Annotated in this window: 94 protein-coding genes and 3 pseudogenes (2 of these 97 cut by a window edge); 82 read left to right on the top strand and 15 right to left on the bottom strand. The window is 44.6% G+C overall.

Going from position 1 to position 115,343, the window contains the following annotated elements:
- The 6 genes from MHI15_RS16235 to MHI15_RS16210 all read left to right on the top strand — a co-directional run.
- On the top strand, positions 1 to 253 hold the final stretch of the coding sequence (locus MHI15_RS16235) for a lantibiotic immunity ABC transporter MutE/EpiE family permease subunit (protein ID WP_076279527.1). It extends 494 nt beyond the left edge of the window; only the last 253 of its 747 coding nucleotides appear in the window; its start codon lies off the left edge, out of view; its stop codon occupies positions 251 to 253.
- 2 nt (positions 254 to 255) lie between these two features.
- Positions 256 to 1,017, top strand: coding sequence for a lantibiotic immunity ABC transporter MutG family permease subunit (locus MHI15_RS16230; RefSeq protein WP_341164610.1), 762 nt, complete (start codon positions 256 to 258; stop codon positions 1,015 to 1,017).
- Positions 1,018 to 1,032: 15 nt separating this feature from the next.
- Complete coding sequence (locus tag MHI15_RS16225; protein WP_076125504.1) at positions 1,033 to 1,692, top strand: response regulator transcription factor; 660 nt, start codon at positions 1,033 to 1,035, stop codon at positions 1,690 to 1,692.
- Positions 1,693 to 1,793: 101 nt separating this feature from the next.
- Entirely contained in the window at positions 1,794 to 3,056 is a 1,263-nt protein-coding gene (locus MHI15_RS16220) for a HAMP domain-containing sensor histidine kinase (RefSeq protein WP_175619973.1), read from the top strand.
- A gap of 289 nt (positions 3,057 to 3,345) precedes the next feature.
- The gene (locus MHI15_RS16215) at positions 3,346 to 4,119 is read left to right on the top strand and encodes an SDR family NAD(P)-dependent oxidoreductase (protein WP_036675873.1); all 774 of its coding nucleotides are present in this window, start codon (positions 3,346 to 3,348) and stop codon (positions 4,117 to 4,119) included.
- 498 nt (positions 4,120 to 4,617) lie between these two features.
- A complete protein-coding gene (locus MHI15_RS16210; RefSeq protein ID WP_036675871.1) occupies positions 4,618 to 4,977 on the top strand; it encodes a hypothetical protein in 360 nt (119 codons plus the stop codon).
- A gap of 64 nt (positions 4,978 to 5,041) precedes the next feature.
- On the opposite strand, the gene nrdF is transcribed toward MHI15_RS16210, so the two are convergent.
- The 5 genes from nrdF to MHI15_RS16185 all read right to left on the bottom strand — a co-directional run bounded on the left by nrdF (position 5,042) and on the right by MHI15_RS16185 (position 12,282).
- A complete protein-coding gene (nrdF, locus tag MHI15_RS16205; RefSeq protein ID WP_076192948.1) occupies positions 5,042 to 6,001 on the bottom strand; it encodes a class 1b ribonucleoside-diphosphate reductase subunit beta in 960 nt (319 codons plus the stop codon).
- Positions 6,002 to 6,040: 39 nt separating this feature from the next.
- Positions 6,041 to 8,125: a class 1b ribonucleoside-diphosphate reductase subunit alpha gene (nrdE, locus tag MHI15_RS16200; protein WP_076185378.1), complete on the bottom strand. Its 2,085-nt coding sequence runs from the start codon at positions 8,123 to 8,125 to the stop codon at positions 6,041 to 6,043.
- The gene (gene nrdI / locus MHI15_RS16195) at positions 8,112 to 8,471 is read right to left on the bottom strand and encodes a class Ib ribonucleoside-diphosphate reductase assembly flavoprotein NrdI (protein ID WP_036675861.1); all 360 of its coding nucleotides are present in this window, start codon (positions 8,469 to 8,471) and stop codon (positions 8,112 to 8,114) included. Before nrdI ends, nrdE begins: the two co-directional genes overlap by 14 nt.
- A 403-nt stretch (positions 8,472 to 8,874) precedes the next feature.
- On the bottom strand, positions 8,875 to 10,524 hold the full coding sequence (locus MHI15_RS16190; RefSeq protein ID WP_076185377.1) for a helix-turn-helix domain-containing protein: 1,650 nt from the start codon (positions 10,522 to 10,524) through the stop codon (positions 8,875 to 8,877).
- A gap of 30 nt (positions 10,525 to 10,554) precedes the next feature.
- The gene (locus MHI15_RS16185; RefSeq protein WP_254848786.1) at positions 10,555 to 12,282 is read right to left on the bottom strand and encodes a sensor histidine kinase; all 1,728 of its coding nucleotides are present in this window, start codon (positions 12,280 to 12,282) and stop codon (positions 10,555 to 10,557) included.
- 323 nt (positions 12,283 to 12,605) lie between these two features.
- Here MHI15_RS16185 and MHI15_RS16180 point away from each other — a divergent pair, with 323 nt between their 5' ends.
- The 4 genes from MHI15_RS16180 to MHI15_RS16165 all read left to right on the top strand — a co-directional run bounded on the left by MHI15_RS16180 (position 12,606) and on the right by MHI15_RS16165 (position 22,678).
- Positions 12,606 to 13,949 carry an ABC transporter substrate-binding protein gene (locus tag MHI15_RS16180; RefSeq protein WP_036675860.1) on the top strand — a complete coding sequence of 448 codons (1,344 nt, stop codon included), beginning with the start codon at positions 12,606 to 12,608 and terminating at the stop codon, positions 13,947 to 13,949.
- Positions 13,950 to 14,048: 99 nt separating this feature from the next.
- Entirely contained in the window at positions 14,049 to 14,987 is a 939-nt protein-coding gene (locus MHI15_RS16175) for a carbohydrate ABC transporter permease (protein WP_036675858.1), read from the top strand.
- Positions 14,988 to 15,002: 15 nt separating this feature from the next.
- On the top strand, positions 15,003 to 15,842 hold the full coding sequence (locus MHI15_RS16170; RefSeq protein WP_081383301.1) for a carbohydrate ABC transporter permease: 840 nt from the start codon (positions 15,003 to 15,005) through the stop codon (positions 15,840 to 15,842).
- Positions 15,843 to 15,991: 149 nt separating this feature from the next.
- Positions 15,992 to 22,678: an S-layer homology domain-containing protein gene (locus MHI15_RS16165; RefSeq protein WP_341164609.1), complete on the top strand. Its 6,687-nt coding sequence runs from the start codon at positions 15,992 to 15,994 to the stop codon at positions 22,676 to 22,678.
- A 167-nt stretch (positions 22,679 to 22,845) separates the two neighbouring features.
- Here MHI15_RS16165 and MHI15_RS16160 read toward each other — a convergent pair whose 3' ends face one another.
- Complete coding sequence (locus tag MHI15_RS16160; RefSeq protein WP_051490882.1) at positions 22,846 to 23,682, bottom strand: helix-turn-helix domain-containing protein; 837 nt, start codon at positions 23,680 to 23,682, stop codon at positions 22,846 to 22,848.
- 180 nt (positions 23,683 to 23,862) lie between these two features.
- Between MHI15_RS16160 and MHI15_RS16155 the strand changes: the two genes are divergently transcribed.
- The 9 genes from MHI15_RS16155 (at position 23,863) to MHI15_RS16110 (ending at position 34,343) form a co-directional block, all read left to right on the top strand.
- Entirely contained in the window at positions 23,863 to 25,005 is a 1,143-nt protein-coding gene (locus MHI15_RS16155) for a DUF2264 domain-containing protein (RefSeq protein WP_340034129.1), read from the top strand.
- A gap of 73 nt (positions 25,006 to 25,078) precedes the next feature.
- A complete protein-coding gene (locus MHI15_RS16150; RefSeq protein WP_341164608.1) occupies positions 25,079 to 26,887 on the top strand; it encodes a hypothetical protein in 1,809 nt (602 codons plus the stop codon).
- 72 nt (positions 26,888 to 26,959) lie between these two features.
- Complete coding sequence (locus MHI15_RS16145; RefSeq protein WP_076185373.1) at positions 26,960 to 28,096, top strand: glycoside hydrolase family 88 protein; 1,137 nt, start codon at positions 26,960 to 26,962, stop codon at positions 28,094 to 28,096.
- Positions 28,097 to 28,106: 10 nt separating this feature from the next.
- Positions 28,107 to 29,966 carry a DUF2264 domain-containing protein gene (locus MHI15_RS16140; RefSeq protein ID WP_341164607.1) on the top strand — a complete coding sequence of 620 codons (1,860 nt, stop codon included), beginning with the start codon at positions 28,107 to 28,109 and terminating at the stop codon, positions 29,964 to 29,966.
- A gap of 207 nt (positions 29,967 to 30,173) precedes the next feature.
- Positions 30,174 to 30,875, top strand: a complete 702-nt coding sequence (gene sigK / locus MHI15_RS16135) for an RNA polymerase sporulation sigma factor SigK (protein WP_036675850.1) — start codon at positions 30,174 to 30,176, stop codon at positions 30,873 to 30,875.
- Positions 30,876 to 31,335: 460 nt separating this feature from the next.
- A complete protein-coding gene (locus tag MHI15_RS16125) occupies positions 31,336 to 32,253 on the top strand; it encodes an RHS repeat-associated core domain-containing protein (protein WP_341164606.1) in 918 nt (305 codons plus the stop codon).
- A 2-nt stretch (positions 32,254 to 32,255) separates the two neighbouring features.
- The gene (locus tag MHI15_RS16120) at positions 32,256 to 32,543 is read left to right on the top strand and encodes a hypothetical protein (RefSeq protein WP_341164605.1); all 288 of its coding nucleotides are present in this window, start codon (positions 32,256 to 32,258) and stop codon (positions 32,541 to 32,543) included.
- A gap of 152 nt (positions 32,544 to 32,695) precedes the next feature.
- On the top strand, positions 32,696 to 33,304 hold the full coding sequence (locus MHI15_RS16115; RefSeq protein WP_341164604.1) for a helix-turn-helix domain-containing protein: 609 nt from the start codon (positions 32,696 to 32,698) through the stop codon (positions 33,302 to 33,304).
- 283 nt (positions 33,305 to 33,587) lie between these two features.
- Complete coding sequence (locus MHI15_RS16110; RefSeq protein ID WP_341164603.1) at positions 33,588 to 34,343, top strand: hypothetical protein; 756 nt, start codon at positions 33,588 to 33,590, stop codon at positions 34,341 to 34,343.
- A gap of 251 nt (positions 34,344 to 34,594) precedes the next feature.
- On the opposite strand, the gene MHI15_RS16105 is transcribed toward MHI15_RS16110, so the two are convergent.
- The gene (locus MHI15_RS16105) at positions 34,595 to 34,804 is read right to left on the bottom strand and encodes a helix-turn-helix domain-containing protein (RefSeq protein WP_076305686.1); all 210 of its coding nucleotides are present in this window, start codon (positions 34,802 to 34,804) and stop codon (positions 34,595 to 34,597) included.
- Positions 34,805 to 34,989: 185 nt separating this feature from the next.
- Between MHI15_RS16105 and MHI15_RS16100 the strand changes: the two genes are divergently transcribed.
- The 7 genes from MHI15_RS16100 (at position 34,990) to MHI15_RS16070 (ending at position 39,914) form a co-directional block, all read left to right on the top strand.
- The gene (locus tag MHI15_RS16100; RefSeq protein WP_341164602.1) at positions 34,990 to 35,787 is read left to right on the top strand and encodes a recombinase family protein; all 798 of its coding nucleotides are present in this window, start codon (positions 34,990 to 34,992) and stop codon (positions 35,785 to 35,787) included.
- Positions 35,784 to 36,041 carry a hypothetical protein gene (locus MHI15_RS16095; RefSeq protein WP_341164601.1) on the top strand — a complete coding sequence of 86 codons (258 nt, stop codon included), beginning with the start codon at positions 35,784 to 35,786 and terminating at the stop codon, positions 36,039 to 36,041. Before MHI15_RS16100 ends, MHI15_RS16095 begins: the two co-directional genes overlap by 4 nt.
- A gap of 218 nt (positions 36,042 to 36,259) precedes the next feature.
- Positions 36,260 to 37,495 (top strand): IS110 family transposase, encoded by a 1,236-nt coding sequence (locus MHI15_RS16090; protein WP_341164600.1) that lies wholly within the window; start codon positions 36,260 to 36,262, stop codon positions 37,493 to 37,495.
- A 109-nt stretch (positions 37,496 to 37,604) separates the two neighbouring features.
- Positions 37,605 to 38,237: a hypothetical protein gene (locus tag MHI15_RS16085; protein ID WP_341164599.1), complete on the top strand. Its 633-nt coding sequence runs from the start codon at positions 37,605 to 37,607 to the stop codon at positions 38,235 to 38,237.
- A gap of 5 nt (positions 38,238 to 38,242) precedes the next feature.
- Positions 38,243 to 38,647: a hypothetical protein gene (locus tag MHI15_RS16080; protein WP_076305725.1), complete on the top strand. Its 405-nt coding sequence runs from the start codon at positions 38,243 to 38,245 to the stop codon at positions 38,645 to 38,647.
- A 492-nt stretch (positions 38,648 to 39,139) separates the two neighbouring features.
- Positions 39,140 to 39,526, top strand: coding sequence for a hypothetical protein (locus MHI15_RS16075; protein ID WP_076193575.1), 387 nt, complete (start codon positions 39,140 to 39,142; stop codon positions 39,524 to 39,526).
- Positions 39,492 to 39,914, top strand: a complete 423-nt coding sequence (locus MHI15_RS16070; RefSeq protein ID WP_076193573.1) for a hypothetical protein — start codon at positions 39,492 to 39,494, stop codon at positions 39,912 to 39,914. Before MHI15_RS16075 ends, MHI15_RS16070 begins: the two co-directional genes overlap by 35 nt.
- A gap of 33 nt (positions 39,915 to 39,947) precedes the next feature.
- Here the strand turns inward: MHI15_RS16070 and MHI15_RS16065 are convergent, their stop codons facing one another.
- The gene (locus tag MHI15_RS16065) at positions 39,948 to 40,136 is read right to left on the bottom strand and encodes a helix-turn-helix domain-containing protein (RefSeq protein ID WP_076193570.1); all 189 of its coding nucleotides are present in this window, start codon (positions 40,134 to 40,136) and stop codon (positions 39,948 to 39,950) included.
- Positions 40,137 to 40,303: 167 nt separating this feature from the next.
- A complete protein-coding gene (locus MHI15_RS16060; protein ID WP_341164598.1) occupies positions 40,304 to 42,412 on the bottom strand; it encodes a Piwi domain-containing protein in 2,109 nt (702 codons plus the stop codon).
- Positions 42,413 to 42,569: 157 nt separating this feature from the next.
- On the opposite strand from MHI15_RS16060, the pseudogene sigK (MHI15_RS16055) reads away from it, so the two are divergent.
- The 7 genes and pseudogenes from sigK (MHI15_RS16055) to sigK (MHI15_RS16020) all read left to right on the top strand — a co-directional run.
- A pseudogene (gene sigK / locus MHI15_RS16055) lies at positions 42,570 to 43,082 on the top strand (RNA polymerase sporulation sigma factor SigK); the annotation flags it as partial.
- A 194-nt stretch (positions 43,083 to 43,276) separates the two neighbouring features.
- On the top strand, positions 43,277 to 43,639 hold the full coding sequence (locus MHI15_RS16050; RefSeq protein WP_076279546.1) for a toxin C-terminal domain-containing protein: 363 nt from the start codon (positions 43,277 to 43,279) through the stop codon (positions 43,637 to 43,639).
- A 41-nt stretch (positions 43,640 to 43,680) separates the two neighbouring features.
- Positions 43,681 to 44,220, top strand: a complete 540-nt coding sequence (locus tag MHI15_RS16045; RefSeq protein WP_217696546.1) for a hypothetical protein — start codon at positions 43,681 to 43,683, stop codon at positions 44,218 to 44,220.
- A 192-nt stretch (positions 44,221 to 44,412) separates the two neighbouring features.
- On the top strand, positions 44,413 to 44,682 hold the full coding sequence (locus MHI15_RS16035; RefSeq protein ID WP_076193560.1) for an RHS repeat domain-containing protein: 270 nt from the start codon (positions 44,413 to 44,415) through the stop codon (positions 44,680 to 44,682).
- A gap of 175 nt (positions 44,683 to 44,857) precedes the next feature.
- Entirely contained in the window at positions 44,858 to 45,133 is a 276-nt protein-coding gene (locus tag MHI15_RS16030; RefSeq protein ID WP_076193557.1) for a hypothetical protein, read from the top strand.
- A gap of 134 nt (positions 45,134 to 45,267) precedes the next feature.
- On the top strand, positions 45,268 to 45,546 hold the full coding sequence (locus MHI15_RS16025) for a hypothetical protein (protein WP_139330139.1): 279 nt from the start codon (positions 45,268 to 45,270) through the stop codon (positions 45,544 to 45,546).
- 40 nt (positions 45,547 to 45,586) lie between these two features.
- Positions 45,587 to 46,159: an RNA polymerase sporulation sigma factor SigK gene (gene sigK / locus MHI15_RS16020; RefSeq protein WP_405132581.1), complete on the top strand. Its 573-nt coding sequence runs from the start codon at positions 45,587 to 45,589 to the stop codon at positions 46,157 to 46,159.
- 233 nt (positions 46,160 to 46,392) lie between these two features.
- Here the strand turns inward: sigK (MHI15_RS16020) and MHI15_RS16015 are convergent, their stop codons facing one another.
- Positions 46,393 to 49,548 carry an amidase family protein gene (locus tag MHI15_RS16015; protein WP_341164597.1) on the bottom strand — a complete coding sequence of 1,052 codons (3,156 nt, stop codon included), beginning with the start codon at positions 49,546 to 49,548 and terminating at the stop codon, positions 46,393 to 46,395.
- 898 nt (positions 49,549 to 50,446) lie between these two features.
- Here MHI15_RS16015 and sigK (MHI15_RS16010) point away from each other — a divergent pair.
- A pseudogene (gene sigK / locus MHI15_RS16010) lies at positions 50,447 to 50,920 on the top strand (RNA polymerase sporulation sigma factor SigK); the annotation flags it as partial.
- Positions 50,921 to 51,319: 399 nt separating this feature from the next.
- On the opposite strand, the gene MHI15_RS16005 reads toward sigK (MHI15_RS16010), so the two are convergent.
- Positions 51,320 to 52,285: an NAD(P)H-dependent flavin oxidoreductase gene (locus tag MHI15_RS16005; protein ID WP_036675848.1), complete on the bottom strand. Its 966-nt coding sequence runs from the start codon at positions 52,283 to 52,285 to the stop codon at positions 51,320 to 51,322.
- A 277-nt stretch (positions 52,286 to 52,562) separates the two neighbouring features.
- Here MHI15_RS16005 and MHI15_RS16000 point away from each other — a divergent pair.
- The 12 genes and pseudogenes from MHI15_RS16000 to MHI15_RS15945 form a co-directional block, all read left to right on the top strand.
- Positions 52,563 to 52,846: pseudogene (locus MHI15_RS16000) on the top strand (sigma factor); the annotation flags it as partial.
- Between the two features lie 384 nt (positions 52,847 to 53,230).
- Positions 53,231 to 54,253, top strand: a complete 1,023-nt coding sequence (locus tag MHI15_RS15995; RefSeq protein ID WP_341164596.1) for a Gfo/Idh/MocA family protein — start codon at positions 53,231 to 53,233, stop codon at positions 54,251 to 54,253.
- Positions 54,254 to 54,292: 39 nt separating this feature from the next.
- Positions 54,293 to 54,520, top strand: a complete 228-nt coding sequence (locus MHI15_RS15990) for a hypothetical protein (protein WP_143766440.1) — start codon at positions 54,293 to 54,295, stop codon at positions 54,518 to 54,520.
- A 217-nt stretch (positions 54,521 to 54,737) separates the two neighbouring features.
- Positions 54,738 to 55,370, top strand: coding sequence for a carbohydrate-binding family 9-like protein (locus tag MHI15_RS15985; protein WP_076125364.1), 633 nt, complete (start codon positions 54,738 to 54,740; stop codon positions 55,368 to 55,370).
- Positions 55,371 to 55,594: 224 nt separating this feature from the next.
- On the top strand, positions 55,595 to 56,473 hold the full coding sequence (locus tag MHI15_RS15980) for an ABC transporter ATP-binding protein (RefSeq protein ID WP_256715762.1): 879 nt from the start codon (positions 55,595 to 55,597) through the stop codon (positions 56,471 to 56,473).
- A complete protein-coding gene (locus MHI15_RS15975; protein ID WP_076125362.1) occupies positions 56,470 to 58,929 on the top strand; it encodes a hypothetical protein in 2,460 nt (819 codons plus the stop codon). The genes MHI15_RS15980 and MHI15_RS15975 overlap by 4 nt, the downstream gene beginning before the upstream one ends.
- Positions 58,926 to 59,618, top strand: coding sequence for a hypothetical protein (locus MHI15_RS15970; protein ID WP_076125360.1), 693 nt, complete (start codon positions 58,926 to 58,928; stop codon positions 59,616 to 59,618). The genes MHI15_RS15975 and MHI15_RS15970 overlap by 4 nt, the downstream gene beginning before the upstream one ends.
- A 26-nt stretch (positions 59,619 to 59,644) precedes the next feature.
- The gene (locus MHI15_RS15965) at positions 59,645 to 60,238 is read left to right on the top strand and encodes an RNA polymerase sigma factor (protein WP_076125358.1); all 594 of its coding nucleotides are present in this window, start codon (positions 59,645 to 59,647) and stop codon (positions 60,236 to 60,238) included.
- Positions 60,213 to 61,190 carry a hypothetical protein gene (locus tag MHI15_RS15960; protein WP_076125356.1) on the top strand — a complete coding sequence of 326 codons (978 nt, stop codon included), beginning with the start codon at positions 60,213 to 60,215 and terminating at the stop codon, positions 61,188 to 61,190. Before MHI15_RS15965 ends, MHI15_RS15960 begins: the two co-directional genes overlap by 26 nt.
- A gap of 12 nt (positions 61,191 to 61,202) precedes the next feature.
- The gene (locus MHI15_RS15955; protein WP_076125354.1) at positions 61,203 to 61,853 is read left to right on the top strand and encodes an ATP-binding cassette domain-containing protein; all 651 of its coding nucleotides are present in this window, start codon (positions 61,203 to 61,205) and stop codon (positions 61,851 to 61,853) included.
- Between the two features lie 436 nt (positions 61,854 to 62,289).
- Complete coding sequence (locus MHI15_RS15950; protein ID WP_076125352.1) at positions 62,290 to 62,766, top strand: hypothetical protein; 477 nt, start codon at positions 62,290 to 62,292, stop codon at positions 62,764 to 62,766.
- Positions 62,767 to 63,045: 279 nt separating this feature from the next.
- The gene (locus MHI15_RS15945; protein WP_248547753.1) at positions 63,046 to 63,705 is read left to right on the top strand and encodes a YczE/YyaS/YitT family protein; all 660 of its coding nucleotides are present in this window, start codon (positions 63,046 to 63,048) and stop codon (positions 63,703 to 63,705) included.
- A gap of 55 nt (positions 63,706 to 63,760) precedes the next feature.
- Here the strand turns inward: MHI15_RS15945 and MHI15_RS15940 are convergent, their stop codons facing one another.
- Positions 63,761 to 64,177 (bottom strand): MerR family transcriptional regulator, encoded by a 417-nt coding sequence (locus MHI15_RS15940; RefSeq protein WP_076125348.1) that lies wholly within the window; start codon positions 64,175 to 64,177, stop codon positions 63,761 to 63,763.
- Between the two features lie 120 nt (positions 64,178 to 64,297).
- On the opposite strand from MHI15_RS15940, the gene MHI15_RS15935 reads away from it, so the two are divergent.
- The 4 genes from MHI15_RS15935 to MHI15_RS15920 all read left to right on the top strand — a co-directional run bounded on the left by MHI15_RS15935 (position 64,298) and on the right by MHI15_RS15920 (position 69,186).
- Complete coding sequence (locus MHI15_RS15935; protein ID WP_076185356.1) at positions 64,298 to 65,347, top strand: NAD(P)-dependent alcohol dehydrogenase; 1,050 nt, start codon at positions 64,298 to 64,300, stop codon at positions 65,345 to 65,347.
- 569 nt (positions 65,348 to 65,916) lie between these two features.
- Positions 65,917 to 67,317, top strand: a complete 1,401-nt coding sequence (locus MHI15_RS15930; protein ID WP_339190077.1) for an ABC transporter substrate-binding protein — start codon at positions 65,917 to 65,919, stop codon at positions 67,315 to 67,317.
- Positions 67,318 to 67,396: 79 nt separating this feature from the next.
- A complete protein-coding gene (locus tag MHI15_RS15925; protein WP_076193532.1) occupies positions 67,397 to 68,320 on the top strand; it encodes a carbohydrate ABC transporter permease in 924 nt (307 codons plus the stop codon).
- Entirely contained in the window at positions 68,317 to 69,186 is an 870-nt protein-coding gene (locus tag MHI15_RS15920; protein WP_076125340.1) for a carbohydrate ABC transporter permease, read from the top strand. Before MHI15_RS15925 ends, MHI15_RS15920 begins: the two co-directional genes overlap by 4 nt.
- Positions 69,187 to 69,400: 214 nt before the next feature.
- Here the strand turns inward: MHI15_RS15920 and MHI15_RS15915 are convergent, their stop codons facing one another.
- Positions 69,401 to 70,930 (bottom strand): PucR family transcriptional regulator, encoded by a 1,530-nt coding sequence (locus MHI15_RS15915; protein WP_340012091.1) that lies wholly within the window; start codon positions 70,928 to 70,930, stop codon positions 69,401 to 69,403.
- A 195-nt stretch (positions 70,931 to 71,125) separates the two neighbouring features.
- On the opposite strand from MHI15_RS15915, the gene MHI15_RS15910 reads away from it, so the two are divergent.
- From MHI15_RS15910 to MHI15_RS15845, 14 genes are read left to right on the top strand one after another with little or no spacing between them, the layout of a single operon-like run.
- Positions 71,126 to 71,377 (top strand): acyl carrier protein, encoded by a 252-nt coding sequence (locus MHI15_RS15910; RefSeq protein ID WP_076125336.1) that lies wholly within the window; start codon positions 71,126 to 71,128, stop codon positions 71,375 to 71,377.
- Positions 71,378 to 71,388: 11 nt separating this feature from the next.
- Positions 71,389 to 73,137 carry a CocE/NonD family hydrolase gene (locus MHI15_RS15905; RefSeq protein ID WP_341164595.1) on the top strand — a complete coding sequence of 583 codons (1,749 nt, stop codon included), beginning with the start codon at positions 71,389 to 71,391 and terminating at the stop codon, positions 73,135 to 73,137.
- A 17-nt stretch (positions 73,138 to 73,154) separates the two neighbouring features.
- Complete coding sequence (locus tag MHI15_RS15900; protein ID WP_076125332.1) at positions 73,155 to 73,538, top strand: holo-ACP synthase; 384 nt, start codon at positions 73,155 to 73,157, stop codon at positions 73,536 to 73,538.
- The gene (locus tag MHI15_RS15895; protein ID WP_340977167.1) at positions 73,539 to 74,543 is read left to right on the top strand and encodes a phosphate acyltransferase; all 1,005 of its coding nucleotides are present in this window, start codon (positions 73,539 to 73,541) and stop codon (positions 74,541 to 74,543) included.
- A gap of 4 nt (positions 74,544 to 74,547) precedes the next feature.
- On the top strand, positions 74,548 to 75,681 hold the full coding sequence (gene buk / locus MHI15_RS15890) for a butyrate kinase (protein ID WP_341164594.1): 1,134 nt from the start codon (positions 74,548 to 74,550) through the stop codon (positions 75,679 to 75,681).
- Entirely contained in the window at positions 75,674 to 76,597 is a 924-nt protein-coding gene (locus tag MHI15_RS15885; RefSeq protein ID WP_076125327.1) for an alpha/beta hydrolase, read from the top strand. Before buk ends, MHI15_RS15885 begins: the two co-directional genes overlap by 8 nt.
- 23 nt (positions 76,598 to 76,620) lie before the next feature.
- Positions 76,621 to 78,075, top strand: a complete 1,455-nt coding sequence (locus tag MHI15_RS15880) for an FAD-dependent oxidoreductase (protein ID WP_341164593.1) — start codon at positions 76,621 to 76,623, stop codon at positions 78,073 to 78,075.
- Positions 78,076 to 78,078: 3 nt separating this feature from the next.
- Positions 78,079 to 80,217: an FAD-dependent oxidoreductase gene (locus MHI15_RS15875; RefSeq protein WP_081393540.1), complete on the top strand. Its 2,139-nt coding sequence runs from the start codon at positions 78,079 to 78,081 to the stop codon at positions 80,215 to 80,217.
- 2 nt (positions 80,218 to 80,219) lie between these two features.
- Positions 80,220 to 81,581, top strand: coding sequence for an NADH-ubiquinone oxidoreductase-F iron-sulfur binding region domain-containing protein (locus MHI15_RS15870; protein ID WP_076125325.1), 1,362 nt, complete (start codon positions 80,220 to 80,222; stop codon positions 81,579 to 81,581).
- Positions 81,582 to 81,631: 50 nt separating this feature from the next.
- Positions 81,632 to 82,075 (top strand): hypothetical protein, encoded by a 444-nt coding sequence (locus tag MHI15_RS15865; RefSeq protein ID WP_076125323.1) that lies wholly within the window; start codon positions 81,632 to 81,634, stop codon positions 82,073 to 82,075.
- A 40-nt stretch (positions 82,076 to 82,115) separates the two neighbouring features.
- Positions 82,116 to 83,084 (top strand): 2-keto-3-deoxygluconate permease, encoded by a 969-nt coding sequence (locus tag MHI15_RS15860; RefSeq protein WP_076125321.1) that lies wholly within the window; start codon positions 82,116 to 82,118, stop codon positions 83,082 to 83,084.
- 10 nt (positions 83,085 to 83,094) lie between these two features.
- The gene (locus tag MHI15_RS15855) at positions 83,095 to 84,060 is read left to right on the top strand and encodes a flavodoxin family protein (protein ID WP_076125319.1); all 966 of its coding nucleotides are present in this window, start codon (positions 83,095 to 83,097) and stop codon (positions 84,058 to 84,060) included.
- A gap of 45 nt (positions 84,061 to 84,105) precedes the next feature.
- Positions 84,106 to 85,116, top strand: coding sequence for a 2-oxoacid:acceptor oxidoreductase family protein (locus tag MHI15_RS15850; RefSeq protein WP_076125317.1), 1,011 nt, complete (start codon positions 84,106 to 84,108; stop codon positions 85,114 to 85,116).
- A gap of 26 nt (positions 85,117 to 85,142) precedes the next feature.
- On the top strand, positions 85,143 to 87,449 hold the full coding sequence (locus MHI15_RS15845; protein WP_076125316.1) for a thiamine pyrophosphate-dependent enzyme: 2,307 nt from the start codon (positions 85,143 to 85,145) through the stop codon (positions 87,447 to 87,449).
- 325 nt (positions 87,450 to 87,774) lie between these two features.
- Here the strand turns inward: MHI15_RS15845 and MHI15_RS15840 are convergent, their stop codons facing one another.
- Positions 87,775 to 88,206 (bottom strand): hypothetical protein, encoded by a 432-nt coding sequence (locus MHI15_RS15840; RefSeq protein WP_076125314.1) that lies wholly within the window; start codon positions 88,204 to 88,206, stop codon positions 87,775 to 87,777.
- 341 nt (positions 88,207 to 88,547) lie between these two features.
- On the opposite strand from MHI15_RS15840, the gene MHI15_RS15835 reads away from it, so the two are divergent.
- From MHI15_RS15835 to MHI15_RS15820, 4 genes are all read left to right on the top strand, one after another.
- Positions 88,548 to 89,285, top strand: coding sequence for a CPBP family intramembrane glutamic endopeptidase (locus MHI15_RS15835; RefSeq protein WP_076193517.1), 738 nt, complete (start codon positions 88,548 to 88,550; stop codon positions 89,283 to 89,285).
- 114 nt (positions 89,286 to 89,399) lie between these two features.
- The gene (locus tag MHI15_RS15830; RefSeq protein WP_076193514.1) at positions 89,400 to 90,551 is read left to right on the top strand and encodes a PdaC/SigV domain-containing protein; all 1,152 of its coding nucleotides are present in this window, start codon (positions 89,400 to 89,402) and stop codon (positions 90,549 to 90,551) included.
- 397 nt (positions 90,552 to 90,948) lie between these two features.
- Complete coding sequence (locus tag MHI15_RS15825; RefSeq protein ID WP_280752628.1) at positions 90,949 to 92,346, top strand: MATE family efflux transporter; 1,398 nt, start codon at positions 90,949 to 90,951, stop codon at positions 92,344 to 92,346.
- 321 nt (positions 92,347 to 92,667) lie between these two features.
- Entirely contained in the window at positions 92,668 to 93,474 is an 807-nt protein-coding gene (locus MHI15_RS15820) for an AAA family ATPase (RefSeq protein ID WP_175619978.1), read from the top strand.
- A gap of 102 nt (positions 93,475 to 93,576) precedes the next feature.
- On the opposite strand, the gene MHI15_RS15815 is transcribed toward MHI15_RS15820, so the two are convergent.
- Entirely contained in the window at positions 93,577 to 94,614 is a 1,038-nt protein-coding gene (locus tag MHI15_RS15815; protein ID WP_076185350.1) for a LacI family DNA-binding transcriptional regulator, read from the bottom strand.
- A gap of 465 nt (positions 94,615 to 95,079) precedes the next feature.
- On the opposite strand from MHI15_RS15815, the gene MHI15_RS15810 reads away from it, so the two are divergent.
- The 14 genes from MHI15_RS15810 to MHI15_RS15745 all read left to right on the top strand — a co-directional run.
- Complete coding sequence (locus MHI15_RS15810) at positions 95,080 to 96,000, top strand: ABC transporter permease (protein ID WP_076193591.1); 921 nt, start codon at positions 95,080 to 95,082, stop codon at positions 95,998 to 96,000.
- A gap of 17 nt (positions 96,001 to 96,017) precedes the next feature.
- Positions 96,018 to 96,899 carry a carbohydrate ABC transporter permease gene (locus tag MHI15_RS15805; RefSeq protein ID WP_036675818.1) on the top strand — a complete coding sequence of 294 codons (882 nt, stop codon included), beginning with the start codon at positions 96,018 to 96,020 and terminating at the stop codon, positions 96,897 to 96,899.
- 61 nt (positions 96,900 to 96,960) lie between these two features.
- Positions 96,961 to 98,574: an ABC transporter substrate-binding protein gene (locus MHI15_RS15800; RefSeq protein WP_341164592.1), complete on the top strand. Its 1,614-nt coding sequence runs from the start codon at positions 96,961 to 96,963 to the stop codon at positions 98,572 to 98,574.
- 57 nt (positions 98,575 to 98,631) lie between these two features.
- A complete protein-coding gene (locus MHI15_RS15795) occupies positions 98,632 to 100,113 on the top strand; it encodes a glycoside hydrolase family 32 protein (protein ID WP_076193506.1) in 1,482 nt (493 codons plus the stop codon).
- Between the two features lie 21 nt (positions 100,114 to 100,134).
- Positions 100,135 to 101,010 carry an ROK family protein gene (locus MHI15_RS15790; protein WP_076193503.1) on the top strand — a complete coding sequence of 292 codons (876 nt, stop codon included), beginning with the start codon at positions 100,135 to 100,137 and terminating at the stop codon, positions 101,008 to 101,010.
- A 148-nt stretch (positions 101,011 to 101,158) separates the two neighbouring features.
- Positions 101,159 to 104,926: a GH32 C-terminal domain-containing protein gene (locus MHI15_RS15785; RefSeq protein ID WP_341164591.1), complete on the top strand. Its 3,768-nt coding sequence runs from the start codon at positions 101,159 to 101,161 to the stop codon at positions 104,924 to 104,926.
- 297 nt (positions 104,927 to 105,223) lie between these two features.
- A complete protein-coding gene (locus MHI15_RS15780; RefSeq protein ID WP_076125296.1) occupies positions 105,224 to 106,225 on the top strand; it encodes a LacI family DNA-binding transcriptional regulator in 1,002 nt (333 codons plus the stop codon).
- 21 nt (positions 106,226 to 106,246) lie between these two features.
- Positions 106,247 to 107,227 carry an N-acetylglucosamine kinase gene (locus MHI15_RS15775; protein ID WP_076193498.1) on the top strand — a complete coding sequence of 327 codons (981 nt, stop codon included), beginning with the start codon at positions 106,247 to 106,249 and terminating at the stop codon, positions 107,225 to 107,227.
- A gap of 43 nt (positions 107,228 to 107,270) precedes the next feature.
- Positions 107,271 to 108,569: a 6-phospho-beta-glucosidase gene (locus MHI15_RS15770; RefSeq protein WP_341164590.1), complete on the top strand. Its 1,299-nt coding sequence runs from the start codon at positions 107,271 to 107,273 to the stop codon at positions 108,567 to 108,569.
- 24 nt (positions 108,570 to 108,593) lie between these two features.
- Positions 108,594 to 109,520: an ABC transporter permease gene (locus tag MHI15_RS15765; protein WP_076185343.1), complete on the top strand. Its 927-nt coding sequence runs from the start codon at positions 108,594 to 108,596 to the stop codon at positions 109,518 to 109,520.
- Positions 109,521 to 109,579: 59 nt separating this feature from the next.
- Positions 109,580 to 110,470, top strand: coding sequence for a carbohydrate ABC transporter permease (locus tag MHI15_RS15760; protein ID WP_076193492.1), 891 nt, complete (start codon positions 109,580 to 109,582; stop codon positions 110,468 to 110,470).
- Positions 110,471 to 110,515: 45 nt separating this feature from the next.
- A complete protein-coding gene (locus tag MHI15_RS15755; protein WP_341164589.1) occupies positions 110,516 to 112,150 on the top strand; it encodes an extracellular solute-binding protein in 1,635 nt (544 codons plus the stop codon).
- 38 nt (positions 112,151 to 112,188) lie between these two features.
- Positions 112,189 to 113,922 carry a family 10 glycosylhydrolase gene (locus tag MHI15_RS15750; RefSeq protein ID WP_076193486.1) on the top strand — a complete coding sequence of 578 codons (1,734 nt, stop codon included), beginning with the start codon at positions 112,189 to 112,191 and terminating at the stop codon, positions 113,920 to 113,922.
- Positions 113,923 to 114,188: 266 nt separating this feature from the next.
- A protein-coding gene (locus MHI15_RS15745; protein ID WP_076193484.1) for a hypothetical protein crosses the window boundary here: on the top strand, positions 114,189 to 115,343 show its 5' portion. 129 nt of this gene lie beyond the right edge of the window; only the first 1,155 of its 1,284 coding nucleotides appear in the window; the start codon lies at positions 114,189 to 114,191; its stop codon lies off the right edge, out of view.

The following is a 115,343-nucleotide window of genomic DNA, read 5'->3' as shown; positions in this document are numbered from 1 at the left end:
TGCAGGTCTGTTTGGGATGATTGTGAGTGTACTAGCAGCGGATCAACCTTCATGGATTTATGTTCCGTGGAGTTGGGCTTTAAGGTTAATGTGTCCCATTGTTGGTGTGCGTCCCAATGGTGTGGCTCTTTCAGCACAGGATGCTCTAAGAGACTCTTCGGTTATTTTACCTGGAATTGTGGTGTCGCTGGTATTCTTTTTGGTGACCCTCACCTTAACTAGCTGCTGGTTTAGTAGAAGAGAGGTGCGATAGAGATGGTGATACTCCGACTATTACAAGCTGAATGGTTGATGACTAAGCACACTGCAATTCGTTGGTTGATATTCCTTGTTCCTGTTCTATATCCGATGATGGTACTTTGGTATTTTTCACAGCGTGCGGATCAGCTTCACATCTATGATGGTTATTTTTCATTAATAGCCTTTGGGTTGCCTGTTGGGATAGGATTATTCTCTGCTTTAATGAGTGGTTTAGAGGAGGGGGCAGGGGGATTCTATAATCTATTAAGTGCTCTTTCACGTCCGAAGTGTTATATAAGAAAACTAGGGTTCATAATCTTGGCGATGATATGGATCGTATTCGGTTCAACATCAATTCTAATACTGGGCATGAAAAAAATTTTGCATATAGAGCGGATACAATATCTAATATTCTGGCAAGGAGCTTGTTGGGTAGTAGGCACTGCTCTAATCTTAATGATCTTTCATCTCATCTTAAGTTATGCTGGAGGCATGGGACTTTCTCTAACGGTGGGTAGTGCAGGTACGCTAATTGCAGCTATCGTAGGTGGAACAATTGTAGGCGATAAAGTGTGGTTATACATACCGTGGGCCTGGTCGATGCGGATGATTCAACTTCCCTTATTTTATGCTCAACCCAACAGGCTCATTGAAACGGAAGTATTGAAGCTGCAACTTCTTCATTCCGTACCTGCTATACTTATTAGTACAATGGTAATGGCAGTGTTAGGCTTGATATGGTTTCATTACTTTCAGGGTAGGAAATCATATGAATAAATAGGAGTGAGGTCACTGGCTAATATTTTAATAATAGATGATGAACCTGATATTTTGGCGCTAGTAAATAATATTCTTAGCAAAGATCACCATAGGGTTACGATAAAAACAAGTGCACGACATATGCCTTTGAATGAGTACTCGACATTTGATTTAATCCTGTTGGACGTGATGATGCCAGATATCGATGGTTTTGAGCTCTGTACTCAAATCAGGGATATCGTAGACTGTCCGATTCTGTTTCTTACAGCTAAATCAATGGAAACGGATATTATGTTTGGACTTAGTGTAGGTGCAGACGACTATATCGTGAAGCCTTTTCGTGCAGGCGAGTTGAAGGCTCGGGTGAACGCTCATTTGCGGCGTGAAAATCGAGAGAAAAATCATATGTTAAGCGCATCTGGAGTGAAATTCAATCTCTCGGCAAAGGAGATTTTTGTTGATAAAGAGAAAATAAATCTCACTAAAAGTGAATATCAGATATGTGAATTTCTTGCTAGAAATAAAGGTCAGGTTTTTTCCAAAGAACAAATTTATGAATCGGTTTATGGCTATGACAGAGAAAGCGATAGCTCAACTATTACAGAACATGTGAAAAATATCCGCAGTAAGCTGAGTGCGAGGGAGGTTTCACCGATTGAAACCGTTTGGGGGATAGGTTACAAATGGGTGTGAAACGAATACGGCTCCGTACAGTCTTCATTCAATATTTATTATCATTAGGTGCGTGTACTCTATTATTGGCATTTCTGTGTTTAGGGGTATTTACTCTCTTAATGCAGTATGGAATGATTGTTCCAGCAAACCATACCGAGCAATCCATTGCAAAGTCTTGGGATGTTTTGCAGCGTGCGCCACAAATTACGGAAGAAATGATCCCTTGGGGAGCGGAATATGCGGTATTGGATCAGCAAAAGAACTATATTTCAGGAAATATTCCTAAAGAACGCGCTCTAGATATATTGCAGAAGAATCAAAGCAGTTGCAATCTTATGGGTACAAACTGCACCGATGTGATTGAGCGGGAGCATGAGGTTATCGTACTGCAATATGCAATTGTACCGCAGTTCACCTCAAATTTTCTGCATAACACGTTGCCTAATCCGCAATTAACGCTATTGCTGTTTTTTGTAGTTCTGATGTTACTGGAAGTTATTCTGATTTCTGGATTTTTCGCTCGAAGACTGAGTCAAAAAATGGCTTCCTTGCAGGAAGCTGCACATCACATTGAAGCTAAAAATTTGGATTTTACTGTCGTGTATTCTGGGGTCAGTGAAATTGATGAGGTGCTATCATCCCTGGAACAGCTGAGAGAGGAATTGAAAAAGTCACTAGAACAGCAATGGAATCTGGAACAAATGAAAAAAGAGCAGATTTCTGCGCTTGCCCACGACATTAAGACTCCTCTTACGATTATTCAAGGAAATGCAGATTTGCTGATAGACTCAGATTTAGCAGAGAATCAGCAAGAATATATAGGGTATATTTCCAAAAATGTAGATCAAATCGAACAATACATGGCAACACTTATTGAGATTTCTAATACAAGAAAACAAATTTCTCCCCGCTCTAAATGGGTTGCAACGGATGCCTTTATCCAGCAAATTCGTATGCAGTTAGATGCGTTGGTTGTCCCTAAGCGTCTTCAGATAGAATTTCACCAGGACAATAATCTGCCCCCTGAGGTGTTGATTGACGATGAGCTACTTCATCGGGCTGTGATGAATGTACTCGCTAATGCGGTAGAGTATTCCCCGTATGAGAGTGTGATTTATTTGCAGGTTGAGGCAAAACAAGATCGGTGGAGTATAACGGTAACAGACAGTGGATCAGGATTTACGAGTGAAGGACTCCAATCAGCACTTAAGCAGTTTTATCAAGGGGACAGTAGCCGTACCTCCAAAAGTCACTATGGATTGGGACTTTACATTGCCGACACCATTGTCAGGCAGCATCTGGGTAGTCTGCATATTAGCAATTCTCCCCTGACGGGTGGAGGTCAAGTTCGAATCGACGTCCCAGTTCGTGGAGTGAGGTAGCGGTTTATTACACCTCTTAGAATAACATTGGATAAAACTTCTGGTTTATCTGATGAAATTCTAAGGGGTGTATTTTTTATGACGATCAAAACCAAATTCTCAATTGTTGGAAAAGTAGATTAAAATATTGATTGCTATATACAATTAAATACAATAAAGTTGTCATATAGAGGATAATTTTGTCGATTTTTCTGCAAAAATGTTCCAATCCACATTATATCAGGTGACATTAGGGTCTATGAGGTTCAAATCCTCTTCCTGAAAAAGACATAAGAAAGTGGTGCGCATAATGAGTAGCAACAGATTTGAAAACAAAGTAGTTATTATTACGGGTGCTGGTACCGGAATCGGAAAAGCTACAGCATTGAGAGTAGCAAGAGAGGGTGGTACTGTAGTAGTTGCCAATCGATCAGATGCTGGCGCTAACACAGTCGAAGAAATCAAAGCTTTAGGTGGAGAAGCGCTGTTTGTGCGGTCAGACGTTTCAGTTGAAGCAGACTGCAAAAATATCGTAGATCAAACCTTAGCAGCTTATGGAAAGATTGATTGCCTTTATAATAACTCAGCAATTACAGGAGATAATGCGGATGTTACAGAATATGATCCGATATTGTTTCAAAAGGTGATTCAGACAAATCTTAATGGCCAATTCTACATGTTGCATTATGCATTACCACATATGAAATCCGGTGCTTCCGTTCTAAACTGTTCCTCCTTGCATGGTATTTTTATTGGGATGGCAAATGATGCAGCTTATTCAGCAAGTAAACACGCCATTGTGGGCATGACTAAATCGGTTGCTAAAGAAGTGGGTCACCGTAATATCAGAGTAAATGCTATTTGCCCTGGTCCTATTCCTACACCAACCATGAACAGATACGAAAAGCTGTTGTCTGATGATGTAGAGATGCTTCAATCTCTTATCGCTTCTGGAACGGCTTTGGGCAGATATGGTACGCCTGAGGAAGTAGCTGCTTTTGCCTGTTTCCTTCTAAGTGATGAGGCTTCATTTATTACAGGTACAGCACATGTGATTGACGGGGGCTACTCCGCAACTAAGTAATTAGACGGATTAATTTACTTATATAAGCATCTAGTATTGAAGGCTTTGCGGCGTATTCCTGTTCGAATATCCTGTAGGATGAATGGACTGGAGTTGGAAGGCGCACGCAGAGCCTTTTTTAGTTGTTTCTAAACGATAACGGAATTACACAATTGTGTATGAAATTAAGGGAAATATAACCATGAATATGTTGGAATTTGTAGAAATTTGTATTTTAATATAAATAAAAAAAGAAATTTGTCGATAATAATATAGGTAATAGGTATGAGTTAAAATATATTAGAAAGGATGTTGCAATAAAACGATACAGGAAATAGATGTCATTAACTATTGATTGTAACGATATGGCATCATTTAAACAAGGCAGTTTGTTCCAAACCCAGTTGCCAAAAGTAGAAGTTACTGAAAAGCCTGGGCAGAAATTTTTTGTCTGTTGGAGTTACATACATTACTTTCTATTATTAAAAAATAACTATTAAAACTTGGAGGAATACAATTATGTCATACACAATTAAGTACAACAAAAGTGAAAACCACATCGATGTAGTATCTATCGATTTTTCTGCTGAGGATGTTCCAGGATACTTGAAAGATTTTGAGAATATCATGAAGCTTGTTAGTCCTAAATTTACGGGTACAACTGATGTAACTGAATCTGCAAGTGTACTTTCCCCTGAAGTTGCAGCAATGTTGGCTCCAACAGGTGAGATGGCGAAAGCAGCTGGCCAAGCAGGATGGGCTTATGTAACTAAAAACCCAATTTGGAAAATGCAATTGAAACGTATTTTTGGCAGAGATTTTGCTGATGCTTACGATACCTATGAAGAAGCTAGAACAGTACTGAAAAAATTGCAATAATCTAATAAATAGAGTTAGCAAAAAGTGCGGAGAGCTTTCTCCGCACTTTTTGTTTTATCTATATTTAAAATTGAAAATCTTCATCCTTCAGTGGCTCCACATTAAGCGCCCGGACATATCCGTTGCCTTTCTTCGAGAAGAAGTCATGCTGCTTGGTGTGGGTGCTGATCCCGTTCTGTACAATCGGGTTGATCTCTTCCTCGTCAAATAGCGGATCATGGCCCAGATTCATCATCGCTTTATTGGCATTGTATCTTAGGAAAGTCTTAACCTCTTCCACCAATCCGATAGGGGCATAAATCTGCTCGGTATAACGCTCTTCATTCTCATGCAGCAGTCGAAGCAATTCTACCAGCGTATGGTGAAGTTCGCGTTGCTCGTCTTCTGGGAGCCCGTCAAAGATCTCCTGTGCCAGCACACCGACATATACCCCATGGATGCTCTCATCCCGTAGAATAAGGTCGATGATCTCACCGCTGCAAGTCATTTTGCCCTGCCCAGCCAGATATAGGGGATAGAAGAAACCACTGTAGAACAAGTAGCTCTCGAGCAGCACGGAGGCTGCCATGGCGAGGTACAGGTCTTTTGGTGAGTCTATGTTTTTGTAATATTGTGAGATGGTCTCCGCTTTGAACTGGAGGAAGGGGTTCTCTTCTACCCAGCGGAATACACTGTCGATCTCCTCTGTAGAGGACAAAGTGGTGAAAATACTGCTGTACGATTTGGCGTGAATTTGTTCCATCATACCCATGAAGCCCAGTACGGCTTTGCGTTGAAGGCCTTCGACATGTTCCATAATCTGTGGCATTCCGACTCCGCCTTGAATCGTATCCAGCAGTGTCAGGCCGCCCAGCACCTTCATATAGGAGTCCTTTTCTTGCTCACTGAGCGTGAGCCAGGACATTTTATCATCGGATAATGGAATTTCATCGTCCGTCCAGAATTGCATAATGTTCTGATTCCAGAACATCAATGAGAAATCGTCGTCGGGACGGTTCCAGTTAACGGCTTGGATAGCGGTCATAATATTGCAATCTCCTTTTCTGCGGCTATAGCCTTCCTTTTAGATCGAGCAGGTGAGGCATTCCTCGACGGACAGCTTTTTGGTCCGGGTGTAATACAGCGACTTCAAGCCTTTATGCGCCGCATACAGGTAGGAGCGAGCCAGTTCTCTGGTGGAAACATCACTGTTAACATGCAGAACGGTCGAGATACCCTGGTCGATATGGGGCTGAATTTCCGCGATCAGATCGATTACCTTGAACTGGTCCATCTGGTAAGCCGATTTATAGAAAAACACATTGTCCGGCCGCAGGTACGGCATCGGATAATAAGTAGTTGAATTAGCATAAGTCCGAGTCTCAATCTGCTCAACAATCGGCATAACGCTTGAAGTGGCGTTTTGGATATAGGAAATGCTGGCCGTTGGCGCAATCGCCAAACGGTAAGCATGGTATAGGCCATTTGTTTTTACCGCATCCCGCAATTGTTCCCAGTCTGCTGGGGATGGGATATAAATATCTCCGAATAATTCTTGTACCCTTGGGGTAACCGGGCGGTAATCGGTAGTCAGGTAACGCTCGAAATAAGCTCCCGTAGCATAATCAGAAGCCTCAAATCCATGGAAAGATCGGCCCGTGGCGGCAGCGATTTCCATGCTTTTCTCTAGCGAGTGGAAATTCATAGTCATAAAGAAGGTCCGGGCAAAATCGCGGGCCTGCTCGCTTTCATAAGCAATGTTGTTCTTAGCCAGATAGCCGTGCAGATTCATGACGCCAAGACCGACAGAGTGCATTTCCTTGTTTGCTTTGGCTACGCCTGGGGCATTGGAAATACTGGTCATATCGCTAACAGCGGTCAGGGCGATCATGCCCTCATGTACGGATTCACGGATTTTGCCATGTTCCATCACGTTAACAATGTTCAAGGAAGCCAGATTGCAGCTTACATCGCGGCGGATTGTACTCTCCTGTCCGTAGTCGGCAATCTCTGAGGTCTCCTGCAGCTGAAAGATTTCAGTACAAAGGTTGGACATTTTGATCTGTCCGACGTTTTTCAGGGCATGGGCCGCATTGGCATTGCTCTTGTTCATGATATATGGATAGCCAGATTCCAGCTGGATCATGGCGATTTTGGTCAGCATATCCCGTGCGCTCATAGCTTTCTTCTTTTTGACACGTGGATCGGCCAGCAGCTTATCATACATGTCATCCAGATCCATATCGTCGAGATGCGTGCCGTAGGCTTTGTACACACTGTAAGGAGCAAATACATGCAGCGCTTCATTGTCCTTCGCCAGCTTATAGAAGCGGTTTGGAATAATCAGGCCGATGGACAGGGTTTTGAGTCTTGTTTTTTCGTCGGCGTTGATTTTCTTGCTGTCGAGGAATTCCAGAACGTCCCAGCCAAAAATATTGTAATAGGCTGCTCCTGATCCTTTACGTTGACCCATCTGATCTGCATAGGAGAAGCCGTCTTCCATCAGCTTAAGTACAGGTATAATTCCCTTCGCAGCATCCTCAACACCCTTGATAGTTTCACCACGGGAGCGTAGCTTGGATAGGTTAACGGCCACACCGCCACCGATCTTCGACAACTGCATGCAGGTATTCAGCACATAGTTGATGGAATTGAGCGAGTCGTCCATTTCGATTAGGAAGCAGGAGACGAGCTCACCACGCCGGCTCTTACCGGCATTTAAGAAGGTTGGTGTCGCAGGTTGCAGGCGCTGTTCCATCATCGAACGGGCAAGTACCCCCGCAGTATCGGCATTGCCGCGTCCCAGGTGAAGGGCGACTGCCGCCACACGGTCCGGGTAATGCTCCAGATATTGTTTGCGGTCATTGGTTTTTACAGCGTAATCCGTGTAGAATTTCGAAGCTGCCATATAAGATGGAAAACTGAAGTTGTAGGCGTGGGTAATCTGGTAGACTTCTTCAATTTCCGCCGTGCTGTACTGTTCATAAAAATTCTCGTAGAAATCCTGTTCAATCATATAATCAACCTTGGCTTTTGTATTCGCAAAAACCAGACTCCGCCGCTCTACATCCCGCATAAATTCGGCTACTGCCTCAAGATCTTTGTCTAGCTGAAAGAAGCCACTTTCGTCTCTCTTCATCAACATGTTGTTTAATTCAATATGCCGCAACCCGGCTCACCTCCTGTTTAATCCGTTCTACATCGCCAAATGTACCCGATAACTCAAATTTACCGATAACGGGCACGTTATACCGATCTGCAATCAAGTCCGCGCTGTGCGCGAACAGCTCGCCCCAGTTCTTATTGCCGCTGGCGGCGATGCCCTTCAGATTGGCATTATTGTTCTTCAAGAAAGTAGACACCTTTTCTGGAATCTGTCCAAAGCCGGTGGTATATGTAATAAGCACATAGGGCTCATCAATCGTCATATGCTCCTCAATCTGCACAGCCGGCAACTTAAGTTTGCTGATGAAGCGTCTGACATTTCCTGTTTTTGAATCATACGCGACTAGCATGGTGTCTGTCCCCCTGTAAATATTAAAAACTATTGAAAATAGTATGAAAACTGAATGGATAAGCTATAAATACTGAAAAATCGTATCTATACTATATTTAGTGTGCGTTGTTTATTTTAATTACTATATGTTGAAAAGTCAATATGGGAACAGCAGTCTTAATAGCTGGGAAAGTGTCTCGTAAGCGGTTTTTTGGTAGACTTTTAGGGCAGAAAGACCGGAGTATTAGCATTTTGCTAGTTTAAAAATAAAAATAAAAAAATTGCAGGAATAAGGGTGATACTTAGGGATGCTGCTGAGGGTGATGGCAAGCCAATAAATCTGCAAGGAACAGAGCCTGCTCCTTGCAGATTTATTGGCTTTATTTTTGCGAAGTGGGATTATTCTTAATAATCTCTTGATCTCAAGAACGGTTGTTCACTCCGAGGCTTCGGTCAGATGGTGAATCTGCTTTAAGTTGCTGCATGTATTCCCTGGGGGAAATTCCGGTTACCTTTTTGAAAACTTTACTGAAATAGAAGGCACTCTCATATCCCAGCTTCTGTGAGATTTCGTAGATGCGACCTTCCCCACGTGCCATCATTTCTTTGGCTGTCGTGATTTTGATCTCCGTGATATATTCCACATAGTTGACCTTGGCAACCTTGGAGAAAAGGTGGCTCAGATAGTTGGGACTGAAATTGAAGACATCAGCCACTTGATTGAGCGAGAGCTTAGTTCCGAGATTTCGTTTAATATACTCTTGGACATTTTTGACGAGCTGCTCCTTGTAGCTTTGTCTGCGGGTAGAGAGGATGTCTGAGCAACCGTCCCGGAACTGGATCAGCCAGCCAGCGATCTCTTCAATCGTATGCATCTGGTAGATAGCCCGGTAGCCCTCCGGTTCATTTTCGAAAATTTGTTCCACAATGTTCTCACCGTCTGCGAGCAGTGAAGTGGCCATGTACAGAATGTTGCAGGCGGCATCAGTGGCGGGAACCAGCAGGTCGGCCCGGCCGTCGAAGATTTCGATCATTTTGGAGATAATGGCGTATAAAGCTTGGGTATCCATTTCTTCAAAAGCACGGCGGATCTCTGTACGCAATTCGGAGAAATCAAACAACAGATGATCCTGCTCCAGCGACTCTCCTTCGGCAAAAAACACAAACGACTGTGCTTTAACCGCAGCAGGAAGCGCTTTTCGCGCAGCGAGGTAGCTTTCCCGCAGCAAATAAGGATCCTCGACCGCAAAGCCGATCGCGCCGATGATCCTTACATTGAAGTAGTTATGGAGTATGGAGGCCATATGGGTCAATAGCATTTCAATCTCAGGCATCCATTGCCGTGAATCCGTCCCGTTGACGGGCAGGGTTACAGCAAAATTGCGCAAGTCCAGACTGCTCACATAACAAGGTCTTATGGAAGTAAGCGTATCTTTGGCCATTTGGACGGTACTTGAACACAGAGCAACCATTTTATCGCCGCGGGGCGGGACACTGTCTGGCCCCAAAATACGGCAAGTGCAGACTAGATAAGCAGGTTCCTTGAGCTCAAGGTTTAAATCATCTCTCTGCAAAAGGTACTGGTTTTTATTTGCGAATAAGTTATTGAACAGGCGGATGAAAAATTTATCGCGTTGAGCTTGTAGATTGCCTCTATGAGCAAGCATGGGATAGCTGTCTAGGGTTTGAAAAGCCTCCAACTGGGAAATTGCTTTCCGAATGGAGGCATCAAGTGCCTCTGGTGTCAGTTCTAGCTTCACTAGATAATCTGTGGCTTGCACTTCAATCGCTCCACGCGCGTATTCGAATTCCTCGTAGCTTGTTAAGATGATGAACAGCGGAAGCCGGCCGTGTTTTTTGCGTACCGCATTGGCAACTTCTAAGCCGCTTTTAATTGGCATTTTTATATCGCTGATTACGATGTCAGGACGAAGGGTGTCAATCATTTCTTCCTCTTGAGCCCCGTTGTGTGCAATGCCGACAATTTCTATATTATATTGCTCCCACTTCAGCATGGACTGCAAGCCGATACAGACCAGCGCCTCGTCATCAGCAATTAACAACTTGATCAATTCCATCACATCCTTGCTTGATATGCTACTCTATTCCTTTTGCAGGAACGGCAGAAGAATCTTCATCCGGGTATATTGGCCCGACTCACTCTCAATCGAAAGACCGTAATTATCCCCAAATGCCAGGCGCAAACGTTCATTTACGCTGCGGAGTCCAATATTCTCGGGCATTTCTTTGCTTCCATTACCTGGATTCGTCAGAATCGTGGAGATTTCTTCTTCCTTCATCCCTATACCGTTGTCTTCAATCGTAACTAGAATATCGGCGAATCCACTTTTGGCCACCTTAATGAGAATTTCTCCTCTGCCTTTGGGCTCAATGCCATGGAAGATGGCGTTCTCGACCAGGGGCTGGAGCGTGAATCGTGGAATTAGGCCGGTTAGCAGTTCCTCGTTGTCAATCTCCTTTACCATAGAGACCGTACTGCCATAGCGGTATTTCTGAATTAGAAAATAATCATCCAGCAGGCTCAGCTCATCTTTCATCGGCATTAGTCTACGGTTGTCTTTGGCGATGCTGCGCAGCAGTCTGGATAGTGAAGTGGTCATTTCCGCGATGCCGGTAGCATTCTGAATTGTAGCCATCCATTTGATCGAATTCAGTGTGTTGTACAGGAAATGGGGATTGATCTGACTCTGCAGCATCCGGTATTCCAGCTCCTGCTTCTGTTTCTCGTCAGCGAGCCGGCTGTCCATAAGCGCTACGATATCTTGGGACAGGCGGTTAATGCCCCGGCCGACATCGCCAAGCTCGCTGTTCCATTCGATATTGCGGTCCAGCAGGAAATTGCCCTGGGCGATCTTATCAATCCGCTTCTTCAGTTTTTCCACCGGAAGACTGATGGTACGGGTCAGATACAGCGTAATGATAGCGCTTAAGACAATAACTAGGAGACAGACGCCGAGCATAACCAGAATCCATATATTTGTCTTGGGAGCGAACAGGTCATTGGATAAAGTCTGTGACAGAATGACTCCGCTGCGTACGGGATAAGATACCACGATATGGCTCTCTTTCTCGTCCTCGAGCTTGACCATGGACAGCTCAGTTTGTGGACCGACAGGTTTATCATTGGTATAGGCCACCGGTTCATACGGCTCTGCAATGGCGATGACCTGATCGCCGATGAGCTGATAATGATGATTGCCGAGCGTCAGCAGCAGCCGGGAATTCTTCGGCAGGGAGTACCCTTTCAGCTTGTCGGTAATAACAGTGGTATTCGCTAACAGGTACACTGTTCCAACGCGGGAAGCTCCTTTGCCGTAAATAGGAAAAACAAAAGGAATTCCGTTTGTGTTGGAGAGCGGGTCCTTGATCACCCGGTCCCATTTCTCCTCGGCATCGTTGCTAAGGCCGGTAATTTGACCGATATTGTGTATGGTAAGCGGAACAGAGGTGCCGGTTTTATCCACCTGCAGAAACTTTCCGTTGCTATCCGTAACAATCAGACGGCGGGCATAGCTGTTGGAGCGGTTGTTCAGGAAGTCCTGCTGCATCGAGTTGAATACATTAACTGCTTCCTTAGAGCTAGCCTTAGGTGAGCTGAAGTAGTCTGTGATCAGGGTATTAGTAGAAGAGTTAGTGCTGCAGGTCATCGCCAGCGATGACAGATCAATTAAATCCTGTTCAATAATATGGGATACCAGCTGCAGATTGAATTCGGTCGCCTGGATGGTTGTTTTACGCTGATAATAAGTAATTAATTCATAGCTAAAAAAAGACAACAGCGACGCTATCAGCAGTGCGAATACGGCCATGAGCAGAATAATGCGACTTTTAATGGTGGATTTTCTTACCGTATTTAACACTCCTCTACAAAATGTGAAAACATATAAAGCGTTTTCATATACCATAGCATATTCCTGCGTTCCGATACAGGGGGAGGTACATAAGCTGAATATTTTACATGTTTTAGATAGAAAATTACAGGTTTGAACCGGAGCAGGGAAGAAGAACACAGAAAAGTGAATGAACTTTGTTTGATAATGCATGCCATTCTTGCGAAAAAAGCTATAAACTTTGAACTAAGCTCAGAAGAGCCGATCGTAGTTACACAATCAGAAGAAAAGGGGATATTTAAATGAAACTGAAAAGATTCTATGGCATAACCCTCGCCACAGTATTCTCCATGAGTCTGTTGGCTGGATGTTCTGGTAATAACAACAACGAAGGTGCTGCTGCAACGACAGCTCCAGCAACGGGGAATTCTGCAAACGCTTCCGCTGAACCGAGCCAGGAGCCTGTGACTTTGAAATGGGCCTTGTGGGATTGGGAAGCTACCGCTTACTACAAGCCGCTAATCGATGCCTATAAAGCTGAGCATCCGAATGTAACAATCGAATATGTCGATCTGGGGTCGACGGACTATATGACCATGTTAAGCACACAACTGTCCGGTGGCGCAGATCTGGACGTACTTACAATTAAAGATATTCCGGGCTACTCGAACCTTGTGAAACAGAATCACCTGGAGCCGCTTAAAAGCTTTATGAGTGGCAACGCTATTGATCCTTCGGTATATGGAGGTACTGTAGAACAAATCGAAGTGAACGATGAGGTGTATGCGCTTCCTTTCCGCAGCGATTTCTGGATTCTCTACTACAATAAAGATTTGTTCGACAAAGCAGGCGTGGAATATCCAAGCAATGATATGACATTCGAGCAATATGATGAGTTGGCCAGAAAAATGACATCTGGCAGCGGTTCTGAAAAAGTGTACGGAGCTCACTACCATACTTGGCGTAGTGCGGTTCAACTGTTCGGTATTCTGGACGGCAAGAACACTGTTGTTGACGGAAACTACGATTTCTTGAAGCCAACCTATGAGCGGATCCTGAAAGAACAGGAAGACGGCATCGTAATGGATTACGCCACACTGAAGACTTCAAGCACGCACTATTCTGGCGTATTCTACAATAATTCCGTTGCTACTATGAACATGGGCAGCTGGTTTATCGCTACACAAATTGAGAAAGTGAAGAGCGGCGAGTCCCAATCGGCTAACTGGGGCATTGCGAAATACCCTCATCCGGATGGTGTGGAAGCCGGTACAACCCTGGGTACAATTACTTCCCTAGCTGTAAATCAGAAATCCAAACATAAAGAAGCAGCACTTGATTTCATGAAATTCGTGACTGGTGAAGAAGGAGCTAAAGTCATTGCTTCCACCGGAACCATTCCAGCGATTAAGAATGATGAAGTTATCAATTCCATTACTTCCATCGAGGGCTTCCCTACGGATGAGAACAGCAAAGCGGCACTGACTACTGTTAAGACTTATCTGGAAATGCCTATGCATGAAAAGAGCGCAGACATCGAAGTTATTTTGAATGAAGCGCATGACAATATTATGACTAAAAATGCTTCGATTGACGAAGGTTTGGATGATATGAATGCTCGCGTACAGCAGCTCTTGAATAATTAACCTTAAGAGAGCCGGTTCTAAGGGCGGGTGAAAGCCCGCCTTTTATATTAAAAACTATAGATTTGTGGGGAAAGTTTTAGAAGGTTTGGAGGAGAAAGAATGCAGAACGAAACCATATTGGGTACAAAAAAGATCCCTAAACGTCATTTGTCAAAAGGTGTCCGGGAAAACCTGGTAGCTTACAGCTTCATTGCGCCGAACTTTATCGGATTTGCCCTGTTTACACTGGTACCTATGTTTTTTGCCTTTATCCTTGCTTTTGTGAAATGGGACGGGGCCAATCCAATGAAGTTTATCGGGCTGGACAATTTCACCCGGTTGATCAGAGATACAACATTTCACAAAGCATTATGGAATACCATTGTTTACACTATTGGCGTAGTACCGTTCACCATGATTGTCGCGCTGGCGCTGGCGATTCTGCTTAATCAGAAGATAATGGCCCGCAATTTCATGAGAACCGTATTCTTTTTCCCTTATGTAGCATCCCTGGTAGCCGTTGCTGCCGTATGGAACTTTATCTTCAGTCCTACGATGGGTCCGATCAACAATATCCTGCATACCCTTACCGGTATCCCGCTGGAGGATCTTCCCCGCTGGGCAGCGGATAAACACTGGGCGATGTTCACAGTAATACTGTTTACAGTGTGGAAAAACATGGGTTATTACATGGTTATTTACTTGGCAGGTCTTCAGGGCATCAACCCTGAATTGTATGAGGCTGCTGAACTTGATGGTGCGGGCGCGTGGAGAAGATTCCGCAATGTGACGGTCCCTCAACTGGCGCCTACCTCTTTCTTTGTTCTGATGATTCTAGTCATCAATTCGTTCAAAGTCTACGATATCTTTATCAACCTATTTGCCGGCGCCGATAACCAGTTGAATGATTCTACAAGGGTTATGGTGTATCAAATCTACAATACGGCGTTCCGCTCGCTTGATTACGGATATGCCAGCGCCATGGCCATTGTATTGTTTCTGCTGGTACTTGGCATCACCATCGTCCAGTTCCGCGGCGAGAAGAAATACGGACAATAGGAGGATTCAAAAGATATGGTTGGTAAAAGTAAAGGACTTCGAATCAGCATTATGGTTCTTGTGTATATTTTGTTGTTTGCGACAGTACTGGCGATGCTGGTTCCGTATATATGGATGTTGTCTTCTTCACTCAAGATGAACAAAGATGTCTTTTCCTTCCCAATGCAGTGGATTCCACAGAATCCGCGCTGGGAGAATTTCGCGGATATCTGGACACGCATTCCGCTGGGCCGTTTTATTTACAATACGGCGAAACTATCGATTATCGTAACGATTCTACAACTACTGACTTCCAGCTTTGCTGCGTACGCGTTCTCCAAACTGCATTTCCGGGGAAAAAACATTCTATTCCTTGGATATATTGCAACGATTGCGATCCCTTGGCAGGCTTACATGGTGCCGCAATTTATCCTGATGCGTTACATGGGACTTAACAATACGCATTTGGCAATCATACTGCTGCAGGCATTCTCGGCATTTGGAGTATTTCTGATGCGCCAGTTCTATCAAGGTGTTCCGGATGAATTATGCGAAGCTGCCCGTATTGACGGCTTGAGCGAATATGGAATTTGGGCGCGAATCATGCTGCCGCTGTCCAAGCCAGCCTTGTCTACATTGACGATCTTCACCTTCGTCGCCACCTGGAATGACTTCCTGGGGCCAATGATTTATCTGACAGATACGAAACTCAAGACTATCCAAATCGGACTAAGAATGTTCATCTCGCAATATTCCGCCGAATATGGCCTGATTATGGCCGCGAGTGTGGTGTCCATTATTCCGGTTGTAATTGTTTTCCTGGCTCTGCAAAAGTACTTTGTACAAGGTGTTGCAGCATCGGGCATTAAGGGCTAGAACCGTATTTGACCTGGCAGTTGCATGCTTCATAGGCTGCCAGGTTTTTTTATAAGTCAAAGGGATCTGTATAACTCTAGTAATTATTCATTTAACAATAAAATGAATACGCTTTCTTTTATTATTGGCCATCAAAGGAGGAGAAGAGAATGAACAGAAAGCACTTTCGAAAAAGGCTTTTCTCAATAACGATGACTACTGCGCTCGTAGTTGGGATGTTTCCGGCATTCACTCTGCCTGCAGCCTCTGCTGCTACCGTAAATTCTATCTACGCTGCCGCCCATATGGGGGCTACAACAATTGCAGATACAACGCTGCCAGCCAGCATTGATATCGGAGGCCAGAGCACAGCAGTGAACTGGAATATTGGAGCAGATACCTTTGCCGTGCCATACGATGCCGTGACCGTCAGCGGTACAGCAAACGGGAGGCCGGTCGTAGCCAGTGTTGAAGTTATTCCGCCCGCAAGTAATCCGTTGGTTTACTTTGTGGATAGCGGTAGAGGGGGCGATTCCGTAGGCAATGGGCCTACTTCCTCGCCGCTGTACGAAGCGGTCCGCACGCTGAGCGGCAGCGATTTGCTCAACCAGTCACCCGACCAGAAGTATATCAGCGGTACGGCGGACTGGGGATTTGATGATTCCGTAAACAAGGTCAAGAATTCCAAAGACGGGGGACTTACCGATCCAGCCACCGATCCGTCCCTATGGACTGTCGGACTTCGTGCCGACCCTGCCAGCAATCATATCGTGTATAAATTAAAAGCGCTTGAAGCTGGAACCTATACGCTCAGCAGCGGTTTCCATGATTGGTACGGCAGCCGCTCCCGTGTAATACGTCCTCAGATCGAGTATAAGGATGCTAGCGGGGCAACCAAGAACATCTTGTTTGACCAGTTCAACACTAATGTGACTAAACTAATTTCCGGCGAATTCACCATTCCTGGAGACATTGACGTTAGTAGTCCAATGACGTTGACTTACGCCTATGTTGCTGACGAAAAACCTATTTTGAGCTGGTTCGCCGTTACCAAGGGCGGAATCAAGAAACAGATCGAAGAGGCTACACAGAGCGCAGCTTCTATGGTCAAGGTTCTGCTTGACGGCAACGATATCCAAGCTGACAATGTCAACGGCCTCACATTCAAGGGATTTGGCGTACTAAGCGCTAACAGCACCAGTGCGCTTTTGATGGACTATAAGTCAGAGTATCCAGAGGCTTATGCAGAAATGCTACAGATCTTGTTCGGTGGAGAACATCCGCTCATGACGCATGTGAAAATCGAGATGGGCAATGACCGCAATAACTCCACGGGACCTGACCCGGCGACTATGCGTACGGCCGATGAAGAGGCAAATGTTACCCGGCATCCCGGCTTCCAGCTTGCCGCAGATGCCAAGGCAGTGAACCCTGATCTTAAAGTGAGCATCCTGAGATGGAGTGCTCCGGCCTGGGCGAATAACAACGACAAAATCTATACCTGGTACAAAAAAACCATTCTGGCCGCTTATCGTGAATACGGTTATATGGCCGATTACGTTAATCCTTATATCAACGAGCACGCTCCAGATTTGGCGTGGACCAAACAGTACGCTGAGAGAGTCAAGACTGACAGCGAAGGCTTCAACAGCACCGAAGAGCGGGAACTGTACAACCGGATCAAGTCTGTGATATCCGATGAAGTCGGGATTGGCAGCTTCGGTGCCAGTATGGTGAGTGATCCTTCTCTGCGGGAAGCTGTGCCGATCGCTGGATACCACTACAACACGGACGACGACAGCGCAGGCAATTTCAAAAAACTTGCAGAACAATATGATATTGAGGTTTGGAACAGCGAGGCGCAGTCTACCTTCAGTAATTCCTCTTTCCGTCCCAACAACAATATGAAAGATCCTACAGTGGCAGGAACCGGCATTGGTGGTGTCGGCAGTCCGCTGGAGATGAGTAACACGATTATTAAAGGATTCGTTAACTCCCGCCGGACACACTTTATTTACCAGCCAGCCATTGGTTCCTTTTATGAAGGCGGACAATATTCCTTCAAGGAATTGGTCAGCATGCGCGATCCGTGGTCGGGATGGATTCATTATGATGCGGGTCTTGTCACTCTGCAGCATTACAGCTGGTTTGCGAATGTAGGCTGGGAGAACGAGGATAATACTGCTGGGATCTGGCGAGCGGTTCCTCAAGCCAGCTCTACAGGTGCGACAGGCACCAATCCGGTCAGCGGCCGCAACGGTTCCCCTAGCTATATAACCCTTGCAGCACCTGATAAAAAAGATTTCTCGACGGTTATCGTGAACGATAGCGAGTATTCCAAAATCTACAAGCTGCAGACAGTCAATATGGCTTATACGGGTAATCCATCCATGGAAGTATGGGAAACCCGTGCCGCTGATGCAGGAGAAGCGTTCAACAGCAATTATATGCAGTATCTCGGTGATGCCACTGCTGATGGCAGCGGGGTGTATACCGTTAAGGTTAAACCGTATTCGACCGTGACTGTGTCTACTTTGAAGAACAAGGACAAAGAAGAATATAATACACCGCTGCCTGTAGAAGGCGAGCGTACCGTACTGGATACTGATGCTACAGGAGCAGGACACAGTACTGGGGACAACATTCTGTACGCTGATGATTTTGACTATTCCAAGCAGACTGTTGTGAAGATTGGTGCAGGCGGTCAATCTGAGGGTACCCAGAGCTATATCGAATCCCGCGGCGGTTCCCAAAGCGTTATCCCGCGTTATACCCATGACCGCAACGGGGCATTTGAGGCCTATCTTCCGGACGGTTCAGACAATTATGTCCTGCGGCAGCAGCTGGACACGGGAACCATGGGGCTTGGCGGCACATGGAACAGCGGAGATCCCGTAACGGCCATCGGCGACAACCGGTGGATGAACTACAAGGCCAGTGTTGATGTATCGTTCGAAACAAACAATACTCAGGGCGGAGCCAATTATGCTGCGATAGGCGCCCGTTATCAGGGAGGTGGCAGTTCCCACTCCATAACCGGTACACCGTATGTGCTGAAATTCTGGTTCGACGGCGGCTGGCAGCTGCTGGTCAACAATAGCGCAGTTGCGAGCGGAAATGCCGCGAACGGTTCCGGCGGCGTGAAGATCGACGGATTCGATACCGCATATGACGCATGGCATAATATTGCCGTTCAGGTTGCAGGTGATAAAGTGACTGCCTATCTGGATGGGGTGAAGCTGGCTTCCTATACCGACCCTACTCCTGAATTGTCCGGCCGGGTAGATCTGGCCAGCGGCTACTATCACGTCCGCTTCGATAATTTGAAGGTGGAGAAGGTTGAGGGCTACACGCCGTATTATTCAGAGCTTCTAGACAATCTTGAAATGTATGACCTGGCTGCGGCTCCGAATCCTAAACTGATATATACCGGGTCGTGGAGCCATATAAATGGAGCGGGCATGTACATTTACCAGCGTTCTCTTTCTACCAGCCAGGCTGTAGACGCTGCAATGGAATATACGTTTGAAGGCACCGGACTGGATATTCTAGGAGCGAATAACGGATCGGCGAAGCTTGAGGTAACGGTGGACGGAAAAGTTATTGCTCTATTGGCTGATACAGTAGCTTCCAAGGAGCTGTACCAGACGTACGCACTCCGCGGGCTTAAATATGGCCAGCACCATGTGCAGATAAAGGTGGTAAGCGGCACCTTGGTTGTCGACGCGGTGGCGGTTGTTTCCGGGGAAGTAACTGGTACTGTAGATACTGCTGCTCTTCAGGCGGCGGTAACAGCCGCGAAAGAAATGAACAAACAGGATGAATATTCGGACAGAGACTGGCAGCTCTTCGTAGATGCACAGAGCGATGCACAGGGAGCACTGGATAATCCTATTTTATACAAATTGGATCAGGAAGGAGTTACTCAGCTTGAAGCACGCCTGATCTCCGCCCAGAACCAGTTGACTACGGGAGATATACGGGAGCTTGTCGCTCCTCAGGATTTGGCTACTTATGCCGGAAAACTGCCGGATCTTCCAGACAAGGTGGAAGCCACTCGGGCAGACGGATCCAAATTGCTGGTATCAGTAAAGTGGAATGTAAATGCGGCCAGCTTCAACAATCCGTATGAACGGGTAGCTGTAACCGGCACTTATGGAAATCTGAAAACAACTTGTTATGTGGAAGTGGTGCCGGAGGGGCTCTTATACTTCCTCGATGCTGGTGTATCGGTGGACGGTATCACGCCGCCGTATACATTAATCAAGGATTTTGTAGGTGACAGCTTGCTTAATAACAAGGCGGATCAGCCTTCGACAGGCAATGGGGTATGGGGGCATACCAGTACTAAGTACCTCCTTAAGGGGCTTGGTGGTGCTGTAGTTCCTTCTGATAAAAGTCAGACAGGTGTTTATGGTTCGGATACAAAAAATAATCCACTTGTATACCTGCTCCCTTTGAACGCAGGCAAATATACGATTACGTCATTCCATCGGGACTGGTGGAACAACACCAACCGCACGATGGATATTACGCTTAGCTATATCGACGCTGAAGGGAAAGAAGTGACCAAATCGGTCCGAACCGGACTCGTCGCAGGTCCTAATGGCGCTATGATTAACTATGACTTCACGCTTCCGGTGAGCGGTACTGTGAAATACTCAATAAACAATACGTATTCAGGCAATCAGGCTGCATTGATCAGCTATGTGGCTGTAGCTAGAGATAAAGCCAGTGTTGCTAATGAGCAGGCTGTAAATGAGGCTAAGAGTATCATAGAAGGTGCGGTATACAGCGTGCAGAAGGAAGTGGCAAACAGCGAAGAAGCTGTCCAGACTTGGCTGCTGCAGACGATAGGCGCTCTGCCCGGTCTCAATGATACCGGAGTTACGATCGGTGAGATTACCTTGTCTTCCTTCCAAGAAGCAACCGATGAGACTAACGGCAGCTTCAGCTTTACGGTATCACTTAGTAAGGGAGAGGCTACAGCGGACAGTTCAGCGAGCGGAACAATCAAGCTGCCGGAGCCGGATACTGTTCAGCCTTTGATTACTCTGTTAGGTGATGCGACAGTGAATTTGCACATCGGTTCTGAATATACAGATGCAGGAGCGACTGCTTATGATGACAAGGATGGTGATATTACAGACCGTATAACAACAACAGTTAGCAGTGAAGTATACGGCTTGACTGCTCTCGATACAGCGAAAGCTGATATTTATACCTTCCATTATAATGTCAGCGATACTGCGGGCAATGAGGCTGAAGAAGTGACAAGAAAAGTAGTCGTTGCACTTGATCCGGATGTAATGAAGCCGGTGATTACACTGCTTGGTGAACCGTCCATTCAACTGGAAAATGGCGCAAGCTATATGGATGCCGGAGCGACAGCGGTAGATGACCGTGACGGCGACATTACGGAGCACATTGTAGCAACGATTACGAAGAATGAGGAGAATGTGCTGGCACTGGACACTAAGGCGGCAGGCATCTACACCTATCATTATAATGTGAGTGATGCGGCGGGCAACGCGGCTATCGAAGTGACTAGAACCGTGACAGTGGGCGAAGCAGAGCAACCTCCGGTAGTGACACCAACACCAACACCAACACCAACACCGACATCGACGCCGGAACCGGAGCCAACAACAGCACCAACATCTACGCCGGCGCCAACGGAAGCACCAGTGTGGACGGTAGCACCGACACCAGCAGTCACCCCGTCCCCAACGCCAACACCGCTGCCGCAGACCGAAAAGGTTCTTGATCCAAAGGATTTCACGGCACCGGTTGGAGGAGTAATAACGGTTCAGCTTACTGAAGCTACAGAATCCGTGCTCCTTCCAGCAGGACTATCAGGAATCATCGGAGAGAACACTCTACGTCTGGCTTGGAGTAAGGTTGCTATCGATCTGACCCCAGAAGTGCTGAAGAGCATTCAAGAAAAAGCTACTGGAGGTCAAACGGAGGGGGCGCAAATTAAGCTCTCAGCAGTGAAGGTATCCAGAGATGCTGTGGAACAGTTAATCAATAATCCGGCTGTTAATGGTTCCGTACATTTATCTGCGGCGAGTGATGTGATTAACTTCAGCTTGGAGGTTGTTGCTGCGAACGGCACTGCTGTAACGGTAACTGCTTTTGATAAACCGTTGACACTTACGTTCAACGTAGATCCGGATGCCAATACAAGCTTGCTCGGCAGCTACTATATTTCTGCAAATGGTGCGCTTGAATTCATGGGCGGAACGTTGACTAATGGTAAATGGACTGCTGAAATACGGCATTTCAGCCAGTATGCAGTCCTGGAATACGATAAGCTGTTCACAGATGTCAGCAGTAATAGCTGGGCCAGCAATGTGATTAAGACCATGGCTGCGAAGCATATTATTGAAGGCATTTCCAGTACGGAGTTTAATCCGCAAGGGGATGTAACTAGGGCACAATTCGCTGCTATGATTGCACGCGCGCTTGGGCTTAAGGCAGGAAGCCATGCAACATTTGGTGATGTGGATTCCAAAGCCTGGTATGCCGACGCCGTTGCAGCTGTTAGCGGAACGGGTATCGTGCTCGGACGCAGTGCGGATTCGTTCGCCCCGGATCAGAGCATTACCCGCGAGGAAATGGCTGTGATGATCGTTCGTGCTTATGAATATTTGCAGGGAAGCGAGACCAATGAACCTGCTGTAGGATCGTTCAGTGATTATTCCCGGATTCATGACTGGGCGAAGAACGCAGCAAACATCGCCGAACAGGCGGGACTGATCAAGGGACGCGGCAATAAGCAATTCGCGCCACAAGAGACGATGACCCGTGCCGAAGGTGCGCAAGTTATCTCCAATCTGCTGGGATATTTGTAAGTAGCATTTCAAAGAACCTGGCAGGCTGCATTAAGCGGGCTGCCAGGTTCTTTATAGATTTGGAGAGGCGGGGGAGTGCTTAGGAAAACAGCGGCCGGAAGTCCAACTATTCACCGCAGTAGCGATTGCATCTTTTTTGAAAAATCCTTGAATTTGAGTTTTAGAGCTCAGCTTCTTTTACTATATTTTCCGGGTGGAATGCCCGTGATGTTCTTGAAGGTACGGATGAAATTGGCATAATCGTTAAAGCCGGACAGATAGCAGGTATCGGATACGGAGTTCCCGGCGGACAATAGCTGCTTGGATAACGCAATTTTTTTGAGCAAGACGTAACGGTAGATGGTTCCGCCTGTCTGCTGTTTGAACAGATGGCTGAGATAATATTTATCGACGTTCAGTTCTCCAGCGATTTGCTCCAGTGACAGATTTAGATGCAAGTGGTTGTCGATATAGCTCATGGCTGATTGAATATGTGAGGAAATGATGCTGGGCACGGTAGATCGGGTGCGGCTGTACAGCTCATTGATGAGGACGAGGATCTGAACCAGGTAGGTCAGAGCCAGAACTTCACTCCCGTACTGCTGATTCTCTAATGTCTCAATCAGGCGGGAAGCAAGGACTGTATACTCTTCAATCAGCGGTTCATCCATTTGCGCGAGATTATGCTCTCCGGGCTGGCGGTTCTGGAAACAAGCGAGCAGATTTGTAGTTGCGGTACAGAAGGGATAGACAAGTGGAGCTTTGAAATGGATTGTCAACCGTTCATAGGGCTCCGGAGATAAATTGATGATTTTATGAATCTCGTGATTGTTGAACAACAGGACATTGCCCCGCTGCAGGGGATAGCTGAACTGATCTACAAAACCGTTCACCTTGCCGCCCAAGAACAGGAAAATTTCATAGTGGTCATGGATGTGGAAATCCCTGGTAGGTGAGATCGGCGAATTTCCGATACCTGCCAGAATATCTCCATCGAACGGCTCATAATACTGGGCATGCTTCATTGGAATTGCCCCTTTCAGATTGATCACAATATACGCAATAAAACATCATTATTCGCAAAGACATTGCAATAATACAACACTAAACTATAGTAGAAGATTACGCAATATAACAAGATTCAGGCGGTAGGCAAGAGAAGTAGCTGTAGCTGATTAGATGCAATTGAAAGGGTGGAATTGTGCATGAATGGGAAGGAACAGCGTAAATACTGGCTGGATACAATGCTGCTGATCGGGGGGCCTGTGCTGAATGCTTTGGCTGAGCGGAAATTAAAGGAACAGTTGCCTACAAAGTTTCATAGTGACCGGAGCCAGTTTGCCCATTTGGAGGCTTTTGCGAGATTGGCATGCGGAATGGCCCCTTGGCTTGAGCTAGAGGGACTTGAGGGTGAGGAAGAACAGCTTAGAGCCCGTTATGCCGGGCTAATGCTGGAAGCCATTGATGCCGCTGTTGATCCGAATTCACCTGACTATATGGAATTCAAGGCTGAAGGCCAACCGCTGGTTGATGCGGCATTCCTGGCACATGCGCTGGTGCGTGCACCAAAGCAGCTTGCCGGCAAGCTGAGTGCGCGGGTCAAAGGCAATGTAATAACAGCGCTGAAGCAGACACGCCGGACAGCGCCAAGCGGCAGCAACTGGCTGCTGTTCAGCGCAATGGTGGAAGCCGCTTTGTATATACTTGGCGATCCTGAATATGACCGGATGCGCGTTGGCTATGCGGTCCATATGTTCATGGATTGGTATAAGGGCGACGGAGTTTACGGGGATGGCAAGGACTTTCACTGGGATTATTACAACAGCTTTGTTATTCAGCCGATGCTGGTGGATGTGGTAGCACTTTTTGAACTGGAGTCGGAGCAATATTCCGCATTGAAACCGCTGATTCAGCAACGGGCACAGCGATACGCTACTGTTCTCGAACGGATCATTGCACCGGATGGAACCTATCCCTTTATCGGGCGTTCGATCGTTTACCGTTTTGGGGCGTTTCAACTGCTGTCGCAGGCGGCGCTGCAGCATTTTTTGGAGGAAGCATTGCCCCCTGCACAGGTACGCTGCGCTTTGACAGCTGTGATTACGCGAATTATGGAATATCCGGGTACGTTGGATGAGTCCGGATGGCTACGTCCGGGGGTATACGGTTATCAGCCGGAGCTTGCGGAGAGCTATATCAATACAGGCAGTCTTTATTTATGCGCCTCCGTATTCCTCCCGCTGGGGCTGCTCCCTTCTGATCCATTCTGGTCAGGGGAAGAGATGAAATGGACTTCACTAAAAATTGCAGCCGGTGAGGATGTTATGAGAGATCATGCCTTGGAATAAAAAGTATTCAGCCATATTAGTGAAGAATAAGATGCTTCGCGGATCTGACTGACCTTTAAGGAGGAAAAAAGGCATGAATAAACAGATGCTTTTGGAAATAGTGCATGAAATGAAGCCAGTCGATCTGAGCTTGTATTATCCAAAGGGGGATGCGGCTGCTTTTTGGAAACGGGCGTTATCATCGGGAGTACTACAGGCAGATATCAGCGAGATCCGCGCGGAGGCGGTAAGGCTGGACGGGCAGTCTATACCTGAAATGTCGTATACGTTATTTTCCATTTATTCGCGTACGGGTTCAAGGCTGGAATATGAACGGGTCTATTTTGAACGGAGAAGAAGGCTGAATACTTATGTATTTCTGGCTTTGCTGGAGCCGGATCATCCGGAAGTACTGGAGAAGCTGGAGGACATCCTCTGGGCTATTTGCGATGAGTACACCTGGTGTCTTCCGGCCCACCTCCCAGCGGATCATAATGCAGCTGATATCAACCGGTATATTGATCTGTTTTCTTCCGAGACCGGATTTACTTTAAGTGAAGTTTTACTTTTGCTCGGGGAACGACTTTCGCAGCTTCTGAGATCCCGAATCCACCATGAAGTAGAGCGGAGACTGTTTCGTCCATTTCTTGAAAATGGTCCTTATGATTGGGAGACAGCGCGGCATAATTGGGCAGCGGTCTGTGCGGGATCAATCGGGGCTGCTGCCTTGCTGTCTGTGGAGGACCCAGCCATGCTTTCGGATATTCTGCTGAGGACAGAGCGCGCCATGTTGTATTACCTGGAAGGGTTCGGTGAGGACGGTGCTTGTCTGGAAGGCCTTGGGTACTGGAATTATGGGTTTGGTTATTTCACTTATTATAGCGATCTCCTCTGTTCCAGAAGCGCAGGCAGACTGGACTGGTTCAACCAAGAGAAGGTAGCGCAAATCGCGCGCTTCCAACAAAAATGTTTCATTGACGGAAGTCATGTAGCCAATTTCTCTGATTCAGTGCCTCAGGTGCTAGTACATATGGGATTGTCCCATTATCTGGCGGAAGTCTGTACGGATGTCGAACGCCCCCCATCCGCTTTGCGCGCTCCTTACACTGAAGATCATTGCAGCCGCTTTGCACCGGCTTTCCGCAATCTGATCTGGACCAGGGCTGGCAAGGAGGACGAAGCTTGGCGAGCCGCCAGCTATTATCTCCCTGATGCCGCTTGGCTTGTCTCGCGTTATGTGTCGGAGGCGGGTTCATTCGGATTCGCCGCCAAGGGCGGGCACAATGCTGAACCGCATAACCATAATGATCTGGGACATTTCATTCTGAGCGGCCGGGGAGAGATCTACGCATCCGATCTTGGAAGCGGAGAGTATACTGCTGATTATTTTGGGGCTGGCCGTTACCAGTATGACTGCAATGGATCGCAGGGTCATTCGCTGCCGATCATTGATGGCCAGTATCAGCTGGCCGGTCGGGCGTTCAGCTCCACAGTGCTGCATGCATCGGCGGAGGAGAATGATGAGCTGACACTGGATCTGACACAGGCGTATCAGGTAACAGGACTACAGTCCTTAATCCGTTCGTTCGTCTGGCATAAAGAGGAATGTCCTCGGCTGGAGCTTACAGACACTTACCGGTATGCGGGAATTCCGGCGAGCTGGACGGAGCGGTTTGTCACCTGGCGTGAGCCGAAGCTCCTTCATCCGGGTACCTTGCTGCTGCCGGGGACTACGGCTCGCGGCGTTGAAGTGACTTACGATTCACTGAAAGTTGAGCCGGAGATTACTGTGCATGTGTACCGGGATCATTTTGGTATGGAGAAGCTCTGGTATAGTCTGGACTTCCATGTGCTTCAGCTTGGCGCGGTGGGCAAACTGGTATTCACTTTTCAATTTCTATAAAAGATGGGCCTGAGCTTATAAAAAGTCCTCTATCAGAGGGTAGAGGCTAATTCGAATAAAGGCGGGATTTAGATGAGTAGATTAGTAAAGCAAGCTTGGGTAGACGAGGCTTGGGGCAAAGCCTTGGAGAAGACTAGAACGAACAGTCGAAGAATCGGTGCAGAATTCCCCCATGCGAGTCAAGGCGGCAAATACGTGCTTGAAGCACCAAACTGGTGGACGGCTGGCTTTTGGCCGGGAATGCTCTGGCAGCTCTATGCTGAGAGTGGTGATGAGGATTTGAAAGCGATTGCTGAGCAGTGTGAGGAACGTCTTGACGAGGTGCTGGATGGTTATGTGAAGCTGGACCATGACCTAGGTTTTATGTGGCTGTTGACCAGTGTTGCGAACTACAAGCTCACGGGCAGAGAAGCATCACGAGTCCGGGCGTTGAAGGCAGCCAACTATCTGGCGGCCCGCTTCAATCTGAAAGGACGCTACATCCGGGCCTGGAATCCATGGAGTGAAGGCGAGGATAACAGCGGGGTAGCCATTATCGATTGCTGTATGAATACCAGCCTGCTTTTTTGGGCTTCCGAAGTAACAGGGGATCCACGTTATCGGCATATCGCTGAGGCGCATATGGATACGGTGCTGGAGCATTTCATCCGGCCGGATGGTTCGGTTTATCACATCGTCAAATTTAACCCGGAATCGGGCGAAGTGGTTGAAAAGCTTGGCGGGCAAGGTTATGCGCCCGAGTCGGCTTGGTCGCGCGGGGCAGCCTGGGCGCTCTACGGACTGTCATTGGCCTATCATCATACGGGCAAGCAGAGTTATCTTAATGCAGCCAAGCAGGTCGCGCATTTCTTCTTGACCCGTCTGCCCGAAGATCACGTTCCACATTGGGATTTCCGTGCTCCCGGTGAAGTTGGCGAGATTCGTGATAGCTCTGCTGGTTCCTGTGCAGCGAGTGGCTTGCTGTTGTTAGCTAGCCAGGTGGACGACTCGGAGGCTCATGTGTATCGGAACGGGGCTATAAGAATTACTGAATCCCTTTATCGGAATTATGGAACTTGGGACAATGCAGAAGAAGAAGGATTGCTGCTTCATGGTACGAGTAACTATCCTGAAGATCGGAATATAGATGTTCCGCTTATCTATGGTGATTTCTTCTATGTCGAAGCGCTAGCCCGGCTAAAAGAAGCCGGACCGTTCTACTGGGAATAGGGGGCATATAATGCAGACTGAAAAGACTTTTACGACTATTGCTAAAAATCCGCTAAAGACCCGGGAGGATCTGGTCTCTGCTCTTGAACAGCTTACAGATCCGCTTCGGCCGCTCTACAGCAGAGGCGGCGCACGGCTGGCAATCGGCGGAACAGGAGCCAGCTATTCAGCAGCAACTGCAGAAATGGAAGGTTTCTCCCGGGTATTGTGGGGCTTAGTGCCCCTGCTCATGGGAGGCGGAGAAAACGGGCTTTGGGATACTGTGCTGAATGGCATACGCCACGGCACGGATCCTGCCCATGAAGAATACTGGGGTGAAGTTCAAGATTATGACCAGCGTCTGGTAGAGATGGCGGTCTTCGGTTTCGCCTTAGCCGCCATTCCTGAACAGATCTGGTCACCACTTACCCAGAAGGAACAGGAGCAATTGTACAGCTGGCTGAATCAGATTAATTCCCATCCTTGCTATGACTGCAACTGGCTGTTCTTCAACGTGCTGGTTAATGTCGGATTCCGCAGAATCGGCCGACCCTACGACGCGGAGCAGCTGGAGAACAATCTGAAGCGAATGGATGATTTCTATCTGGGTGATGGCTGGTACAGTGATGGAATTAACGGGCATAGCGATTATTATGTTCCTTTTGCCATCCATTATTATGCGCTACTGTACGCGAAGCTGATGGAACAGGAGGACCCGGAACGTTCACAGGTGTTCAAAGAACGGGCCCGGCTTTTTGCCACCGAATTGTTGGGCTGGTTCGCTCCGGATGGATCTGCCCTTCCTTATGGAAGGAGCTTAACCTACCGCTTTGCCCAGTCTGCTTTCTGGAGCGCACTCGTCTATGCAGGCGTTGAAGGATTCCCTGTAGGTGTGGTCAAAGGATTAGTACTGCGCAATTTGCGCTGGTGGTTCAGCCAGCCGATCTTTGATGCCGGAGGCGTACTGACGATTGGTTATACCTATCCCAACTTGGTCATGGCGGAGAATTATAACGCTCCCGGTTCCCCCTACTGGGCGTTAAAGACATTCCTGCCATTAGCTCTCAGCGCGGAGCATCCATTCTGGAAGGAAGAAGAACTGCCGCTGCCGGATATTCCTGCAGTTATAGTCCAGAAGCCTGCGCATCTTGTCATTGTCCGCGAACCTGCTTCCGGCCATGTGGCTGCCTTCAACAGTGGTCATCTATATACGAATGAACATACCCACACGTCTGCCAAGTATGAGAAATTCGTATACTCAACAGGCTTCGGGTTCAGCGTACCCCGCTCCGAATGGGGATTGTCTCAAGGGGCATTTGATTCCATGCTCGCTCTAAGTGAGAGCGGGGACAACTTATATCGGGTCAGACGGCGGAATATGGAGTCAAGAATTGTGGACAATGTGCTGCACTCCGTCTGGAAGCCATGGACTAATGTGGAGGTTCGGACCTGGATCGTTGCTGGGCTGCCCTGGCATATTCGGATACACCGGATCGAGACCGGACGACCGTTGGACGCCGCAGAGGGCGGCTTCGCGCTTGGTCAGGAAGCGGGGGTGGAACAGCAGATCGGCCTTACAACCGCGGCAGTATCTACAGCAAGGGGAATAAGCGGAGTCAAGGGTTTGATCGGCTACGAAAAGGCTGAGCTAATTTGGCCTAATGCCAACACAAACCTGCTTCATCCCCGGACTGTTTTGCCTACACTGACGACTTTCCTTGAGCCTGGAATCCACTGGCTGGCTTCGGCTGTATACGGTGATCCGTCGGGAGATTCTTGCGGTGGTATTCTTGAACAATCACCTGAGTCTATTTTGAAGGTTACTTTTGATAAGGACATCATAAAGGTTCTTACGTCTAGTGAAGCGGAATTTATTATCAGAAGAGAGTGAGAATTACCGCTAACAACATTGTGTTAAAAAGACAAGTAATTGAGTAGAGTATGACTGATTTCTCGTATGAAAAATAAATTTCTGTGGTTGTACAATTTCCCCCGTACAGGCACTTCTAGGCGCACGCCCACATACAATAAGGATGACCATGAACCCGTAAGGCAAACAGATCGGTTTCATTGTACAAGTGCGGGAGGTGTCGCCAAGTTGCCTGGATTCTTAAGCACGATTGCGTTGCTGATCAAAGAACTGACGCTGCTGGTATCATACGTAAGGAATAATGCATTTCCACAACCGCTCTCGGAGCAGGAGGAAAGCCGATACTTAGGGATGATGGCTGAGGGAGATGCCAAGGCCCGCAATTTGTTGATTGAGCATAATTTGCGGCTCGTTGCCCATATAGTGAAAAAATTCGATAACACCGGAGAAGACATGGAGGATCTGATCTCCATCGGCACCATCGGCCTGATTAAAGCTATTGAGAGTTATCGTCCGAACAAAGGGACAAAGCTAGCCACTTTTGCTGCCCGTTGTATTGAGAACGAAATCCTGATGCACCTAAGATCCTTGAAGAAAACTCGTAAAGACGTATCCCTGCATGATCCAATTGGGACAGACAAAGAAGGTAATGAAATTACACTTATCGATATCCTTGGCTCCGAAGCGGATGATGTCATTAAAGAAGTAGATCTGAAGATCGAAAAGAGTAAGATTTATCGTAACCTTGATATTCTGGATGACCGGGAAAAAGAAGTTGTCGTGGGGCGGTTTGGATTGGATACAGGTGGAGAAGAGCGGACACAGCGGGAAATTGCTAAGGAGTTGGGGATCTCGCGGAGTTATGTTTCGAGGATAGAGAAAAGGGCGCTTATGAAGCTGTATCATGAGTTTTATAAGGCGAAGCGGTAGGATCTTAGATAATAACTAAAGATTCACTATAGAGTGTTTTAAAAGTGACTTGCCAACAAGGGAGTTGCTTTTTTGTTAATTCAAGTAGTTGGGCTAAATGAACATAAAAAAGCATATTCAGAAAATTAACTTTGTAACTGCTGAGGGTTGTTTTATGACATACAAAGAAATATATGATCTTTATATTCAATTGTTGCTGGCGGACTTCGTGCGATAATGAGAAAAGGTAACACACATACGCAAGTAAACTATGATTTAAATGGACAGTTTATTACGGAAGAAAGGTTAAATGGGAATAATATCGTGTAGAAATCCACGTATGTCCGAGGCGACCGAGTTTTGGTGAAGAAAGACAAGACCACTAGTAAAGATTACTATTATCTGTACAATGGTCACGGCGATATTGTACAGAAGGTAGATACGAGTGGCGCAGTAGTGAATAGCTACGCCTACGATGTGTGTGGCAACATTACCACAAAAAGAAGAAACACTAAACCCATTCAAGTACACAGGGGAAGTGTATGATGAAGAGACAGGACTATACTATCTACGGGCACGGTATTATGATCCGAGTATGAGGCGTTTTTTAAATGAGGATACGTACGAGGGGCAGATTGATAATCCGCTGAGTTTGAACTTGTATACGTATGTAGAAAATAATCCACTGATATATGTTGATCCGACGGGACATATGTCTTTTAAAACGTACTGGTACATCAGTAGAGGTTCACAAGATGGGTTTTTAAATATTGCTGGAAGTACAGCATCTGCGTTATTTAAGTCTCAAACATATAAATCCATTTATGGAGTTGGTAAGGGGCTGTATAATGGTAATATAAGTTTAGGGGATTTAGGGAACGCTTTTGGCAGTGCATTCATAGAACCCTTTAATTATTTGATTGACCATGCTGATCATATTTTTAACGGTAATCCATCAAAAGATGAGTCATATGCTTACGGTAGGAATTATGCAGAAGCGCTTTTTAATTTGCAAGGCGCTATGGGGACTGCGGCAGGAGTAACTAAATTAATTCTAAAAGCACCAAGTTTAGTAGCTTCGATGGGTGCTGCTAATATTATTAAAGCTGTCCCTAAGCTGGAGAGTTTGGCAAGTAGTGCTGTTAGTAGTAACAGACCAATAATTGGAATTCTCAGAGCGAATGGTCAAATTGATGCTTTTGTTCAACCGGAGAATTATGGTGCTTTTTTAAGTCATAAGCAGTTGGGACTTACAAAAGGAGACTTAGGATTTGGATTATCTTATTATGATGGACAGTGGAGTGTTCGTGGTTCGGGGTATGCTTCAGCTAATGGCTGGGCACAACCAACACCAGAACAAGCAGAAATGATTAAAAAATTATTTGGTGTAGGTGACTAAATATGAATTTAAGAAGACTTATTGAACGTCGATATGGCGTTTACTGCCCTAACTGTGGACACGAACTTTCCATCTACTCTACATTTTCATCTAATAAGTTTGCGGTAAAGTGTAATGAATGCAAGAACGGATACATCTTTGAACGTAATAATAATCAATTACTTCCATCAAACCAGACTGATGAAATTGAGAAGTTATGGGAAAGTGATGAGTATCATGAATATTACAAAGGAATTCCTACTAGTGAGGCTTTCATGCCTAATTGGTTAAAGAAGCATCCGAAAGATTAGATTATAAATGGAAACAATTCATTTACTAAAATTAGCCACGTGTGAGTCAAAGACTTCACGTGGCTTTTTCTTTTGGAAAAAGTGATTGACATTCTTGGTATGGCATAATATAATCAATCTTGTAAGACATACTAGGTATGGCGGTGAATGAGATGATCGGATTACAATTTATAGCTGACACGTTTCACATGGAGTACAAATCGGTAGCAGAAGCAATCGGGGTATCCAAGCAAACATTTCAGGACTGGATCAAAGAAAGACGGAAGATACCTGAACCACGTCTTGAGCAGTTGTCTGAGTTATTTGGGATCGAGGAAAAAACGTTATTCCAGAAGGAGTTGCTTCCATCCGAAAAGTCGGAAATTCTTATGGTTTACTTAACCAAAACAGATGAACATGAGGAAATTGAGATAACAGGCGTTGATGACGAAGGATATGAATATACAACAACAGAGCATTATTCGCATAATAGGCAGCTCGTTGACTATATCTATGAAGAGCAGAAAAAAGAACGATTGATTGAACAGTTGGAAGTACTGGTCAATGACGAAGAAAATGAGAATTTTAAACGGCTTGAAGATGTAGTTACAGTATTTCAAGAACAGAATCGTAATAAAAAGATAGCATTGGAATTGGTCTTATATTATCTAGTTCACCGGGATAACGAATGGGGAGTCCACCCAGATTACGCAAAATACGAACAGAAACAGTTCTTTGAAAAACTTGACAAGCTGTTTGAAGAAACAGGAATAAAACCTTAATGAGGTGGTGATCACGATGAAAAAGATAGACACGAGTTGAACAATAGCCCGACTCCAGCCGTGGGTTCTCATTCTTATAACATCTCCAATCACATCCAATATCTTAGACTACTAGAAATGAAAGAAGGTTTCATATGTTTGACACTATCATACTGAAAGCAAACCTATTCCTATTGATCCAGCTATATTGAATCACTATAGCTCTAATTCAACTACATTCTATAGCAAAGAAACAGGCGCATTGAACACAAGCTATACGTTAAAAGATGAAAAGTTGCCATATATGAAGTATATCGAGAATAGCCAAACACTCACAGTACAAGTATCCATGCCAAAGTTTCTATACGGAGACAACGTTACGATGCTCACAGAAGCAGACATTCCCTTGTTTTTTGAACAGTTGCAAGAGAGGCTGCTCCATCTCTTTGATGTGTATATTCCACACTCTGAATGGATAATAAGCCGATGTGATGTCTGTTGCAATTTTCAGGTGGGTAAGAAGGTCGGTGAATATGTGCGGATGCTCAGTAGGCAGCAGCTTGCTTATAAAAATACTATTTCGTATAACCAAGATCAGACCGTTGAATACCGGAACAAGAGCAGCAGAATTATGCTTTATGATAAGCATAAGCAGACTCGAAAGGAAGAAGAATCAAATGAGATTATTGAACGTTCTAAAGGTATACTGCGACTAGAAGTTCGACCTAGCGACAGTGATCTTAGAAGATTCTCGCCAACGAGAAAGGCAGTAGAATTACTCCAAAAACCATTCTTTGACTACACGATGGAGAGGACACTTGTACAGATTGAGTATCCAGAGGAAGTCAGCGATATGGATTTGTCTTGGCTAATGGAGAACAGAGAGAACATATCCAAGATCGAAACTGTTCTTGGTTTCCAACTACTGCAAAGCATGTTTGATGAATCCGTATTAAGGCAGCTTTATACATCATCTACGTATGCCAATCGCAAAACCATGGCAAAAAAAATAGCAATCCCCAAAGGGAACTGCCTAGATCGTCTTGCTATAAATAGCTAGAAGACACATCCTCACCGATGGACACGTTATTTTGCCGATAACGATAAAAAGTCCAACATGCTGGATGAAATAAAAATAACATAGTCTCTATTGTACTTGAAAATAAAGAGATTACAACCCCTGCCTTCCGGGAAATGTTCACCATTACGATAGGAAAACACCCGGGGGTGGTTTACATCAAAAAGCATGATTCTTGTTGAGGAATAGGGTGTAGCACATCCAGCGCCCGACCCGACTTGCATTTAGACACCTTAAGCTTCCGAATCTTCAACAATCAGTTCATGGATGGAGATGTCTAGGGCATCACATATCGCTTCCAGCGTTCGGATATAGACTCTGTCTACTGAATCGGAACAGAGATGATTGATGGTTGCGTAGCGAATGTTCATTTGCATGGAGAGTTGACGTTGAGAAATTCCTTTCTCAGCAAGTATTTCTTTTAAGCGAATCTTTAATTTCATAGGAAAATAATCCTCCAACGTAAAAACGTACTATTAACCGTACTATATCACATTGTGTCCAATCTAGCATTGATATATACGCTTAAAGGTACTATAATTACTATGTACTCTTAAGAGTGCATAGCGGCGGTGTTACAGCAATTCTAATTCATGTAACGCTAAGGTTATCGGGGGAGGTAAACCTAATGAATGTCATAGGCTATGTGAGGGTCAGTACACAAGGTCAAGTGAAGGATGGCTACAGCTTGTCCTACCAGCAAGACGAGATTCAGTCGTACTGTGAGCAGCAGGGTTGGCATCTGGTTCACGTCTTTACAGACGAGGGCATCAGTGGAGCGAAAGTGGACGAGGAAGCCTTAGAAGTCGAACGAGAGGGCTTCCAAGACATGCTGACCTATGTATCGAGTCACAAGGTAGATTACGTTGTTGTCCTGAATACAAGCAGATTATGGAGAAGTGATATTGTCAAAGTCCTTGTCCATCGGGAACTGAAAAAACGCAATATCGACATTCGGAGTATTGAACAAACAACCTATAGCATTTTTAAGAAAGACCCGTCTGACTTCTTGATTAACGGTTTGATGGAATTGCTGGATGCTTATCAGCGGCTGGAGATTGCTATGAAGCTGGGACGTGGACGAAACAAAAAGGCTTCCGAAGGCAAGTTTGCAGGTGGAGGTATTCCTTTTGGTTACAAAGGGAAGCGGGGATCAAAGCAAATATTCATTGACGAACAGAAGGCAGCCACAGTTCAGCGGCTATTTCAATTGAAAGAGCAATACCCTATATGGTCATTGTCGGCTTTAGCCGAGAAGTTGAATGAAGAAGGATTTACAACAGAACAAGGGAAGAGTTTCACCAAAATACAGGTTAAACGAATCCTAGATCGTAAAGCATTTTATCAAGGAACGTATCGTTATGGACAGATCGAGGCAGACGGTAAACATCAAGCGATCCTACGGTCTGGAGGAATGTGCTTGTGACGATATTACAAGAGAAGTATGAATCGCTGGTTGAGCAAGAAGATCAGCTTCTAACAAGTCTCCGAACAACTACAGCTTATGAAAATGCCATGTTTCAAATTACACAGGAACAAGCTGCGGAGATTCACTTGCCGACAGCGGAGAAAATCATAGATAAGATTCACGAGTATACAGAAGAACTGCGGCTAGACCTGTTATATGTGCGTCTGGAGAAGTCACACGTTGCTGGGATGTTAAAACTTACAGCTTTCTAAGCATTAAAGTGAACAAGAGATTGCTAACGTATCTTTGCGGCACAGACCGCTCGAACTGAGGATGCAAACTTGTTTATCCATGATGTTTTCGCACTCGTTTGAGTGGTTACTAATGGGCTGGATACATACAGATCAAGCGATAAGGACAGCAAAGATTCTTGAATGCAATGAATCGAATTCGTTGGTAACAATTCAAATATAGAGGGAGCAACAGAAGCATGATTGAACAGCAGAATCTGATCTATGTAGGGGTTGACCTGCATAAACAACATCATACAGCCGTCATTATTGACTGCTGGAGTAAGAAGCTAGGAGAAATAAAATTCGATAACAAGCCGTCTGCCTTTCCTTTACTGCTCAAGGAATTGAAGAAGTACACCAAGAAGAGTTTGTCCGTCGTCTATGGACTGGAGGATATCGGAGGTTATGGCAGAGGACTCGCCGTCTATCTGAAAGACAATCGTTGCTGGGTGAAGGAAGTGAACGCAAAGCTTGCTAACGCCAGAAGAAAGAGCCATGTGACCGTTCAAAAGACGGATAGCTGGGATGCGGAATGCGTTGCCAAGGTGCTCAGAGACGAGTTGGAGCGCCTGCCAGATGCCAAGCCCATAGACCTGTATTGGGCGATTAGCCAGCTTGTGACGCAGCGAAGATGGTTGGCTAAGAGTTTAACAGAAACGGTAAAGAAGTTGCACCAGCAAATTAGCTATTCCTATCCCAGTTATAAAAAGTTCTTCTCTGAAGTGGAGGGGAAAACGGCACTCGCCTTCTGGGAAACGTACCCATCACCGTATACCTTGAAGGACGTGTCAGAGGAAGCCCTTGCGGCATTTTTACGAAAGTACAGCAACAATGGATTGTCTCATAAGAAGGCAAATCAAATTCTTACTCTGATCGACGCAGACGGAGAGACGTATCGGGATTATCAGCAGTCACGAGATTCAGTAGTGGTGAGCCAAGTGGAATCAGCTCGTTTTTTTCAAGAACAATTAGTCAGTATAGAGGACGAAATTGATTTCTTATTGAAGCGTCTTGGCTTCCAACTTGAATCCATGACTGGTATAGATGTGGTGACAGCAGCACAAATTGTGGCAGAGATTGGCGACATCTACCGATTTTCATCTCCCGACAAGCTTGCTCGTTTTGCTGGCATTGCACCTGTAACTGTAGGTTCAGGAAACAAGTCACGAAACTACAAAAGTAAGCAAGGCAATCGGGAATTGCATGATATTATCAAGAGCCTTGCGATTCGTCAGATTGGTGTCACACGAACCAAGAGAGAACCAAAGAATGCCTATTTTCATTCTTATTATGAGCGAAAGATAGCAGAGGGTAAAACAAAACAACAAGCGGTTGTCTGCTTAATGAGGAAGTTGGTAAACATCATCTACGTCATGATGAAGAAAAAGTCAGCATACGTGATGCCGAATACACCTGTACGGCAAGCAGGATGATAGAATGGGTGGTAATTGGGAGTGCTTTCTCCGTTGCCACCTTCTTTATTCAAAGCTCCGCTTTATAAACTAGGATACGTATGAGGGGCAGATTGATAATCCGCTGAGCTTGAATTTGTATACTTATGTTATAAATAACCCGCTTAAATATATTGACCCAACAGGAAATATGCATGAAATGGGCGGAAAATCGTCTGGGGGTTCTGGTGGAGGAGGAGCTTATACAGTTCCAAAATGGTTAGTTAGTGAATTTAAGTTTGTTAAAACACAAAGTCCAAGGACCTTACCTAAAAATTTAAAAATACCAACGGATAGCGCTAATTCTTCTAGTAAGTTGAGAGCAGAAGTCAATACCCAAAGGAATAATACTAAGGGGACCGGTGAAGTTGAAAAAGCATTAACAACTTATAACCCTCAATTTGCTGCTCAGCAAATGCTAAAGAATGGTAAAGTTCCAATAGAGAATTTGGAAAGCATGGTTCCTAACGGTGCTGCCAACGGGTTTAAACCTTCCGCAACAATAGCAGATGGGTACAAGTATAATTATGAGATTAACGGTACAAAAATTGAAATAAAATGGCATGCTCCTGATGCGAATGCTGCTGCTAAATTTCCTAGTAGCAATTCCGGAAGCGGTTGGACTGCACAAATTAAAGTTGGAAACAAGTTGCTTGGTCAAGATGGTAAATTCTATAGAAATCCAAGTAATATCACGCACATACCTGTTGATTTTGGGAGGTAATAATTTTGTTGGATTATTATAAATCGTTGCCTGATTACATTTCCACAACCCAATTAAGAGAGTTGTTTGAGGAATTCATCTCGTCGAATAGTTCAAACAAAAATGATATTGGAGTTGCATTAGAGTCATTAGTTGAATTAGCAGACAGACAGTGGCATACGTATGAGTTAATCGACTCTGAATTAAGAAATAGGGTTGAAGAATGGATAATTGGTATTTGTAATAAGGAGTCGTTACATGATATTGAGCTAATCTCATTGATTATCGGACGGCTAGGTTTAGTAAAGGTTTATATACACCTGAAAAATTTACTAACTGGTAATGTGAGAAATGAGATTAGGACAGTTATTCACGAGATAATTGATGAGTTAGACGGTCATGTCGATGACCCTTATCATGGAATGAAGTGAAAAAATGAACACCTTGATTGGCTACGTGCCTTTCAAGGTTGTTTTTTCGTGCGGCTACCCAGTGCCGAATGAACCCATCATTCAACCATAACACACTTTACCCATGAAATACCGTTATAAGAATTTCATGATTTATGTTGTACGCACATTATTGCTTGAAAAGTATAACCTAAATAACGCTAGTTCGTAACAAAAAGGGTCGATTATGGTCAGATACCACCATGATTGACCTGTTTTTGTTATCTACGTTATCCTCTTTTTTTTCAAATCAATTGCACCTGTAAATTAGCTACTGTGATAGCCATAGCGAGAAGATACTTAATCATAAGGTTTTTCACAACTTAATGAATGGATGGCTCGATCATTACACTGACAGGACGTAATTTAACATCTTGCATAGGGAAGGTCATGTGTTAAAGGCTAGCCACCGACTCCCTCATTACTATAATACAAACGGCAAATACGTCAAAAGTTTTGGCCGTGGGGGAATGCATGAACAACATACAAATTTCTATTGATAAAGTTTCACTTGAATATCATGGAGTGACAGTGAGCTTTTACAATCAACTCGCACTGTCATTTCGAGATTGGTTTGATATTAAACCAACTATACGTCACAAAGGTTATGTATACCAATGGCATCTAGCAATGGATGATGCTTATCTTTATTTGCGGTATCAACCATGGTGTCAGAAAAAATCAAGGAAGTACACGTTACAAATTGAAACTCATCCAGACCACTTAGTTAAGTTTCAACGCTTGCTTGTTACCTTATATAAACATTCGCAGAAAGTATACCTTAACCGAATTGAATTGGCTTTCGATATTCCATATCCAATGAGCAATGAGCAATCTGTTCATTGCTTCCAATACGGGTGAAGGAACTCGATATTTTGGGCGAAAAGACCAAAGAAAGCAACATGCTTATTGCCATAACTATGATAAAAAGTTAGAGAGGAAATGGAAAGGAATTGAAGAAGTGGTGGAACGAACAAGAGTGGAATTAGTATACAGACCCGTTGAGAAAATACCTTTAGAAAGTATCATTCAGTATCCACCTAAGTTCAATGATTACTATACTTGTAGCATCATTATGGATTTGGAAGCTGTTAGGGTGGAAAAAAGAGCCATGATACTAGCATTACAAAATGGCTTAATGCTACCCGATGAACTAAGCAAGCATCATCGGGCATCAATAAAAGAAATGATGTCCTCACAGCAATTAGTTGATTTCGATGGCTTGCCGCTGGGCATTAGGCAGATTTAATAACGATAATCTGTGCTTTAGTTTGCGGCAAGGTTAGTCATCTTCCAGTACAAGAAGTTCGTTTAGGCTGATGTTGAGTGTTCGGCAAATCTGTTCCAAGGTGTCGAAGTAAGCTGCATTCACTTTATCGGAGCAGAGATGGCTAATTGTACTCGGTCGAATGTTCATTCTTCGTGCAAGTTCTCGTTGACTAATTCCTTGTGTTTCAAGGATTTCTTTTATTTATTTTGAACAGTTTGATAATGATGTATTGATCGTTGCTGTATTATTTCCTGGTGAGAAATAAAATAACAACATGTAAAAACGAAAAAATATGTTGTTCTAAATGTATTAGATTCTGGATTATCATAATAACAAATAAACCTCCCAGTATGTGGGAGGTTTATTTGTTATACAAAATGTAGCGATTTGCCAGAATCGAGCGGAAGCCATTGCCGGTTAAAGAAAGTAGAGCTTAAATCGGCATAAACGGGAAGGCGACATTTTAATAAGGAACCAATATGCATGAACGAAAGATGATAAATATCTTGAATTATTGTTTCGATTGGTAGTGATCCCTTTTTCTTGATGATTTTAATTGGTTGAGCTGTACCGACACGAGGATGAGGATTAGTAGCGATGAGATACGCTAGATCGTCTCTAACATAGCAAAGCCCTGGTTTTGTTTCCCAACCTTGCTTATCAACGTTTAGAGCCATACGACGATTCGTTTTCTTGATAATTTCTACCATGTCATATTCTACACCTAAACTATTCATCACTTCGTCTAGACTATCTAAATCTTCTCTACAAAATCCATCACGATGAAACGTAATATGCTTTGGTCTTTCATTGTAATGTTGATGATATTGATCTATCGCTGAGTACACAATTTGGCACATAGTCTCATGGCGGATTTTTTCGCCGGCTTCATTAGAGGTATTTGCCCTACTGGACAATACTATACCGTCTTTTCCTACGATCTGTACAATACCAGTAGAGTGTCTGCCAGCTTCATGAGATACATCTAGTCCAATAAAACAATCGGATGATAGGAATGAATTTAAGATCCACGGTTGAATGACTGATTTAGAATAAAGCCCCAATAATATATTACCTAGAATGTAGTCATTAGCTTTTTGAAGAGTTTCCATAGTTATGAACTGAGTCGGTACTGAAGAATTCCCTCCGAACTCCTTCTTTACCGTGTCATACCACATGCCTGAAATTTTTTCTGGGATTATCACGAGCGTCAACTCTTGAAATGAATTTTTCGTAAGCTCTTTAAGCAGGATGGCAAGTTGGTGTGGATTTGTGAAATCAATAGATTTGTTCCGATAGGCTCCTGATTTTTTTAAGATTGATAATGGTACACCCCATTTATGGGATAGCGTATTCAGTTTATCATTAAAGTCAGTTATGACATCGAGTTTTGTGTCTATCAGTTCTGGGTATACAAGTAAATTAACGGATAAAGGTTTTGAGGCTACAACACCGCCCTTATCAAGTCCATATTTAAGCTGTGTTTGAGTAACATTTTTTCCGAATTGAAGAGTAGGATTTGACAACTCCAATATTTCATACCCAGCTTGCTGGACTAGGAGCTTTTGTCTATTAAATTTAATTTTATCAGTGCGTGCTAATATTTTTTGTATTTCATCCAGCAATGTTTTAATTTTTTGATTTGCGTTTTGTTTATAAATTTCTGATGTTTGGCGCACTACACTAGAAGGAAGTGACTCAAAAGTAAGCTCTTTTTGTAGCATAGCTGGTGCATAAGCAATGCGAGTTCCATTAAATGCTTTTAGATAGACAACAGGCATACTCTGTTCAAGTTTATCAACTTTCCAAGCTTGCTTTCGTTCTTTAGTAAAATAACTAACAACTGATTGATTAAGTTCTGGAATTGCATCATTGATTGTAGAATTGGAGATTTCCACAAACTCATAATGAAGATTGTTATATATATCAATTACTCGATCGCCTTTAAAAATTGCGTTTGATTTTATTAAATCATATACCGATGCATTTGTACGATAACTATGATTTAAATCAAAACCAATGGTAATTTTGCCCGTATAGTCTACAGTAATATCACATTGTATAACCCTATGTATTGAAATATTTTCTACGACTTTTTCAGCTTTTAACCACGTGAATTTCCGACTTCCAGCAGCAATTTCTTTTTTTGGCTGAACACTTTCAATAGTTCTTAAAAGTAATCTTTCCAAGATAGTTCTCTCTGCTAGGATAGTGGGATTAATTGAGCGAATTTCATATTGAGTGAATGTGTACTCACCCCAATTTTCAATAGGTTGCCAGCTTGCAATATAGTGATTGAAAAAATCGATAACAAGCGACCTGTTTAATTTTCTTAAATCAAAAGAAGCATTTCCGTTTTCTGTATGTTGTTCAGATACATTACGCACAGGTAGCGTATATAAATGAATATTTAGAACATTTGTATTCGTGTCTGATTCCCATTCTGTAAGTACGTAGTGTGTTAGTGGTGTATTCATAATCTGTTCTGTTCACTCTCCCTATTGGCCTATACCGCAAAATCCATATGGAATATTTTAACTATACAATATATCCCATGCATCATCTATAAACATCTTTAAATAAGGGTTCTAAGATATTATTTTATTACAAGGTGATTTTATATCGTGTCGTGTCCACAACCTCAAAAAATTCGATAATACTGGGGAAGACATGGAGGATTTAATCTCCATAGGCACCATTGGCTTAATTAAAGCCATCGAGAGCTATCGTCCGAACAAAGGGACAAAACTGGCCACATTTGCGGCTCGTTGTATTGAAAATGAAATTCTGATGCACCTAAGATCCTTGAAGAAAACACGGAAAGACGTATCTCTGCACGATCCGATTGGGACAGACAAGGAAGGTAATGAAATTACACTTATCGATATCCTTGGCTCATAAGCTGATGATGTTATTAAAGAAGTGGATTTGAAGATCGAGAAGAGTAAGATTTATCGTAATCTTGATATTCTGGATGATAGGGAAAAAGAGGTTGTCGTTGGGCGATTTGGGCTAGATACAGGTGGGGAAGAGCGGACGCAGCGGGAGATTGCGAAGGAGCTTGGGATCTCGCGGAGTTATGTGTCGCGGATTGAGAAGCGGGCACTTATGAAGCTGTATCATGAGTTTTATAAGGCGAAGCGCTAGGATGTTAGAAAAAGTTAAATATTTACAATAGAGTATTTTAAAAGCGACTTGCCAACAGGGAAGTTGCTTTTTTATTATATCAGATAGATGTGCAAGATGAATAAAATGTTGGAACATCACTAGATAGAAAGAATCTCTAACTCCTTTTATATACAGGTGAAGTATACGATGAAGAGACAGGTCTTTACTATCTAATGGCACGATATTATGATCCAAGTATAAATGAGGATACGTATGAAGTGCAGATTGATCAATTAATGAGAGATTATGGAAGATTTCAAGTTATGGGCGCTGCTATGCTTGGCGCTGCTCTAAGTCTATTTTCCGGTGGAAGTAAAGATAAAGTTTTAAAAACTCAAGTAAGAGGTAAAACCTTAAGATTAATAAATAAAGAAACAGATATGTTAGCGGAATATTTGGGTTTTACAAAGACGAAAGTAAAAATTAAGGATAAACTAGTGTATAAAAATGGTAAACTCTATATTGCCCAAGATCTTGATTTGCATATCGGAGGTATATGTAAATTGATTCAAAAAAAGGGATATTTGGTTGAGTAAAGATACTCATTTGGGTACTTATGATGCGTTATTAAATAGGATTGGAGATTGAAATGTACAAATTCTTTTGGAGGATTACTAAATATAACCCAGCTAACCGTATTAATGATGTATACACAAAAAATGAATGGACTTCAATAAGTGATGTCGGGAATTTGTATCCATCTGGAGATTTTTTAATTGAAAATTATTTAGAAACTGAATCATTATATATAACGGCTATAAATTTAATAATGAATGAGAATAATTTAAACACAATTCAAGTAGTAGATCTAGAAAAATATAACTTTGACGTGGAGAAAGCTGAATTCCATTCCATCTACACTGACGAGATGAAAAGTATTTATAACAGTGTGAAAAATGGCGACTATATCTCTGTGTACGAGTTGAAATTACTTTCTCAATTAATTTTAAGAGAAAAGATTTGGTGTAAATTTCAAATTAGAGAGATGTTTGTTCACTTTGGTTTTGATTATTACATGTATTTAGGGAGTGTGAAGGAATGTAATGATTCTTTAATAAAGATCATTAATTCAGGTTTATTTGTTGAGAGTTTTGAATCACCTTATTTAGAAGAATAGTAGTGCTTTAGCCACATACGAGTGTAATAACTCTATGTGGCTTATTTTTTGTAATTTAGCATTTGACATTCTGAGTATGGCGGTGGTTGAGAATATAGTTTTGATGCTCTAAATCGTCTAACCTCCGTCAACGATGCATTAAAGCACACACGCTTTACGTACGATGGGGATGGTCAACTTGCAAAAGTCACGGTGCAAGCTAAAGGTGGAACGGAGCAAACGCTGAATACCAAGAGCTATAACAAAGTTGGGTTTTTGACGAGCAAGCTGGACGGGGCTTCTCAAAGTAAAAGCTTATTCTATAATACATTAGGGCAATTAACCAGCAAAACCGATCGTAACGGCAGTGTGTTTGGATACAGCTATGACGAAATTGGCGCGCTCAAATCCAGTACGGTCAGCGGGATGATCAATAACGTATCGCAGACACAGAAAACCGAAGTGATCTATAACGACGGTTAGATCTAAAAATGTAAAGGCATCGATGGATAGCTCTAACTCCTATAATAAGTTGAGGGCGGAAGTCAATAGCCAACGGAATAGTACAAAAGGGAAGGTTTGTTGAGAGTCAAGGAAAATGGTGATTTTATCAGCCTTTATCCTGGTGCAGATTCCACAAGAGTGACAAGGGCAATCAATGAAACAAACGGTGGAAGATGAAAAGATGAGTGCTAATTTTAATGCAATAATATTTACAAAAAACGTAATTGAATTAAATTGGCTTCTCAGAGTCGTGCAAGTAAAAGGGCTTAAAGCTATCAATGAGATTGAGTCTGTGGAAAATTGGGACTTTGGCGATTTGCAAATTCATGCGTGTGAAAGTAGTACAAATGAAATTATAGTGCTTCTTAAGGAAGGGAGAATTATATCGATAAATGGAAAGATTAGCTCCAATAAATTTGTTGTGATTTAAGCAAGATAGGAAATATTTACGAGACAAGTATTTCTCTAGACACAAAAGATTTTACTTACTTAGATTGTGATACGCTTGATGAACTTACTAGGCCTTTTTATGATGAAATCTCGGATATATTGTTATCTACTGAGATGGCTAATAATTTAATTGTTTCAGCATTAGGCGTGGAGGTGATTGTGGAATATTATGACGATTTTTTAAGCTCTAATATTACTGATGTAGACATTAGAGAGTGTACTGAAAATTCTTATAAAGAAGCAATCATTCAGAATGAATTATTACACCGAGCTGTTGATGGTACGAAAATAAAAAATGATTACATAAATCAAATTCTACAAAAAGGTGATTTTCAAAGTGATATTGATTATTTGGTATCACAATTTAGAGGGATAGGAAATTTATTTCACTAAGAAATTTATTAATTAATCTAGAGGGAATTAATAATCGTCAATGCAGCGTACCATGTATTTTGGATGTAAGCGTCATTTGGAAATGACATCGTATCGTGTCCACAACCTCAAGAAATTCGATAACACCGGAGAAGACATGGAGGATCTGATCTCCATCGGCACCATCGGCCTGATTAAAGCTATTGAGAGTTATCGTCCAAACAAAGGAACCAAACTAGCCACATTTGCAGCACGTTGTATTGAAAACGAAATTCTGATGCACCTAAGATCCTTGAAGAAGACTCGTAAAGATGTATCTCTGCACGATCCAATTGGGACAGACAAGGAAGGTAATGAAATTACTCTCATCGATATCCTTGGCTCAGAAGCTGATGATGTCATTAAAGAAGTCGATCTGAAGATCGAGAAGAGCAAGATTTATCGAAATCTCGATATATTGGATGACCGAGAAAAGGAAGTTGTCGTGGGACGGTTTGGATTGGATACAGGTGGGGAAGAGAGGACGCAGAGAGAGATTGCTAAGGAGCTGGGGATCTCGCGGAGTTATGTTTCGAGGATAGAGAAAAGGGCGCTGATGAAGCTGTATCATGAGTTTTATAAGGCGAAGCGGTGAGACTGATGACAATTACACAGTAATAATCTATTAATAATAAAACTTGAAAAGCGACTTGTCTACGGATGAGTCGTTTTTTGTGTGGATAGGGTTAGCCCTACTTATGATACGGTTCATCGCACTATCTGTAACGGCAAGTTATAAGGCCATCCCTTTCGGGATGGCCTTTCTTGTAAACGTGGTTACTCGAGTACTCTGTCATTTTTAATTGAATTTCTTTTAATTAGTAGTCTCTAGTAAGTCTCTAGTAATCTGGAAACAATTGTTGCAAACTCTGCTCTAGTAATATCTTTTTCAGGCTTAAATGTACTGTCTGCGTATCCTGTAATAATATTATTGGATGCGAGTGCATCAATGGAATCATAATACCATGCATTTCTTGTAACATCTTTGAATGATGTGTTTCCAGTACCTGTTAGCTTAAAAGCTCGAGTGATTAGTGCCGCTAATTCACCACGACTAATCTTCTCATCTGGACGGAAGCTTCCGTCACTATATCCGTTCATCAAGCCTGATCTAGCAGCTGCACCAATAAACTTATTCGCCCAATGAGTTGGAGATACATCTATAAAGTTACTTTCTTGTCCTTCAAGTTTCATGTGCGTTGCAATTACCTTGATGGCTTCCGCACGAGTCAAACCTGAATTTGGACGGAATGTTCCATCGGAATACCCCGTCAATAATCCCTTAGCAATTAGTGCGTCAATGCTTGTTTTTGCCCAATGATTCATTGTATCTACAAAACTAACAACTTTTGGCTTATCTGCTGGTGTTATTGTTTCTGCAGGTGCCGGTGTTTCTATAGGCGTTGTTATTGCTGGAGGTGTCACTGTACCTCCTCCAGTATTTGGATGGGTTGGTCCATTATCTGTGTTTGGATCAGGATTAGTAGAGTTTGAAACGTATTGAAGTGCTGGAGCAAATGTTGTAAGTAGTCTAGCTTGACTTTGTTGCTCAAGAGCGTAGCTCATGCCTAAAACTTTTGCATCGTCCCATGCTCTACCAACCAGTTGCATAGAGATAGAATATCCGCTGTCATTCGTTCCTACAGGAACAACTACCGTAGGTAGACCCATAGTAGAGGTTAATACGCCTGTGTTACGGTCTGAACTTAATTGAGAAGCTGCTGCGTCATTGTTATATACGTCGCTAATAAAACCTGCATAAACAACAGCATCAACACCATTCGCGTCCATCCAGCCTTTGATAACTTCCTTATAGTCAGTTCTATACTTAATGTAATCTTGTACAGCCTGTTCAGTCATACGAGTTGGGGTACTGTATCCTCTTTGATTATAGATAAGCACTTTATCTGAAGCTAGTACACTTGCTCCATCAATATAAGGGAAGTCCTTATGCAACTCAATATAACGTGCCCAACCTTCAGTAGATCCATTAATACCTGAAGGACGACTAGGGCCTGATGGTACAGCTGACATTTCAACCATAGTCGCGCCCGCTGCTTGAAGCTCTGAGAACTTATCCATCACTGCCTGTCCAGTATCATCATCAGCATATGCAGATACAAAGGATGCAGGAATGTATCCAATTTTCTTTCCTTTCAATGCATTAACATCCAGAGATTCCTTCCAATCCACTGGACGCTTATGATCTGCATCAGCAGTGACTGTGAAAATATCCTGTGGGTCCGTACCCGTTGTAGCATTCAATATAATAGCTAGGTCAGTTACTGTTTTAGCAATGGGACCTGCATAATCTTGTCCCCAAGTGAGTGGCAGTACACCTGTAGTACTTGCCATACCGTCTGTACCCCGGAAGCTTTTTAAGCTAGCGCCTGTAGTTGGTGCATAGAGAGATACTCCTGTTTGCGATCCCATTGCTGCTGCTGCAAAATCAGCTGCAACAGATACTGCAGACCCGCCGCTTGAGCCAAAAGATGTTTTCGATGGATAGAGTGCATTCCATGTTTGCTGCCAGCCGCTTTCACTAAAGCTTCCGCTGTTAGCAAACTCAGAAGTATTTACTTTACCAATAATTACAGCTCCAGCTTCCCGCAGTTTTTTCACTTGGAATGCATCAGAATCAGGCTGCCAGCCTTCAAGAGCTTTACTGCCACCGGTAGTAGGCATATCCTTTGTATCATAAATATCTTTTATCGCAATTGGAATACCCAATAAATCACCTTTTACACCTTGTGCACGGGCATCGTCAGCAGCTTTTGCTTGGTTAAGCGCAGTTTCAGATACATGCAGGAATGCATGGAATCCCAATTGTCCCTCATCGTATACCTTGATTCTATCTAAATAGGCTTGAGTAATTTGTACAGAAGTAGTTTTGCCAGTAATCATATCCTGCTGCATTTCTGCAATGGATTTATTCTTAACATCATACGGCGATGAAGTTACTAATTCTTTAGGTGCAGGAGCATTTGGTATAACCAGATGATCTCCAGTATCAAGTCCCTCTATAGCAGATATATCCCAGTTGCTAATTGACCGAATTTGTGCGTTTGTTAATCCTGTTACATCCAGCAGACTATTAAGTCCATCTAGCATAGCAACCAGATTTTTCAACCCTTCTTCACCAGCTTCTCCAACTTGTACATAATTTACTAGGGATTTCGATTCGCCCGGCCCAATATTTAGTGAATTAATGAACCCATAGAAATTCGCTTCATTTCCATACTCAGCTAAGGGTATTGTGAAGGGATCCTGTTGCTGATTACCTAGACCGGTTAATCCATTATCAAACGGCTTTGGAGATCCCACTGCAACGCCTAGCGGCTTATTGTTTTTGGCGCTACTATCTACAACAATCCATGAATCATCTGTAGTTACCTTTAGATCGCCTGAATAGGTTGCCTTAACTACTGAAGCATTTGTTGTTGTACCATATCCTAAAGAGCCACCGAATGATACATCAACTTTTATTGCCACATCATTTTTATTAGTGAAAGTATCAAAGAATCTCGTTCGATTATGAATAGTATCCACATACACCTCACGTGTTACTGTTACATTTCCTAGATTTACAGATTGAGCCGAAGTAAACTTATTAACGCCGTCATATTTCAAGTCAAACCCACGCATCATTTGACCATTCATCAGCGGAGCTGAAGGCGAGGACACTTTAACAAAGATATTACCGAAACCTTGTACTTGTGTAGCACCAACTGTACGTAAACTTCCTGTGTCTAAGCTAGGAGCAAAAACATCGTGAATCTCCCATACTGTGCCACTTTCTGAAGTAACTCTAGTTAAAGCGTCAGCTGTTTGGAACGGAATTACACTCGTAGCAATAACAGATAACACAATTGAAGTAGCTATAAATTGCTTTTTACTCCAATTTTTTTTTGCTGGTGAATATTCAGATCGGGTGGAACCAGAATGCTCTCTTTTAGTTTCACGTAGACGTTTGAACTTATTCATGTGCGTAATCTCCTTTTCCTGTATGTATTTTATTATTTAATGTTAGGAAATATAACACTAGTATTTGTTTCAGTCAATGAATATTATAAATTTAATATATTTTGAGTTTGCAAAAAGGAAAAAAAGGCTCTTTTAAATTATTTTATGTAATGTATATGTAAACTATTGTGTTAAATATATTACAATTTATGATAGTTTTTGGGGAGTCCATTGGATATTGAGTATCATCATCCGACTGCATCACCAAAAACCTTGAATTTCAATAGATCTTTATGTGAATTTGACGAAATCAAAAAGAAAAGGAACAGCTAAAAATTAACGGAGAATATTATGTTTTTCATTTCATGAAAGTGGAAGATTCTATATCGGAGCATGGCATAAAACAGAATCACTGATGATTCCAGATGCATAGCCGCAAGATCACTAATGGGCATCCTGAAAAGAGTAAAGTATCTGCTGGGAAAGAAGCCATAAGAATAGCCAGGTAGTGTATCTGGAATAAGTGGGATTTCATTGTGGAAACCACTTTAGCGGGTGGTAACGTTATAAGGTAGATGAGGATGCAAAGGAACAAGGCTTTGAAATTATTGTGTTTTATATGGGACTAGCAGATGTTCGGCTAAATATTGAATGTATTGCTCTACGTGTGAAAAACGTTAGCTATCATATTGAAACCGAGGATATTGTTAGACGCAATTTAACAAGTATGAATAATCTGATATCTTACTTAGAGTTGATTGATCAAGTAAAGTGTTATTTAAATGGATTACCAGGATGTACACAAGAAATCAATCGGAAACTAAAAATTAAATATAATATGCAAAAGGAAACCAATTCGAATCAGAATCGATCGTAATTGGTTTATTTTTTGACATCACATCGTGCCCATAACCTCAAGGAGGATTTGATCTCCATCGGCACCATCGGTCTGATTAAAGCTATTGAGAGCTATCGTCCAAACAAAGGAACAAAGCTAGCCACATTTGCAGCACGTTGTATTGAAAACGAAATCCTGATGCACCTAAGATCCTTGAAGAAAATACGTAAAGATGTATCTCTGCATGATCCAATTGGGACGGACAAAGAAGGTAATGAAATTACACTTATCGATATTCTTGGCTCCGAAGCTGATGATGTCATTAAAGAAGTCGATCTGAAGATCGAGAAGAGTAAAATATATCGCAACCTAGATATTCTGGATGACCGGGAGAAAGAAGTTGTGGTGGGTAGGTTTGGGCTGGATACAGGTAGAGAAGAGAGGACACAGCGGGAGATTGCTAAGGAGTTGGGGATCTCGCGGAGTTATGTTTCGAGGATAGAGAAGAGGACGCTCATGAAGCTTTATCATGAGTTTTATAAGGCTAAGCGGTAAACTCATAATCACAAGGTAGTATCCGTTAACCGGCATACATAGAAAGCTTCAAGGACCATATTAGAATTTTTTAGAGAAGATATAGTTCAGCGAATTTTTGTATTAAACCAACTCATAAAAATACATGAGAAAGGGAGAGGGAAAATTGTTAAGTGGTGCTCTGAAGAGTACATATATCCAGTCATCTTTTGCGATTGGGCTTATTGCATTTTGGCTGTGAAGATATTTAGCTGTTGTTGCAATTAAAAAGAAAGGTACGGAAATCTTTGGTTAATACAACACAAAAGCTTATTAAATATAACTAAATTTGAGTATCAAGCGAAATAAAAAAACCACTTATGCTCGGAAATCCCAAGCTTGCTTAAGTGGTTAATCGTGCTTTTGAATCTTATAACAACCTTAAGTTGTCGGGTTCAATGCCCCTTGATACTCATCCATTAAATTGTCGATAATCTGCTGTACGGACAAAATCTCTTTAATCTCATGAACTCTGGACCCAGCAAAAACCAATCCGTTCTTAACATCTCCTCTAAGGGAAGTGAGCAGGGATTCCATTGTACAGAAGCGATGTGAACAAACCTTTAGACAATTATAGCATTTGACTATCTTTAATTTGGCATCATCACTGATCCGGTCCGTAAATTCATTCCGAATCGCTCTACCTTCTAGACCCACAGTAGACTTGATTAGGACAGTATCTCCTTGCTGAGCATCTACATACTTTTGCTTGAAGGCTAAGGGAGCATCACACTCAAGGCTAGCCACAAAACGGGTACCCATTTGAACACCAGATGCGCCGATCCGAAGGGCTTTTGCGATATCATCCCCTGTTAGAATTCCACCCGCAGCAATAACAGGAATCGAAACGGCCTCTAAGACTTCAGGAAGGATATCAAACATGGATCTGTCTGTACCTAAATGGCCTCCAGCTTCGAACCCTTCTACAACGACTGCGGAGGCACCAAGTCTTTCGGAAATTCGGGCTAATTTGGCGGATGAAACAATAGTTACGACAGGAGTACCATATTCTTTACCCCAAGCATAAATATCTCTAGAGATTCCGGCTCCGGAAATAATAAAGTCAACCTTTTCCTCCAAAGCAATCTTCATTTTTTCGGCAAAGTCCTTCACTGCGAATAGTACATTCACACCGATGTAGCCATTCCCTTTAGAGAGTTCTCTTGTTTTGCGAATATGCATTCTCAGCTCATCAGGAGTAATCCCTGTACCAGAGATGGTGCCGATCCCGCCTGCATTGGCTACAGCAGCGGCTAGTCCACTTAAGGATATGCCTACACCCATTCCACCTTGAATAACAGGAACTCTCGATTTAATATGTCCGAATTGGATTGTTGGAAGTTTCAATTACACACCTCTTTTGCAAGTTGTTGACATTATTAATACTCCTCTAGAGTAATAAGATATATCGTAACACAGCTAATTCTTTCCCGGATGTGACTGTAAACATGCTCAAACTATGTTAAATATCATGTCTTTCAACTGTTAAGTTGTTGATATCAAGTGAAAATTTAAGAAAACGAAGAGACTATTAAAAAAAGGACAATGAATAACAAAAAAAGAGCCATCCATCCGGTAAAACCTTCATACTTCTATCAACGCTTTTCTATCAAGAAAGTGGATTATGACATCGTATCGTGTCCACAACCTCAAGAAATTCGATAACACTGGGGAAGACATGGAGGATCTGATCTCCATCGGCACCATCGGCCTGATAAAAGCTATTGAGAGCTATCGTCCGAACAAAGGAACCAAACTAGCCACATTTGCTGCTCGTTGTATTGAAAACGAAATCCTGTTGCATCTGCGTTCGCTCAAGAAAACACGTAAAGACGTATCTCTGCACGATCCGATTGGGACAGGGAAGGTAATGAAATTACACTTATCGATATCCTTGGCTCTGAAGCTGTATCATGAGTTTTATAAGGCGAAGCGGTGAGGATAGTAGATAATAACTTAAGATTCACTATAGAGTGTTTTAAAAGCGACTTGCAAAAAGGGAGTTGCTTTTTTATGTGCGCCCAGCATTGGCGATCTATAGGGTTGAAGTTCCGCATACATCGTACAAAAATGGCAGACCTTGCGGCAAGCGATAGAAGAAAGAACCTATGAACCGAGTCCCTCCCCTACATAGAATTAGAAGGAATAACGGAATCGTGCAAAAAGTAACTTTCTTTGCTAAATAAAAATATCCATCATTCTTATATAATAAAGGTGACAAGGTATCATAACAAGGAGCTTGGATCAACATAAAATAACCTCCGCGAGTGAGAAGGATAGGATGGATGCATCATGAAAAGGTACGGGGCGGTCGTGATAGGCTGTGGTTATATGGGCTCTCTCCACTTGGACGCGATATCACGACAGGTGCGGGTCCGGTTGATCGGCGTGGCGGATTGGAACCGTGACAGGGCCTCCTTAGTGGCAAGCCAATACGGAGCTGAGTGTTGGAGCACGGATTACCGGGTCTTGATAGAGCGTGATGATGTGGATCTGGTCATTATCGCCACGTACCCGTCCTCCCATCTGGGGATCGCAAAAGATTGTCTCGCTGCAGGGAAGCATATCCTATGCGAGAAGCCGATGGCGGGCAATGCACGGGAAACACAGGAATTCATGAAGCTGGCCCGTGGAGCTAAAACCAAGGTGCTGATCGGTCACATCCTTCGCCATAACACTACGTACCGGGCGGTTATGAAGATGATCCGGGAGGGCGCCATCGGCTTCCCTTTGGTCATCCGGCTATCCCAATTGAAGCCCTCCAAAAATTGGGCTTCCCACTTATCCCTGCTCCGGGACGTCTCGCCGATCGTGGATTGCGGCGTCCATTATATCGATGTGATGCGTTGGGCTACAGGGGCGGACGTAGTAAGCGTCAATGGGATCGGGCAGCGTCTCTACGAAGAAGTCCCGCCGTATACTTACAATTACGGACTCATGACCCTCCGTCTGTCGGACGGCTCCATCGGCTACTTTGAGACAGGGTGGGGCAAGGGGCTTCCGACTGATAACCGGAAGGAATTTATCGGACCGGCAGGCCGGATTCGCATCATATACAAGAACGAACGACCGCGAGAGGATCAGCATCTGGGGAATCTGATCGAGGTCGAAGACTACCAGAAAGGAGCGGTCCGGCAGATCAATATGGACTTCTCCGTAAAGCCTACGGGTGCCCAGCTGGACTATTTCCTGTCCATGCTGGAGAACAACTTGCCCCCTATACCGGCAATGGAGGAAGCTTGCCGGGCGATGGAGATCGCTCTCTTAGCCGACCGGGCGATCCATGAAGGAATTACGTTACCTTGCGCGAAATAAGGGTTGACCAACATGGTGATGGTAACAGGGGATGAACCGGTGCATGGTGTACACCTGCTGAGGAATAAATTGACCCATGCAAAGTACGGCAGCCGACATCAGTCAGTCGAACTGAGGGATGTATACGGTGCCGTCGGGTACCACCCGCTGGATCATCAACGGATTGCAGGGCTAGTAAGCTCCGGAGCCATATTCCGGGAGGTTCCATTCGGCGAGGTGAAGGTAGATTTCGACGCATTGCAGGAGAACGGATACGGGGGGATCTGACCATCGATCGGGAAGTGGGGGATGCGCCCGAGGGGATATAGAGTGTGCAGTTCCATCATCCGCCAATACAGGTAACGGCAGACGGCCGTGCGAAATTTCGGGGATCGAGACTGCGTATTGGAAAACCGGTAAGTCGCGGGTCTAAATGATCAAGTTAATTAATAGGGTTGTTTTGCTGTGTTAGCCTAGTGGGATTTCCAACCGAAGGGAATGAACCATGGAAAGAAAATTAGAAACCTTAGTGATTTCCCGCCTGATAAATCAGACGGATGTTTCAGTTACAGAAGATTTCCAGATCATTAAACAGTATCAATGGCTTAAAGGATATAACCCGGTCGTTACAGCAAGATTAAATTACAGTCAGGAGGATCTGAAGCTTCAGTTTAAGGTTTACGAACAGAATCCAATACGAACATATAGAAACATGAATGATCCTGTGTATAAGGATAGCTGCATCGAGTTCTTTTTTCAGCCTTCTCCGGATTCGGACCAGCGCTATATGAATTTCGAATTTAATGCGAATGGCGCAATTCTCTTGCAGATAGGGGCGGATCGGTATGATCGCTTCCCAATCACTATCAATCCAGCACTTTTCCAAGTCCTATCCACCACGGATCAGATTAATGATAAAGGGGAAGCGTATTGGGAATTAAGCTTTTCGATCTCATGGGCATGGGTACAATCTTATTTTTCGGATTTTCGGGCAGTGCCGGGAAAAAGGATAAGAGGAAACTTTTACAAGTGCGGCGATGAAACGGTTTATCCGCACTTTGGAACATGGAGCAAAGTTCATTCGAACAAACCAGAATTTCATAGAAGCTGTGATTTTGGGATTCTGTACTTAGAGTAACTGCGAAATGCAGGTTAATGAATAACTTCCGAAGCCGCATATACGGGGTTGGAGGTTTTTTTGTCGTAGTAGACACATCGAACAAATGTCATATTGGCAGCGCAAGGATACTATTATTTTAAAAAATCACCTGTTTTTTAAACTTTTAGAAGGGAGTGTCGTTATACTGTTCGACAATCTACTCGTGCGCACGGTAGTTGGCCAAGTACGAATGGAGGCAGGTAATGATGCATGTAGTTATCCAGCAATTGTGCAAAAAATATGGCAGTAAACAAGTACTGAACGGAATTAACCTGACATTGGGTACGGGTATGTTCGGCTTACTCGGTCCCAATGGGGCGGGAAAATCAACATTGATGCAAATATTGGCAACAGTAATACCGAAAACATCAGGGGATGTACAAATTGGACATTGCAAGCTTGGGCGGGATGAACGTGAAATTCGTGGCTTGCTTGGCTACCTGCCACAAGAGTTTGGCGTATATCGCAAGTTGACAGGCGCAGAATATCTCGATTATGTCGCGTCCATGAAGGGCATTACAAATGGAAAAGTCCGGAGGAAAGCAGTAGCCGAAATGTTGCGCCGAGTCAATCTGGAGGAGAAGCGCCATGTGCGTATAGGCAAATATTCTGGCGGGATGCGGCAGCGCATCGGTATTGCCCAGGCGCTGCTAGGTGATCCGCAGTTCATTATTGTGGACGAGCCTACGGCAGGGCTTGATCCCGAAGAACGCATGCGATTTCGTGATATGCTGACTGAGCTGGGTAAAGATCGTACTGTGCTACTGTCTACACATGTCGTCGCCGATATTGATAATAACTGTAAGAGTATGGCGATTATGAGCGGAGGGCGCATCGTATTTCACGGTACGCAAGAACAATTGCTCCAGCGTGTGCAGGGACAAGTGTGGACGGTCCAAGTGGGTGATGAGAAGCTTGCAGAGCTCAAAGAAACTGCAGCCATCGTGACTGCAAAGCGTTCAGGAGCCGGCTATGAGGCGCGTGTTCTTGCCAGTTCTGTCCCATTACCTGGAGCAGTCCAGGCAAAGGCAGGACTTGAGGACGGATATATCGGGGTCATGAGAGCGGGGAATAGCCAATGAGCCTGATTCGCTATTACAAAACAGAGTGCAAGCTACTGCTGCGTGGCCCAGGCTTGTATCTAATGCTGGCAACTGTGGTCGGCATCCTGTATTTGATGTTTCAGAACGCCGATGCCAAATTGGATCGTGCAGTATACGTGATGGATATTTCTGAGGTGTATTGCCTTGTAGCCCTCATTATTTTGCCTTTGCTGGCAACAGCGATAGCACGGCGGGATGAAGAATGGAAGACAGCAACCATGATGGCTACCTTTCCGTATCGAACATGGGAAATGGAGGCTGCACGCTTGCTCTGTGCTGTAACCCTTCCGTTAGCAGCTGCGCTCGTGCCGATGGGGGCTTATGTATGGTTGGTCGTAAATGATGGCATCTCATGGGGAATGCGTGAATGGTATACCTCTGCTGTATTGGCTTCCTTTGCCATCCCGATGTTATTTGCAACTGTAATTGCCTACTTAGTAGGTATCCTTATCCGCAAGCGATACAGTTACTTGATCAGCTTCGTCCTGTTGCTTAGCTTGGCAATTATTTTACCGGAATTTTTTAAGACCGATCGCCCTTCTTTTTCATTACCCCCTCATACGCAGATTTGGTTCGATTATTCACTAGTTAAATATATTGGTAAGTCTTACTCACGTATGTGGGGATTTATATATGATCCGGCATTTTGGCTGCATCGCGGCATCGTTGCAGCTTTAGCAGCAGGAATGGTCATGACTGTTCTACTTGTAGTATGTAGACGCAGGCGGGAACGGGTCAAGGCATGGCTTGTCTATCCCACGATGCTGATTCTAGGTGCAGCATTGTTATGGGCAGGTAGTGCGATGTACGGATACCTGCAGGAACGGGCAGATATTGCGGATGCCAATGAACGTTTCTATCGCGAACGTCTTACTTCAGCCAATGATATCACGCAACAGCGTGAATTGGAGCAACTGCTCGTTGCTGGAATTGCAGCGGGTAAATATTCGGAGGCGGATATTGAGGAAATGTCTCGGATCACCCTTAACACAAACGGGAATACCAGCAATCCGCTCTCGGTATCGCATATTAAAGATCTGCTTGTCGGAATGAAGTTCCAGGATCTACACATTAACAGCTACAAGCTGAAGTTGGAATTACTGCCGCGGCATGGGTTAGAAATACAGGCGACGATGCAAGCAAGCAATGGACAAGCGGCAACACTAGAGCGATTCCCAATCATGCTGCGACATATCTTTGATGTACAGGAACTGAAGGTGAACGGTGCTGCTGCTGCCTATGAGTGGGAAGAGGCTACAGATGTACTTTGGATCAAGCCTGCAACGGATGTTATGCCAGGGGAGCATCTGGAGATCGAGATGACATATAGAGGTACCCTAAATGATTGGCGGCATTATTATTCCGTCGCTCCTAGCAGGGATAGATGGGAGCAGATCGCTGTTGTCGACGATAACAGGATTTTCCTGCCAGCTTTCTATGGCTGGTACCCTGTTATCGGCAATAGCCGGCTATCGGAATTGCTTACCGATCACTACGAATGGGGGCGTCACGCTACAGATATTCTGGACACACAACTGCCGCGCCCTATGGCGGGCTTTGAAGTTGCTATCACAGGGCCAAGTGGCTTGAAACTGTTCTCCAACGCCTCTGTCATTACTAGTAAGATGGCTGGAGAGAAGGGAGCGACCATCACGCGCCTGGAGCTGGATGAAGCAAGCGGACTTACATTATTTGGGGGCGATCTGCAACTTGCAGAAGCGACGGCAGACGGCAAGACGTTGCGTCTGTTGGCATCTGGTCAATTGCCTGCCCGTTCTGTCGAAGAAGCAGCACAGTTCGCAGCCAGGCATTACGCCCAAGCGGCGCGTACTTTGAAAAAGTTGGATGGAGAAGCTGCAACGAGTTTTCCCCAGACGGTTACTATGGCACTTGCCGATTATCCGTATTATAGTTTGAATATGGTGAGTATGAGCACCCTTGGCATGGTAGATGCATCAGTTGGAGGTCCGGAAGCTCGCGATGTCCACTTTTTGTCTAAGGTGTCTGTGTCAAGTTATTTTGGGGCGGAAATTGATCGAGGGAAAAATGGGAATATCCAACTGAGAACGGGGCAGTACTGGCTTGATTACAGTGCCAAACGTAGAGAGATTAGAAATGCGAGAATGTTAAATTTAAACGCCCAATATACACTGAATAACTTTTTTCAGGCTTATAACGAGCTCAAGCTGGTCGGAGGGAAACTGCCAGATCGACTGTTCGAACCTGTTAGCAGCTATTTTTTGAACGGTACACCGAATCAGGTTTATGACCTTATGAATACCATATACAGCCAGTACGGTATTGAAAGTGTCTACGATGTCATCAAGCTTGTCTATGACAGTATTGGCACAGAGCAGCTAATCGAGGACAGTGATGAACAAATGGAAGCGCTTCTGCGAGGCTATTTGCAAAGGAAAATGGAGGGAGGACAATGAAGGTTGCCCTCATTCTTTTGTCCCGTGCAAAATATGCTTGGCGCATCCTATGGGGCGGCTACTTGCTAGCTATAGCTATTATTGCGGCGCTGATAGCAGCTGGTTGCCTCATGCTGCCAATGATGATGCCCTCTCCTGGTTTTTATCATGTCAAAGTGGCTTTTATATTTGTGCTGCCTTTACTTGCGATTGCCTTGAGTGCTGCCTTGTTCGCCGATGATTTCAGTGAGGGTACTTTTGCCCATCATTTCAGCTATCCATATTCACAATTACTCGTGTTCGCCGAGCGAGGAGCGGTCGCTGCGCTATTGCTAGTTATCTATGAAGCAGCGTTGCTCTGGGCAATTGACCGCTGGGCGATCGTTTTAAGTACGGCACAACTAGCTTACATAATTAAACATAGCCTCAGTGTGAATATGTTCCTTGGCGGTCTGGCGGCATTGGGCACTCTGCTAGGGCGCAATATGGCTGTCGGGCTAGGAGTGGGGGCAACGGTGTGGCTGCTGGAGTATTTTATGTCCAGTATGCCGCTCAATCGGTACTATTTATTTCAAGCCGTCTGGCCGGTGAGCCGGTTCACAGATAAATCGCATAACGCTATCGCATTATTTGCAGCAGCTGGAATACTGCTTTTCTGCTGTATGCTTCTATTGGGGAAAGGCAGAGGTTGGCTCGTGTGCAGGCAATAGTGCTGAGCGAGAAAGGAGAGAGTCAAGTGAACAGCAGGGCTGTTGTTACGGATGAGCAACTGCTCGAGCAATACAAGCAAGGGAATACAGCCGTGCTGGAGTTGTTCGTCTATCGGTATCATCAGACCATCTATGCGTATTTATACCGACTGACCAGCAAGCGTCAGCTCGCAGAAGATTTGGTGCAAGAGTGTTTTGTCAGAGTATTCACGGCTTTGCAAGCTGGTCGGTTGCCTGAACGGTTTCGACCATGGATTTATCGAATTGCGACGAACCTGTGCCGTGATGTATGGAAGTCCGGAGCTTATCGTTATGAAGTAGCGGCTAAGGATACCGGAGTGTATGATGCGGCAGATGGCGGTAAGGATACGGTAGCGTCTTTTTTAGACAAGCAATATGAGCGTGAAGCAGTCATTGCTGCCCTTGGCGCTTTGCCTGAGGAGGAGCGGCAAATTGTTATTTTGCGTTTTTATGAGGAGCTCAAGCTGGATGAAATAGCCGAGTTGCTGGAACTGCCGCTTGGAACGGTCAAGTCCAAGCTGTATCGGGCGTTCAGGCGACTGGCCCATACATTGCAGAAAGGGGAGGATCAGGATGAGTTACATATCCGGAGCCGGTAGCGCCGATAAGGCTAGTCGCGACAGTCAACTGCACAGGGAATTGCAAGAGCAGCGGCAACTAGAGGAAAAGGGTGAAGCAGCAGCGGATCGATGGGAGCATGACCAGATCGGAGCCGTATTCAGCCAACTGGATCGCTATACCGTCGATGGTCCCAGCGGCCAGCAGACGGAATCTCTGCTGGCGCTTGCCGCCACATATGCCACACAGCCTGAGTGGGCGGTTGCTGTACCCTCTTCCAAGCGAGTGGCAAGACATGACAGGCCTGGGCGGCAAGCAACTGTCGCTATATCTTTACCAGTAAGGCTTATGCAACGCATGGCAGCTCAGGTAAGGACGATGCATTGGCTGTTTTGGCTTACATCAGCGCTTATGATTGGCATAGGAGCAGTCGTTGAGGGGCTGGTAGCAAGTGAATGGTTCAGTAGCTCTGCCAAGCCGGATGTATTTTTATTTACGATTCTGTTGCTTCCTGTAGCCAGTGTGGCCTATTCACTCCGATCCATGCATAAGCCAATGAGTGAGCTTGAGGCGACCTTTCCTGTTACACCCGTACAGCTTATGGTAGCCAGAATAGGAACCATACTGCTATATGACCTCCTTCTAGCGCTGTTGTTTTATGGAATACTCGTTATGACGGGTACCAGCGGTGAATTCGGATCTAACACTACTTTACTGATCACAGATCTATTACTGCCGATCTGCCTGAGCGCTTTTGCAGCGCTGGCTGCAATGCTTCGTTTCGGGACATGGCCTGGTACCGCGGTTGTGCTCGCAGTGGGCGTCATCCAGTTTTCCACTGGCGAGAGGCTTGGCGTATTTCAATTGTTCAGCGAATACGGGTCCGAACACTGGCTTGCAAGCAAGCTTGTTGCTGTTAGTCTGGCAATAGCGCTGGGTGTTATAACAAGTATTTTGCTGCGCCATCGGCATTATTACAAGCAATATGGATAGGAGGGAAGAGTGGTGCGAGGAGCTGAGCTAAAACTTACCGCGGTTGAACTTCTTGCAGATAATGGTCACCTGCTGCTAGGGGATGTGAATCTGGCTTTGCCGCCAGGCTGGTATGGTCTGGAGGGCGCCAATGGCAGTGGAAAAACAGCATTGCTCAAAGCGATAGCTGGTCTATACCAGCCTGTACGCGGCCTGATTACCTATCAGCTTCATGGCGTGACGTTGTCAGGCAATGCTTTCAAGCCTTATCTGGGCTACAAGCCACAGCAGGCAGCGTACTATGACAATATGAATGTCGAGGCATACTTGCGTTATGTGGGTGAGATGAAGCTGATGCCACGGGCAACCATTGAGGAACGATCTCGTGAGCTAAGTGAACGGCTCGGGCTTACTGCCGAGTGGAAAACGCCCATTCAGCGGTTGTCAGGCGGCAACAAGCAACGGCTTATGATTGCTCAGGCGATGCTTGCTGATCCATGGTTTCTGCTGCTGGATGAGCCTCTCTATGGCATGGATATCGAGATTCGTTTCCTGCTGCTAGACACGTTGTACGAAATGACACCTGGCACAGTCGCAATCTTTTCAGGCGCTTTGGAGGGCCTACAGGGAGGTTGGTTGGATGCTGTGATCAAACTTGAAAATGGTACAGCGGCGCTGCACTGATGCAGCGCCGTTTTCTATATTAAATCATCCTGCTGCGGCTGCGAAACTTGCCTGGCGGATAGCCAGACATTTGTTTGAACCATTTGCTGAAGGGGTGGATAGAGTCGGCCTCTAGATGGCTGGCAATGGAGACTCTTCTACTCTTATCATTGGCAAAGAACGGGGAGTTTTGAACACAAATAAAATAATGAGAAGTGACAGATTGCTTGGGTAGTGTTGGGATAATATCAATAATTGGCGAACCAGCCGATGGAATAAATGGCGTGATTTTCTCTTTGAATGGAGATTTTTTGGTACCTTATTGTCAGTACAATCATACAGAGAAAAAAAGGAGGAGAACCCAGAATCATGCACACCAAGAATAAGGGGAAGTACAATGATTTTTCGAGATATTTACGGATAGCCAATTGTTGCGGAAGAAGACGAAACACTTCCCTTGGCTCATCCTGATTTGATGTTGTTTTTGCTTAACACCACAAATGTAATTGATAGTGTTGATTATAGACTGTTCAAAATAAAGGAAACAGCTATCGTTCAATTTTTTGTAACGGACGCATTTAAACAACTAGTGGAACTCCATGACCTTAAGGGCTTAGATTTCTCAGAGGTATACGATTCAGCTTTTACTGCAGAAAAAGAAGAAGAGCAAGAACGTAATTACCAAGCTGCCCTTGATTTCATAGAGCGCAATAAAGGAATTGAAGTTTCATATGATGAGGCTCGTTTCCTTATGGAGCAGGAAAAAGTTGTTGCCAGCGGAAAGTGGAGAATGCAACTAGATGAGAATGGGGAGCTATGGCTTGCGAATTTGACACCTGATTTGATTTATTGCTGGGGCAAGCCAATTTATATTCCTCCTGTGTTAATGCTTTTTCAATGGCATGAAGTAGAGAAGTCTGAAATTAACTTATAGAACCCGGTGGAATGAAATATACTCTTATGAAGCTTTATCATCATTTTTAAAAGGCTAAGCGCTGAGCTTAAAGTCATAAGTTAGATCCGTTAACACTAAAGTTTTACAAAGGCGACTTATCTGCGGACGGGTTGCTTTTGTTTTTTTCAGTTCCCATCAAAACAATATAGTCCTGACCGATCTGCTTATCCAAATCATTGAATACTATCAATAAAGATAACCGTCAAACAATAGAATATATGATATAATGACGTGGTTGTTGTAAGGTGCAATTTTAATATGAAAAATAGGATGGGCAATATGAAGGGTTATCTTTATAACGTGGATAAAAAACGATTGATTATTATGGTTATCGGCAATGTATTTCTGGGCATGGGAATTAGTATTTTTAAGCTGTCCGGCATGGGGAATGATCCCTTTAGCGGCATGGTAATGGCACTTGCAGAGTGCGTGGGTATAACATATGCAAATTTTCTGATCTTGCTGAACCTGGTATTGTTTGTAATCGAATTCATCACCGGACGAAGGTATATTGGAGCCGGGACTTTTGTAAACGCAATCTTTTTGGGGTATATCGCTACGTTCTTTCATAGTACTTGGCTATCTCTGTTAGGCGAACCTCAGCTGTTATGGCAGCGGGTGGTCGTCGTAGCGATTGGCGTGGTGGTATGCAGTTTTGGGGTATCCCTGTATCAGACATCGGCTGTGGGAGTCGCTCCTTACGACAGCCTGTCCCTGATTATGAGGGATAACGTCCCGAAAATATCTTATTTTTGGCACCGGATGTTTACGGATGCTCTTTGTGCTTTGATTTGCTTCCTGGCAGGAGGCGTTATAGGCTTAGGTACTCTAGTGTCCGCACTTGGTTTGGGACCCATTATTCATTTTTTTGATGTGAATTTTACGGAGAAGCTGCTGGCAAAAAAGCGTCCAAATTAAGAAAGGCGGGGCAGACCAATCTGCCCCGCCTTTACTGTAATTTGAAGGTCCATTTTTAATGAGTAAATGCACTCTTGATGTTATTTTTTTTATGAACATCTTCCGTGCCGCTATCCAAGGCGGTCTTGTAGTAGAAGCATTTATGGTCTATGACTTCCATCGTTTTTCTCAATTCTTCCATCTGTGCTTCTACAGAAGCTTTCCGCTCCAGGAACATATCATATCTCTGCTGCAAGGTGGAGTCCCCCTCAGAGCACCACTCAATGAAATGTTTTATTTCCTTAATTGGCATCCCGGATGACTTCAGGCATTCAATTACTTTTAAAGCATCCATATCCGTTTCTTTGAAAACGCGTTTCCCGCTGTGGGTTCTTTCTATAAAAGGCAAAAGTCCCTCCTTGTCATAGTAACGCAGGGTATGTGATGTCATATTAAAATATTCTGCAACTTCACTTATGGAGTATGTTTTCATCATCTATCTCCAGTCTTAATTATATTTTATGCTTGACTTAGAGTTAACTTTAAGTAATAACATAGGTTTTGTAAAGTCGACGTTACAGCTTTTTATATTAACTAGAAGAGAGGTTTCACTATGATAAAAGTAAATGCACGTGCTACATTCAGTCAGGAAGGCCCGTTCAAGCTAACTACAATTGAACGCCGGAATCTGCAGCCGCACGATGTTCTTATTGAGATTAAATACGCTGGCATTTGCCACTCGGATATTCATACAGCCCGCGGGGAGTGGGGACCGGTTAAGTATCCACTTGTTCCAGGGCATGAGATCGCCGGTATTGTCAGCCAGGTCGGTTCCGAAGTTACAAAGTACGCAGTCGGCGATCGTGTAGGGGTTGGTTGTATGGTTGACTCCTGTGGAGAGTGCAGTAATTGCCAAAAAGGTGAGGAGCAGTATTGCCTGAGTGGAAATACCGGCACCTATGGAGCTATCGACCGGCATGGTCACTATACTCAGGGCGGATATTCCACGCACATCGTTGTAACAGAAGACTTCGTGGTCCGGATTCCTGATGCTATTCCGCTTGACGCGGCTGCACCGCTTTTGTGTGCAGGAATCACCACCTATTCACCGCTGCGCCATTGGGGAGCCGCTCCCGGCAAAAAAGTAGCGGTAGTGGGTCTTGGCGGGCTTGGACACATGGCTGTGAAGATTGCTCATGCCATGGGAGCTGAGGTTACTGTGTTATCACAGTCACTGAAGAAGAAGGAAGACGGATTGCAATTAGGAGCGGATCATTATTATGCGACCAGCGATCCGGAGACATTTAAGCAGCTTGCCGGTTCATTCGATCTTATTGTGAATACAGTAAGCGCACAAATTAATATTGATGCTTATCTTTCACTTCTGGCATTGGATGGTACATTAGTCAATGTTGGTGCGCCCGCTGATCCATTGGCAGTTAACGTATTCTCGCTGATCGGCCACCGCCGTTCGTTTGCCGGATCGATGATTGGCGGAATCCGTGAAACGCAGGAAATGCTTAATTTCTGCGCTGAACATAATATTGCTTCTGAAATCGAGGTCATTTCTGCTGACCGGATTGATGAAGCCTGGGAGCGTGTGCTTGCTTCAGATGTCCGTTACCGGTTTGTCATCGACATCAGCACGATGGGGAACGAATAAGAGACGCCTTCATTCTTGACCTCGGTTCGTGGCCACAACCTCAAGAAATTCGATAACATAGCGGGAATTTGCTAAGGAGCTGGAAATCTCACGCAGTTATGTTTCGAGAAGAGAAAAAAGGCGTTGTTGCATACAGCAGCATATGTGTATAAATGCTAAATAGGCAGAGCAGTGCTTCTACCATTGGGGTAGGAGGACGGCTCTGCTTATTGTCGTTACTGCAATTGAATATTTTGGTTCAGCTGATTCTGCCGTTTTTATGAAAAAGCTGATTCTTTAAAGGTTGGAATTTTTAAAAATCAGGTTGAAAAATGCTATTTTCCCTAATAGAAAATCATGACACAATAACAATAAAGCGCTTACTTCATTAAAACATCCCAAGTTCATGAAGACTCTATACCACTTTTTGAAAATATTTACGATATTAAAAGTCGTATCTGCTGGCCGAAATTTCGGATTCCAAGCAAAGGTTGAAATTATTAAAAAAGTTGGTACTAAACGTTTAACTCAATAACTTAAGGGGTCAAACGGTTAGACATATCTATGTAATTATGAAGGGGGAGAGGGAAATGAAAGTAGGTAAAGCATTCGGGGCAGGTATTCTTTCAACTGCAATAGCGTTAAGTGTCATTGGCTGCGCGAAAGACGAGACAAACACAGTAACCAAGGCATCTGATGCACCCAAAGCATCTGAGAACGCAACCTCCAAGCCTGAGGAGAAGGTCAAAATTATCTATTCGATGTGGGGAAGTGCGGAAGAGGGAAATGTAACCCAGGGAGTGGCGGATAAGTTTAATGCTTCTCAAGACAGAATTGAAGTAGAAGTACAAGCAATTCCTTGGGAAAACTACATGACTAAGCTGAATACAATGGCTACGGCAGAGCAATTGCCTGACACAGGGATGCTCAGAGAAGATGGGGTCGTTCAGTGGTCTACCCAAGGCATGCTGAATGATGTAAATACAATGTACGAAGGAAGCGACAGCAAACCACTCGATAGCTTAGCCTACAAATATCAAGGGAAAACCGTAGCCTACGCGGCTGCCAATGAAATCTTACTCCTCTATTACAACAAAGATATGTTTGACAAAGCCAATGTACCCTATCCCCCAGCCGCTTTAGACCAAGCGTGGACATGGGACGAATTTGTAACAACAGCAAAGAAGCTGACCCTTGATAAAAATGGTAAACATCCTGATGAGAGTGGCTTTAATGAGCAGAGTATCGTACAGTTTGGCGCATCCGTTGAAAACTTACCATGGCAGCTTGAGACCTGGGCGCTTGGTAATGGTGGAGGGTTCTATTCGGGTGATGGGACTGAGGTGAGAATTGGAGAAGACGCCAGTATAGAGGGAATTCAGAAGGTTGCAGATCTTTACTTGAAGGATCATGTTGCTCCGTTGTCTGTCGGACAGACTGATGATGGCATTCAACGAACCATCATCGCGGGAACTGTTGCCATGGCTACTAACGGTGCGTGGAACGTGGGAACTAGTCTGAATACGGCCAAGAATGAAGGCTTGAACTATGGCGTTGCAGTATTGCCTTACATGAAGGAAAAGGTTACCCTCAACACGGGTGGCGCCAATGTCGTCTTCTCCCAGACTAAGCATCCAAAAGAAGCGATGGAATGGCTGAAATGGTACAACTCAGAAGAAAATAACTGGGGCCTCATTAGCTCGGGGATCTGGATGCCGACGCTGGAGAAGTGGTACACGGATGAGACCCTTACCCGTAAATGGGTCGAAAATCCTAACTTCCCTGTTTATGACGAATATAAATCTGCAGTAGTCGATTATGCGCAATCACCTGCTGTGAAGCCTGCAGCGTGGTTCTATACGAATCATACGACGGAGTTTAACACCTTGCTCGGGTCGGTTCTAGGGGATGTATGGACTGGAAAGACGACCGCTAAGGATGCTATTTCTAAAAATCTCGATGCGTTGAAAGCAGCCCATTCAGGCAATTAGTAAAGTTCGTAAAAGACTGGCCGCTGCCAAGCTCACACACGCGGCGGCCATATTATGATCTTCAGGTGGGGAGATAGAGATGGAAATGATTAATAAATCTCCGAAACGTCGTTCACGTATTCATGCAGGTGAGGCACGAGCCGCGTATATATTATTGATCCCTGCCTTCCTTGGGCTGATCTTTCTAACGTATCTACCTCTTATTGGGGTGCTCGGGATCAGCTTAACGAATTGGACGGGACTTTCAGACCCCAAATTTGTTGGCTTCGAGAATTATATTAATCTATTTACCACTGATCCTTATATTAAAGATTCTATTATCGCTACGGTCTACTTTGCCGTCTTATCGGTAGTTGGAGGCATGATTTATTCACTTTTTATTGCGATGCTACTGAATCGTAAAATTCCGGCTAGAGGGTTTTTCCGGGCTGTGTTCTATGTACCGTACGTTTTGCCGGCAGCCGCAATATATGTAGGATGGTCCTGGTTATACGAAGCTAATTTTGGATTTTTTAACTTTATTCTCTCTGAGATGGGTTTGAACAAAGTTTCTTTTATCGCGGATTCCAGCTATGTCATTCCATCCCTATCCTTGATTTCGGTTTGGCTGTCAGGTAACTTAATTGTTATTTTCTTAGCTGGGCTGCAAAATGTTCCGGTCGTCTACCATGAAGCGGCTGAAATGGATGGTGCGAATGGATGGAAACGATTCTTGCATATCACTTTACCGTGCATGTCGCCCATTATCTTTTACAATTTGCTAATGAGCTTGATTGCCAATCTCCAAATTGTTACGCCGGCTCTTTCATTAACGAATGGGGGCCCGGGTAATTCTTCACGCTTTTTAACTTATCTGATGTATGATCAAGCTTTTGTAAATTATAAATTGGGGTATGCTTGTGCGACAACAGCCGTTATTTTTGTTATTCTTGCAGGCTTTACTGGTGTATTATTCAAAACCTCCAACCTATGGATCTTTAATGAAGGGGGCGATGACAAATGAGTGTAGCCTCATACGGAAGATTAAAGAGCAAAAAACGTAATAATCAATGGATGAACCTGATCTCGTTTGTCGTTGTTATTTTTTTTACTATACTCGTGCTCTTTCCAATCTGGTGGATATTTCGCACGTCGCTCATGTCGAATGCCGAGATATACCAATATCCGCCTTCACTGCTGCCAGGAAATTGGTTGTTTTCAAACTATGCAGAAACGCTAGAGATCTTTAAGTTTTGGAAATATTTATGGAACACTATGATTATTATTGTACCCGCCTGTCTGGCAGGAACCTTTACAGCGACTTTATGCGGTTATGCCTTTGCAAGACTGCGTTTTCGGGGCAAAAAATTGATTTGGGCTCTTTGTGTCGGTTCGATGCTTCTACCTGCCATGGTTACACTTATTCCGCTATATATTGGGTGGACGAGAGGCTTAGGAATTCATGACAGCTATCTGCCGTTGATTTTGCCTTATTTCTGTGGTGGCGGGGCTTTTAATATCTTTTTGATCAGGCAGTTTATCATGTCTATACCGAGAGAGCTTGATCAAGCAGCAACGATCGATGGCGCTGGATATTACCGCATTTTGTTCAGCATTATTATGCCGGCCATTAAATCTGCGATGATCGTCGTCGCATTATTTATCTTTATCGGTTTATGGAATGATCTACTTCAACAGATGATTTACATAAACTCAAGCGATAAGTATACGATAGCCTTGGGACTAACCGCCTTTAGAGGCCAACTAAAGCAGGACTGGTCGCTGACGATGGCGGCTACGTGTATGTCCTTTGCGCCGGGTGTCATTTTTTATCTGATTGGTCAAAAATATTTCGTAGAAGGAATCACGTTGACAGGACTGAAAAATTAGCTTCAATGGCTAAAGATAGCGCACTGTAATCTGCTCTGAAGTATTAATGGGGGCACCTTTCTGCTAAGGCTTAAGTTCCGAGCCCGGCGGTATAAGGTGCCCTTTATTTGTGCTGTAAAAGCTTCTACAGATTATGAATAAAGTTATATAGGTTTGCTGGGACGAGTCCTCTCTTTGAATTGGAACGTCCATACAAATTCCTCGAAGATTAGTTTTATTTATGTACTTCGTATTTTAAGTTCAGAAAATGAAATGTCAATTGCAGTTTGAGACGAATATCACCGTTGCTTAAGTCTAATTGGAAAAGCTCCCGGATCCTGTTGATACGATAGAACAAAGTGTTTCTATGGATAAAAAGTGCTTTTGCCGCAAGAGCTGGAGTGTCCACATACTGAAGATAGGCTTCAAGGGTAGGCAGCAAACTTGTTTTGTGGGTATGGTCATAAGCAATAAGCTTCTGAATAACCGGATGACAGAAATCAGCAAGATCATGATGTTCAGATATGATTTTTCCAATATGCTCACAGAGATAGTCCTCATACACATAGATTGACTTGTTAAAGTCAAGTTGGAGTCCTAAGTCGATGGCAGCCAGACATTGTTTGTAATATTTTCGCAAAAAATTTAATTGACTGAAGGAATCACTCATTGAAGCAGTCAGACTATTTACTTGCAGAAACTCCAGAATCCGTTCTTCTTTAGTAATTATTTCGTGGGATGAATCGGTGAGAGAGATTAGAAATACAATGCGCCCTTGAAAAACGATCCAACGGTTGTTTGGCAGGAATTGACTTAGATGCTGCGCGACCAGTTGAACTTTTCCCTCAAAAAAACCGTTGTTTTGGTCAATTAAGGTCAACACACGCAAGTTAGAGGACAGCGGCCACTCCATATGAGCCAAGCGCATTGCAATGACATTAGCATCATAGAGATCACCAGTAAGGAGTTCGGTAAGCAGAAAGCTATGAACCATTCCTTGATTGGATTTATAGAAATCACTCTTCTGCAATTCTACCGAAACCAGTTCGCAAAGAAATTTTACTAGTTCAAAATCAATATCAGTAAATTCACGATCAAGCTCCATAACACTAACCTGTGCAAATTCTATACCGTGGACGTACACAAAAGCTGTAATCCAACCGTTCTTGGTCTCGGGATCACGAGAGTAATAAGGAAAAAGAGCCATCCGGGTCCGCTCGTATAAATTGGATTTCTTCATGCTTTGAATATTTCGGTCAAGGACATAACCTAAGTGTCTCTGTTGTTCAATATCAGGTCGGCTGGGAATAGGTGCTTGACACATAGCAAGTAATTTATAGCCAGCATCAACAATGATAACCGGATTACCAAAGATGCGGGTGGCTTCATTCGTCATGTGCTGCAATCCTTTGTTGGAGTTAAGTGCAGAGATAAGCGTGTGCATATGCTCAATAAGCCGATTCTCATGAGCAAGGATAGTAGAGATTTTCTCTGAAAGATCCAGCAAATCCAGTTCATTTGGCAGAAGGGTAAGGCAAGTATAAGAATCAACAGATGCGTCACAATCCTGAATACAGAAAAGTGGGGTGTCTGTTGGAAAGTCCCTTGGTATATCTGAAAGCTTGCCTAAATAGGCAGTGTCAGTCTTGAATACGGAGCAGGGTCGCAGGATAGCAAATTCGTTAATCTCTTTGGTTTGTAATGCCTCTTCCGGCCAGGCAAGACAACAGTCGCTAAGTTTTCTGATGATCTTTTGAAGATTCACGAGAACAGCCTCCAATAGCACTAGGAACCTTTGTGCAATTTTACAAAACTTTGCTGAAATAACCGATCACGATTAAGTTGCAGCACATGGGAGATAACGCTCTCATTATATATACTGAATTTATCACATGCAGCAATAAATGACACTTTAGCTTGAAAATGTGTGATGAGCTGTATTCAACAAGGAGGGATTGTATTGGAATTACGTGAAGAAATTTATGCGAAGCTGGTGGAAAGAGCTTCGCCTTTATTCGGGAAGAAGCCGGAGGAATTGTCGGAAAGTCTTTCATTTACGAGTGATTTACAGGCAAAATCTGTGCATTTTTCGCAGATCACTACTTTCTTGGAGGACGCTTTTAATGTTGAAATTCCATATATGAAATTTCGCCGGAAACAAACCATCGCTGAGGCTGTTGATTATGTGCTGGAAATTTGCGAGAACGGATAAGGAGAAGGACAATGAACAAATTTTTTACAAAGAAAGAAATGTTTCAGGGCGAAGAGCTTGAGAGTATTTACCGTGTGGCCCGTCGGCCTGTTAATAAAGAGCAGGATATTGATCTTTCTGCAAGTGAAAATCCAATGGATGCAATGGGACAAGGTTTCTGTCCTCCCTTCAACCAACGAACATACATTGCGGGTGAAGGTGTGATCTGTCAGCAAGACGTACCCGTTAAAATGCGTGACGGGGTGACTATCTACTGTGATATATATATGCCGGAAAACCGAATAGACAAGATTCCTGCACTAGTTTCCTGGAGTTTTTTCGGGAAAAGGCCAGGAGAAGGAATGAGTGAGTGGCAGATTATGGGCGTTCCTCCGCAGACCGTATCCAAACTCGCAAAGTTCGAGTCTCCGGACCCTATGTATTGGTGCCGAATGGGTTACGCCGTTGCCAACGTTGATACTCGCGGTGCAGGTCATTCCGAAGGTGATGTAAGCATGTTCAGTCGTCAGGATTGTGAGGATGGCTATGATTTTATCGAATGGCTGGGTGTTCAATACTGGTGTAACGGTCGAGTGGGTATGGGAGGAAACTCTGGTGTAGCCATGACCCAGTATCGTGTAGCAGCTTATCAACCTCCCCATCTCGCCTGTATAGCCCCGTGGGAAGGCACGACTGATGTGTACCGGGAAGCAATTTATGAAGGGGGCATCCCAGCACTTAGCTTCAATGAATTCATCGCAGCTTCGGTTACGGGGAATGGCGGTGTCGATGATCAAGTGGCTATGGCACGGAAATATCCTTTAATGAACGGTTACTGGAGTGACAAAATTCCTGATTTCAGCAAGATTACGATTCCGTGTTACTGTACCGCCGGCTGGAGTCATTTTCATCTGCGTGGTTCAATTCAGGGCTATCGTAAAATTAAGACGAAGCAGAAATGGCTGCGCGTACATCGCGATTTTGAATGGGCAGATGCTTATGATCCTTACAATCTTGAGGACCTGAAGCGCTTCTATGACCGCTACCTGAAAGACATTCATAATGGCTGGGAATTAACCCCCCGTGTCCGGCTTGATGTTATGGATGCTTTCGATTGTGATTACCAGGTACAGCGCAAGGAAAAAGGATTTCCTCTGGAGCGAACTCAATATACACGTTACTACCTGGATGCGGCCAGCATGAGCATGCAAGAAGGTTCTGTTTCTGCCGCATCCGAAGTAACTTACGACTCGGACAGTGGAGAAGCAATCTTTGATATGGAATTTAAAGAGGATACTGAGCTGACCGGTTATATGTTTTTACGGCTTTATGTTGAAGCAGCCGGGCATGACGACATGGATCTTTTCATTAATATTCAGAAGGCTGATGGAGAGGGCAATTGGATTCCCTGGCATGTACTGGATGAGCCGCATCCCGGAGCATGGGGTAAGATTCGTGTTTCGCACAGAGAGCTTGATTCAAAGCTTAGTACCCACTATCAGCCTGTGCTTTCTCACGAACGTGAGCTGAAGCTCACTGGGGGAGAGGTAGTTCCGGTGGATATCGAAATTGTACCTTCCAGCCGGATCTGGCATAAAGGTGAGAAACTGCGGGTGCAGGTGGCAGGCCGCTATATCCGGGAGGGTTGGTTCGAGCCTCTAGCGTGGGACACAGACAATAAGGGCAGACACATCATTCGCACTGGCGGGGAATATCAATCCTTCCTTCAGGTACCGGTAATTCCGCCACGTTATCAATCTGGTGAATATATCTACCGTTAGATATGGAGGAAAGTCCGATGATCGGTGTGGGGACAGATATCGTGAATTTTTCTCATCTGCGAGCCATTACGCTGGTGCAGGAAGATCCATTTATACAAAAAACATATACTCCGAATGAGATCGCGCAAGCTATAAGCCGTCCGGAGCCTTTTTATTACTATGTAACGCGGTTTGCCGGCAAGGAAGCGGTGTTCAAGTCTCTAGCTATCAGTGGCGAGGGAGTTAGTCTCAAAGAGATTGAAATCCTTAATGATGCCGAAGGGCGGCCTAATGTGATACTGCATGGGGAAATCGCCAAACGGGCGCTGCAAAGCTCATGTGCGCAAGTGAAAATTTCCCTTTCTTATGATACAGACTACGCGGTGGCCTTTGCCATAGCTGCAGATGGAAGGAGTATATAAATGAGCCTGCTGGAAACGCTCGAGCAAAAAGCACGTCTTCATCCCAAAAGGGTGGTTTTCCCGGAATGTGATAATGAAATGATTTTGAAAGCCGCCGCGGAGGTGGTCGCACGCAAGATAGGCCAACCTGTGCTAATTGGCAATTCAGAGAGTATCAGTGCGCGTGCGGTGGAACTTGGAATTTCGACTGAGGCATTCAGTTTCTTCAATAATTCGAATGAGCAGCAGTTAGAAGAACTCGCTGACGAATATACAGCACGTTTTGATGAGTTGAGCAGAAAAGCGGTCCTGCGCAAGGCAAAAGATCCAGTAAACTGTGCGATGCTGCTGGTTAAGACCGGCAGGGCTGATTGTGCAGCTGCTGGACGCGAGTATACTACGGCTGAGGTTATAGTGGCGGCTCAAAGCATTATCGGGATGCAGGAAAGCTTTAGCAGCATTTCAAGTCTTGGTATTGTGAATGTGCCGGGCTTTGAGGGTCCTGAAGGTCAGCTGCTTGCTATAGCTGATTGTGCGGTGAATGCCGCTCCCGATGCTGACGAACTTGCTGACATCGCCATATCCTCTGGACATACTGTCAAAACGCTGCTCGGCTGGGAGCCTCGTATTGCTATGCTTTCCTTTTCTACATGTGGCAGCACGGAGCATGAGAGTATTGATGTTATCCGCAAGGCAATCGATATTGTACATGGCAGAGTGCCGGACTTGAAGATCGATGGTGAATTTCAACTTGATGCAGCTATATCCCCAGGGGTGGCTGCAAACAAAGTGAAGCGTGAAAGTGATGTCGCTGGCAAGGCAAATGTGCTTATATTTCCAAATCTGCATGCCGGGAATATAGGTGTCAAGCTGATACAGCTTTTTGGTAAAGCCGATGCATATGGGCCTGTACTTCAAGGCTTTGCACAGCCGATCTGCGATTTTTCCCGCAGTGCTCCGCTTTCCGAAATGATGGGCAATATTATTATGCTAATTGTACGCGCACAGCATGGAAAGGAACTGTGAAGACATGGAAAGGATATATAAAATTTTTACGCTCAGCCCAGGCTCTACTTCAACAAAATTGGCGGTTTTTGAGAACAACACACAAGTATTCAAAGCGAATGTTGCCCATGACCCGGCAGTTCTAAAGACCTTTGCAACTATTGGCGACCAACTTCCTTACCGGCGCGAGACGATTCTATCGGAGTTATATAAGGCTAAAATCAGCCTTACTGCTATGGATGCTTACGCTGCGTACAGTGGAGGTTTGGAAAGCATGGTTGGTGGCATTTATCCGATTAATGAAGCCATTCTTAAGCATTCCCGGGAGGGAAGAACGGTCAAGCATCCGGCAATTCTCGGCGCACAGCTTATTCAAGCATTCTCGGATGAATTTGGCGGAGCACCTGCATATTTGGTCAACCCACCTGATGTTGACGAATATGAGGAGCTGGCCCGTTTTACAGGGATAAGGGGCATTTATCGAGAGAGTAGAGTACATGTGCTCAATCAGAAAGAAGTCGCCATGCGGTATGCCAAAGAACTACGCAGACCGTATGAGGAATGCAACTTTATTGTGGCGCATGTGGGCGGGGGGCTATCTGTTACTGCCCATAAGAAGGGAAGAATGGTAGACGGCAATGATGTACTAAATGGAGAAGGTCCTATGGCGTCGAATCGTTCTGGCTCAGTCCCTGCCGTCCCCATTATTGATATGTGCTTCTCCGGTGAATACACCCATCAGGAAATGATTCAGAAGATCAGCAAGACAGGAGGACTAGTCAGTCATCTCGGTACAGATAACACCATGGAGATCAAAAAAATAATTGCTAGCGGAAATACTTATGCGAAGCTTGTTTATGATGCTATGGCTTATCAGTTATGCAAAGCTGTCGGTGCTTGCGCAGCAGTTCTTCAAGGCCAAGTGGACGGGATCATTCTCACAGGCGGCGTCAGCAATGACCTCTATTTTACAGGTTTTGTGGAGCTATACTGTGGCTGGATCGCACCTGTTAAGGTGTACGGGGGTGATTTTGAAATGGAGGCACTTGCGGCAGGCACTGTGCGTGCTCTGAACGGTGAAGAAGAAACCAAAGTGTATACGGGTTATCCCGTATGGGAAGGTTTCAACAGAACAGAAACAGGAAAATCAAATGGATGATTTCTTGCAAAGCTTCATTAAAATCATACCCTCCATTCGTGCATCTGAAAGAATGGTCCTGTTGTCACAGCATATTCATGGAGAGCGGCTGGAAATACCTTGCGGTGAAAGCCACAGTGTTGAAGTTTGGTTGCATCGTGCCCAGCGGCAAAACTCGCCAGTACTTTTTGAGCTGCATGGCGGGGGGCTAGTGCTTGGCGATGCTGCCAAGGATGATAACCTGTGCGAGGAAGTCAGAACTCTTATTGGCTGTCACGTAGTAGGGATAAATTACCGCAAAGCTCCTGAGAATCCTTACCCTGCAGCGCTAGATGACGTCTGTGGAGTAATGAAGTGGTTTGCCGAAAATGCTGAAAGCTTCAGTATGGACCCTTCACGGTTTGCAGTTATGGGATTCAGTGGAGGGGCGACTCTTGCTACAGCCGCATCAATGAAGGCAAGGGAACAGGATCGCTACTCTATTTGCTGCCAGATTTTGCATTACCCCTATCTTGATGCCGTAACTGATCCGGCAGCGAAGGAGCGCTGTTTGTCCGATATGGCCCCAGAGTTGATGAAAGCGTTTACTTTTCTATATTCAAGTGAGGAGCAACGGAAGGAACCCTATGTATCACCGCTCCATGCGCCTGAACGGTTCATTACTAATATGCCGCCGGTCATTATAGTACTTGCCGAGTGTGATGCGTTGTGCTATGAAGGCGAACAATATGCAATTCGTTTGTCCAGGGCAGGCGTTCCAGTCTTTATACGGCAGATGCAAGCTGCGCACCATGGCTATATAGAAGATGCTTTTAATAGTGCCTGTTATAACGAACTTCCCATAGATACAAAAGAAACCCATGCAATCAACTTCCGTGAGCTGGCAAATGAGGCGGTGGAATGGAGTGCGCAATGGTTAAGGATGTATTTAAATTAATGTTTCTAGGAAAGGAACTTTATATGAGACGGATCGAGACAGAAATAGTTGTAATTGCCGCAGGACCTTCCGGATTGGCAGCCGCTGCGCAAGCTGCTGAGAACGGAGCGAGGGTAGTAGTGCTGGAGAAAAACAGTACGGTAGGTGGCGCAGCAAATATGGGGATGGGACCTCTGGGGATAGGTACGCGGCAGCAAAAATCCATGATGGTAGATATCAGTGTAGAACGGGCCTTCAAAATGTTTATGGAATATACGCATTGGCGCGTAGATGCCACTCTTGTGAAAAGGTATTTTGAAAATTCCGCCAATACCATTACCTGGCTAGAAGAGATGGGCGTCCAGTTTGCTGGCGCATACAAATATTTTCCGAAATCTGAGCAGACCTGGCATATCGTAGCAGTGAATGGTGGCATTGGCCGCAATGGCGGTGCCATCATGAATAAAGCAATCATGGAATACGCACGTGAGCATGGGGTTGAGTTTTATCTTGAAACCCCTGCTCAGCGTATTCTTACAGATGGACAGGGCAAGGTCTGCGCAGTTATTGGCAGAGGGCCTGAGGGTGAAGAAACTGAGTTCCGATGCAAGGCTGTTGTTGTAGCTACGGGAGGTGCAGGTGATAATCCAGAGATGATTAAGGAGCGCACCGGCTATAGCTACAAGGAGGATATGTTCAATTTTGCAATACCCGGACTCAAGGGTGACGGAATTCGTATGGCCTGCGAGGCAGGGGCTGCGACAACCAATATGACTGTTGAAATGATCTACATTCTGCCACATTCGGATACCGGTCCGGATAGTGTGCCTGCCGTACTGATGCAACCTAACCTGATGGTGAATCAACTCGGCAAACGTTTTATTAATGAGGAAGAAATGCAGAACAATACCTTCACCGGCAACGCCATCGCTATTCAAAAAGGGCGTGTAGGTTATTCCATTATTGATTCCACTATTCTAAAGGGGTATAAGCGCAATGGTCTTGATGTCATAAACTTTGTGCATGACCCGGATGATGTCAGTGATTTTGATGAGGTCGTAGAGGATTACATCCTTCAGGGCAATCCGGACATTATCAAAGCAGACAGCATTGAGGAGCTAGCTGAAAAACTTGGGATCGTTCCAGAGGCTTTGCTCGATACAGTTGATGAATACAACGATATGTGTGATAGAAGTGATGAGCTCTTCTTCAAAAACAAGACTTATATGAAGCCTGTTGTGAAGGCACCCTTCTATGCCGGATGCTTTCGTCCCAGCGCGTATGGCACACTTGGCGGTATAAAAATAAACGATAGAGCAGAAGTGCTGGATAAGGAATGGTTGCCTGTACCCGGTCTGTACGCTGCCGGTACAGATACCTGTACCATTTACGGGGACAGCTATATGTTTCTTTTACCCGGAAACACGATGGGTTATTGCTTGAATACGGGACGTTTTGCTGGTGAAAGTGCCGCTGAATATGTGAGAGCAGAGGAATAAACGATGAAGGACGAACAAGTGACACTGGTGATTGACGGAAAGACCGTATCTGTGCGTACAGGTGGAACGATTCTAGAAGCTGCACTATCAAACGGTATCTATATCCCGAACCTCTGTTACCATGAGAATCTTCGTCACACTGCCTCCTGCCGACTCTGCATGGTGCGTCAGGAAGGGAAAAAGGGTGTCGTGGCTGCCTGTGCTGTAAAGGCGGAAGAAGGAATGGTCATTGACAGTAAGGATGCTCTCGCTGAAAACGTACGAAAGCTTTCTGTTGATTTAATGTTCAAAACACATCCAAGTGAGTGTACAGGCTGTCCAAAATTCGGACACTGCCAGTTCCAATCCATTTCCCAATTTGTCGGAGATACGGGGCGCCGCCTCCGGGCCAACCCGATCCGTATTGCTGAGGATGTCAGGAACCCGATTATTCTTCATGAAATGACCCGCTGTATTCTATGTGGAAGATGTGTGCGTGCATGTGAAGAGATGCGGGGTGTGGGAGCTATCCGCTTTGAGAAGGTTCAGGGCCGGTTGCAGGTTGTAGTAGATGGTAATTCCCTGCAGGATGCAGATTGCCGCTTTTGCAGTGCTTGTGTAGAGGTATGCCCCACAGGAGCTATTCGTGAACACGAGGCCATTACGCAGAAGATGACTGGAAAGTCCCGTACAGATGCCCTGGTTCCATGCCGGGCGGCTTGTCCTGCCCATATTGATATACCCAAATATCTGCGGTTCATACGGGAAAAAAATTATCCGGCTGCGGCTGCCGTCATGCGCGAAAAAGTACCGTTTCCCCACGCGCTCGGGTACATATGCACCCATCGCTGCGAATTGGAGTGTAAACGTAATTTTCTCAATGAACCGGTGGCCATACGTGACCTGAAACGCCATGCCTGCGAGCATGATGACGGTAGTTGGAAAACTCGTTCTTTCCAAAAATCGGCCACTGGCAAAAAGGTCGCTATTATTGGTGCAGGTCCTGCTGGTCTGACGGCAGCCATGTACCTTGCAAAGCTAGGTCATGAGGTAACTATTTATGAAGAACGCCAAAAGGCTGGCGGTATGATGCAATACGGGATTCCACAGTATCGTCTTCCCCGGGAGATCGTTGACCGAGAAATCGGCATGATCCTGGAGTTGGGTGTGAAATTACAGACCGGTGTTCGGATTGAATTTCCTGCCTCCCTGATCTCAGAAGGATTTGACGCTGTTTTGGTAGCCGTAGGGGCTCATAAGGGAGCGCGTCTGCCACTGAAGGGCGCCGGGCTGGAAGGCGTATATACGAATATTGAATTTCTGCGCCAGACGGCAGAGGGGGAGGCTCCGACTGTCGGTAAGAACGTAATTATTCTGGGTGGGGGAAACGTTGCCTTGGACTGTGCAGGAATCGCAAAACGGTTTGGCGCGGAAACCGTTCATCTGGCTTGCCTTGAAAGCCGAAATAAGATGACCGCATCTCCTGAAGAGCTTCGCTGGGCTGAAGAAGAGGGAGTGCTGGTGCATAACAGCCGAACGTTTCTCGCCATTAACGGCAGCGGCGACGGTAAAGTGAACGGGCTGCGGATGGCAGAAGTGAAAGGCTTCCAGTTTGATGAGAATGGCAGGAGTGTCATTGATCTTATACCTGGCAGCGAAACGATACTCCCGGTTGATACAGTGATTTTTGCAGTAGGTCAAGGACCTGATTTGGCAGAGGGCTGTGGGTTAGCCCTTGGTCGTGGCAGCCGCATTGTTGTCGAAGCGAATAGCTGTGCTTCAAGCATTCCCGGTATTTTCGCAGCCGGAGACTGTGTAACAGGCACAGATTCAGTTATTCGTGCCATAGCAGGTGCGCGCCTGGCTGCTTCAGAGATGGACCGGTTTCTCGGCGGGGACGGCAATATTGAGGAAAATCTTTCACCGGAGCAGGCGGTTTGCCCGAGAATTGGTGCAATTAAAGGCATGAGTGATAGAAAGCGAAAGAAAACACAGATTGTTGCACCAGAGGAGCGTTGCCAATGCTTTGATCCGATGGATCTGGGTTATTCTGAAGCGCAAGTACCGGATGAGGCGCAACGTTGTCTGCAGTGTGATCTGCGACTAGAAATAGCTGCGCAAAAATTTTGGAATGATTATTCGAGTGTTGCCAGAGGTGAATAAAGATGCCACATGAAGTCAGCCGAACTCCCCATTTTCTGTCGCCTTTCCCGAATGCTGAAGAGCCTGCTATTCAGGAGCTTTTGGAGAATAGGCTAGCAATTTCAGCTTCGGACGCGGCAGTAAGAATTAGAGCACTTGCATTGACGGATAAACAAGGAGTGCTTCTCGATGAACGTTTATCCGCAATCAATCCAGATGACGGGAGACCCGTATTAATCTGCTCTCTCGCACAGGAGTTAGATGGATTCACGGACTTTATTCTTGCGCATGTCGCGAGTCGAATAGCAGCAGGGCTGGCAATGGCTGCAAAGATTTGCATGGATTGTGAGATTCTGATCTATGCCGAGACAGAGGCGCAAGCTGAGATGTTGGCGGCACCGCTGCGTGAGATAGCTCCGGCCTCGCTTATATCAGTGAAGTACGGACCGGCTTCTCCTGTCCTGCGGGAAGAAACAGCATTATACAATGCCATAGACAATGGTGTAATACGTTGTGACTTATGGGTGAAAAGCTTCAGTGCCGAAGGCTGGCAAGGGAGACCTACCTTCCTGCTGGATGTGGAGACTGCGTACTGGATTTACGAAGGTGTAAGCAGTTCCCGCCGTCAGGAGAAATTAATAATGATTACAACAGATGAGAGAACCAGGGTTGTGGCAGTTGCACTTGGCACCCCTGTGTCTGCTCTGTTAGAGGAGCTTGAACTTGCGCCAGCCAAGCCCCTGCTGCTGGGTGGCATGCTCGGGCACTTCGCATCGGCTCCGGCCTTAACTTCGGAATTCATAAGCTATGATTCTGTTTATGACAGTATCCGAATCTTTACCGACAAGCACTGTATGGCAACTATCGCCAAAGGGTTACTTAGCGCTGCAGCGGAGACATCCTGTGGAAAATGTGTGATTTGCCGTGAGGGGAGCTGGCAACTCAAAGCAGTCTTCACTGATGTTACCGAAGGGCGCGCAAAAAAAGAGGATCTTGATTTAGTAACAGATATTGGCGAATTAATCGGAGCAGGATCTTTTTGCGCATTTGGAAGAAATATGGTGGGGCCGGCGTTATCTGCTGTTGCCTGCTCCCGTCTTGATCTTGAAGCCCATATTGTACGCAAGACCTGTCCGGCTTCGGTGTGTACCCATTTTCTTGCCTATGTCATTGATCCGAAATTATGCAGCGGCTGCGGGGAATGTCTTGATGTCTGCCCGGAAAATGCAATCCAAGGGAAATCAGGCTATATCCATATGATCGATCCGGCGATTTGTGAAAAATGCGGAAGGTGTACGGAAGTCTGTGAAGAGAATGCGATTGTCACTGCATCTGGTCGCATCCGTGTCCCCAAACAGCTGACCAGGGTGGGCAGATTCAAGTAAGTAACAGAAAAATGGAAAGAGCATGCCATATCGGCTGCGGGTGCAGGAAAATGAGTAAGACATATTCTTTGTATTTTAAGCTTGTGTTGAATCTTCCCTCTGCGGCGGCGATGTCGCTTGCAGCTTCCCTGATGAATGAGGGGATTAATGGACGAACATGGGTGTTCACCCTGGTTGGTTTCTCGCTGGCTTGTCTTATTAACGATTTTATTCCCTTGATGAGGATTAGCGACTGGTTTACGGGGCTTTTTGCTCTAAAGAAGGATTTACTGGCGGGTCAATGTGTCGGCTGTCTGCTAATAAACTTCATTCCTGTAACTGTAATCAGCGGAGTGATGGCTCTGCTTGGCACATCAAACCTGTCAGGCTTTCTCACCTCATTTACTGGGAATTATCCGGTGCTTTATTTGGTTTCCTATCTAATGACCATGATCATGACACCTCTAGCCAAAGCTGCCGGGAATAAAGCATGCGCAAGAGTAACAGTCAGATAGAGGAAGGACACGATTACTTGGAAGAAGGGAATCGCCGTACATGAAAATATTAGAGAGAATACAGGGAATATCAGGCGGAATGATGCTGCTTCCTATGGGAATCGCTGCAATAATGCATACTTTTTATCCGAGAACCTTGATGGTTGGCAATCCGTCCACTGCTGTATTTTCGAATGCGGGAACGATGACGATCGTGGGAATTCTGCTAGTATTCTGTGGTATTCAGTTCAAACCTCAACAGCTTGTGACAACTCTGCGGCGGGGCGGCATACTAGTTGCGGTAAAACTTGTTCTTAGTGTTGTTTTTGGGATCGTTGTTATGAAGCTTTTCGGTTTGGCGGGTTTTGGAGGAATCTCTACCCTGGCACTTGTGGCTTGCATCACTAGTTGCAATCCCGGCATGTACCTTGCGCTGATGGAGAATTATGGTGATGACACTGACATTTCTGCGTTTGCTCTGCTGAACCTTATCGGGCTACCGTTCATACCCGTCTGTATTCTTGGTTTCTCTTCCGGAAATGGGATTGACGCTCGAAGCATCATGGCTACTTTAATTCCATTTGTAGTCGGATTTCTTCTGGGTATGTTTGATCCTGCTGTTCGTAATTTTTCCAAATCAGGGACCTCACTTATGGTGCCTTTTCTGGGGTTTTGCCTTGGGGCGAATATCGATCTCAAGAGCGCACTCAGCTCATGTGGGCTGGGGCTGATTTTGTTCTTGATCTTTACCTTGATTAATAACATCCCCATGTTGTTAGTTGACCGATTCTGTCTGAAACAAGACGGGCATGCTTCTGCGGCGATTTGTTGTGTAGCCGGGTTATCCATAACGGTACCTCAACTTATGGCAGAGGTCGATCAGGCATATCTGCCTTATGTTGAGAGTGCCCGCGCACAAATTGCATTCGCAGTTGTTGCCAGTGCAATTGTCACTCCAGTTCTTGTGAAAAAGCTGAAACGATCTCGTGGATCAGTTTCTGAAAATATGCTTAACAAATTCGAATTGTAGGAGGCTACTAATGAAAATTTTAGGGATCAGTTGCGGAAGAAGAATGAGCAATTCAGAAATCCTTGTTAAAGAAGCTTTAATGGGTGCTGAGGAGCTTGGTGCCGAAGTAGAACTTGTGCGTCTTAATGATTTACATATTAAACCTTGCACCGGTTGTAATGCTTGTGTAGTGAGTCTGCTTGAAAAGTGTGGCTCAGGAGACTGTGTGATAAAGAATGATGACTATGGATTTATTGATGAAAAATTAATGGAATGCGACGGATTAATCTTGAGCTCAGCCATTTATGAAAAGAGTCCTAACGGATTATTGAAGATTCTGAATGACCGGATGGGGCCTTCTCATGACATTGCTTTCCGGATGATTGCCAAGAAGCAACGCGAGGAAAGAGGGATTACTACCGGCAAAGGTCCGGATGAAAGAAGCTTTAAAACTAGAGTAGCTTCTCTTATTGCTGTAGGAGGAAGTGAGTGGGACACACTCGCATTGCCGATGCTCCACCTTTTTACGTTGCCGATGCAAATTAATGTAATAGATAAAATGCTGGTCAATTGGGTTGGCTTACCTGGAGCAGTTGTGTTCAGGGAGGAAGAACTTAAGAGAGCAAGACAATCCGGTCGTCATGTGGCTGAAACACTCATGAATCCAGATACGGAAGCGAAGTATATTGGCGAACCTGGTTTATGTCCAATCTGTCATTCCAAACTCATAGAAATCAGAAATCATGATGATAATTACCCAGCAATATGTGGAATTTGCGGGGTCAGGGGGACTCTGGAGGTGGAAGACGGTAAAGTAAGATTTGATATCGCCGAGGAAGATAGAGCACATTCCCATGTTCTAATCTCCGGAAAGCTTGGCCACGCAGATGAATTATATCAAGTTTCTTTAAAACGTAATCCAAAGGCTGACGAATTGCCTGAACGGTTGAAGAAGTACAAAAATTATTTAGCTTATTCCAGACCTGAACGGGATTAATGCTCGCAAGAGTATTACTAGTCTTCTAGTGAAAGGAGTTCATTTATGATTGAATTACCACGAATTAACGATCTCGGATTTTTTGAAATTCGACTGGAGTCTATTGGAGGCTTGGGAGCTAACCTGGCGGGTAAAATGCTCGCAGAAGCGGGAGTCGTCGGAGCGGGGCTGAACGGCGTAAGCTTCTCGTCTTATGGATCAGAGAAAAAGGGCTCTGCTGTAAAGGCCCACATCCGCTTCTGTGATTTAAACACGCATATCCGTGATACTTCGCCGGTAGAGCGTCCCCATGTGGTTGGGGTGTTCCACGAAGCGCTTGTCAAGACCGTTAATGTCACCAGCGGGATTAATGAAGACAGCACTGTTCTTGTGAACTCGGCCAAGACGCCGGAAGAACTCAAAGAGCTGCTGAAGATGAAAGCCGGAACCATTGCTGTGATCGACGCGACAAGCATCGCACTGAAAGAGAAAAACCGTGTAAACATGGCGATGCTGGGTGCCCTGTTCCGGCTCTGCCCATTCCTGGTTGCTGAAACGATGAAGGGCGTTATTGAGAAATCGCTCGGCAAAAAATATCCGCAGGCTGTACAATCGGCTATTACGACTTTTGAGCGCGGCTACAATGAAGTGAAGTTTATGCACTTCGAGCTGGAGGCAGGGGACAGCATGCCTGAATATGTGCGTTCCGACATTTCGCCGTTTGGCTATGAAACTCAGCCTATAGGCGGTACGATCATCAATCCGGGAAGTAGCTTCCTCAAGAACCTGAGCATTTCCCGTTCCGGAATGATTCCGGCTTATGAAAATGAGTCCTGCATTAACTGTGCACAGTGTGACACCGTCTGCCCTGACCAGTGTTTTGTGTGGGAAGAACGGCTTGACCGCAAGGGGCGCTCACAGATGTTCCTGCGGGGCATCGATTATCAATATTGCAAGGGTTGCCTGAAATGCGTAGGCGCCTGCCCGACCTCGGCACTCTCAAGCATGCGCGAGAAGGAAGGCTATGCCGACAGCCATACAGTGCATCATCCATTCGATCTCATCACGCAAGCGTAAATCTGGTTAGAAAGGCGGAATGAACAATGGCTATTGATTATGAAAAAGAAATAGGTTCTGCCAAAGTAGAACAGAAATTCCTATATGAATCAGGCAATGAGATGGCGGCCTATGCTGCGCATCAGATCAACTATCATGTCATGGGGTATTTCCCGATCTCGCCATCGACAGAGGTTGCACAATTCCTCGATACGATGAAAGCCAGCGGCCAGCATGACATTATGCTCGTGCCCTCAGATGGTGAGCACAGCTCGGCAGGTATCTGTTATGGCGCTTCTACAGCCGGCGGACGCGTATTTAACGCCACCAGTGCGCAAGGCTACATGTACATGCTTGAGCAGCTGCCTGTACAAGCCGGTACGCGGATGCCCATGGTTATGAACCTGATTTGCCGCTCCATCTCCGGACCGTTGAACATTCACGGGGACCACTCCGATTTGTATTTTGCACTCAATACCGGCTGGCCGATTCTGATGTGCCGTGACCCGCAGTCGGTCTACGACATGAATCTGATGGCACTGAAGCTGGCTGAGCATGTCAAAGTCCGCCTGCCGGTTATGGTAGCTTCGGACGGATATTTCACTTCTCACCAGAAGCGCCGCGTACAGGCTTTTGCGCACCGCGCAGATGTGCATAAATTCGTAGGCGAACAGCCGCCAGCCGGCTCAACCGATACCCTTGACCGCAACAATCCGGTTACTGTTGGTCCTTACATGAATGAACCGGATTATATCAATAATCGCTATCAGCAGTCTGTGGCCATGTACAATGCCGGTGAAGTGTTCGAAGAGATCGCTCAGGAATTTGCTGATCTGACCGGACGCCATTATGAGGTGATTGAGCAGTACCGGATGGGGGATGCCGATGTGGCTGTCTTCCTGATGAATTCCGCGTCCGAGATCATTAAGGATGTTGTGGATCAGTTGCGACTGCAGGGAGTCAAAGCCGGAGCGATTTCACCGAACATGATCCGTCCGTTCCCGCAGAAGCAGATCGCGGAAGCACTGAAGAATGTCAAAGCCATTACTGTTGGTGACCGTGCGGATTCCTTCGGCGGACACGGCGGCAACATGGTTAACGAAATCAAGGCAGCGCTGTTCACTTACGGGAATACAACGACTAAAGTCATCAGCCGGATTTACGGATTAGGCGGCAAGGACTTCTATGCTGAAGATGGCCATCATTTCTTCCAGCTGGCGTTGGATGCTGTTGTTGCTGACCGTGTTGAAGTACCGTTTGATTACTACGGCCACAATCCTGGTGAACCGGAAAAGGCACCGCAGCGCCTGCTTAAGCCGATGAATTTCGATTTGTTGAAGACGGGCCTCATTACTGTTACTAAAAATGAAGAAACCGGAAAGCTGGCCGTGAAGATTCCCCCGATCCGCAGTTTGATGAAGAAACCAAGACGCCTGGCTCCGGGTCACGGCACATGCCCGGGCTGCGGAATTTTCTCGGGTCTTGAGCTGTTCTTCAGGGGAATTGAAGGAGATATCGTTGCGCTGTACCATACAGGATGCGCAATGGTTACAACAACCGGCTATCCTTATTCGTCGCACAAGTCAACGTTCATCCATAACCTTTTCCAGAACGGTGCGGCTACGTTGTCCGGGGTGGTAGAAATGTTCTGGGAACGCAAACGCCGCGGAGAGCTGGATGGACTGGGCCTGAGGAATGACTTTACTTTCGTTATGGTAACAGGCGACGGAGGTATGGATATCGGGATGGGACCAGCCATTGGTGCTGCACTGCGTGGACATAAAATGATTATCATCGAGTATGATAATGAAGGTTATATGAACACTGGTGCACAGCAGTCTTATTCAACACCGCTCGGTCACCGGACTTCTACTTCAAGCATCGGCAAGACCCAGCAGGGTAAAGTCACCCAGCATAAAGATACTGCCCAGATCATGGCAGCCACTAATATTCCTTATGTATTCACCGGCTGTGAAGCCTATCCGCAGGATCTGCTCAAAAAAGCAGCTAAGGCCCAATGGTACGCGCAGAATGAAGGTCTGGTCTACGGCAAGATTCTGATTGCCTGCCCGTTGAATTGGATGACCGAAGACAAGGATGGGACGGATATTGTATCCTTGGCGGTGGAATCCTGCTTCTTCCCGCTGTATGAAGTGGAACAAGGCACAACGACCATTACGTACAATCCGGAGAACAAGGACAAACGTATTGAAGTCTCTGCCTGGCTGAAGACGATGGGTAAGACCCGCCATCTGCTCAAGCCTGAGAACGAACCGGCTCTGCGCAGCTTTGAGAGCGAAGTTCAGCGCCGCTGGAGTCGTCTCAAAGCGAAACACGAGCATTCTGAATTGTAAATATAGTTTTTTAAACATTACACTTATCGATATTTTGATTCGGAAGTGGATGATTTGCTCAAGGGAGTATATCTGAAGATCGAGAAGAGCGGATACAGCGGGAGATAGCGAAGGAGCTGGGGATCTCACGGAGTTATGTTTCGAGAGTGAATTTAAGAAACAAAGTCTGGGAATAGATTAATACCTGTGAGGACAGGGGATTCGTCGGTTTACGTTACTTTATTTATATAGTGTAGAAGTTAAAAATCATGATAAAAAAGCAACTTATCTGCGGATAAGTTGCTTTTTGGCGATACGTCATTCTTTAGCTAATTCGGCTCTTTTATTATTCAGAGCGGTTCTGCTCAATCATTAGATTGTACCTCTTCACAAGCAGCTTGTTGAAAAAATAAAAACATAACCCGTTAAGCAATCCTATTACGGTTGAACTGAATGCCGAGATTAGATATCCTTCATTTTCTACATTTGAAACAAGGTTAATGACAATAATTGAAAGAATTAGACTGAAAGCAAAACCTCCCAAGGAGAAATATAACAAATTGAGTAGAAAAACTCCTCTTCGCTTCTTAATCAAGCTTTCAATAAAATCATTTAAATAGATAATAAGTAAAATACCATAAACTAATAATAGGGCAATAAGCCCATAGAAACCAGCAGGTGGTGGCTTATCCGCAAGAGCAAAAAAGATGACAGTCCAAAAAAAGAAGAATGTGAAGAAATTTATCGTTTTAATTTTTTTTAACAGCTTCAGGTCCATAACATTGGTAAACCTCGCTTTTTAGTTTTTTAACAAGAGAACTGTTTATTCTATTATTACCTGTCTATTTTATCAAAACAACATAATTATTTCTGAAATAGATTCATTTTTTTATACATTTTCATGAATTTGCAAAATTAAGTGATGAATTAATTTCAGTTTATTCAAAACTTGTGTAAATATTGTAATTCTTTTCTGAAAAAATTGTAAATGTTTCAGAAAAAAATGGGAGTATAGTGTGATAGTACAAAAAACAGCTGACTGTATTTCTATTCTCCGCATCATTGGTTTTAGTATTCAGAGAGTATAGCTTTTCATTATTTTCAGGAAGGATTTGATTAATGATGAGTAAAAGTAATTTTTTTAGATTTGAGCGTAAAAATGATGATTTTCCGTTCTACAGTGAACTGCAATCCCCTACTCTAAATTTGAAAACCAGCCTAATATTTCTGATAGCTGTTGCTGCAGGTTTTGCATTGTTTCTTATTGGGTTTGGAGGTACTTATGGACATCCTTTTATAAATGTGATTTTCCCATTAGCAGCAGTTATCTTTGTTGCACGGAGTCAGTGGACATTACTTTTCAGAAAATTAGTTGCTAAAGATATTATATTAATTCTTGGGACGTACATTGTAAATCTTATTGTGACCTATGGTGTTGGTTTTATTATTACGAAATTATTTAATTTTAGTGCAAATCCAGTGAGTGAAGGATTCAATGGTAATTTTTCCGATACAATTACGACGTTCCTGACAATGCTCCCGATGCTTTTTGGAGAAGAATTAATAACGATCCTTCCATTCTTAGTCATTTTGTACTTAGGAGTAAAAAAACTTAAACTGAACAGAAAGTCTGCGATTATCTTAGCGTGGATTGTAGTATCCATTATTTTTGGCGCATACCATTTACCAACTTATAATTGGAATATTGCACAAGCCATTCTCGGTATCGGCATTGTACGGATTGTTCTGCTCTATCCATACATTAAGACTAAAAACATTTGGACATCGTTTATAGTGCATGTGCTAAATGACTGGACACTTTTTGGATTTGCCTTTATGGTTTCAATGCATCATTGATTAGCGAATTCCATGTAAAAATTGTAATCTTTTTCTGAAAATACTGTAAACCATCCGGGAAATGACGGGATTATAGTGTGATAGTAAGAAAATGACTAAAAGGAGATCTTCAAAATGGAAACTCAAGTTAAAAAATTCACAACTAAAAAGCGGATGTCCGTACTTCTATTGTCAGCAGCACTGGCTGCAGTTGGCACAGCGGCGGCTTTACCCGTGTCTGTCGGATCAGTTCATGCTGCAGCCACTACTGCAACAATAACCTCCAGGGTGAATGTCCAGGTTAAAGGTAAAGCAATCGGGACTCAGGCTTTCCTAAGCCCATTAGGTAATACACTCATTCCGCTTAAAGACGCAGCGCAAGCATTAGGTGCAGCTGTTAAATACGATAACAAAAATCATAGTGTAGAGCTTACCCTGGGAGAGAATACTGTAAATTATTCATTGGATATCGACAGTGCACTTGTAAAGTTAAATGGAAGCGGTCTGGGACAAAGATATGAAGCTCAGGTAATCGGAGGAACTTCTTTTGTTGCAGTGCAAGCCTTGGTTGAACCTTTCGGATATTTGGCCCAATGGAACGGACAAACCCGTACTGTCAATATCACGAATGCAGGAATGAATGAACTGACTATAACTGCCGGTAAACTCCAGTCTTCTAATTCCCATAAGGATGTAACCATCAATATCGTATATCCAGTTGTATCGCAGCTTGCGAATCAAAATGCCGAAGCGGCAATTAATAAAGCGGTGAAAGCTCAGGCACAGAAGTTTCTAGATGCCTCGGAAAAACAACTGGCTAAGTCTGGTGCTCCAGCGGAAGGAGCGACATACGATTTCGAACTGGCCTACAAGGTGACTTACAATCAAAATGGAGTGATTAGCTTCCTGCTTACCAATTATCAATACCTCGGCGGAGCTCATGGAGGCGGCTCACAAACAGGTCTTACTTACTCTCTGCAGGATGGTACGACAATGAAGCTGGGAGATTTGCTGAAATCCAACAGCAATTACAGTCAGGTTATTAAGAAATCACTTCAAGAACAAGTCCAAAAAGGTACTGAGTCTTCTATCTACTCTATTGACCTGTTCAATAAGTTAACTAAAGATTCTAATGCATACCTGGATAACTTCTACTTGACTAATGCAGGATTCACTGTGTTTTTTGTTCCAGGTGATATAGCAGAAAGTGTTGTAGGCAGTCCTGAATTCAAATTCACATGGGCTCAGTTCCTTTCGAATAATGCGGATCCGTTCGCTGCTTATTAGGTCGTTTTTTGACTTCAATCGTTTTTTTTCATCGTTACTTTATCACAAAAGAGTTTTTTTAAAAGCAACTTGCCAACTGGGAAGTTGCTTTTTTTGTTGAGTTAAGTAGGGGGGACTAAATGATTGCCTAGCATTCAAAATTGACCATGTACCGGAAACTTGCGGAGCCGCGACCACTCCTGCTGCAGTTTTTTAATAGGAATGAAAATGAGAGGGGGCTATTCCGGGGAGATTTATATAAATTCAAAGATAAAATCCTATATGAGATAGAAACAATCCTTTTTGCGGTAGTTGCTAGCCAACATGTCTTATAGACTAGTTAATGCAAGGAGTCCCGTATAATTTTTGAACGAGGACTTTGCATATTCAGTCAAAAGAAGGAGAGAAAATTCATATTATGAACACAGTAACACAGATAAACAACAGCAAAGACAAGCAGACGCATTTTATTCTCAACGGTAATCTTTGGAATATTATGGTCCAGTTATCATGGCCCGCTATCATCGCAATGGTCCTCTATGGCTTAAATGCGGTTATTGCCGCTGTATTTGTGGGAAGATTTGTCGGAGAGGAAGCACTGGCTGGGGTATCGGTAGCTTATCCTTTAACCCAGATCAGCTTGGGACTGGGCTCCTTGATTGGGGTGGGTGCCGGTTCTGCTTTAAGTTTAGCCCTCGGCAGGCAGGACAAAGAAATGCAGAAGCGTTTGATGGGGAATGTTAATTATCTGTCCATCCTTGTAACGCTTATCTATATGGTATTGGGTTTGCTTTTCTCTACACAGCTGGTGCGAATCATGGGAGGAGAAGGGGAAACTCTGGCTCTTGGAGACAGCTATTTTAGAATTACGGTGATTGGTTCATTTTTCTGGATTTATGGACTGGCTGCCAACATGATTGTACGTGCCGAAGGGAAAATGAAATCGGCAGCCGTGGTAATGGGCATTGGACTGGCAGTTGATGTATTGTCCAATTATATTCTGGTAGCCTGGCTGGATTTTGGAGTAGAGGGTGCTGCCTGGGCTACAAATATCGGGATGCTGGTCTACACCTTGCTGGGATGGATTTATTTTGGCAAAGGATTTGCCTCATTCCGAACGAATGTCTTTGCAATCTATCGGGATGCTGCCACAATCAAATCCATAATTGGTCTGGGAATGTCCTCTTTCATTATGAACTTTATGAATCTGGTACAGGCTGTTGTAGTATTTAATGCACTGTCGAGATACGGGACTACAGCAGATATTGCATTTTATGGTGTGGTTTTTCGTGTATTCACCTTCCTGTTGACGCCGATATTCGGATTAATGCGCGCCTTGCAGCCAGTCATCGGCATAAATTTTGGAGCAGAACAGTATGAGCGCGCCATCAAAGCCTATAAAATATTCACCCTTGTCTCCATGCTGCTGACTTTGCCTTTCTGGATAATTTCCATGATCTCGCCGGCTTCCATTCTGGGGCTAATGCTGCCGGATCAAATCTTTAAGACCAGCGAAATGTTATATTTCCGGTTGAACATGGCGGTTCTGCCGTTATTGTCGCTCATTTTTATGGCCATGACCTTTTTCCCTGCGATTAATAAAGGGAAGCCGGCAGCCGTTATCGGCATCACCAGACAACTTGTTTTTTATGTGCCAGTGATGCTTGTTTTGCCAAGATGGTTAGGCGTCTCCGGAGTATATTGGGGTTCGCTTGTAATTGATTCTGTGGTTGTAGTGTGGACGGTAATCCTGGTAACTAAGGAATTCACCCGGCTCAGAGCTAAGCCCAAGCTAGCCAGGACTTACAATATGTGAACGCAAAATGCTGAAACTTCTGCTTTGCCTGGTGGCCGATTTAATAGATATACCCTAAAAGAGCCTTGGAATTATAAAGGCTCTTTTTTGTGCTACTGGTTGACATTATAAACAAAAAGAAAGTATGATATTTTAAATCGTAATAATTACGAATAAAAACAATGTGTATTTGAATTGATTTGTGGATAATGAATGGTCACAAGCGGACTCTATCGTTCCTCACGAGAACTTCGAGCGGCAATTAGAGCAGGTTGAACTGGATTCAGAAAGGATCTTTTGGATTTCTTGAAAATAACCATTTTAAAGGAGCTTCAATAAATAATGAATAAAAGCAGCACCAATCAACGTCTACCCAGAGCAAAAGGGATTGATATGGGTACCTATTATACACCCAAAGAATGTGCCAAAAAGGTTAGACATCTCGTCCTACCCGATATGAATCGAAAGATTGTCGAAGAATTCATCACAATCTTAGGTATGAGGGAAAGATTTGAAGAACATCGAGTTCCCATTCCCAATAAAGTGGTTATGTATGGTCCACCGGGCACAGGGAAAACACTGACGGCATTTTATATGGCTCAAATGCTGGAGCTTCCACTTATCCTGGTTCGACTTGATGCAATTATTCACAGCCATTTGGGCGAGACTGGAAGTAATATCCGGAAAATATTTGAGTATGCCAAAGCATCTCCTTGTGTTCTTTTCCTGGATGAGTTTGATGCCATTGCAAGAACACGGGAGAGTAATGACGAGGTTAAAGAAATGGCTCGTGCGGTGAATACACTGCTGCAATGTCTCGATGATTTTGGTGACAATAGCATTTTTGTAGCAGCGACGAACCTAGAAAATGAACTGGATAGAGCTATTTGGCGAAGGTTTGATACAAAAATGATTTATGCTAACCCGGATGAATCAAGTAGGCGTCAATATGTCGAACTGTTAATTAATGACTTTGAAAGTGAAGCTGGGTTGATGGAGGAGGCATGTGAACGTCTTTCCGGTTGCAGTTTTGCTGATATTGAACAAATTGTCCTGAAAGCGAAACGTAAGGCGATTATAGAGCATTGTCTGCTAAAACGAGAGCATATTGTTCTATCCTATGAAGAATACAATCCTTCCTTAAACTAATTGTGGGATTATAAATACAGGACATTGTAATTGGAACAATTCAACGAAAAAAAAGAACCCCAGCGACGGAATTTTTAATCGCTTGGGTTCTTTTTAAATCCATCAACTGATATTAGGTGTAGATTCTCTTAGGATGAGTTTGGTATAAATATGAGAAACCTGATAGGGTTGCTTCGGATCATGAATTCGGGAAAGTAGCATTTCAGCTGCTTTGACACCCATCTGATTACTATAAATATGAACAGTGGTGAGATGGGGTTCTACAATGCTTGATTCAGGACCATTATCAAAACCACAAATGACGAGGTCATTAGGAATGGAAAGCATATTTTTGAGTGACTTCATAAAGGTAACCGCAATATAATCGTTAGCACACACGAAAGCAGAAGGAAGCTGATTGATTTGGCTTAGCTTAGCATCTGCCCACTCCGGACTCGAAAAAAATAGTCTATCGTCATCGAGAATACATTGTGAGAGATCAAGCTGAATCCCAGATTCTATCAATGCGCGATTAAAGCCCACCCATCTTTCGTTAAAACTCCTACAGTGATTATAGTCTCCGATGAATCCCAGTGATGTGTAACCGCCATCAATTAACTTTTTTGTAAGTTGATATGTGCTGTGTTCATTTTCCATGAGAAGTACATCTGCTTGGAATTCAGGGTAGCAGATATCGGCAGAGCAGTCGATGAAAATAGTTGGAATGCCTAGACTTGTAATCAGCTTACTATATTCGGAATTGAACAACTCAATACAAATAATTCCGTCTACATTGGCGACATCAAAATTATTTGGAAGAGACAAGGACTCCTGATCAATGTCTCTTATAATGTGCATGGATAAATTATATCCTTCCGCGCTGATTCGTTTCTCCATGCCACTGATCAGTTTCGATCCAAAGTGGGAAGTGTTAGGTAAGTTTTCTGTTAATAAAGCGATGTTTCCAGAGTTTCTTGGTTGAACACTCTCGGTGTCCATAAAAGCAAATTGTTTATATTTTAACTCTATCGCTTTCTTTATAACCTTGTTTCTGGTTTCATCAGGTATACCATTCGTTCCATTTAAGGCTTTGGAAGCTGTATTTCTAGAGATTCCTAAAGCATCCGCGATGTCTTGTATGGTTACTTTTTCCCTGGCCATCTATGTAATTCACCTCTATATTCTTGTTCTTAACCTTCGCCACAAATAGTGTACTGTTTGGCATGATTCCAACTCTCTTTAATGTATATTAGTTTACTCAAAATAGCAATATGATATTTACAAATGCACAATTTAGTTTACATTTTATCAGCGGATAAATGTGCAAAAAAGGTATTGTTATTTTCATCTTCATGAGAATATGTTGACTTTAAAGTATATAATCCTATTTAAATTGGCTGTATTTGTAATTTTGTAAAATTTAAAGCGTCATTTATGAACAAAATATTTTGTCAAATGCACATAAATATTTTTACAAAATGTATTGACGAACGATTAAGTGTTTGGTAAATTGTAAAAGCAGCAGGACATAAGCCAATTGAAAGCCCTTACTGCATCAAGATATAAACATTGATAAGAACGGAGGTAAAGGCATTGCAAAACCTAATAGAAGCTGAACACAGAACAATGGTGACCAAACATAAGAGCTCCTTACTAGACTATCTAAAGAAATACTACTTTCTTTATATTTTGCTCGCACCAGCTGTGATCCTGACCCTGATTTTTAAATACGGTCCTATGTATGGTGCGATTATCGCCTTTAAAGATTTCAGCCCAATCAAAGGGATTATGGGGAGTGAATGGGTAGGCTTGTACAACTTCGAGAAATTCCTGTCATCCCCCAACTTCGAAGTTATCTTTATGAATACGCTTAAATTAAGTTTTTTTGGATTAATTCTGAGTTTTCCAATTCCAATCCTGCTTGCGTTGATGTTAAATCAAATTCGCCGTGCAGGCGTCAAAAAGAACATTCAGTTGTTCTTGTATGCACCTAACTTTATTTCTGTTGTCGTTGTGGTCGGGATGTTGTTTATCTTCTTGTCCCCAACGGGACCGATTAACCAGTTTTTTACGTGGCTTACAGGTGAACCAATCATGTTCATGTCTCGTCCGGAGTACTTCCGTTCGATCTACATTCTGTCCGATATTTGGACCGGAGCCGGTTGGGCATCCATTATTTATGTAGCAGCGCTTGCTAATGTCGATCCTGAGTTACATAATGCAGCCAATCTTGACGGCGCTAATCTTCTACAAAGAATACGCAATATCGATTTGCCAACCATTCGTCCAATTATGGCTATTGTATTTATCCTTGCAGCTGGTGGGATTATGTCCATTGGCTTCGAAAAAGCCTATCTCATGCAAACGGCGATGAACTTGCCAACCTCAGAAATCATTCCGACTTACGTTTATAAAATTGGTTTGCAGTCGGGCGATTATGCCTATTCAGCCGCAGTAGGATTGTTTAACTCTATCATCAACATCGTCTTGCTCATCACCGTTAACTTTACCGTGAAGAAATTGAATGAGGGCGAAGGTCTTTACTAAGAAAGGAGCAACAAGCTATGCCCATTAAACATTCCGGATTAGATCGCTTTATCGTCGTGCTGAACGCGATCTTCCTGACACTGGCCGTACTTATCATTGTACTTCCTTTGATTTATGTAGTGATTGCATCTTTTATGGATCCATCAGTTCTGCTCAGTAAAGGATTATCATTCAACCTTTCGGACTGGTCATTAGAAGGGTATATAAAAATTCTTTCTAATCCGGCCATGATCCGAGGTTTTGGAAACTCTGTTTTATACTCTGTTTCATTTGCTATGCTTACCGTTCTCGTCTCAATCTGTGCAGGGTACGCACTGTCTGATGACAGGCTCAAAGGAAAAGGATTCTTCATGACCTTGTTTATTATCACCATGTTCTTTGGGGGTGGGCTTATACCTACATACCTGCTCGTTAAGAACCTTGGTCTGCTTGATACAGTCTGGGCGGTGATTATTCCAGGGGCAGTCAATGTATGGAACATCATTCTCTCTAGAACTTTCTTCAAAGGAGTACCGAATGAAATGAAGGAAGCCGCTAATGTAGACGGAGCTTCGGAGATGCGGATTTTCTTCAGTGTCGTATTACCGCTCTCCAAACCGATTGTTTTCGTGCTCGCTCTTTATGCTTTTGTGGGCCAGTGGAATTCCTACTTTGACGCCATGATCTATTTAGATAATCCGAATCTTCATCCACTGCAGCTCGTGTTGCGGTCCATCTTGATCCAGAATCAGGTAGATCCGGGCATGATCAGCGATCAACTCGCCATGGCGGAAATGAAACGATTGTCTGAAATCATCAAGTACGCTGCCATTGTTGTTTCCAGTTTGCCACTTATTGTTATGTATCCGTTCTTCCAGAAGTACTTTGAAAAAGGTGTTATGGTCGGTTCCCTTAAGTAGGAAACAGGCTGCACATAGATAAAGATTAATTCATTCATATCTAATTTGGAGGTCATACCCTATGAAAAGAATTAAGAAATCAAGAGTATCAACGAAAGTAGCTTCTGCATCTGTACTTGCTTCGTTTATGTTCCTTACTGCATGCGGTGGCGGAGGAGGAGGGGGAAGTGCAGCTAGTAAAGAACAGGACGCCAGCGGTAAAGTAACTTTGAACTTTATTACGCAAAGCTCTCCACTTGCACCCGTTGATCCAAATGAAAAACTGATTAATAAGCGTCTTGAAGAAAAGACGAATGTTCATATTAATTGGAAGAATTTCACGAAAGACGTATTTGTTGAAAAAAGAAACTTGGCTGTGGCAAGCGGCGATCTTCCTGATGCAATTTTTAATGCGGACTATAGCGACTATGAGCTGCTCAAGCTTGCTAAAGATGGTGCCATTATTCCGCTGAATGAGCTTATCGAGAACAATATGCCCAACTTCAAAAAGGTGCTGGAAGAAGCACCGGAATACAAGAGTATGATTACGGCACCAGACGGTAATATTTATGCCTTTCCGTGGATCGAAGAGCTGGGCAATGGCAAAGAAAGAATCCAGGCGGTAGACAGTATGCCTTGGATCAATGTGGAATGGCTTGAGAAGCTGGGCCTTGATATGCCTACAACAACAGAAGAATTAAAAGAAGTATTAATTGCCTTCAAGACAAAAGATTCAAATGGCAATGGTAAGGCTGACGAAATTCCTTTGTCCTTTATTAACAAGCCTGGAGCAGAAGATCTGGTTTTCCTATTTGCTTCATTCGGATTGGGGGAGAACCCCGACCACGCGGTTGTAAGCAATGATGGGAAGGTAATATTTACGGCGGCACAAGATGATTACAAAGAAGCCGTTTCTTTTATTAACGAGCTGTATAAAGAAGGACTCATTGATATTGAAGCCTATACACAGGACTGGAGTACTTACCTTGCAAAAGGGAAGGATCAGAGATACGGACTTTACTTCTCATGGGATAAAGCCAACATCACTGGAGCAAATGACATTTACGAGGTTATGCCTCCACTTGCTGGACCAGATGGTGAAGTTAACGTAACAAGAACGAACGCGCTTGGTTTGGGCAGAGGTAAGATGGTTGTTACTAGCGCCAATAAGAACTTAGAAACGACAGCGAAATGGGTTGATCAACTCTACGATCCGATTCAATCTGTACAGAACAACTGGGGAACGTATGGAGACGATAAACAGCAAAATATCTTCGAATTTGATAAAGAAAAAGAAATGCTGAAGCATTTGCCGCTGGAGGGTGCAGCTCCTGTAGAACTACGTGAGAAAACAAGTGTCGGTGGACCCTTAGCTATCCTTGATTCCTATTATGGCAAATACACAACCATGCCGGATGATGCCAAAGGCAGAATGGATATTATCAAGAACATCATGGCGCCTAAAATGAAAGCAGAAAACGTAATGCCGAGTGTATTCCATTCTATTCAAGAGCTTGATCGCCTTACGACAATTGAGACGGATCTGTTTGCCTACGTGCTTAGAATGCGTACTGAATGGTACCAAAATGGTAAAGTCGAAGCGCAGTGGGATGAATATTTGAAAGAATTGGACCGTCTGGGCCTGCAAGAATGGCTTGAAATTAAACAAGGCGGCTATGACAGAGCAAGCAAATAATAAACTATAAATAATATGCGGTAAAGACCGTGTTCGGGAGTAAAGGAGAAAACAATAATGTCTACGATTGCGAAACAAAATTACCGCGGAGTGTATCATTTTTCCCCTAAGGAAAAGTGGATGAATGATCCAAACGGAATGGTTTATTTTGAGGGTGAATATCATTTGTTCTTCCAGCACCATCCAGGTGGAATGACTATGGGCGCTATGCACTGGGGCCATGCGGTCAGCAAGGATCTGGTTACATGGGAGGAGCTGCCTATCGCTCTTGCTCCAGATGAGTTAGGTATGATTTTTTCCGGCAGTGCCGTAGTTGACTGGAATAATACGACTGGATTTTTTGAAGATAAACCAGGTCTAGTAGCGATTTTTACACACCATTTGGATATGCCGGAAGGCAAGCCAGCCATTCAGCGTCAAAGCTTGGCTTATAGTAAGGATAACGGAAGAACCTGGACGAAATATGATGGAAACCCGGTGCTTGAACATGATACATTCATTGATTTCCGTGACCCGAAAGTATTTTGGAATAAAGATACTAATCAATGGGTGATGATTGTAGCTTGTGGTCAAACGGTGTGTCTATATCATTCTCCTGATCTGATGAACTGGACATTTGCCAGTGAATTCGGAGAAGGAATCGGTTCTCATGACGGGGTATGGGAATGCCCGGACTTGTTCCCGCTGGCCATTGATGGCGATCCTTCGAACACGAAATGGGTGATGCTAGTGAGCATCGGTGCGGATCCCGCTTTTGTGGAAGGATCAAGAACACAGTATTTTACAGGGGATTTTGATGGAGAAGTGTTCACGCCAGATGAAGATTCGATAAAAGTCCGCTGGCTTGATTATGGAAGAGATAACTATGCAGGTGTAAGCTGGTCCGATATACCGGCGGAAGATGGAAGAAGGCTATTTATCGGCTGGATGAGCAACTGGATGTATGCTAACAAGACGCCAGCAGAAGAATTCCGTGGCGCGATGACAATTGCAAGAGAACTTCAGCTCGAATCAAGACAAGGGGGAACCTTTCTTGTGCAGAAGCCGGTCCAAGAGTTGGAATCAGCTCGTGTACAAGTCCTTTCCATAAAAAATGCAACGGTGCAAGAAATCAATACTCTTCTTAAAGAGATTCACTTGGAATCTTATGAGATTATAGCTGAGTTCGCTAGGGGTAAATCTGTAGGTTTCAAAGTAAGAATTGGTGCGGATGAACAAACAGTGATCGGTATCAACGGTGAGACAGAGGAACTTTATGTAGACCGGAAGGCTTCGGGCCAGCATGATTTCCATGAACATTTCGTAGGACATCATTCAGCCAAACTCGCAGCGCTTGATGAGTCAAATGATCTCCGTATTTATGTGGATCGCTCTTCCGTTGAGGCGTTTAGTAATAGAGGCCAGGCAGTGATTACGGATCTTATATTCCCTGGACTAGAATCTAAAGGTATTGCTGTGTTTGCAGAAAATGAGAATGACTTGCTGATTTCCCTGGATATCTATGAGCTTACTCTCTCTGCTGAGCAAGACAAGAATTAGTCACCGAGAGGAGTCTTGTATATGCGTATAGGAGCGATTGAAGCTGGCGGAACGAAGTTTATATGTGGCATCGGGAATGAAAATGGGATCATTGAAGATCAGATCAGTTTCCCGACAGAACATCCTGAGTTGACGTTGCCCAAAGTTATTCAATATTTTCAAGACAAACCAGTAGAAGCTATCGGAATTGGATCGTTTGGTCCAATCGATATACGCCCAGATAGCCCGACGTATGGTTACGTTACAACAACACCAAAACCAGGTTGGGGAAATTACGATATGCTGGGCACTTTGAAAAGAAACTTTTTGGTTCCCTTTGGCTGGGACACGGACGTCAATGCAGCGGCATTTGGTGAAGCCAAATGGGGCGTAGCCCAAGGGTTATCCAGCTGTTTGTACTATACAGTTGGCACAGGTGTTGGTGTGGGAGTGTATTCAGAAGGCAAACTTATTCATGGTCTTGTGCATCCTGAAGGGGGTCATGTTCTTACAAGACGCCATCCTGAAGATGAATTCCCAGGGGGATGTCCCTATCATGGGGACTGCCTAGAAGGGATGGCGGCAGGTCCTGCTATTGAAGCAAGGTGGGGGAAGAAGGGACATGAACTTCCTATAGATCACCTTGCATGGGAAATGGAAGCATTTTATATTGCGCAGTCGATTACGGGTGCTATATTGCTTAACTCTCCTCAGAAAATCATTCTGGGTGGTGGTGTTATGCAGCAGTCCCAATTGTTTCCACTTATTCGGCAGGCCGTGCTACAGAACCTGAACGGTTATGTCAGCTCAAGTACTATTTTGGAACACATAGATGAGTATATCGTTCCACCAGGACTAGGCCAACAGGCGGGATTATGTGGTGCTCTCGCTCTTGGACTCACAGCACTGGAAAGTTAGAGTTCTGCTCAATTGTAAAAGAATATAGAGAGGAGGTCAGTGCAATGAATTGGCCTCCTTCTTATTTTACAATAAAAGAAATGATTGATGATAGAAAAAGAGGGTGAAGAGGATGGTTAATAAGGGAAAAGTAATTTTATCCTTTCTCATGGCAACAGGATTTGTTATGACTTTCGCAGGCATATATGTAGCGAATCCCGGTACGGGTTGGGCTGCGCCCGCTGATCAGGAGGTAAGTAAACAAGCTAAGGAGGGGCTTTCTATTTTTGAAAGCGTAACCAAAACAAACACAAACTTGACAGGTTGGCAAATAAAAGGAAAAGGTAAGTTGGCGGATACTGTGGAAGGGATTTTACTGACTTCCGATCCACAAGAAAATGTAATGGCAATCTCCGAAACGGTGTCAGGGGATTTTATCTATGAAGCTGATGTCATGATCAAGGATATGCAAGCGGACGCGACCTTATTGTTCCGTTCTAATGAAGATGGCTGGGGTTCCTACATGCTCCAAATTGTTCCGAATGCAGGTATGATCCGCTTACGAGACGCAAGTGATGGTGAAGGGAAATTAAAAGAGGAGCGGAAGGTTACTGTTAAGGCAGAAGAGATCTATCATCTCAAGGTGAAAGCAGAGGGTTCATCACTGAAAGTATATTGGGACAATGAATATAAACCTGTGATTGAGGTTCAGGATGATGCGTATCGTACTGGTAAGCTGGGACTCAATGTATGGAATGGTTCTGTTTTGTTCCAAAATATTATCGTAAGCGACCTGAAAGGGAATTTGGGTGCTGTGGTTACAAATAAAGGACAATGGCAGCCTAATATCAACGGCAAGAAAGGAATGGTAGTAAACCAGAGTAAGTCACAGCAAATTTATAACAAACAAGCTGCTGATTTTGTATATGAAGGAAATCTATCTCTTCGTCCTGATTCTGTTGCAGCGCTCGCCTTTCGTTCATCGGCTGATGGAACAAAGGGATATGAAGCAGCCCTTACGAAGGAAGGAAATCAGGTTCGTGTAAGTCTGACGAAAGCTAACGGAACAACGATTGCAAGTTCACAGCATACCTATCCAAGTCAGGCCGGAGCAAAACATCATGTAGAGATAAAGGCGAAGGGAAACAGAATTCAGGTCTTTCTAGACGGATACACCCCGGCCGCAATCGATCTAACAGATGAAACCTATACCGATGGATATGCAGGAATCGTTGTTAAACAGGGAACAGCTTACTTCCAGGATACCTATGTGACGGATGCCAGCAATTATTATAGTGAAAAATATCGTCCTCAATACCACTATACGCCAATTCGTGGTTCTGCCAGTGATCCGAACGGACTTGTCTACTTCGAAGGTGAATATCATCTATTCCATCAGGACGGAGGCACTTGGGCACATTCTGTCAGTAAGGATATGCTGAACTGGAAGCGGCTTCCGATTGCGCTGCCGTGGAATGATCATGGGCATGTCTGGTCTGGATCAGCTGTGGCAGATTTGACGAATGCATCAGGTTTGTTCGGGGATTCAGGAGGTAAAGGTCTAATTGCCTACTACACTTCCTATAATCCCGATGGCCCGAATGGGAATCAGCGTATCGGTCTTGCATACAGCAAGGACCAAGGTCGTACTTGGGAATATTCCAAGACGCGTCCAATGGTTATCGGAAATCCAGGCGATAATGGAGGGGAGCCGGGAGGCTGGGATTTCCGTGATCCGAAAGTGATTCGTGATAACGACAATAACAGGTGGGTAATGGTTGTATCCGGTGGAGACCATATTCGTTTCTTTACTTCAACAAATCTACTTGATTGGACCCTGACAGATAGTTGGGGATACGGGGACTATGTTCGCGGCGGTGTATGGGAATGTCCGGATTTGCTTCAGCTTTCGGTAGACGGAACATCACAGAAGAAATGGGTTCTGATGATTAGTACAGGAGCGAATTCAAAAACAGGCGGATCAGATGCTGAATATTTTGTGGGTCATTTAACAGCGGAAGGTAAATTCGTTAATGATAATCCGGCAGGGAAAGTATTGCGAACAGATTTTGGAAAAGAATTCTACGCTTCAATGTCTTTTTCGAACATGCCAGATCATCGCAGTGTAATGATGGCGTGGATGACAAACTGGGACTATCCGTTTGCTTTTCCAACAACCCATTGGAAAGGCGTACTGTCAATCCCAAGAGAAGTCTCATTAGTAACGACAAAAGATGGGATTCAGCTCACACAAAGTCCGATCAAGGAGTTGGAAACGCTACGTAGTCAGCTGTTTTCTACTGCTAACAAAGAGGTGAGTCCTTCTTCTCAGAATTTATTGAAAGGGGTTACCTCTGGTGCATACGAAATTGAAGCTGAAGTAGAAATTCCAGCAGGTAGTCAGGTTAGTGAATTTGGCTTTAACGTTCGTGTAGGGGGAAGTCAAAAAACGGTTGTTGGATATAAACCTGGTGAGGGTCGGATTTTCGTGAATCGGTCTGCATCTGGTTTGACGGATTTTTCGAGTCTATTTAGTACAAGACATGAAGCGGCAATGCAAACGGAGAACAAGCGAGTTAAGATGCGTATCCTTGTAGATGAGTCTTCTATTGAGGTTTTTGGCAACAACGGTAAAGTTGTTTTCTCTGACGTCATTTTTCCGGATCCAGCCAGCAGAGCTTTGAGTTTTTACACCAAAGGAGGCAACGTAAAAGTCGTATCTCTGAAGGTGAATCAGTTAGGCTCTGTATGGAATCAGGAGACGGGCTCAGCTACCAAGATAATGATGGATACAAGTGATCGCGAACTGAGCAAGGGGCAAAGCGACATACTTTTGGCGATGGTAGAGAATGGTACCGGTAATGGGGCACAGCCGCTTAAATGGAATTCCAGTAACAAGGATGTTGTTGAACTAAACGTGGTGGATAAATCCCAGGCAACCCTTGTAGCTAAAAAAGAAGGCGAGTCTATCATTACCGTCTCTACTCCAAATGGGAAGACATCGGCTAGCTTATTAGTTAAGGTATCTGGGGGTGAATTTCATACGAACTTAAGTGGGTGGACTAAAGATCTATCTGCAGCCTCCTGGGTCATTGGTGAAAATGGGATTCGTGGAAATTACTTGAGTGACGCGAATTATATCGCAGAGAAGCAGGCAGCAGATTTTACTTATGAAGCAGAGATGATGTTAGGGAAATCCGGAGGAGCAGGCTCTATGTTGTTCCGTGCCAGCGAAGATGGACGCAGCGGATACTACTTAAATCTGGATCCGAATATGAAGTCCATCCGTCTGTTTTATAAAATCGACGGCCGTATTGAAGAGCGTCAGATTCTAGTAAAAGTTCCGACGTTCATTCAGCCGGGTCAAACCTACAAAGTGAAAATCGAAGCGAAGGGCCCGCATATCGTGGTTTATGTGGATGGGCAGAAAGTGATCGACCTCCAGGACGGCACATTTGCAGAAGGCCGCTTTGGACTACATGTATTTGGCGGATATGCTTCATATCAAAACGTTAACGTGAGCGGAGCAACACCGGCTAATTTGACCACTTCCAGTCTAGTAAATGCAGAACTACAGAAATCCCTTTATACAGCAAATCTCGCAAATGGTGAAGCTGTTACACTGAAGGATGCGAATGATTTTACGGATCAGAAGTGGGTATTCGTGCCGACGGGGGACGATGCAGGCTCCTATTCTATTCGTACAACAGCCGGTCAGGCGCTTGATCTAGACACAGGGCAAAATAAAATCCAGTTATACCCTTATCTCGGATATAACAATCAGCGTTGGATTTTTCACAAAAATGATGATGGTACCGTAAGTATTATTTCTGCTCATCATAAGAAAGCGCTGGAAGTATCAGCGGATGGGTCGACACTGTCCCTTAGCGAGCTTGATCCTACTCTTGATCGACAACAATGGGTAATTACCAATTAACCTGAGGATGATAGAAGCAATGGAAGGGGGAATAGCGTGTCTAAAAAGCAACTTGTCTGCGGATGAGTTGCTTTTTGTTTTGGCTGCATTTTATGTATTGACGGATATTGGAAATGTAAGTAGAATGTAAATTAGTTAAAACCTTAAAACTTTTGTAAAGAATTTTGGTGTTCTTGATAAAGGCAAAGCTGACATTCAGTGTGCAATTTTCAATCAGAACATAGAAATATCACGAAAGATAAGGTTTTTTTATTTACCTAAAAAGTTTAATCGTTTAAACTTTCGGGTGACGGAGGTATGGAAGCTAAGATGAATATACATGATGTAGCCAAAAAGTCGGGACTCTCTGTAGTGACCGTATCCAGGGTGCTTAACAATTTACCCTCTGTACGGGAAGCTAATAGACAGAAAGTACTGAAAGCTATGGAGGAATTAAATTATCAACCCAATTCAGCAGCGCGGAGTCTTGTGAGAGGCAAAACGGGAGTCATCGGGATGTCGATTACCAACTTTAACGACTCTTTCTATGACCGGGTTATTCGCGTGGTGAACCGGAAGCTGGCGGCGCAAGGGTATTTTTTAGCCCTATCGATCGCCGAGAATGAGGATGAGGGCGATAATTTCCTGTTTCAGAAGGATCGCGTTGATGGAATTATCCTGTTGTCCCCACTTGAAGAAAAGGCATATGTAGAGGAACTGAAAAGAAAAAATATTCCGTTTGTATTGCTGGATAACCAGTTTCAGCATGAGGATGTGCCTAGCGTCGTGGTCGATAACTATCAAGGCGGGTATGAGGCTACAAAGCACTTGCTCGATCTTGGGCACACTCAAATCGCCTATATTGGCGGCCCTTCGGTATTTCTAAGTGTAGCGGAGCGTAAGCGCGGTTATGTCCAAGCGCTCGAGGATGCCGGGTTAACGCCATTCGGAACGGAATACTGCAGTTTTACAGTAAGCGGCGGCTATGAGGTGGCCAAGAGATGGATCCGCGAAGATAAGCTGCCGACAGCTTTTTTTTCCGGGGACGATTTTATTGCTCTTGGAATGGTTCAGGCTCTCCGGGAAGAGGGAATTCGAGTACCCCACGATATCTCAATTGTTGGATTTGATGATCAGCAGTTCGTAGGTGAATTTTACCCGCGGTTAACGACGGTCAGACAACCTGAGGCACAAATGGGCAATATAGGCGTTGATTTACTACTAAAAATGATCAACGGGGAGGTGATGCCGCCCGCTGTAACGAAGCTTGCTCCGCAGCTACTCATTCGTGAATCCACCGCATCTGTTAGATTACCTTGAATTTTAGGAGTGAAATCATCCGTGAAGTATTTTTTGGGAGTTGATGCAGGAGGCAGTAAAACCCACGCAATGATTGCAGATGAACAAGGGAAGGTCATCGGAGTTGGCAAGGGTGGGATCGGAAATCATCAAATAAACCGTGAGCAGGCGGTGAACAGTTTGCAGCAGGCCATATCGGAAGCAATTATGGCGTCAGGGCTGACCAAGGATCAGCTGGATTACTCCTGGTTCGGCTTAGCGGGAGCGGACAGAGAGGCTGATTTCCGGATTTTGCGACCGATCATCAGCAGCTTTGATCTTCCCCAAACTGAGATTTCCTGCGACACCTGGATTGCCTTGCGGTCAGGTACAGAGAAGAACTATGGGATCGTGCTGATTTGCGGATCAGGCGTGAACTGTAGTGGTAAAAATCCGTTGGGTGCTACATACCAATGTGGTGGATTCGGCTACCGGTTCGGGGATTATGGCGGTGGCTATGATTTAAGTATTGAGGTATTCCGTAGCGTCCTTCGGGCGGATGAGGGAAGAGAGAAGGAGACGGTCCTAACCGAACGCTTAACGGAATTGTTGGGCTATTCCAATGTTTCGGAGCTAAGAGAGGATTACCTGGATCATTTCAGAGACCTGCCTCCCCATATTGCTGAACTATTGTTTCAAGCGGCAGAGGAAGGGGACCAGGTTGCCACCGAGCTGCTGGTCAAGCAAGGGGATGAGCTGGGTTTGGCCGCGGCATCGGCCATCCATCGCTTGGGCATGGAGGAGGACTTCTTCGACATCATACTTGCAGGCAGCCTGCTGACAAAGGGAGACCGCTCAGGCATCATCCGGCGGGCCATTGAGAGAAGAGTGAAGTTGTCGGCTCCGAATGGCACTTTAAGGATTTTGACCCGGGAGCCGGTTGTAGGATCGGTCGTTCTGGCTATGGAAAGCAGCGGTATGCGTGTAGATCAGAAGGTTCTAGATAATCTATCACAGGGGAAAGTACTGAACACAATAGGCTAGTTTTTATAAGACCAAAATGAAAAAGATGAAGGAAGGGTCTATCATGGAGGAAACATTGAAGCTGGTTGTCATCGGAGCGGGATCATCGTATACGCCTGAGCTTATTGAAGGCATCATCCTGCATCACCAAGAGCTTCCCATTCGCGAAGTATGGCTGGTGGATATTGAGGAGGGAAGGGAGAAGCTGCATACGATTGCAGAACTGAGCAAACGCATGATTGCTGAGTCCGGACTGCCGATTACCGTGGTCCAGACGCTTGAGCGCAGGGAAGCCATTGCCGGAGCGGACTTTGTATGTACGCAAATCCGGGTAGGCATGCTGGAAGCGCGCAAATGGGATGAATTAATTCCGCTTCAATACAATGTCATCGGCCAGGAGACTACAGGTCCCGGAGGGATGATGAAAGGCCTACGGACTATCCCGGTCATTCTGGATATTTGCAAAGACATTGAGGAGCTGGCTCCGGATGCCTGGTTGCTGAATTTTACGAATCCGGCCGGTATGGTGACTGAAGCTGTTCACAAATACTCATCGGTAAAAAGCGTAGGCCTGTGCAACTCGCCGATCGGTTTTCAAAAGTGGCTCTCCGAGTTCTTCGGACTTCCTATGGAGAAAATCTACGCGGAGTTTGTCGGCATCAACCATCTGCACTGGGTATCCGATATCGTGATTGACGGTAAAAGCAAGCTGCAGGAGCTCATTGATTACCCGCAGAGCTACAAGGCGAGCAATGTGCCGTTTGATTCCTGGGACTACCGGTTTCTGAATGCTTTGAAAGCGATTCCCTCTTATTACCTGAGCTATTACTATATGACGGACGCGATGCTTGCGGAACAGAAGGAAGCAGCAGCAACGACTGGATCGCGCGCTGAGGTAGTGAAGAAGGTGGAGGAAGAGCTGTTTGAACTGTACCGGAACGTAGAGCTGAAGGAAAAGCCCAAGCAGTTGGAACAGCGCGGCGGAGCCTACTACTCGGAGGCGGCAGTGCTGCTGATGCGCTCCATTTATAATGATTCCCGCGATATCCAGACGTTGAATGTAAGGAATAACGGAATGATTGACTTCTTGCCGGACGATGCCTCTATTGAGGTGAACTGTATGGTAACCAAGCAAGGCCCGCTGCCGATTCCGCTGCGTATAATTCCTCAGCCCATCAAAGGCTTGCTGGCCGCGGTCAAGCAATACGAGTGCCTAACCATCGAGGCGGCTGTGCACGGAGACCGGGATATAGCCCTACAGGCTATGGTTCATCATCCGCTCGTGCCTTCGGTCACCGTAGCTGAACAACTGCTGGATGAAATGCTGGAGAAGAACAAATCGTTGTTGCCGTTGTTTCACTAGAATCGTCCAGAGGAGGAAAAGCGGATGAACACGGCCGAGAAACCGCGTAGATGGAAGAAATTTATCAGTCAATTGGATTTGCAGTCCATGGTTTGGCCGGGAATTATCTTTGTATTCATTTTTAGCTACATTCCGATGTATGGCGTGGTTATGGCATTCCAGCAATACGATATTTTTGGCGGCATTATGAAGAGCCCCTGGGTTGGATTTATGCATTTCAGAATGTTCTTCGAGGCGCCGGAGTTCTGGAATGTGATGCGAAATACCCTTGTGATTAGCTTGCTTAAATTGATTATCTCTTTTCCTGCCCCGATTCTTCTTGCACTGATGCTGAATGAAATCGGGAATATGGGCTTTAAACGGATTATCCAGACCGTCAGCTATTTACCTTATTTCCTGTCCTGGGTTATTGTATCCGGTTTTGTATTTTCGCTGTTATCCGTTGATAACGGAACGGTGAACTATTTGCTGGAGCGATTCAATTTGGTAGGGGAGCCAGTTAACTTCCTGGCGTTACCCAAATACTTTTGGTCGATTCTAGTAAGCGTAAATGTATGGAAAGAGGTCGGATTCGGGAGCATTGTCTACCTGGCCGCGATTGCAGGTATTGATCCAACCCTATATGAGGCCGCTTCTATAGATGGAGCAAGCCGGTTTAAGCAAATTCACTTGATTACACTCCCCAGCATTACCCCCATTATCATTATCTTTATGATTCTTGCCATCGGCAGTCTGCTCAGTGCGGGCTTCGAGGACATTTTGCTGCTGGCAACCAATCCAATTCTGCGACCCTACTCCGATGTTATCGACACCTATGTGTACCGTGTTGGGATTTTAAATGCCAGATTCTCTTATGCGACAGCTGTAGGGCTATTCAAGGCGGTGATCAGTGTCATTCTGCTAGTGACGGCCAACAAAATCGCTCGCCGGGCAGATGTTAGTCTCTGGTAGTACTACTACTCATAGCGAATGCTTCCGATGCTCCATAAACCTTTTAGGAGGAGTGAACAATGAGACTAAGCCTAGGCGACAAAATCATGCAGCGGAGTATTTATACCCTTTTGACGCTGCTGGCGTTACTCATGCTATACCCGTTTTGGAATGCGTTGGTCATTTCCTTTAATCTAGGGAGCGATACGGCGCTCGGCGGTGTAACCTTGTTACCGAGAGCTTTTACCCTGGAAAATTATTATATTGTGTTTCAGGATCAACGCCTGCTGAATTCTTTTCTGATCACCATTCTTAGAACGTTAAGCGGCACGGCATTGTCTGTCTTTTTCACGGCACTGTTAGCCTACGGAATGTCCAAGAAGACATTGCTTTTTCGAAAACAATATATGGTGTTCTTCATGATTACGATGTTCTTCAGTGGAGGGCTCATCCCTAGTTATTTACTAGTTCGCTCTTTGGGTATGCTGGACACCTTTTGGGTGCTGATTATCCCCGGCATCATCAGTGTCTGGAACATGATTGTCATCCGCACCTTCTTCCATGCTCTGCCGGATGGTTTGGAGGAATCTGCCAAAATCGACGGCAGCAGCAACTACGGCATTTTTTTCCGAATCGTCATTCCGGTCTCCGGCCCGGTGCTGGCCACGATTGCCTTATTCACCGCAGTAGGTTATTGGAATGACTGGTTTACGGGAGCGATCTATATTACAAAGGATCACTTGCTCCCTATACAGACCCTGCTGCGCCAGATTATGAACTCCAACATCATGACCCAAATTGGCTCATCGAATGCTATCGCGCTGGATCATATGAACCGGAATCGGACGATTACCACGAAGTCACTGACTATGGCTACGATGATGATCGCTACCATTCCAATTATCCTGACGTATCCTTTTCTCCAAAAGTACTTTGTTAAGGGCGTAATGATTGGTTCGATGAAAGAATAGCAGTCTCCATATTATGTAGAAAGAAGGGAAAAGATGCGCAATCGTATGAAATGGGTATCTCTTTTGCTGACTTCACTGGTGCTTCTTCTGGCTGCCTGTAGCGGAGGAGGAAATTCTAACACTTCACCAAACACAAGCGAGAAAAATCTGAATACTGAGGCCGCCACAGATGACGGCAGCGGGATCAAGCCCGTCACCTTCAGCTTCTATGGAAACTATGACTGGCTTACGACATCACCCTGGGGGGATAATGAGGCGACAAAATGGATTCAGGAGAACCGTAAGGTTACTGTTGAACCCATACAATCCGGAGGAGCGGCCGGAGAAAAGCTCAACACGATGATCGTCGGCGGTGATTTACCGGATGTCATTTTTACTGACCGGGGATCCTCAGTGGAGCGGCTGGTGCAGGCAGGACAACTCGTTGCGCTGGATGATTACTATGAGAAGTATCCGAACTTCAAGAAATATGTGAAGGAATCCACCCTGAATTTGCTCCGTTCAGAAGACGGGAAAATCTATCAAATCCCGAACTGGTATACATCCGGGCAATTCGGCAACGGCGGATGGATGGTGAATAAAGATATTTATAACGAACTCGGCAGACCGGTGCTGGAGACCTTTGATGATTTGTATCAATATTTGCTTAAGGTGCAAGAAAAGTATCCGGATGTAGTACCTCTGGAGGTTGGGGAGAAGGGGGCAGGTCTGGAAATTATGTATGGTGGTTTTAAGGAGAACTCCACCAGTAAGTTTATTTCACTCATGGGATATCCGGATGGCGACAAGCTGTCATCTATCTTGGACGATCCCGCTTACGAGGAGATGGTACTTTATATTAATAAGCTGTATCGTGAACGGCTGATTACGCAGGATGCACTGCAGCAAACCCAGGATGCGGTCAAAGAAAAGGTCAATACCAACCGGGTAGCAGTCATGGTCGAATCCAATATCACTACGTATGGAGCCGAGGGACACCGGGCACTGACAGCGAATAATCCGGACAGCGGTTATGAGATTATATGGCCGATTCATAAATCCGGACTAGACAAAACACGAGTGTTTGTAAGCGGCTTTGAGACGCTGGGTTGGAACGTTAATGTCATTACGAAAAAGGCCAAGGATCCGGAGGCCATCTTCGCTTATTTTGACTGGATTACGGGTCCGGAGGGGCAGAAGGTGCTTTTCTTCGGTCCTAAAGGCTTGTACTGGGATGAAGAGGATGCGGACGGAGCTCCAATCCCGAACGAGAAATACAAGACGACTCCTGCTAACGAGCGTACGGAAACGATGCGGAAATTCGAGGACTTTAACTGGGCGGGAAATACGACCTTTATTGATACGGCGAAAATGAGCCTCGAGGCGCTGCTTTCCGCGAACCAGAAATCCTGGGAGACCGTGGCGCAGTCCACGGTGACCTGGAAAACCGCGTTGGATATCACAGAGTTTGTAAATACCGATCCGATTCCGGATACGGAGATCGGCATCATCGCACAGAATATCGGGGATATTTATACCCTTGCTTACGCCCAGATGGTTCAGGCGAAGTCGGATGAAGCGGTGCTGTCGGCGCTAAAGACAGCTAAAAAGAACACCGAAAAAGCGGGGCTTGCTAAGCTGCTTGAATTCAGAACCGAAAAATGGCAGGAAAATGTTAAGAAAATCAACGCGACGAAATAAGACTATTTATAAAATCTTATAATTGTGGAGGCGAGATTATGGCATTTGCGTTGAGATCGAGGTTCATAGCACTGTTAAGCATCGTGTTGGTTTCTTCGATAGCCGGTGGTTCCGTTCCTGTTATGGCCGAAGAGGAGAGTAACCCCCCTTTCGAAACGGAAGTTATTGTACGGACCGTAAACCAGTTTAAGAACATGGCGGATGTCCAGAATTTCATCGCGCTCTCTACAAGCTATGGCGTCGATGTTATTAGCATGAACGTGAAGCAGGATGAAGATGATGAGGTTCCGTCTGGAAGTGTATTTTATCAGAGTGATATCGCACCAATTGCCCAAGGCTACCAGAATTTCGATGCCCTGCAGGCTGTCATTACGGCAGCCCATGCTGTAGGAATCAAGGTTCATGCCTGGATTCCGCAGTTCCATGATCAGCAGGCTTTCCTGGAGCACGATGAATGGCAGATGCAGGCGCTGGTTGACGGGGTTCAGACACCGTTTACAGGTTCTAACGGCAACGAATACTTCGTCAATCCGATTCACCATGAAGTGCAGGAGTATGAGCGTTCCATTATTCAGGAAGTAATCGAGAATTATGATGTGGATGGCGTTGTGCTGGATTGGATCCGCTTCGACAATTACAACATGGACGTCAGTGATTACACGGCCCTGAAGTATCAGGCGCAGTTCGGGTATTCACCGCTCAGCATTGACTTCGAGACAGATTCGCCTCAGCGTGAGCAGTGGAATGAATGGAGAACCGAACAAATCGGACAGTATGTGGGCGATATCCGTCAGGATATCACACAGTCCTCGAAGCCGGATGTGCAGCTCGGCGTGTATATTTTGCCGCCAGAATTCATTGAAGTTGGGCAGAATGTAGCCAAATTCAAGGATGATATCGACTTTGTTGCACCAATGGCGTACTTTGATGACTGGGAGTTCAACAGTGATTGGGTATACAGCACTTCCTACGGAATCCTGAAGGATACGAGCGACCGGATTAGCGGCAGTGACGTGGAAATTGTTGCGACGCTGGATAATGACTGGACAGATGATCAATATCAGGAGATTTACAAGGGAATCCGCGAGAATTATCCAGGTGTGAAGCGTCTGTCGTTCTTTGCTTACGGGGCCTGGCCAGAAGATGAGCTAGCCAATATCAAAGAACGTGAAACCTGGCCTACGCCAGGCTGGACGCCTCCGGTAGAACAAGACTATCCGGCTCAATTACCAGCAGGGTGGAAGGCGCGAAATATTGGTTCCATGCCGGGGAACGTTACCTACAATTCTTCCAATAAGCAATTTACACTCAGCAGCAGCTCTACGGATATCTGGGGAAATGGAGATCAACTGAATTATATATACCAATCCGTGCGGGGCGATGCGGAGATTATTGTTAAAGTGCAGTCCACTAGTCGATTGGACGGCTGGGCCAAGGCCGGCATTATGATTCGGGAGTCGCTGGGTCATAATTCGAAGCACGCAGATATGATGCTTACCCCCGAAAATGGGGCCACCTTCCAGTATCGTGCAGAGACTGCGGGCAATATGGTTGATCAGACTGCGGCTGCCTCGGCTCCAAGATGGCTAAAGCTGACCCGAAGTGGAAATACCTTCAAAGGGGCTATTTCGACGAACAGGAATAACTGGCAAACGGTCGGAACTGTTCAGATTCCGATGAACCGCAAGGTGTATATTGGCATAGCACTTAGCAATCCCGGGGATGACTCGAGGAATAAGGCTGTGTTTGGAAATGTGAAGATTACGGATTAAGCCTAATACAAGGGCACCGGTTCTTCTTTATCCGGGGGAGTTTTCGTTTATCAGGTTAACCAGAAATATTTGGTTGACCTTTTTTTGTTTCCGTTTAAGGTGATGGTGGGGGATATATCCAATTGAAATCTGAAATGAATTTAAAGCTGCTAAATCCGGTGGTATATTTAATGCAGCTAATTCTATAATATAGCTAATTCTATAATGCAGTTTAGCTTATTAATAATAGTCTTTGAGAATAACTTATACAGAATAGGAGTGATACGATGAGCGAGCGTATACCCTGCCAAACCTCAGGCTGCAAGGGAAGCATACTTCCTGCAACTGCTTTAAAGACGGGGGGAATCTGCATGCCCTGTCATCAAAGGAAGCTTGCGCTGGAGCAAAAGGCTTATATTGAACAAAATCGAAAAGACATTGATTTGTACGCAGGTGTGAATGATCCGGTTGAAATTCTTAAAATCATGCACAAACCGCGGAGATGGAGCCCGCTTGAACACGAAATCTCCTATCACAAAACCGCGCAAGAATTGTATCGTCAACTGACTGAAAGCGAAAGGGAGGGATTGGAATCCTACGCCATTGAATTGATGGAAGAAGATGATTTTGACCAGGCTGAGGCTATTTTACTGTCGCTTATATGTTTTTCAAGTGCGTGCATTGAACGGGGGCTGGAGGTTTTTTTTCACAAAGGGAAGTATTATCCCGGTATTCTCTATAAAGAAGCGGGTCAGGAGATCCGCGATATGATCATTCATCAGTTAGAGCATGACTCGGAAAACCGTAATCATTTGCTGCTTGCATTGGCCTGGATTGGCGATAAAGAGGTTGTACGGCAGTTCGAGACATGGCGGCAGCATCCGCCTCGATGGACATCGGAGTTAAATGTGGCTCCGGAAACCTATGCTCACGAAGCAGGATGGGAATTAGATCCCGACGGTGGGAAAAGGCTGCTCTTTTACCCCGAGAGTTATCATTTTGAAGTAAACAGGGACGGAAAAAATGGGCTGGATCGGGATCATACGGCGGTAGCGGCGCTGCAGGAGGGTGAGCATTCCTGCCCTTGGTGTGGCGGTAAATTGACAGTGCTGTTTGATTACGATTTGCAGAATCCACTGGTTCAATTTATGAAGCTTTCCGGCCAGCGGTTAAGGGTTGCAGCTTGCATGCATTGTAATTGTTATGGCACCGTGTTTATGAAAGCGGAGCTGGATGGCCAATATTCGTGGAGTGAATATAATACCGTTCCTGATTTTTTGCCTGCAAATGAAGACAGGGAAGAAATAGCATGGCATGCCATGCAGCTATCGGAACGGCAGATGGGAACCTATGAAAATTCGTATTGGATGCTTGAGGCGCCTGCGTCGCAGATTGGAGGACATCCGGCTTGGATTCAGGATGCGGAATATCCTGTGTGCCCT

Source organism: Paenibacillus sp. FSL H7-0918 (assembly GCF_038007025.1).
GTDB lineage: Bacteria > Bacillota > Bacilli > Paenibacillales > Paenibacillaceae > Paenibacillus_AQ > Paenibacillus_AQ odorifer.
The sequence above is the reverse complement of the archived record's forward strand: the minus strand, read 5'-3'. Positions and strand labels throughout refer to the sequence as shown.

Coding starts and splice junctions, on each gene's coding strand:
- MHI15_RS16230 (WP_341164610.1), top strand. CDS start 256: ATGGTGATACTCCGACTATTACAAGCTGAATGGTTGATGACTAAGCAC.
- MHI15_RS16220 (WP_175619973.1), top strand. CDS start 1,794: ATGCAGTATGGAATGATTGTTCCAGCAAACCATACCGAGCAATCCATT.
- MHI15_RS16215 (WP_036675873.1), top strand. CDS start 3,346: ATGAGTAGCAACAGATTTGAAAACAAAGTAGTTATTATTACGGGTGCT.
- MHI15_RS16210 (WP_036675871.1), top strand. CDS start 4,618: ATGTCATACACAATTAAGTACAACAAAAGTGAAAACCACATCGATGTA.
- nrdF (WP_076192948.1), bottom strand. CDS start 6,001: ATGACCGCTATCCAAGCCGTTAACTGGAACCGTCCCGACGACGATTTC.
- nrdI (WP_036675861.1), bottom strand. CDS start 8,471: ATGCTAGTCGCGTATGATTCAAAAACAGGAAATGTCAGACGCTTCATC.
- MHI15_RS16185 (WP_254848786.1), bottom strand. CDS start 12,282: ATGGCCGTATTCGCACTGCTGATAGCGTCGCTGTTGTCTTTTTTTAGC.
- MHI15_RS16180 (WP_036675860.1), top strand. CDS start 12,606: ATGAAACTGAAAAGATTCTATGGCATAACCCTCGCCACAGTATTCTCC.
- MHI15_RS16175 (WP_036675858.1), top strand. CDS start 14,049: ATGCAGAACGAAACCATATTGGGTACAAAAAAGATCCCTAAACGTCAT.
- MHI15_RS16170 (WP_081383301.1), top strand. CDS start 15,003: ATGGTTGGTAAAAGTAAAGGACTTCGAATCAGCATTATGGTTCTTGTG.
- MHI15_RS16165 (WP_341164609.1), top strand. CDS start 15,992: ATGAACAGAAAGCACTTTCGAAAAAGGCTTTTCTCAATAACGATGACT.
- MHI15_RS16160 (WP_051490882.1), bottom strand. CDS start 23,682: ATGAAGCATGCCCAGTATTATGAGCCGTTCGATGGAGATATTCTGGCA.
- MHI15_RS16155 (WP_340034129.1), top strand. CDS start 23,863: ATGAATGGGAAGGAACAGCGTAAATACTGGCTGGATACAATGCTGCTG.
- MHI15_RS16150 (WP_341164608.1), top strand. CDS start 25,079: ATGAATAAACAGATGCTTTTGGAAATAGTGCATGAAATGAAGCCAGTC.
- MHI15_RS16145 (WP_076185373.1), top strand. CDS start 26,960: ATGAGTAGATTAGTAAAGCAAGCTTGGGTAGACGAGGCTTGGGGCAAA.
- MHI15_RS16140 (WP_341164607.1), top strand. CDS start 28,107: ATGCAGACTGAAAAGACTTTTACGACTATTGCTAAAAATCCGCTAAAG.
- MHI15_RS16120 (WP_341164605.1), top strand. CDS start 32,256: ATGAATTTAAGAAGACTTATTGAACGTCGATATGGCGTTTACTGCCCT.
- MHI15_RS16115 (WP_341164604.1), top strand. CDS start 32,696: ATGATCGGATTACAATTTATAGCTGACACGTTTCACATGGAGTACAAA.
- MHI15_RS16110 (WP_341164603.1), top strand. CDS start 33,588: ATGAAGTATATCGAGAATAGCCAAACACTCACAGTACAAGTATCCATG.
- MHI15_RS16105 (WP_076305686.1), bottom strand. CDS start 34,804: ATGAAATTAAAGATTCGCTTAAAAGAAATACTTGCTGAGAAAGGAATT.
- MHI15_RS16100 (WP_341164602.1), top strand. CDS start 34,990: ATGAATGTCATAGGCTATGTGAGGGTCAGTACACAAGGTCAAGTGAAG.
- MHI15_RS16090 (WP_341164600.1), top strand. CDS start 36,260: ATGATTGAACAGCAGAATCTGATCTATGTAGGGGTTGACCTGCATAAA.
- MHI15_RS16075 (WP_076193575.1), top strand. CDS start 39,140: ATGAACAACATACAAATTTCTATTGATAAAGTTTCACTTGAATATCAT.
- MHI15_RS16070 (WP_076193573.1), top strand. CDS start 39,492: ATGAGCAATCTGTTCATTGCTTCCAATACGGGTGAAGGAACTCGATAT.
- MHI15_RS16060 (WP_341164598.1), bottom strand. CDS start 42,412: ATGAATACACCACTAACACACTACGTACTTACAGAATGGGAATCAGAC.
- MHI15_RS16050 (WP_076279546.1), top strand. CDS start 43,277: ATGGCACGATATTATGATCCAAGTATAAATGAGGATACGTATGAAGTG.
- MHI15_RS16030 (WP_076193557.1), top strand. CDS start 44,858: ATGAAACAAACGGTGGAAGATGAAAAGATGAGTGCTAATTTTAATGCA.
- MHI15_RS16025 (WP_139330139.1), top strand. CDS start 45,268: ATGGCTAATAATTTAATTGTTTCAGCATTAGGCGTGGAGGTGATTGTG.
- sigK (WP_405132581.1), top strand. CDS start 45,587: ATGCAGCGTACCATGTATTTTGGATGTAAGCGTCATTTGGAAATGACA.
- MHI15_RS16015 (WP_341164597.1), bottom strand. CDS start 49,548: ATGAATAAGTTCAAACGTCTACGTGAAACTAAAAGAGAGCATTCTGGT.
- MHI15_RS15995 (WP_341164596.1), top strand. CDS start 53,231: ATGAAAAGGTACGGGGCGGTCGTGATAGGCTGTGGTTATATGGGCTCT.
- MHI15_RS15985 (WP_076125364.1), top strand. CDS start 54,738: ATGGAAAGAAAATTAGAAACCTTAGTGATTTCCCGCCTGATAAATCAG.
- MHI15_RS15980 (WP_256715762.1), top strand. CDS start 55,595: ATGATGCATGTAGTTATCCAGCAATTGTGCAAAAAATATGGCAGTAAA.
- MHI15_RS15975 (WP_076125362.1), top strand. CDS start 56,470: ATGAGCCTGATTCGCTATTACAAAACAGAGTGCAAGCTACTGCTGCGT.
- MHI15_RS15970 (WP_076125360.1), top strand. CDS start 58,926: ATGAAGGTTGCCCTCATTCTTTTGTCCCGTGCAAAATATGCTTGGCGC.
- MHI15_RS15960 (WP_076125356.1), top strand. CDS start 60,213: ATGAGTTACATATCCGGAGCCGGTAGCGCCGATAAGGCTAGTCGCGAC.
- MHI15_RS15945 (WP_248547753.1), top strand. CDS start 63,046: ATGAAAAATAGGATGGGCAATATGAAGGGTTATCTTTATAACGTGGAT.
- MHI15_RS15940 (WP_076125348.1), bottom strand. CDS start 64,177: ATGAAAACATACTCCATAAGTGAAGTTGCAGAATATTTTAATATGACA.
- MHI15_RS15935 (WP_076185356.1), top strand. CDS start 64,298: ATGATAAAAGTAAATGCACGTGCTACATTCAGTCAGGAAGGCCCGTTC.
- MHI15_RS15930 (WP_339190077.1), top strand. CDS start 65,917: ATGAAAGTAGGTAAAGCATTCGGGGCAGGTATTCTTTCAACTGCAATA.
- MHI15_RS15925 (WP_076193532.1), top strand. CDS start 67,397: ATGGAAATGATTAATAAATCTCCGAAACGTCGTTCACGTATTCATGCA.
- MHI15_RS15920 (WP_076125340.1), top strand. CDS start 68,317: ATGAGTGTAGCCTCATACGGAAGATTAAAGAGCAAAAAACGTAATAAT.
- MHI15_RS15905 (WP_341164595.1), top strand. CDS start 71,389: ATGAACAAATTTTTTACAAAGAAAGAAATGTTTCAGGGCGAAGAGCTT.
- MHI15_RS15900 (WP_076125332.1), top strand. CDS start 73,155: ATGATCGGTGTGGGGACAGATATCGTGAATTTTTCTCATCTGCGAGCC.
- MHI15_RS15895 (WP_340977167.1), top strand. CDS start 73,539: ATGAGCCTGCTGGAAACGCTCGAGCAAAAAGCACGTCTTCATCCCAAA.
- buk (WP_341164594.1), top strand. CDS start 74,548: ATGGAAAGGATATATAAAATTTTTACGCTCAGCCCAGGCTCTACTTCA.
- MHI15_RS15885 (WP_076125327.1), top strand. CDS start 75,674: ATGGATGATTTCTTGCAAAGCTTCATTAAAATCATACCCTCCATTCGT.
- MHI15_RS15880 (WP_341164593.1), top strand. CDS start 76,621: ATGAGACGGATCGAGACAGAAATAGTTGTAATTGCCGCAGGACCTTCC.
- MHI15_RS15875 (WP_081393540.1), top strand. CDS start 78,079: ATGAAGGACGAACAAGTGACACTGGTGATTGACGGAAAGACCGTATCT.
- MHI15_RS15870 (WP_076125325.1), top strand. CDS start 80,220: ATGCCACATGAAGTCAGCCGAACTCCCCATTTTCTGTCGCCTTTCCCG.
- MHI15_RS15865 (WP_076125323.1), top strand. CDS start 81,632: ATGAGTAAGACATATTCTTTGTATTTTAAGCTTGTGTTGAATCTTCCC.
- MHI15_RS15860 (WP_076125321.1), top strand. CDS start 82,116: ATGAAAATATTAGAGAGAATACAGGGAATATCAGGCGGAATGATGCTG.
- MHI15_RS15855 (WP_076125319.1), top strand. CDS start 83,095: ATGAAAATTTTAGGGATCAGTTGCGGAAGAAGAATGAGCAATTCAGAA.
- MHI15_RS15850 (WP_076125317.1), top strand. CDS start 84,106: ATGATTGAATTACCACGAATTAACGATCTCGGATTTTTTGAAATTCGA.
- MHI15_RS15845 (WP_076125316.1), top strand. CDS start 85,143: ATGGCTATTGATTATGAAAAAGAAATAGGTTCTGCCAAAGTAGAACAG.
- MHI15_RS15840 (WP_076125314.1), bottom strand. CDS start 88,206: ATGGACCTGAAGCTGTTAAAAAAAATTAAAACGATAAATTTCTTCACA.
- MHI15_RS15835 (WP_076193517.1), top strand. CDS start 88,548: ATGATGAGTAAAAGTAATTTTTTTAGATTTGAGCGTAAAAATGATGAT.
- MHI15_RS15830 (WP_076193514.1), top strand. CDS start 89,400: ATGGAAACTCAAGTTAAAAAATTCACAACTAAAAAGCGGATGTCCGTA.
- MHI15_RS15825 (WP_280752628.1), top strand. CDS start 90,949: ATGAACACAGTAACACAGATAAACAACAGCAAAGACAAGCAGACGCAT.
- MHI15_RS15820 (WP_175619978.1), top strand. CDS start 92,668: ATGAATAAAAGCAGCACCAATCAACGTCTACCCAGAGCAAAAGGGATT.
- MHI15_RS15815 (WP_076185350.1), bottom strand. CDS start 94,614: ATGGCCAGGGAAAAAGTAACCATACAAGACATCGCGGATGCTTTAGGA.
- MHI15_RS15810 (WP_076193591.1), top strand. CDS start 95,080: ATGGTGACCAAACATAAGAGCTCCTTACTAGACTATCTAAAGAAATAC.
- MHI15_RS15805 (WP_036675818.1), top strand. CDS start 96,018: ATGCCCATTAAACATTCCGGATTAGATCGCTTTATCGTCGTGCTGAAC.
- MHI15_RS15800 (WP_341164592.1), top strand. CDS start 96,961: ATGAAAAGAATTAAGAAATCAAGAGTATCAACGAAAGTAGCTTCTGCA.
- MHI15_RS15795 (WP_076193506.1), top strand. CDS start 98,632: ATGTCTACGATTGCGAAACAAAATTACCGCGGAGTGTATCATTTTTCC.
- MHI15_RS15790 (WP_076193503.1), top strand. CDS start 100,135: ATGCGTATAGGAGCGATTGAAGCTGGCGGAACGAAGTTTATATGTGGC.
- MHI15_RS15785 (WP_341164591.1), top strand. CDS start 101,159: ATGGCAACAGGATTTGTTATGACTTTCGCAGGCATATATGTAGCGAAT.
- MHI15_RS15780 (WP_076125296.1), top strand. CDS start 105,224: ATGGAAGCTAAGATGAATATACATGATGTAGCCAAAAAGTCGGGACTC.
- MHI15_RS15770 (WP_341164590.1), top strand. CDS start 107,271: ATGGAGGAAACATTGAAGCTGGTTGTCATCGGAGCGGGATCATCGTAT.
- MHI15_RS15765 (WP_076185343.1), top strand. CDS start 108,594: ATGAACACGGCCGAGAAACCGCGTAGATGGAAGAAATTTATCAGTCAA.
- MHI15_RS15760 (WP_076193492.1), top strand. CDS start 109,580: ATGAGACTAAGCCTAGGCGACAAAATCATGCAGCGGAGTATTTATACC.
- MHI15_RS15755 (WP_341164589.1), top strand. CDS start 110,516: ATGAAATGGGTATCTCTTTTGCTGACTTCACTGGTGCTTCTTCTGGCT.
- MHI15_RS15750 (WP_076193486.1), top strand. CDS start 112,189: ATGGCATTTGCGTTGAGATCGAGGTTCATAGCACTGTTAAGCATCGTG.